Raw genomic sequence first — 114,731 nt, forward strand, 5'->3', positions numbered from 1 at the left:
CTTCCTGACCTTGAGCTCGGTCGAGATGGTTGTCAGCAGGTCGCCCTTGATCGCTCTCTGCATGTAGACCGCTCTCAAGCGATTGACCAGCAGTTCTTTCTCGTCTTTTTCGGTATACTCATAGGGGTTCTTCGGCGGCTGGCGCGACATGTCGCCCGCGTTGGTATTGACGTTATTGCCGGCCAGGCCGCCGGGCGGATCGAAATAGGTCAAGCCCAGATCGTTCTTTTCTTGCTTCCAGACCCGGTTTGTCCAGCCGGCAACATCCGCCCCCAGGTTTTCGGCCTTAACCGCGATCTTGGCGAGGGTGGAGAGGTCTTTTTTCCCTTCTTTCATGGTGACGCTGATCAGCTCTTTTTCCAGCTCCTGCATGAGAAAGTCCTTGATCTCCGCTTTGGCTTCTTTGCCGGCAAAGTCCGACGTCCCCTGGACGCCGTCGTGATAGCCGCCGAAATCCCAATTGCCTAATTTATCATTTTTAAAGACCTTGCTGGTATAAGCCCAAATCCCGATCTTAGCCGAAGCTTCCTCGACATTTCCTTCGGCCAAAGCGACCGCCACATACCGTTCCTTGATCCCGTCGGTGATCTGTTTTCTGATCTCATTCTTGATCTTAAGCTTGAGCGCAATGAGCTCTTTCTCCGGCACACCCTTTTCCAGTATTTTGTCCTTTAAGGTCTTTAATTTGGCGGCCAGGCCGGGATCGTTGCTGACCAAACTTTCTAGTAAAAGTGACGAATATTGCTGGACCAACCCTTTTAACTCACTGCCCGTGGAATAAGTTTTGACCCCCTGATTGCCGCTGTTCTCTCCTTCCTGCCGGCCTTTCTTTCCTTTATATTTTTCCACGCCGGTGATCGCGTCTTCCAGCGCGCTTCTCGAGAGGGCGACCGTGTCCTCCCCTGTTTCGTCCTTGCCCAACATTCTGTCATATTCCTTATCCAGCTTGTTCAACACCCCTTTGGTGGAAACGCCGGCTGACAGGCCGATGCTGGGCAATTTACCGAGGGTGTCAAGGATCATATCCATCTTGCCCTTTTTGTCGATCCCGCCGCCGCTCATGACCTTTTCCAAAATCTCTTTGGCCGTCCGCTTTGTTGCGGTCGTCTTGTCAAGGTTGTGCTTGGGAACTACCGCTTGGTTAAGGATCGCTCCTTCGTTCAGGGCGACGTTGATCTGCTGATTGTTGACCGTTTGGACCATTAAATGCCCCCTCTAAGGCCGGATAAGATCATTTCCCGGCTTCTCTTTTCCTTCAGCAGTGACACCTTTTTCCCGGTCGTTTTAATAAAGGTGTCGACTTTCTGGATATAGCCGTCCAGTATCTTGATCTTTTTATCCAGGTCGGCGACCTTGATCGTTTCTTCTTCCTGGAGTAATTCCGGTTTAATTTCGGCCATATAATTCACACAATTCCTTCAGGCCCTTTAGATTGCCGACTTGTTCCGCCAGGTTCTCCCTGATGATTTGCGCCTGCTCCAGCCGGAGTTCGTGAAGATTGAGTTGGGAGACCGGCTTGCCCAGCCGCTGGGCCTGCAGGGAAAGTTGTTTTTCGATCTCGGCCATGATCCGGCGCTCTTTTTTGTTCTTGCCGCCGGAAATGGTCAGCAGGACATAATTCCTGGCGTTTTCCTTAAACAGCAGTTTGTTCTGTTTTTCGAGATCTTCCAGCGCCTGCCGCCGCAAAGCTTCCAGCTCACCCGGCGAAACCCCGGCCAGCGAGAGGAGAAAACGCAAGGCACCCGCTTTGAAAGAGTAATATTTCGAGACGAGCAGGTTGGGCGATCCCTGCGCCTGCTGGAGCGCTTTGGTAAAAGCGTCTTTCCAGGTTTCCAGGCTGGCCGCGCCAAAGGCCGGCGCTTTGACGGCTGCCTGCGTATAAACGACCGCCGAGGCGTAGGAATGGGTGAGCCGCGGCAAACCGGTAAACTCTGAACTGCCCGCCTCTTCCGATCCGGCGACCTGCGCCAGGTATTTTGACCAGTCGGGAGCGGCTTCCGTCTTGGGGGGCGCTTTTTCCGCCGGCTGTTGGTTGGCTTGCGGTTTGCTCTTCAAAGCGAACAGCGCCGCTTTATTATAAGCGTTCAGATTGCATTCAGTCATTTTTTTTCTCCAGGATATTTATCACCGACAGGACTTTTTGATCCGGCTGGGCCTTATAAGCCTGCCGGAAATTATCCAGAGCCTGCTCTTTATTGCCCAATTTCAGCCAGGCCATTCCCAGCAGGTAATAGGGATAATAATCATAAAGCCGGACATTAAGGGGAGCGCAGTTGCCCCCTTTAAGCGGGAAATTGGCTATCGGCTTGAGAATTTCTACCGCCTCCAGCGGCTGATCAGCAGCCAGCAGCAGAGTTGCTTTTACCACTCTCGGCTCCGGATCAAAAGGATCACGCAGACAAGCGTCAGCGGCCACCTTCATGGCCTGGCCTGTTTGCTGGAGAAGGATAAAACAGCGCGCTAACTGACAGCGCGCTTTCGTCATGATCTCACCCTCCGGTAAAAACTGAATCGCTTGCTGATAGGTTTCAGCCGCCGGTTGAAATAAGTTTTTCCTGAAATAGGTATTGGCCAGCAGATAGGCGAATTGCGGATCGTCCGGTTTTTTGGCCAGCGCTTGCTCAAACATGGTCACGCTTCTTTCCAGTTTTTGCGCTTTTTTCTTCTCGTCCAGGGCGGCAAGGCCGCCCCAGTGATAAATATTAAAATCGATCTCTTTACGGGTGGCTTGTTCAGCAGTGTTCAGCTCTTCATTCACCGGCCGGACAAAATGGAAACCCCTGCCGTTTCTGAATATTTTATCCCGTTTGTAAAAGACATCGCTTTTAGTTTCGCCTTTTTGGCATTCCCAGATCCGGCCGAAGATCAGGTCGGCTGGACCGTCCCGGAGAAACTCCCTTAGTTTTTGGAATTCCCGCGGGGTAACGTACTCATCGGCATCGAGCCAGAGGATATATTGGCCGGCGGCGTGTTTTAAGCTCTCGTTGCGGGCGGCGGAAAAGTCATTGGTCCAGGGGAATTCGTAAAGCCCGGCCCCGGCCTCCCGGATGATCTCTTTGGTCCGATCGGTCGAGCCGGTATCAACAACGATAACCTCATCAGCCCCGGCCATGACCGAAGGCAAGGTTTTGAGGAGATTCTCCTCTTCGTTTTTGACTATCATGCAGACAGAAAGTAGCTTTGCCATACCTACTAATATATCGGGTTAAATGGACAATAACTTGCATAAAAAGGGGGGGAACAAGGGAAACAAAGGCCTGGGTTACTCGTCTCCTTTATTCCTCTTGCTGGCTGACTTGGCGGCTGTTTCCACATGCTGTTTGAAGAAATTGGCCATCATTGATTGCTGAAACTTAGCCAAGGCGGCCTTAGGGTCAAGGTTCTTGCCCCAATCGCCATTATTCAACTTATCGATATTCGCGTTAAGCGGTCCTTCGACTGCGGCCATTTAACTCACCTCTCTAACTTTAATATCGTAACCAGAAAGAAAATACTTGCGTGATCACTTTTTATTTTTCTGCCTTAGCGTTTTGAGATTGTCCGACCGGGCGGCGGCCGTTTTTTCAACCGCGACCTTCTGCTGTTTGGCCTTTTCGGACGCGGCCTTGGCTTCGCCCGTTTTAGCTCTTGCTCTGGCCGCGCTTTTCGCTTCGGCAACAGCCGTTTCCCATTTATCATCCCGAACTTTTTCCTTTTCCTTTTTATAATCTTCGGTTTTTCGCTCATGTCCGTTCCGATTAAATTTATTTATTTGACTTATCTGTATCGTATAATCAAGATAAGCCATGGCTTTGTTAAGCAAATTACTGTAAGCCCGGAAATTGTAGGAATTATTATAAAGATTAACCGTGCCCAGGTCCTCGTTATTCTGCCACAAGTGGGCGGTCGAGTTTCGGCTCAGATTGAAATAGTTCAGACCGACAAACAGACCGCGGGCGCTCCCCCTGACATTCGCCACCTGAACATTATACCAAAGCAGATCACTGCCGCCTTCAATAACCGGCAAATCGGTCCAGCTGCCCCCCCCGTCCCAACCTTCGACATTCAACATCCAGTTCTGCAGATCAGCACCGGGTGAACCCAGCCAAGCTCTATCCTGAAAGTTATAGCCTTCAGAAGAGATAGGATACATGGAAATACCTTCTGATTCGCCTACTTTTTTAGGATAATAAACGTTATTCTCTTCCAGGTGGCCGTAAAACTCCGCTTTTAGACTGGTTACCACATGTTTTTTATAGTCATCGTCACTTTTAAATCCATTCAAATATCCAGATAGACCACTAACGGCATCTTTAACCGATATATTTCCCTGCTTTAAATCGTCTATAATTTTAGTAATATTGGCCGTTTTGATCTTGAGGCCGCCCAGCGCATTTAAGACCTGCTCCACGCTGGTCGCGCTGGCCAGGGCATTTTTGGTGCCGGCAAAACTTCCGTTAAATACCCAGCTATTATCAAACTGGGCAAAAACACTGTCAATCCAGGCTTTATACTTAGTAAATGGAGCTTGCGGATCGCCCCAACCGCCGCCTTTGAAGGGATCAAAGTCGCCATTCCATCCTCTCCCGGCCGAAAGCGCGCCGATCCATTGCCCGGCGGTATCCCACAGTTCATAGTATTCAGTGAAAAGAAATTGATTAAGCTGGCCCGATTCCTGCCCCCGCCAGTCGGTCGGCTTATTATCCGACCAGGAAGCTATTTTTTTCATTTTATCAGCGTCAGTCAGCTCGTCAAGGGCACCGTAGGAGAGGGCATTCTGCGTTACACCATACCCAAAATCATAGCTCTTAGCTTGCGGCCGGTGACTGCCAAAAAGGTCAGTCATGGCGTAAGCGATCCGTCTTTTTGATTCGATCAGCCCGAGTATCCAGGCGATCCCCTGCTCCGGTCCTGGATTATTACTATTTTGTTTAAAGTTTTCATATACAAATTCATAATAGTTGCGGTTGACATTCAAACCGGCTTTTTTTTCCTTAAAAAGGGTTGAATAGTCCGGCACATAGCCAAGCTCCGCTCCGGCCGTCCCGGAACCGGTGCGTTTATAGACATAGCTCATATCGTCAAATTCATACGCGTCGATCGCTTCATCTATACTTCCGAGACTGCCATCGGTATACTGGACCTGATTAAATTCATCGTATATCTTGGGGGATTTGGCATTGCCCACATAATTAAAGTGCTGGAAATCCGAGGCGCCAAAATAATAATCAAGACCGGGAGTTTGTTTTTCTTTATTTATTGTTTTCTCCCCCCAAAATTCCAAAGGAACACCGGGCTCTAACTGATCGTTTATCCCGTTGCCATTCGAGTCAGACATAGAAAAACGCAGCTTCATGTGATGCGTGGCGCCGGGTTCATCAAGCGTCCCGGCAAGATCCTCACCGCTGATCTTGGAAATTATTCTCTGCGGGGGTAAAAACTTCATCATTTCCTGGAGAAAGTTTACGCGGGAAAAAAGCCAGCGGCGGCCGCGCACGGTCGTCTCGTTGCCCCAGACCCCTTCTTCGCCAAACGTCCCGTCAACGGGAACGTTGGGGATATAAGGAGCCGGCGCGGGGGTCATTACATCAAAATCGGTCATTTTTCAACCTGCCTTTTCTGCTTTAACCGCCGGCCATCATTTTGGCGGCCGTTTCGTCATAACTTAGCCGCTTCTGGAACAAACCCATGGTCATATTGTACTGGTTTTCCAATTGGGAGGTCGCGTAGTTGATCGCCATCAGGCCGCCGGAAGAGGTCTTGTCAACTTCGCCCAGGCCAAAGACGCTTAAGTCGACAATTTTAATTTCAGAATTTGACGTCTCCAGCGTGATCTTATTCAGTTTTTTGAAAATGATCCGCAGGAACTCTTTGGTATCAGCGGCAGAGACCTGGCCGCCCGAGCGCACGCTGTTCTGGGCGGCAAAAACCGACCCGGCTGATTGATTGTTGACCGATTTATCCATTTTTCCCTCCATTTAATCCCGACGAACGAAATTAAAGAGAGGGGGGAGAATTCTCCCCCCTATAAACCTTTTAACCACCCTGGGTTCTCTTATAATCGACGGCCGCTCCCTTTGTAAGCTCAATTCCCTTTTTCGGAGCCGCGGCTGAAATTGTTTGGGCTCTTTCGTTAAGACTAACTTCCTGGGTAACCGCGAACAATCCACCGGCGGATTTCACGTCAACGTCATCCAGCTTCATTTGCGTCAGATGAACCTCACCCCCGTCAACCGATGATTTAGCAATCTGCACGGTGAGCTCGTTTAATTGATTCCCAAGCTCGGTTAACGCCGTATAAGATTTCTGCAATCCTTCAAGTTCTGTTGCCATACCTTTTCACCTCCTTTTTGCCATACTGTCGAATCAAACCAGCTGGTTGATCGAACTGCCTGAACCAGCCGGCGGAATTGCCTCTTTGGAAACCGGGCCCGCATCCGTAACTTCCGCGATCTTGAGATCGAGACCGCTCTCTTCAAATCTCGCCTTAACGAGGCCCTTTAGATCGGAGAGGAGATCAGTAATTTGCCCTGAATTCGCCTGACTATTAAGATTTAAATTACCGATCGTTGAATTGCCCATTGTCCGCTCCCACTATACTTATCGTACTCCGAAAGACAAAACTTGCATTAATCTTCTTTCAGCTTTTTCTCGACTTGAGAGATCTTTTTCAGTATCTCGTCGAGGCCTTCATCTTGCGCGGCCAAGCCGGTAAAAAAATCAGCGAACAGTTTTTTGTCGGACATGGCGCCGGCAAAGGTCTCCGTCCCGCGGGTCACCTGGTCGGCCCGGAAATTCTCGATCAGATTGCGCACAAAAGAGAGGGAAGCCGGTTGATTGCTGGGGGCGTTATCCAGCGTCTTAGGGCTCATTTGCCTGAACATAGAAGCTGAAATGCCGTCTAATAACATGTTATCCTTTCCTTATTCCGGTAAAACCGAGGCCGTTTTCGGCTCGTTTTGGGCGATCGCTTTCCCAACAACTGTTGGGTTGGATTCGGTTTTTGGCGTGATGGAAACCGACCAGTAATGGACCGGCTCGGCTTTGTCAAGATAAGCGTAATCGACGCCAAACCCGCCGAGATTGATCCCCAGCCCGGCGGTCGAGCAATCGAGGCCGCGGCCGGCGCGGATCGCCAGCCCCCGGACCGGCTGCCATTCACAGCCAAGCTCTGTCCCCTCTACCACCCAGGTCACGCTGTTGCCGAAGATCTTGCCGGAAGCGCCAAGCAAGACCGCGCTTTTCCGCTCTTCGACGGTGGTCAGGTTGGGGATGTCTTTTAAGCCATCCCCGCTGAAGAAGTTCTGCAACGAGAGGCCGAGCGAGAGGTCGCTGTTCGGCTTGAAAACGGTCGCCAGGTCGAGGTCGATGTTCGAGCCGCCATCCTGGGACAACCCTTTGGCAGTCCCGAGCTTGCGGCTGGAAAACTTGACGTTGGCGCCAACAGAAAGAACACCCATATTGTCGGAGACCTTGATCTCTTTATTTAACTCCCTGGCCAGGCTGACGTACAAGGTCTGGGTGGAATATCTGGTCAGGGCCTCGCCATCCCAGCCGATCAGGCTGGCCGCGCTGATGATCGGGTCGGTCGAGCCGACATAGCCGATACCGATAGCGCCGAGCGGAGTGTTCTCGACCCCGCCGATCAGCGTATATTCGCGACCCTCCGATAAGCGGGTAGAAACGAGGACCGCCTCGCTCTGGACCTGGTAGATGCCGGCCGGGTTAATGAAGATGGCATTGGCATCGTCCGCCAGGCCGGCGAAAGCGCCCCCCATCCCCATCGGACGGGCTCCCAGATTTTCCTGGGCAAGAGCGGGCACGGCTAACATTATGATGATGGCCAGCAGGGCAAAAGTTTGTTTGCTCATTCCACTTGTTTAATCGGGGCGAAGAGGGGAAAACTTGCGCGGGTTCTGCTAATATATCGTGTCAGGCTTTAAGCGGGACATTTTCGGGACATCCGAATCGGGCCGGATAACACAGCGGTTGGCGATGACCCCGCCGCTCCCGACCTTCGCCCCGCGGCCAATATGGCAAAAACTGCCGATAACGGAACCGTCAACCTGGGCGCCGGCGGAGACGACCACATCGGCCCAGAGGACCGAACCGGTAATGACCGCGCCGTCACCGATCACGCATTTGTCGCCAATAACCGCGTCCTTGACATAGACATCCTTCCCGACCTGACAGCGGTCGCCGATAATGACCGCCCCCTCGAACCTGGCTGACGGCTCGATCTTTTCCCGCTCCCCGACCCAGGAAGAGCTGGAGAGTTTTTTCCCCGGTATCCTGATCTGGAGCGCCCCTTTCAAGGCGTCGTAATTGGATTGAATATATTTCTCCAGCCCGCCGACGTCGTTCCAGTATTCCAGCATCTTATAACCGTAAATGGCCGCTTGGTCGGCCACCAGGCGCGGGAAGAGCTCTCGGCCGAAGTCGTGAAAACCGTCCGGAATAAGCGGCAATATCTCCGGCTCAAAAACGTAAATGCCGGTATTGGCCAGGTCGCTTAAGGCGTCCGCCGGTTTTGGCTTTTCCTGAAAGCCGATTATCCTGCCGCTCTCATCCTGGATCACGACCCCAAACTCGCTGACGTCACTCACCTGGCTTAAAGCGATCGTGGCCAGCGCCTGCTTCTTTTTATGGTGCTCAACCAGCTTGGTCAGGTTGATACTGGTCAGGGCATCAGAGGAAAGGACAACAAATGTCTCATCGATCCGGGCGATGCGGGCCATCTTTTTCACCCCGCCCGCGGTGCCGAGAAGCTCTTCTTCGAAAGAATAGTTCAGATTGACCCCGAAAGCGTCGCCGTCGCCGAAGTAGTTCTCGATCTGCTCCGGGTGATAGTGGATATTGGCCGTGATCTGGTCAAACCCGTGTTTCTTGAGGAGCTCGATATTATGCCGCATCGTCGGCAGGTTGACGATCGGGGCCATCGGCTTGGGGATCGCGAGCGTCAGCGGCTCCAGGCGGGTGCCGTAGCCGGCGGCCATGATGAGCGCTTTCATCCGCGGTCGATCTTCCTGATCCGGCGTAGATGCCGGGCCTCGCCGGAAAACTGGGTCTTTAACCAGAGGGCTACTATTTTCAGCGCTTTGGCCGGCTGAACAGCGTGCCCGCCAAGACAGAGGACATTAGCATCACCATGTTCGCGGCTCTGCTTAGCGGTGTACTCACTGTAGGCATTGACCGCCCGGACCCCCCGGACCCGGTTGGCAGTGATCGTCACCCCTACTCCGGAACCACAAACCAGAATGCCGCGGGTGAACTTCTTTTTGGCGACCGCCCGGGCGACCGGATAGGCATAATCCGGGTAATCGCACGACTCGTCGGAGTACGTCCCAAAATCCTTGAAGACGATCTTCTTACCGGCTAAATATCGTTTAATCGCCTCTTTCAGTTTAAAGCCACCGTGGTCGGAACCGATTGCTATCTTCATAAACTTACCCCCAAAATGTAGGGACAGGGCTTGTCCCTGTCCGAATTTTCGGACAACCACAAGGGTTGTCCCTACAATAATCCTTTCATTTCAGCAACAGCTTGCTTCAGCCCAACCACCACCGAGCGGGCGATGATCGAAAAACCGATATTGAGCTCTTCGATCCCGGGAATGGCGGCAATCGGTTTGACGTTGTTATAATCGAGACCGTGACCGGCGTTGATCCGGAGCCCGATCAGCCTCGCCTGCTGGGTCGCCACGCCGATCCGCTCTAAGTCCCGAGGCGATCCGATCCGGGCGTATTTCCCGGTATGCAGTTCGATAAAATCAGCCATCAAGACCGCCGCCTCTTCCACCTGCTTCTTATCCGGCTCAATGAACAAGCTAACTAATATTCCAGCAGCTTGCAATTTTTGAATAATCTTCCTTATTTTGAAGTTTGAAGTTTGAGGTTTGAGGTTGAGTCCCCCCTCCGTAGTCAATTCCCGCCGTTTCTCTGGCACCAAGGTCACCATCTCCGGCTTGAGCTTGAGGGCGATCTTCTGCATCTCCGGCGTCGCCGCCATTTCGAGGTCGAGCCGGGTCGGCAATTCCCTTAAGCGGAAAACATCTTTGTCTTTGATGTGGCGGCGGTCTTCGCGCAGATGGCAGACTATCCCGTCAGCGCCGCCGGCGATCGCTTCAGCCGCCAGGGCGACCGGATCGGGAGTTGTTTCCTGTCGCGCCTCCCGCAAGGTGGCAATGTGGTCGATGTTTACGCCGAGTTTCATAATTGTTTGTGGATCAGGCAGACGGCGTACGCCTTCATTCCTTTCTTCGTCCCGGTAAAGCCGAGCTTTTCTTCCGTCTTCCCTTTGATATTGACCAGGTCGGGGGTAATGTCGAGGGCGGCGGCGATGACCCCTTTCATCGCTTCGATATAAGGGGCAAATTTCGGCTCTTCCGCCACGACCGTGGCGTCAATATTATTGATGAAAAAACCGCGGGCCCGGACCAGCTCGCGGACGAACTCCAGCAGTTTAACGCTCGGAATATTCTTGTAATTCTTGTCGCCGGGAGGAAAATGCCGGCCGATATCTCCCTCGCCGAGCGCCCCGATCAACGCGTCGATGACCGCGTGGAGGAGAACATCGCCATCGGACCAGCCGAGCAGGCCAAAGCCGTGCGGGATCTCTACCCCGCCAACGACCAGCGGGCGACCCTTGACCAACTTATGAACATCGTAACCAATACCTATTTTCATGGCCTTATTATACCGTAAATCTAATATCCCTTCAAAAAGTAGAGGACCGCGGAGACATATTCCCAAACGACAAAAGAAAGGTCCTCGTGCCTGGTCCACCAGCGTTGGGAATTGAATTGCCGGTCCGGGGCCGGCCAGACAAGGACCGAGATCCCCTCCGGCCGATAAAGTTTGCGGAAGACTCTGGCCGCCCGCCCGGAATGATAGCTCGACGTGACCAGGATGACCCTGCGGGCACCGCTCCCCTTGACCAGCGGCAGGGAATATTTAGCGTCTTCGATGGTCGAGCGTGACTCCCCCTGGGTGATGATCGCCGCCGCCGGCACGCCGAGAGCGATCGCCTGCTTCTTCATCCAGTCGGCATAGGTCAGCTGCCAGGCGAGCGGTCCGCCCGACATTAATATCAGTGGCGCGTAACCAGACTTATACAGCTTGACCCCCTCAGCCACTCGCTCCCCATTAGCGTCACCAGCCAGGACCAATATCAGGTCGGCTTTGGCCAAAGTGTCGCGGACGACCAAACGGTCAGCCATGTACTGTAGAAAATACGGGTGGACCAGGGCGAGCGCCAGGAAGGAAAAGAGGATTAACAGGAAACCTGCGACTAAACGTCGCGGTTTCCTGTTTTCGTGACTATTTTTCATCGCGGCAGGCGGAAGAGCGAACGGAGGATGAACTTAGGGTTTTTGGCCATCCCCATCAGTAGAGTGCCGATCGTCGGGTAGGTACGGGGATTGGAAGCGAGGCTCCAGATGACCGAAGAGTGGTTCTCGAAATCGCCGATCTGCTCGATCAGCCGGGCATTGTCCCGGACATATTCAAATAGTTTTTTCAGGATATCGTCACCCATATTTTCCAGGATATAACGGAGGAGAAGGCAAACCTTGATCTCCTGTTCGAACTCTTCGCTCCAGCGGGCGGTATATTGCGCCAGGTTACCTTCGCGGATCGAGTCGACCAGCAGTTCGGCCGACTTCATCCCGTAATAAATCCCGCCCGAGGTGATCGGCTTGACCTGGCAGGCGGCATCGCCGACCAGCGCCGCGTTCCCCCGGACCAGCTCACAGTTACCGATCGGGATCGCCCCGGCATTTTTTTCGATGATCTCCCCGGTCAGGCCGTTCTTCTCCATGTAATTGTTAAGTTCCTGGTAAGGATTGTTGCAGATCGTCCCGAGGCGGACGACCCCATCCCCTTCCGGGATCAGCCAGGTAAAGAGGGAAAAAGGTTTGATATAACTGACCGTGACCTGGTCTGTCCGCTCTGCTTCCATCTTGACCCGGTACTGGTAGCCGCGGTAGAGCTTCATGTCGGAAGTAAAACCGAGCGCCCGGCGCACCCGGGAGTTCGGGCCGTCGGCGCCGATCACCAGGTCGGCAAAATACTCGCCGTTGTTGGTTTTCAGGAGGTAGCCGTCCCTGATCTGGTGAATATCCTGAAGCTCGGTGCTAAACTCGATCTCGAGCTTCTGGCTCATTTCCTTATCAAAAGAGGCGCGATCGACGATCAGGGCGACCCCCGGCCGGCGGAGCTCAAAGCTGATCTCGTTAAAAGAGACTTTCGCCCCGTCAATTGTGTTGACGACCGACTTGCGGGAAACGGGGAGGCGCATCTCTTCGAAGATCCCCTTGCCGACGATCCCGGCGCAGGAGACCGGTTTGCCGACTTCAGGGTGCTCTTCGAGAATGACCGGGTTGTAACCGTAATGTTTGAGCAGTTGCGCGGTGTAGCAACCGACCGGCCCCGCTCCGACCACGATGATCTTGAGGTTCTTTTTCATCTCCGGAATAAATATTATAGCCTATTTGCGGCCGTGAGTAAACCCTGCTAAAATAAACCCGTGCGCCGCCTACTTTCACTATTGTCCTGTGCTCTGCTCATTAGCGGCTCCAGCTGGGCCTCGACCGGGATAATTTTTGACCAGGCCGGAAATTGCCTCCGGTTCACCGCGACGACCGAGGTTACCCTGGCCAAGTCACTAGATGGCGGCCAAACTTTTGGCCCGGCCCGGACCCTCTACCAACTCTCGCCAGAAGCCGGTGCCGCCAGCCTGAACCTGGGCCAGGACGGAGCCACGATCCTGACCTATCTCACCAGCGGTGACGCTTATTGTGCCGTGGCCCAAAATAATAGCGCCTGGTTCGCGCCGCCGGTCAAGATCTCGGTCGAAGCGGTCAGCGCGGCAACCATCACTACCGACCAATTCGGACGGGTCCACGGCTTAATCGTCACCCGGAACCACGGGAAGCGACTGCTCTACGCCAACCTCCCCCAGCTGGCTTCCCTGGAGGCAAGCTTCGAAGCAAAAGTGGTGACGGAAACAGGTGACGATATCATCAACCCGCTCCTGACCCTTTCCCCCTGGGGAATAGCCGTCGCCTGGCAGACCCATTATCTGGAGCGGCAGGAAACATTCCTGAAGATCTCGCTCGATGGCGGCCAAACTTTTGGCCGGACGAAAACGGTCGCTTTCGGCGGTGACCTGGCCGGGCTGGCCTTCCGCGGGGACAAATGGCTGTTGGTCAGCAACGGGCCAACACCGCTCTTTACTCCGCTCCCCGAACCACCGGTCAAGGCGGCCTTACCGCTCATTCTTTCCCCAACCAAAGACCAGGCGCTCAATACTCTGACCCCGGAGGTCGTTTTCGCGACGCACAGCCTCGACCCGGTCATCTGCCGGCTCGACCTTTCGGCCGACCGTTCTTTTCCCAAGAACAACACTTATAACTTTGAATTCATCACCCAGCCGACACCGGAAGCGGTTTACCGCCTCCCGGTCGATCTGATCGACAGCCCCTATTTCATCCGACTGGCGCTTTTTGACGGCTATACGACCGGCGCCTATTCTTCGCTGGAAAGTTTCCGCATTGACCGGTTGCCCCCCCGGATCACCCTCCTCGCCCCGACCGCCGAAAGCAGCGACAGTTTTGAAATAACCGTCAGCGGCCAGATCGACGGAACGGCCCGCTTGACCTTGAACGGCCAGATCATCACCACCGAAGCGGATGGCTCTTTCAAGACAGGGTTGACTCTCTCTCCAGGCAACAATCCACTCCTCCTGGTGGCGACCGACGAAGCACTTAACAGCAGCCAGTTGGCCAGGACCATCACCTTCTCCTCCGACCGCCCCCAGCTTAGCTTGCTGAAACCGAAAGCCGGTGACTGGTTCAAGCCCGGTTCCGCCTGCCTGATCGAACTTACGGTCAAAGACCTGCAGGGAGATATTGAAGATGAAAGCGAAGCGGAGCTCCGCTTTAACGGACAACTGCTGGAAGACAAACTAACTTATGACCAACAGGCGGGTAAACTCTCCGGCTTTATTACGCTCCCCCAGGAGCTGCTCGACGGCCAGAACCGGGCCAGCGTTAGCTTGCGCGACGCCGCCGGCAATACTGGCGAAAAAGAATGGCTGGTCAACCTCGACCATCTCCCGCCGGTCCTGACCCTCGTCTCCGGCGAGGCCGCTTATAGCCGGTCGCCCTGGATCATCACCCTCCCCCTGACTGATGAGGGAGCGGGGATAGATCCGCTGGGGACGATCGTCAGGTTGGCCGGAATTTCACTGGAGGTCAGCCCAAGCGGAGAAGTCTATGCCAAAACCTTCTTGCTCGACGGCAGTTATGAAGTGGAAGTCATGCCGCGCGATCGGATCGGCAACAACGGTCCGGCCCAGAAATATCCCCTGATCGTTGATACCCGCTCGCCCAGCCTGCGGATCGAAAGCAGTGAAGCCGTGGACGGCCAACCGTACATTTTACTGAAAGGGGAAGCGGAGGACGATCACCTCGGCCTGATCAGCATTTACAATAATGACCGGCTGGTCGATTCTTTCCAGCCGGACGACCGCCATTTTGTCCGCCAGACGCCGCTGGAGGGAGGGAACAATAGTTTCCGGATCGAAGCGGCCGACCGGGCCGGAAATACGACGGTCAGCAGTTTCACCATTCTCACCTCGGTCCAGGCGGCCGCGCTGGTCAATCGTGCCGGCTACGCCCCTAATCCGTTCTCACCCCGGTCAGACGGCGAGCTCGCTTTCACCTACAACCTCTCCGCCCCGGCCGAGTTGAAGTTTTACCTTTTTGACCTAAGCGGAGCGCTCGTCTGGAAAAAGGAGTTGTCTAACGCGACGGCCGGCGTTGTCCGCTGGAACGGGCGGGACCATTTTGGGGGAGTGGCACCGAACGGGGTCTATATATATTTACTGCAAGTATCGGCCAACGGGAGCACGGAGATAAAACGGGGCAAGGTGATAGTTCTCTAGTAAGCGCCGCTGCCGGTCAAGACGACCGGGACCGTCCGCAGCAGTATTTTGATGTCCAGCCAGAGCGACCAATTTTCGATGTAATAAATATCCAGCCGGACCATGTCGTCGAACGGCAGGAGCGACCGTCCGGAGACTTGCCAGGGGCCGGTTATCCCGGGGCGGACCCGCAGCCGCTTCAACTGCCAGGCATTATACTTGGCGACCTCGCGCGGCAGCGGCGGGCGCGGACCGACCAGGCTCATGTGCCCGAAAAAAACGTTCAGTAATTGCGGCAACTCGTCGATGCTGTAGCGGCGCATAAAACGGCCGAGCGGCGTGATCCGCGGATCATCTTTTATCTTAAAGAGGTGCCCCTCCGTTTCAGAGAGCCCGGCCAGTTCCGGCAATCGCTCTTCGGCATCCTTGGCCATCGAACGGAACTTGAACATCGGAAAATTCTGGCCGTCCAGACCAACCCGCGGTTGGGAAAAAAAGACCGGACCGGGCGAGGTCAGTTTGACCAGCACGGCAAAGGCCAGCAAGACCGGGGAGATCAGCAGGAGGCCCAGCGAGGAGGCGGCGAGATCGACCCCCCGTTTCAACAGCGCGTTGAAGCCCTTTAACCGTATCTCGGAAACGGTCAGGAGCGGGACGCCCGCCAGTTCATCGACGTCAACCCGGCTGGCGATCAGCTCGAGCAGGCCAGGGACGATCTTGAACTCGACCCCCAGGCGCTCACAGTCGGTGATGATATCGAGGATCTTCTCGGCAGGAAGCTGCGAGCTGGCGATCAGGACCTCTTCCACCTTCAACTCGCCGATCATTTGTTTTATCTGGCTGTTCAGTCCCGGTCTGGCCGGATCGTCATCGACAAAACCGGCCAACCGGTAACCGAGACCAGGGTCTTGTTCCATCTTACGGGCCAGCAATTGTCCCATCTCCCCAGCCCCGACGATCAAAGTATTTCTCAAGCCGACCCCTTTCAGCCGCATCGCCCTGGCCAGGGCAAAGCCGATCAGCCGGGTGCCGGTAAAGAGGACCAGCGCTATCCACCAGGCGTTGAAAACGACCAGGCGGGAGACCCAGAATTCACGGTTCAGGAAGAGGAGACCAAGCAGGAGGAGGCTGGCCAGGGTGACCCCGCCAAAAATATTGGCGACCTCGTCAACTAACGCCGTGAATTTTTTATTATCGTAGAAGCCGGTCAACTTGAAGATCGCCAGCCAGATCAAGGTAATGAACAGGAGAACGTTAAAATATTTTTCAATGACCGGCAGTGAGGCCGGGGTGACAAAAAGGAGTACCTTGAAACGCAAATAATAACCGAGCAGGAAAGAGAGCACGATCAGGACCGCGTCGCCCAGCGCTTTGAAGATCATTTGACCCGTTCCAGGGCCTTGAAGACTTCAATATTGTCCGGAAAGCGGCGGTTCATCTCGCCAAAGATCCGCCGGGCATTATCCAGCCGCCCGAGGCGCCGGTTCAGCTCCTCCACTTTCATGATCGGCCCGGGGAGCGTCGGGTTGACGCTGAAAGCTTTCTCGTACTGGACCAGGGCTGCGGCTGGTTTCCCCTGCCGCTCCAGCAAGAAACCTCTTGTCTCATAAGCCTCGGCATAGTAGGGATCGATCTTCAGGGCGATCTCGTTGTTCTGCCAGGCTCGCTGGAAATAAACCGGGCCATTCCGTTCACCCAGCGCCAGACAAAGCCGGGCCAGCATATAAAAATTATCGGCGTTATAGGGATCGATCTTGGTCCCGTATTCTAAGTACCTGGCAGCTTCAATGGTATTGCCCATATTTAGATTGGCGATCCCGAGATGAGAAACGGTCGTCCCCTCGAACGGTTGGATGGCCAGGGCTTTTTTCAATTCCTCCGCCGCCTGCGGCAAGGCTCTCATGTCGAGCATGGTCTTGCCCGCTTTAAAGTAAATGTCCGAGCGGAAAGAGAAAAAAGAGCAATAGACCAGCCCAACGCCGGCCAGGGCGACCAGGGAAACCCAGAGCCAGGGGATCTCGTCGACATTCAGTTTCTGCCGGGGTTCCGGGCTCGCCTCTTCACGGCCAACGACCATCACCACCCCCATCATCATCCAGAAAAGCGAAGTGATCGCGACCACGCCAAAACTGAACTGGTTCTGAATGAGATAAGCCAGGCTTCCCGCCATTAAGCCGGCCAACATCAACCGCTGGTTGTCGCTCGCCCCCCGGAGCTTGCTCCAACCGGTCCGAAAGACCAGGGCGATGATCCAGAAGTACAGGGCAAAACTGATCAGCCCCTTGGTCACCGGGACGTCGCAAGTCTCGTTATGGCAACGGTCCTGCTTGACATGGAAGGTCTCCTTGAAACGGAAGAGGTCGGTCTCATAACGCGGAAAGACCATCTTAAGGACCTCGGGCCCGACGCCAAAAAGCGGGTTATCGGCCATAATGCCAAAAGCGCTTTTCCAGGTCTCGCCGCGCGAACCGGCCGCCCCTTTCAGTTCCAGCTGGCTGGAACTTACCCCCGAGGCGGAGATCTCTTCCTTGGCCGAGATCTCCCCGGCGAAACGTTCAATGGGGGAATACTCCGTCCGGAGCATGGTAAAAGCCGTGATAGACACGATCACCACTCCCAGCAGCGCTAGCTCACGCCAATTCTTGAAGAGCCAGTGCCGGCCGGCCGCCAGGGCAAAAAGGACCGCCCCGGTCCCGAACCCCATATAGCCGCCGCGACTCTGGGTAAAATTAAGACAAATGAACATCGCCGCCAGGCAGATCACCCAAAGCACATCCTGGACCAGCGGATGGAGCTTATCGTAATTGAAGGCAAAAAGGACCGCCCCGGCCGTGACCAGCCCCCAGCCCAGGTACCAGACCAGGACATCCTGGGCGTCGAGGGTGTAGAGCATGACGATAAAAGTGACCTGGGAAAAGAAGAAATAACCGAGCGGCGCCAGCTGGCCGGTCCAGTCGATCTTTTTCGGGAATTGTTTCTCTTCCAGCAATAAGACCAGGCCGAGGAAGAAAGCCATCAGGACGTAGGCCGCCAGGAAGTTCGGCTGGCCGATCGTGCCGATGACCCGCTGCCAGGTGATCACCCCACCCCACATGTACGGGTCGATCTCCTGGCGCTGGATCACGCCATAAACCGACATCAGGGTGGCGGAAGAAACTACCGCGGTGAACAGCCGCTTGATCTGGGCCGAATTATGGACGAAATTCGTTACCAGCAAAAAGAGCAGGCCGAAAATATACCAGGTGGTCAAACCTTCGAAGCGCCCGTAAAAACCGGTCAAACTGATGTAGACCTGGACCGAGGTCAGGGCGGCGACCGTGGTCGTCAAGAGATAAGCAGCTATCGGCCAATCCAGGACGGTCCGGAAAAAACGATGTTCCCGGCGGACCAGCAGTTTGATCGCCCAGGCAGACATGGTCACGACCACAAAGACCCGGAGCCAGGCGATCTTGGCCCCGGAAAAAACGATGCCGAGCCGCCGGTCAAAAATGGTTGGGACCAGGAAGACGATCACCAGCAGGCAGACCTCGATCAGCGCGTCGAACGAGAAGAACTTATTATCGGCCGAACTTTTCTTCATATTTCTCCTTAACGAAAGCTGCCAGCTGGCGGCTGAAATGCCGTTTATCGAACTTCAGGGCGTGCGCCCGGACCCGCGACTTGTCGAACAACTTGAACTTAAACCTCTGCAGGGTCGAAACCAGCGCGGCCGGCGTCGGCTCGTCAAAGAAGAGCCCGGTCTCATCCTCGATGACCGTTTCCAGCGCCCCGCCGGCCCGGTAAGCGATGACCGGCCGGCCACAAGACATCGCCTCGACCGGCGTGATCCCAAAATCCTCTTCGCCGGGAAAGATCAGGGCCCGGCACTCCGCCATAAGTTTAGCGACTTCAAAATCCGACAACCTGCCCAGGAACTCGGTATTGCGCCCCGCCAGCCGCTGCAGACGCCCCTTATCGGGACCGTCACCGACTATTTTCAAGGGAAGGTCGAGCTCTTTGCAGGCCGCGACGGCGAGCTCGACCCTTTTATAGGCGTTCAACCGCGAGACCAGCAGGAAGTGGTCCCGCTCGATCCCCGCCGGCTGGAAGAAATCAGTTTCCACCGGCGGGTAAATTATAGCAGATTCACGACCGTAAATCTGCTTGATCCGGTCCGCCACCACCCGGGAAATGGCGATAAAATGATCGACCGAGGCGGAATTGCGCCGGTCCCATTGTTTGATCGGCTCCAGGAAAAACGGGAGAAGCTGCTTGATAAAGCCGGGGAACGGTTCGTTCCGGACATAATCATCATAGCGCCAGCCAAAACGCATCGGGGTGTAACAATAACAGACATGCAGCTGGCCCGGCTGCTTTCTCACCCCCTTGGCAAAGGCTGAACTCGAAGAGAGGATGACCTCATAGGCCGCCAGGTCGATCCCCTCAAAGGCCAGCGGATAGATCATAAAGTAGAGTTTGAACAGTTGATGGACAAAAGGGAGCCGCTGCATAAAAGTGGTCCTGATATCCATCCGCCGGAAAGGTTCCGGCAGACGGTCCGGGGCATAGATCGAAGTGTAGAGCGGCGCGTCCGGGTAAAGCTCGTGCAGGACGGCCACCACGCGTTCCGCTCCCCCGAACTGGCTTAAAAAATCATGGACCAACGCCAACTTCATTTTGGATAGTTCTTTAGCCTCGCCAGGTCAGCCGTCACCATCATCTTGACCAGTTCGGCAAACCTGACCTTCGGCTGCCAGCCGAACTTCTGTTGGGCTTTGGCGTAGTCGCCGCAGAGCAGATTGACCTCGGCCGGGCGGAAGAACTTGTCGTCCACCAGGAGATATTTGGCCGGGTCGAGGTCCAAAGTGCGGCAGGCCAGCTCGGCGAATTCCCGGACCGAGTGGGTCTCCCCCGTGGCGATCACGTAATCGTCCGGTTTGTCCTGCTGCAGCATCTGCCACATCGCCTCGACATAATCACCGGCAAACCCCCAATCGCGCTTCGCCTCCAGGTTACCCAGGCGCAGCTCCCGGTCCAGGCCTAGTTTTATTTTAGCCACTCCGTTACTGATCTTCCTGGTCACGAACTCAAAGCCGCGGCGCGGCGACTCATGATTGAATAAAATGCCGCTGGCGGCGAATAAGTTGTACGCCTCCCGATAGTTCCTGGTCAGGTCGAAACCGGCCACTTTGGAAATGCCATAGGGCGATCTGGGGTGGAAGTGGGTCTGTTCATTCTGGGGTGATTCATTGACCAGGCCGAACATCTCCGACGAGCCGGCAAAATAGAAGCGGCAAGCCGGGCAGCGCTCCTTCAAGGCGGAGAGGACATAATGCGTTCCATTTAGGTTAATGTTGATAGTGGAGAACTCATCTTCAAAAGAATAACTGACAAAGCTCTGCGCCGCCAGATGATAACACTCGTCCGGCATTATTTTTTCAACTGTCTTAAAAATGCTGGCGTAGTTCTCGAGGGAAGCCGAGTGCAGCTGCAACCGGTCATAGATGTGCCGCAAGCGCCACATGCGGTGCTCAATGTCCTCAAAAGCGACCCGGCGGACAATACCATGGACCTCATATCCTTTGGCCAGTAATAATTCCGAGAGATATGAGCCATCCTGACCGGTGATACCGGTGATCAACGCTTTCTTTTTCATCTCTTTGCTCCCCCCCTGTCTAAATGATAACCTTTCTCCAGCATGAGATCAAAACTCCGCCGCGCCTGGTCGCAGAGCCTCCGGCAGTGGAGTTCGAGCTCCAGTCTCCGGTCGAGCGGCCGCAGCAGGAGTTCGGCCAGACGGTCGGGGAATTCCGCCCCGGCGCTGACCTCAACGCACGGTTGCTCAACCAACCGGGCGAAGGAGCTGACTTTCGGATCATACGACAAAGCGAGACAATTAACCTTGGCTAGCGTGGCAAAGATCACGGCGTGCAGCCGCATCGCCACGACCAGGTCAAAATGCGGGAACATGGCGAGCATCTCTTCCGGCCGGCAGAGGCGGTAAATGACGTGATAGGGAACGGTCAGGCGGTCGATAACCTTGCGGGCCATCCCCATATCCTCGGGACACTGGAAAAGCAGAAAAACCGGCTGGCGGCGCGGTGATCTGTTCAGTTCCGCCGCGATCTCTTGGGCCAGCCTGTTTTCCAGCTCTGATTGGCCTTTCAACCCGCGCAGGGCGAGCCCGACCAGTGGCACGCCGGCCGGCACCCCTTCCAGTGCCAGGACCTTCCGGCCTTCGACCAGCGGCGGCACAGTGTCGAGCAGGGTCGGATCGGCAGTCACGACGATCTCCGGGCGGCCCACCCCCAGCCGTTCCAACTCCTGGCGCGACTCGTCATCGCGCAAGGTGATCAGGTCAACCCGGTTCAGGACCACTCTGGCCAGGAGACGGTTGAGCCGTCCGCGCAGCGGGCCAAAACCCTGGGCCAGGATAACGACCCGGCGGCCCAGCCGCTTGGCTAACCAAACCAGGCCAAGATAATAAAGGAAACTGCGCCGGCTGGTCGCGTCCTGAAAAAGGGTCCCCCCCCCGCTGACAAAAATATCCGCCTGGCGAAGCTCCCGGATGATCCGGAACAAAGAGTAACGCGGTATCGCCCTGACCCGGTTCAACTCGGCCGTCAGTTGGGGCGCGGCGGAGAGGACACAGATCTCGGCGTCAGGGACGCGGCTGGTCAATTCATTAAGGATCGCCTGGAGGACCGCTTCGTCGCCGACATTGCCAAAACCATAATAGCCGGATAGAACTATTCTCACGAATGCTCACCCGAGTCAGCCACAAAACGGCTGGCGATGAACCAGGCCACCCAGCCGACGATCAGGCCAAGGACCAAACCGTTAAAGGTCCGGACAAGGGAGATCATGAGCGGCGTATGGATATGGGAGAAAGTATTGAAGACCGAGATCGGCGCGATCACCCCGACCGCCGCCAACAGCCAGAGCCATTGCGGCTTGCCGCGAAGAACAAAAAAGGCGGCCAGCATCAGGGCGGGATAACCGATCAGGAATTCTTTGGTCCGGGGACGGACGAAAAGGAGGATTTCCAATAAGTTCCGGAAGCTTTTTTCGACCGCCGGGACCGGCAGGCTGAAGTTCCCCGAACGGGCGACCAGCACGGCCAGCGCCCCCAGACCGACCACCCCCAAACCGACGGCTAGTAAACTGACCTTGGTCCGGAGCAATTCGGTCAGGCGTTGCCGAATATCCCCCTCACCTGTCTTCAGAATAAAATAGGCCAAGACGACCGCGACCGGCAAGATCAATGCCGCCTTGACCGCCGGGAAGACCTCGACCCCGCTCATAAAACGGAAGTCGGCCAGCAGGCCGACCATCAGAAAAATGCCGACAGCCGTTTCCGCCAGGACATTCAGGATCGAAAAAGCGCCCTGCAGGAAACCGGGGCCGAACTTCTTGATCGGCCGGCCGAAGGTGGCGATCACCGCGTAAGACGGGAAGATCGTCGCCGCCGCGAAGGCCAGCCCTTTTTGTAGGAGTAGACCATACCCGGAGGTCACTCCGAGAAATATTCCTTCGATCAGGAGCAGGCAAAGAAGATAAAGCAACCAGATCGGCAAAGTGACAAAAAGGTCGAGGAGAAAAACCGCCCCGATCACCACGCCGCCACCAAGGACCAGGATCTCCCACTGGTTCAGGCTAAGCCGGTCCGTCCGCCCCACCGGGCCAAGCTGAAAGCCGGCTGCTTCCAGGCGCGTCTTTAATTCGCCGAAGTACTTCAAGTTGTAAGCGACCGGATAAGCCTCGATCTGCGGCGGGAGAAAAGGACGGAGATAGATCAAGCGGACGCCGCGTTCCCGGGCGGCCCGGACAAAACGGTCAAGCGCCTCTTCCTTGTCCAGCTTGATCAGCTCATCTTTGGGAACGCTATGGACGCGCACCGCCTCTTCCCCCATCAGTTTCTTTAACTGGCTGTCGCCATCCTGCTTGACGATCTCAATGTAGCCGTATTTAAGCTTGAATTTTTTCAGCGCTTCAGCCAGCGCCGGGATGGCGTCCGGAGAGCCGAGTATCTCCTCACCGTCAAAAATGACCAGGCCGTAAGCTTTAAGCGCTTCGATCTTCCCTTCGATGTTGCCAAGATGGTAACGCGGATCGTTCCAGACCCGCGGCACGATGAGGAAACCCTTCCCCTCCAGGTACTTGCGCTGTGACTCGGAGATCCCCAGGCCAAGCACCCGCAGTTCTTCTTCCAGTTCGTCAACCTCGAGGATTTCTTTACCGAGGAACTTGAGCGGCCGCTCACCGAGCGCCAGCTTCAGCTGATTGTAGACCCGCTTCCGCACCTGGCTGTCCGGGGCATAGATGTAGACACGGTCGGGCTTAACCTTCCCCTGGAGCGACTTGAAACGGATGATCCCCGTCCCTTTGGCGTAATAAAGTTCACCGGCGGCATTGGCATCGGGCAAGGTCTGTTCAAAAAGCCCGATATCGGTAATGCCGAGCTTTTTGATCTCCAGCAGGACGCTGTCGAGCGACTTCTTCTCATAGGCGGCCATTCGCTTGATATCGTTCAGGTCCATCACCAGTTCGACTGACTTCCCGCCCCGTTCCGCGAGGAAACGGCTAACCCCGAGGAAAGCGCCCAAAAGGACCGCGGCACTTAGCAACAGAACAAGAAAACCCCGGCCAATCTTATCGATCATCCCTTTTCACTCCTCTCAATGAAGCTTCGATAAAAGCGTCCAGATCGCCGTCGATTACCCGTTGGACATCGCCCACTTCCACGCCGGTCCGGTGGTCCTTGACCATGGTATAAGGCTGAAAAACATAAGAACGGATCTGGTTCCCCCACTCGATCTTTTTCTTTTCGCCCCGCAGTTCGTCGATCTTCTCTTTCTGCTGGGCCAGCATCATTTCGTATAGTTTGGCCTTCAGGAGGCGGAGGGCGATGTCGCGGTTAACAAGTTGAGAGCGGTCAGATTGGCTCTGGGTAACAAGCCCGGTCGGCAGATGGGTGATCCGGATGGCTGAACTGACTTTGTTAACATTTTGTCCCCCCGGACCGGACGCCCGGTAGGTATCCACCCGCAAATCGTTTGGATTGATCTCGACTTTAAGGTCGTCTTCGATCTCCGGTATGACCTCGACCGAAGTAAAAGAAGTATGTCTTTTCCCTTCCGAGGAAAAAGGAGATATCCTGACCAGGCGATGGACACCTGATTCCGCTTTCAAGTAACCATAGGCGTAAGGGCCGGTCACGACCAGGGTGACGTTCTTGAGTCCCGCTCCGTCGCCGTAGGAGATATCGGGCATTTCCACGCCGTAGCCTTTGGTCTCGCACCAACGGGTATACATCCGCAGGAGAATTTGCGCCCAGTCCTGCGCGTCATCCCCGCCCGCCCCGGCATTGATCGCTAAAATAGCGTTATTGCTGTCGTACTGGCCAGAGAGCAAAGTCGCCAGCTCGAGCTCTGCGGCTTTCTTTTCCAGAGCATGTAATTCGGCAGCCAGATCATTAAGATCAGCTTCCCCAGCCAGCGAAACCAGCGTCTTGAGGTCATCTAACCCGGCGCGCAGGGTAGCGAAACTGTTCAGCTCTTTCTCAATAGCTTTCTTTTCTTGGAGCAAACCTTTGGCCCGGGCCTGGTTCTCCCAGAGCTTCGGATCGGCGGTAGCCGCCTCGATCTCGGCCAATCGTTTTTGTTTCGCTTCGATCGCCACTGTTTTTTCAATCTCCCGGCTCTTCTCGGCCAGACGGCCCAGCTTATCTTTTAATTCTTCAGGCAGCATTTCTTATATTTCTTGCCGGAGCCGCAGGGACACGGGTCGTTCCGGCCGACCTTCTCGGCAACCCGGGTCGGCGCGCGTCCCCCCTCTTTCGGCGGAGCTCCGTAGCTGACGTTCCGGCGCTTCGGCGCCGCTTCTTCTTGCCCGCTGATCTGGACTTTTAAGATCATGCCGATGACCTGCTCGCGCACGCCGCGCATCATCTCCCCGAACATGCCGTACCCTTCCATCTTGTATTCGATCAGCGGGTCCTTGCCACCCCAGCCGCGCAAACCTATCCCCTCGCGCAACACATCCATATTGTGCAATTGCTCGATCCAGGCGGCATCGATCACCCGCAAGAGGACCAGCCGCTCCACCTGGCGCATGTTGTCCGGCCCGATAGCCGTTTCCCGGTCGGCGTAAGCCTGCTGGAGCATAGCCAGCAAAGCGTCTTTGATCTCCTCCCGTTTCCCCCGCTCTTTGAGCTTGTCGAGGCCGATCACCGGAATAACCTCGTTGACCGCCTTGAAGAGCCCGTCCCAATCCCATTCTTCCGGACTGATCTTTTCCGGCAGGAAATCGTTTTGCCATTCGCCGGCCGTCTGGCCCATCATTTCCAGCACCTTCGCCCGCAACTCTTTCCCTTCCAGGATGCGGCGGCGGAGGGCGTAGATCGTCTCGCGCTGTTTGTTCATGACGTCGTCAAACTCGAGGACCTGCTTGCGAATGCCGAAATGGTATTGCTCAACCTTCTTCTGGGCGTTCTCGATCGCCCGGGAGATCAAGCCATGTTCGATCGGCACATCTTCTTCGATCCCGAGCCGCTCCATCATCCCGGAAACCCGGTTGGAGCCGAAAAGTTTCATCAATTCATCCTCGAGCGAAACGTAGAAGCGGGTCGACCCGGCGTCACCCTGCCGGCCGGCCCGGCCGCGCAATTGGTTGTCGATCCGCCGGCTTTCGTGCCGCTCGGTGCCAATGACGTGCAAGCCGCCCAGCGCCGGTACCCCTTCGCCCAGAACGATATCGGTCCCGCGGCCCGCCATGTTGGTCGAGATGGTGACCGCCCCCGGCTGGCCCGCCCGGGAGATGATCTCCGCCTCGCGTTCGTGGTGCTTAGCATTAAGGACGTGGTGCGGCACACCCCGCCGCTGCAGCATTTCGGCGACCAGTTCGGAATTCTCGATCGAGATCGTCCCAACCAGGACCGGCCGCCCTTTTTTGTGCCACTCGGCGATCTCGCCTACCACCGCGCGGAATTTGGCCCGCTTGTTCTTATAGACCAGGTCGGAATGGTCGGTCCGGACCATCGGATGGTGGGTCGGGACCTCCAGCACTTCCAGTTTGTAGATCTTCCAAAACTCCCCTTCTTCGGTCTTGGCGGTACCGGTCATGCCGGACAGTTTCTTGAAGAGCCGGAAATAGTTCTGGAAAGTGATCGTGGCCAGGGTCTGCGACTCCTGCTGGACCTCGACCCCTTCCTTGGCCTCGATCGCCTGGTGGAGTCCGTCGGAATAACGCCGACCGACCATCAGGCGGCCGGTGAATTCGTCGACAATGATAACCTCGCCGTCCTTGACGACATAATCGATGTTCTTCTGGAAGAGATGCCAGGCGCGCAGCGAGGAGAGGATCTGGTGGGCCAGCTCGATATGCCCGATGTCGAAGAGGTAATCGAGGTTAAGCATTTTCTCGACCTTGCGCGTGCCATGTTCGGTCAGCACGGCATTCTTGGTCTTTTCGTCGGTCGTGAAATCGGTGCTCCGGTGCAGTTTTTTGACCACGTCGTTGGCCTTGAGATAATTGGTCACGCTGTCTTCAACCATGCCGGAGATGATCAGCGGGGTGCGGGCCTCATCGATCAGGATGCTGTCAACCTCGTCAACGATGGCGTAATGGAGGTCGCGCTGGACACAGTCCGAAAGCGAGAGGGCCATGTTATCGCGCAGATGGTCGAAACCAAACTCGTTGTTGGTGCCGTAGGTGACATCACAGGCATAGGCCAGCTTGCGCTCCGGCGGCTCCATGTCGTGCTGGACACAACCGACGGTCAAGCCGAGCGCCCTGTAGATCGGCCCCATCCATTCCATGTCGCGATGGGCCAGGTAATCGTTGACCGTGACGACGTGCGTCCCCTTCCCCTCCAGGGCGTTGAGATAAATGGGGAGAGTGGCGACCAGGGTTTTTCCTTCACCGGTCTTCATTTCGGCGATCTTCCCCTGGTGGAGGACGATCCCGCCGATCAGCTGGACATCGAAGTGGCGCAGGCCGGTGGTCCGGCAGGAAGCTTCGCGCACCGCGGCAAAAGCGGCGGGGAGGAGGTCATCGAATGTTTTTCCAGCGGCTAGCTCCCGGCGGAACTCCGCGGTCTTGGCACGCAGTTCTTCGTCGGACAGTTTTTTCAGTTCGGGTTCGAAAGAGTTGATCTGGTCGACCAGCGGCTGGAGCGAACTTAATTTTCGCTCAGCGCCAGCGTTAAATAACTTGGTGAGCCATGGCAGCATGCGAGGTCACAGCTCTGACTCGGGGGCCGGGGTACCGAAACCGGGGATCTTCAGCCGGGCCAGGAACTTAAAACGGGCCCCCCGGCGGCGTTTCTCATCGAGGTGTTTTTCCTTATGTTTCTCAACTTGTCGTTTGGCTTCCTGCAAGGCCAGGTCGAAAGCGGCGTAGATGTCCTTGGCCCCTTCGCTCGCCTGGATATTTTTGTTCCCGGCCAGCCAGATGCGGAGCTCCGCTACCTGGCTCCGGTTAAGGTCACTAATTTTGCGCGCCTCCAGGATGACCTCAACTTTCTGGATATTCTTGAAGAACTCCTCAAGTTTCGCGGCTTTTCCCTGGACATAATCCCTGATCGCCGGGGTAAGATCGAAATTGCGGCCGGATATCGTTATCTGCATGTTGTTTTCCTCCCGTGCTTATTGTAACACTATTCCACGGCTCGCGACAAGGCCAGGACTTCGACCCGTTTGGCCCCCGCCGCCAGGAGGATACGGGCGCATTCGGCAACCGTGGCACCGGTGGTAAAGATATCGTCCAGGAGAAGGACCCTGCGGCCATTTAGCGCCGGCGGATCAACGGCCTGGAACGCCCCTCTGACGTTAACCGACCTCGCTTCCCGGGGAAGGTTGAACTGGGCGTGCGTGTTGCGGACCCGCGCCAACGCGTTCTTGACCGGTAGTTCATAATAGCGGCCAATAACCTTGGCCAGCAGTTCGACCTGGTTAAAACCGCGTTCCCGCTCCCGTTTCTGATGCAACGGGACCGGGACGAGCCAATCGATCTCTTTGAGCTGCAGCGACTCCACCTGCGCCAGATATTTGACCAGGACCACCCCCAGCGCCTCGGCCAGTTTTTTCCGCCGCTGGAATTTGAGCCGATGGAGCGCGTCCCGCACCACTCCGCCGTAGACCGTGGCGGAATGGATGCCAAGCTGCGGCTTCATGAACTTGATCTGGGTAAAACAGGCGGCGCAAAGCGGCTCCGGGCCGCTCTGGCGGCAAACCTCACAGCGCGGAGGGAAGATCAGGTCTAATAAATTTCCGAATAAATTGCTCATTAATTAGTCATTAGTCATTCGTCATTAGTCATTGAATACAATTATACCATATGGTATATTATCCCTAACATGACCTGGGATGACATACTCGAGCTGCTCGAACAGGGTGAAGGCCAGTCGGTCGAATTCGAGAAGAACATTCCCGCCGAGGACGACATCGCCCGGGAAATGGTCGGTTTCTCCAACGCCGACGGCGGCCGGCTTGTCTACGGCATCGACGACAAGAACAAGCACCTGATCGGCATCGAAACGGACGGCCGGCTGGAAGAGACCCTCAAGAACATCGGCCGGAACCATGTCTCCCCCGCCATCACCCCCACGGTCGAGATCATCGAGAAGTCCGACAAGAAGATCCTGGTCATCAACGTCCCCGAAGGGCTTGACAAACCGTACCGCACGGACGAGATCTGTTATGTCCGCGACGGTAACCTCTCCCGCCCCGCCAAGGAGAACGAGGAGAAGGAAATGACCAACCCCTGGTCGGGCAAGGGGCTGAACAAGCGCCAGATCCGGGCGCTGCAGCTGATCGGCGAGCACGGGACGATCACCAACCGGGAATATCGCGAGGCTTTTAACGTTTCCCACAAAACGGCCCACTTGGAGATGACCCTGCTGGAAGACAAGCGGCTGGTCAAGTCCGAAGGGGCCGGCCGCTCCACCCGCTATATCATTGTCGCGCCGCGCGAAGAATAGAAAGGAAGAAAAAAATGAGGAAGCCCATTATTGCCGGGAACTGGAAGATGTACAAGACCGCGACCGAATCAGTCGACTTCATTAACGCCCTCAAGCCCCACCTGAAAGAGAGCTACGATTGCACCGTGCTGATCTGCGCCCCCTACACTAACCTGAAAGATTGCAGCGTCGCCGCCAACGGGAGCACTGTTTTTATCGGGGCCGAGAACCTCTACTGGGAGGATGAAGGGGCGTTCACCGGCGAGATCTCCGCGCCAATGCTCAAAGCAGTCGGTTGCACTTACGTCATCATCGGCCACTCCGAGCGCCGGCAGTTTTTCGGCGAGACCGACGAGACGGTCAACAAGAAACTTAAAGCGGCCATCAAACATAATCTTAACGCGATCGTTTGCGTTGGAGAAACGCTAGAGCAGAGAGAAAAAGGAGAAACATTCAAGGTCATTGAAAATCAGATCAAAAATAGCCTGCATTCATTAGACATTAGTCATTGGTCATTAGTCATTATTGCCTACGAGCCGGTCTGGGCAATTGGTACCGGTAAAACAGCTACTCCGGAGCAAGCCCAGGAAGTTCACGCTTATATTCGAAAATTATTACCGAAAGACGTTGCTGCGGACATCCGCATCCTCTACGGCGGGTCGGTCAAGCCGGATAACGTCAAAGAATTGATGGCCAAACCGGATATCGACGGGGGATTGGTGGGCGGAGCGAGCTTAAAGGTTGATAGTTTTATAAAGCTGATCAAGTATTAGTCTTAATTTTTTCGCCCGCAAACCGCCACGGTTGAGATATACTTTTCTCCAGTCGGATCAAAATAATTTTGCCTGCCGCAGTCAAACAATCTAATGTTCAGCAATGAACCATTAGCCATAATCCCAACGATGACGCCATTTTCTTTATCGATCTTAACATTTAAAGCCTGGGGATCAACACATCTTAGCTTGTAATCCGTATAGGCGTTATTTTTAGCGATATTTTCAGCAATATAATCTCCCATCATAGAATCCATCTCAATTTCCCCTTCCCCCCGCCCGACACACCCATGCTTTTTCCCGGCAGCCACTATCATGGTATTCGTTTTTTCAATAAACCTTTGCCAGCCGGATTTACCTGGCAAACAGCCTGTAGAGAGCCCTAAAGCCAGGACCGGAACCATTCGAATCATATTTCTTGCAATTCTTTCTAAATTCATTATTCTTCCGCTTTTATATAATTTAAAACCGCATCAGCAATACTGTTCTGCGGTTCTTCACAAGTAGATTGCCAGATGTTAATCTGAGGTCTCATCCCGTTAGGTATAATCGCCCCTGCTTCTACTCTTTGTCCAATTTGTCCTTGAGGATCGAATTTTATAACTTCCGTTTCTGAATACATCGACGGGGCCGGCGGAGGGACCGCTTCTCTTTCAGCAACATCAGGGATATCAAGTCTAAACTCATCGACAACTCTTGCGGGCTTAAGTTTATCGGCATTGTCTAACAAAACTAATATATTATATCCTCTTTGCGCCAAGTCCCGAGATCTTTGATCATTTTCACACGACATAGGCGAAATTATCATCCCTTCTATTGCTGCCCTTTCTTCACGGGAAAAGGATTGTCGATGGTTATCCATATAATTAACCAGTCGGCGGAGTTTATTTAATCCCAGCTTGCCCGCTCCTGCCTCCGCTTCATAAGATGCTAAATTTGGCCGGATAGACAGCGCGCTCTTAAGACCTGACCAGGAAACACGATAAGGAACATGATTACAGATCCGATTAAATATCACTGTATTATTCGCTCCAAAACATTATGATCGATCGCGGCCACAACCTCTTATTTATCCCCTCCGGCGCAGTAAACGAAATTGAAATAGCTCTGATAATATTTCGACCCCGACTGTATCGACTGGCTGCCATAAGCCAGAGCATAGCCATCGGCGGTCGAAGCGATCTGGGGAGGATCGTAATAAAAATTCCCATCCGTCTGCGCAACCGTCTGCGGAGAGCCGATCAAGGTCAGATCTTGGGAAACGCGCGTAAATAAAACCGATCTCAAGCCGCTGTTGTCCTGCGGCCCGCTGGCGGCAACCCAAACCAGCCCAAATTCCTGCCGCTCCGGGCTCCAGACGATCGAAGGATCGAGGTTGCCCGCCGCCGAATCGGTAATGGTAACGTCTTTGGTTATCTGGCCGTTGCCCGATAAACCGGTTAAGTGCAGTTCGCTGTGGTCCCAGGCAATTTTCTTCGACCAGACGATCGCCGATTTATCGCCGGCTGACGCGATCGCCGGCATCGTCCCTATCCCGTAGTGGGGCGGCAGCAAAGGATGAATATTCAAACCGCTCGCGATAAGGATTTTGGGTTCGATCGGCACTCCCTCTTTGGTGATCATTTTTGCGTAAATCCCCGTATTTGCCGAAATCGGCAACGCATAATCGGTCCAGGTGATCGCAAAGCCCGCGGTCGTAGCCGCGATCGATGTCCCGGTCCGATTGTATGAATACTCCTCATTGTTGGTTATGTTGATCTTTTCTCCCAGCGGCTTCCCTGACTTCGCTAACCGCAAAAAGTATATTTCAGGCGTACTAAGCCCGCCGTCCGGCCCAAACTCTCTATCGTTCCACAATAAACCGTAACAGCCGCAGGCCTCCGACCAGGCGAGCGAAGGGTTATTGTCGCCAAACTGGAGCGTAAAAAGCTTCTGGCCTTGATCGAGTTTCTCGCCGGTTTGAGAAACGGAGAAGAAAGAGAGGTCCATCCCCTCGTTTCCCCAGACAACCCCGAATTTCTCGCCGTCCCAGGCCAGTGAGCTCGCCACAAACGTATTCATACTGAATGAACCCTGAAATTCCGTTTCCTTGTTTGTTTCTCCCAAGACCGTAAAAGGCCTGAAGCGGTTGCTGAAAACATTATTTCTCATGTCGATCCAAGTCGCCGCGTAGGCTTGGCCATTTGAGGCCAGGGCCGGCATTAACTGCCTGGCCAGAGGATCGGCGGGATCGGCCGCCAGCGGAACTTCACCGGGGCCACAGACATGCGGCTTTGTATCAGGCTGAACATCGGGCATTATATCGGGTTGAACATCGGGCAGATTAATATCAAAGGGAGCATCGGGAATATGGATATCCGGAGTAACATCGGGCTTATTAACATCCGGGATGACGGCATCCGGAACATGGTTATCCGGAACATGAATATCCGGCAGGCCGGCGTCTTCAGGCAATTGAACTATATTTTCATTATTGCCGATCACTTTCCCGCCGCAGTTAAGCAGTCCGGCCGCAACCAATCCCGCCCCTACGATCGTTCTTAGCATGCTTTTATTGGGCGCTGAAAAAGACCCCCTAACCTCCCTAACAACAGATCTGGTTAAAAGAGGCGCCATTTGCCGAACTGCTCCTAATAAACTCATTTTTTACTCCCCGGGACTGACTTATATGATCGAGGTCCAATTCAGTCCGGATATATATCCATGTGATCACAATAAAATTTCACCTTATTTAATATTAATTTTTATGATAGAATAAAAGTTGGTCGGACCGGCTGATCTTATTAAATGGTAAAAGGAGAAAAAAATGGCAAAGAAATTATACGAAGAATTGGGACTCGTCAATACCAGGGAAATGTTTAAAAAGGCGATGGCCGGGAAATACGCGGTGCCGGCCTACAACTTTAATAATATGGAGCAGCTGCAGGCGATCATCGGCGGCTGTGCCGAAAGCAATTCGCCGGTCATCATCCAGGTCTCGAGCGGCGCCCGGAAATACGCCAACCAGACCCTCCTCCGCTACATGGCCCAGGGAGCAATTGAGATGTGCCGGAAAGACCTGAAGAGCAATATTCCAGTCTGTCTCCACCTTGACCACGGCGATACTTTTGAACTCTGCAAATCGTGCATCGACTTCGGTTTCTCTTCGGTCATGATCGACGGCTCCAGCCACACTTACGAGGACAACATCAAGCTGACCAAGCAGGTCGTGGAATATGCCCGCCAGTTCGACGTCACGGTCGAAGGCGAGCTCGGTGTCCTGGCCGGCATCGAAGATGAGGTCAAAGCGGAAAAGCACACCTATACCGACCCGGCCCAGGTCGAGGATTTTGTCAAACGGACCGGCGTTGATTCCCTGGCCATCTCGATCGGCACCTCGCATGGCGCCTACAAGTTCAAGGTCAAGCCGGGGGAATCGGTCCCCCCGCTCCGCTTCGATATTTTAGCCGAAGTGGAAAAGAGATTGCCCGGCTTCCCTATTGTTCTGCACGGCGCCTCTTCCGTCGTCCAGGAATATGTCCAGATGATCAATAAGTTCGGCGGCAAGATGGATAACGCGGTCGGCATCCCCGAAGAACAGCTCCGCCGGGCGGCCCAATCGGCAGTCTGTAAGATCAACATCGACAGCGACGGCCGCCTCGTTATGACCGCGGTCATCCGCAAGGTCTTCGCCGAACAGCCGGGTGAATTCGATCCCAGAAAATATTTGGGACCGGCCAGAGAAGAACTAAAGAAATTGATCGTGGCTAAGAACACGAACGTTCTCGGATCGGCGGGAAAGGGATAACTCACCCCCCATCCCCCTCTCTTCCTAAGAGAGGGGGTGAAAACGCTCTTGAAAACTGAAGCCACCCCTTCTCTTAAAAAGAGAAGGGGGTCAGGGGGATGAGTTAAGAAGGAGCTAACAGATGAAAGTTAAATTTCAAGGCAAAGAGATCAATATCAAACGGATCGGCATCCTGACCGGCGGCGGCGATTGCGCCGGGCATAACGCGGTCATCGTCGGCCTCTTGCGCCGGATCAACCAGGCGAACCTCACCCTGCCGAAAGACGAGCAAATGGAGCTGGTCGGTTTACTTGAGGGGTGGAAGTCATTGACCCGCGATCCGGGGACCGAGCTCGACAAGATCGTTAAACCCTTGAGCCTGATTGATATCGAGGAATCTTTCACAGTAGCCGGCACTATTCTCAAGTCCTCCCGCACCAACCTCTTCTCCAAAGCCAATCTGGAAGCGAAAGCCCCGGAGAAAGCAATGGAGGCCTTGAAAAATCTGAAGATCGATTGCCTTTGTGTGCTGGGTGGTGACGATACGCTCGGCGCGGCCGGGAAACTGGGCCAGCAGTTCGTTTTCCCGATGTTCGGCGCCCCCAAGACTATGGACAACGACGTCTACGGGACCGAAATGACCTACGGCTTTGAATCGGCCGTCGAAGAATCGGTCCACTTTATCGAGAATATCCGGACGACCGCCGAATCCCATAATCGCTGTTTTATCGTTGAACTTCTCGGCCGCCATGCCGGCTGGGTCGCCATGTGGGCCGGGATCGCCGGCGGCGCCGAGGTCACCCTCCTCCCCGAAGAGGTCCTCGATATGGATAAAGTGATCAAGCAGGTGGAAAAGTCGATCGCCAAAAAGCAGCACTGCATTGTCGTTGTTTCTGAAGGGGCCCGTTTATTTGACACCCACTATCCTGACGAGATCAATAAGAAACACCAGAAGATGCTGGAAACGGTGATGGCCGATCCGAAATACGCCCTGGTCAAAGCGCGCCACGAGATGCCGAAGAAAAAAGACTCGTTCGGCAACGAACAGCTCGGCGGGATCGGCGAATATATTTTCGCTATCCTGGAAAAGCACACCAAGGGGTTTGAATACCGCTATCAGAACTGCGGCCACGCCATCCGCGGCGGGGTCGCCCATGTGATGGACCGGATCCTCGGTCTCCGCTATGGCGACGCGATCTTCAGTTTCATGAAAGAGGGAGTTTTTGGGGTCTATCCTGGCCTGGAGAACGACGTGATCATGTCGCGCAACCTGTTAGACGTTAAAGGCGGGCGCTTCGTCCCGCAAGACCATCAGCTCTACTCGATGCGCAACGCGGCCGACTACTATTAACTCACCCCCCATCCCCCTCTCTTAAAAAGAGAGGGGGTGAAAACGCTCTTGGAAACTGAAGCCTCCCCCTTCTCTTTCTAAGAGAAGGGGGTCAGGGGGATGAGTTAGAGAGTGAGTTACGTGGCCAACATATTCGCCAGCTTGTAGGCGGCGAGATCGATCTTCTTCTTGCGGCGGATGATCTCTTCGGTCGGTGTTTCGATGATCTTGTCCGACTGGATCCCGACCATCAGCGCTCCTTTACCCTCGATCAGCAACTGCACGGCCCGCGCCCCTAATTTACAGGCGACTTCGCGCGACAGCGCCGTCGGCGACCCGCCCCGCTGGATATGGCCGAGGATAGAGACCCGGACGTCCAGGGTAGTCTTCTTCTTCAAAGCCGCGGCTACATCGTGCGCTTTGGCCGCCCCTTCCGCCACCACCACGATAAAACTGGATTTACCGCGCTGTTGGCCGTAGCGGAGCTTTTGGCCGATAGCGTCCAGGTTAAAGGCCACTTCAGGGATGATGATCGCTTCGGCCCCGGCCGTCAGACCGACGTCAAGAGCGATGAAACCGTTATACCGCCCCATCACTTCGATGACAAAGACCCGCTCATGAGAAGTGGCCGTATCACGGATCTTGTCGATCGCTTCGACCGCCGTATTGACCGCGGTGTCAAAGCCGATGCTGTAGTCGGTGCCGTAAATGTCGTTATCGATCGAGGCCGGGATATTGATCGTCGGCAGATCGTATTCCTTGTAAAGTTCGTGCGCGGCGCGCAACGAGCCGTCGCCGCCGATCACGACCAGCCCTTCAATATTATAAGCGCGGAGGTTGTCGAACGCCTTCTTGCGCATCGCTTTCTGGGCGAACTCGGGACAGCGGTGGGTATGAAGGATCGTCCCTCCCCGGTTGATGATCCCGCCGACCGTGCTAAGTTCCATGTTAATGATCTTGCCGTCGATCATCCCCTGCCAGCCCCGTTCAATGCCGTAGATCTTCAAGCCGTTATAGATCGCCGTCCGCACTACCGCCCGAATGGCGGTATTCATCCCCGGCGCATCGCCACCTGGCGTCAGAACTCCGATAGTTTTAATTTTCTTACTCATGTTTCCCCTCCCGCTTCGGAATTATATCGCATTGGACGATTAAATCAATCCCACACTTTATGTTGTATAATAAACTATGTACCAATACGTCGTCTTCAACAAACCGTACGGGGTCCTCTGCCAGTTCAGCGATGAGCTTGGCCGGCCCACCCTTAAAGATTATATCCCACTGGCCGCGGTCTATCCGGTCGGCCGACTGGATATAGACAGCGAAGGCTTGCTCCTGTTGACCGATGACGGGGGGTTGAACCAACGCCTGGCCAACCCCAAACATAAACAGGAAAAGGTCTACTGGGCCCAGGTCGAAGGTCTCCCCACTCCGGAGCAACTGGCCAAACTAGCGCAAGGGGTAATAATAAAAGGGAGAAAAATCCTCCCCGCCCGGGCCAAACTATTAGACCAGGAACCGACCCTTTGGCCAAGACCAACACCGATCCGTTTCCGGAAGAATAAACCGACTAGCTGGCTGGAATTAACGATCACCGAGGGAAAGAACCATCAGGTCAAAAGGATGACCGCGGCGGTCGGCCTCCCCTGCCTCCGCCTGGTCCGGATCGCCATCGGGCCGCTCCAGCTCGGCACCCTACAGCCGGGGGAGTATAAATTGGTCGACCGATATGATAAAATTTTAAAACAGGAGTGATGATCATGGCAAAAAAGATCAAGATATTCGACACAACTCTTCGGGACGGCGAACAATCGCCCGGCGCCTCGCTCAACCCTGAAGAAAAAATGGAGATCGCCCGCCAGTTGGCCAAACTCAACGTCGACGTAATTGAAGCCGGCTTTGCCATCTCGTCCCCCGGCGATTTCGACTCGGTCCAGGCGATCGCCCAGCAGATCAAGGGCCCCTATATCTGCAGTCTGGCCCGCGCGAAAAAAGAAGACATCGACCGTGCCTGGGAGGCGGTCAAACACTCTGCTAAACCGATGATCCACGTTTTTCTCGCCACCTCGCCGATCCATATGGAGAAAAAACTGCGCATGACGCCGGAGAAGGTCTACGAAACGGCGGTCAAGATGGTGAAACATGCAAAGTCGCTCTGCCCCAATGTCGAATTCACTTGCGAGGATGCCGGCCGCTCGGACCACGAATTCCTTTATAAAGTGATCACTGGCGTGATCGAAGCCGGGGCCACCATCATCAACGTGCCGGACACGGTCGGTTACACAACCCCCTGGGAGTACGGCCAACTGGTCGAGAATATCATAAAGAACGTGCCGCTGATTAAAGAAAAGAACGTCACGATCTCCGTCCATTGCCACAACGACCTTGGCCTGGCCACCGCCAATTCGCTGGCGGCGATCAAAGCCGGAGCCACCCAGGTCGAATGCACGCTCAACGGCCTCGGTGAACGCGCCGGGAACGCCGCGCTCGAAGAGGTCGTCATGGCGCTCAAGACCCGCCAGGACTATTTTGACGCCGAAGTAGCGATCAATACGAAAGAGATCTATAAGACCAGCCGGATGGTCAGCAACCTGACCGGCATCCTGGTCCAGCCCAATAAGGCGGTGGTCGGGGCCAACGCTTTCGCCCACGAAGCCGGGATCCACCAGGCCGGCGTACTGATCGATCCCAATACCTACGAGATCATGCGGCCGGAAGATATTGGCCTGACCGAGAACAAGCTCGTCCTCGGCAAGCATTCCGGCCGGCACGCTTTCGCCGACCGGCTGAAAGATATGGGGTACGCTCTAAGCGAAGCCAATCTGGAAAAGGCCTTTAACAAGTTCAAGGAGATGGCCGACCGGAAAAAAGATATCAGCGACCGCGACCTGGAAACGATCGTTGCCGACGAGGTCTATATCGTGCCGGAGACCTACTCGATCGTCAGTATCGAGACCAGCTCCGGGACCGACCGCCAGCCCGAAGCGAAAGTAACTTTATCATTCAAAGGGGAAAAGATCTCAACCAAGGAAGGGGGAGTTGGCCAGGTCGACGCGGTCTATCGCGCCATCGATAAGCTGACCCGGCTCCAGCCGCAACTGGTCGACTATTCCATCCAGGCGATCACCGGAGGGACCGACGCGCAGGGGGAAGTGATGGTCAGGATCAAGGATGGGGAGACGATCTACGGCGGCCATGGCACAGCGCTCGACGTCATTATCGCCAGCGCCAAGGCTTACCTCGCGGCAATTAACCGGCTAATCTTTGCCCGGGCGAACAACCTGGCGCGGAATATGGATTAAGAGCTACTCTTCGACCGTGATACAGGTCAGGGTACGGGCGACACAACCGGTCGCCTGGATCTTCTTGACGATGAAATCGCCCAGCGACTTGAGATCGGGCGTTTCCACGAAAGCGATCACGTCGTAGGGCCCGGTCACCAGGTGGACGGTTTTCACCCCGGCTAACCCCTTGATCGTGTTGGTCAACTCGATCGCCTTCCCCGGCAACGCTTCGACTAGAATATAAGCTTTGGTCATTTAAAAACACCTCCTCTCTTTTCAAAGTATACCATTAGGTGATATAATTTCAACAATGCAAGGCTTTTGGCAAAAAACCGGTTCGTATTTCCTGCGCGGGCTGATCGCGCTTCTGCCGCTCCTGGTCACCCTCTGGTTGATCACGATCGTTTTTCAGTTCGCCGACGGGATCCTCGGCTGGCTCTTTGCCGCACTTTTTGGCCATCAGATCCCCGGCCTGGGCATCATCACCCTGATCGCCATAATTTTCCTGACCGGTTTCCTGGCCACTCATGTTTTTGGTTCTAAACTGATCAAGGTCGGCGAGAACCTGCTTTATCGGATCCCGATCGTTAAAGGGGTCTATTCTTCCGCCAAACAGGTCAATGATGTCCTTTTCGTCCACAAGACGACCGATGAATACCGCAAGGCCTGCATCGTGGAATATCCGCGCAAAGGGGTCTGGTCGGTCGGTTTTGTCACCTCTGATGCCGCCCCGGAGATCGAAACAAAGGCCAAAGAGAAGATGATCAATGTCTTTATCGCCAACACCCCCACTCCCGCGACCGGTTTCCTGATCATGGTACCGGCCCGCGAGGTCATCCTGCTCGACATGAAGATCGAGGACGCTTTCAAATATGTTATCTCCGGCGGGGTCTTGAAACCGGCCGACCTCTCCCAGGAGCTCCCGATCAAGAAAGAATCTTAACCGCTAAAGACTGAAAGTAAAATAAGTCGTCTCCTGGCCGCCGTCGTCCAACCCTTTAGCATAACCAAGCTTGAAAAGGAGCGGCACGCCGCCGAACATCGTGTTGGCCTCGAGATGAAGTTCACCGCCGATCCCTCGCTTGAACTTGAGTTGAGCAAGCGGTTGGAACGAATTACCCCCCAGATCGAAAAAGAGCGCTCCCCAAAGCCGGTCGATAAAGGTGAACCCATACAGGAAACCTCGCTCCGTATAACCCAGCGGGAAACGATATTCGAGCGACATGGAGGCCCCTTTGTTCCCCTTGTCCAGGCCGTAAGGATACCCGCGGACCGACAGGTACCGCCAGGTCAGATTTCCTTGCTCTAACCGGTCGCCCTGGCTGTAATAACCGCTTAATCGGCTGGCCAGAACATGATGAGGGAACAACGTTTTACTATAAGAGCTCAAGGCCCCGCTATAATTGGTAAATTTATAGTCGCTCTGCAGTTCCGGCAGGAATCTTTCAACCTTCAGCGCAACATCGATCCCATCTTCCGGGCTGATCGACTTAGCGTAAACCCGGGTATTCAGATAGCGCCAGTAAGCGTATAGGGCGGTCAGGTTGCCGGTATTTGGCCTTGGAACAAACGCGTCGAGACTGCTTATATTGGTCAGGTTTAGGTTTTCCAGGCCAACAGTCAGTATTTGTTTGTCGTATTCGGAAAAGACCCGATTAGAAATGAACGAGCAGGCCAGCACCCCTTCCTGGTCCCTCTCCCAATATGTTGTCCCGCCTAAAGAGTAAGCCGTAGAATAATCGGTCAGGACCGCCGTGATCTGCGGCTGAAATTGGTTATTGACGTAATAAAGGGTATAAGCCGGCCGGCCGATAGTAAAATCGTAGCCAAGCGTGGCGTAATAATAATGCTGCTGCAGCGGATCAAAACTGCCGATATAGACCGAGGTCTGTGCCCCGTTCTCGTTATAATACGAATCCGGGATCCAGAAGAGCGGCCGCAAGGTTGGCCAGGGATTATAATCGTGGGTCGGATATTGGTTTGTGTCTCCCGTTAAATTATCATTCTTTTCCAACCTGGGCCAGGCATCAACCGCGACAGGAACGCTTTTCCACTTGGACGGCTCAATATCCAGCAGCGCGATATCGTAGCCCCGTGAGGAATAAGAAACGTAGGCCAGCTTCTTGCCGTCCGGAGAGACGTCCGGCATCAGCGCCCCGCCCAAAACATTCGTGACCTGATACATTCGGCCGGTCGGCAAATGATAGGCGTAAAGATTAACGATCCCGGTCCGGTCGGATTCAAAGTAGGCGTAATCGCCGCCGGGCGAGAAGGTTGGGTTAGCCTCGCTGACCGGAGCTTCGGGCGAGCCCTGCCGGCCGGTCAAAATTCTCTCGTCCCCAGTCCGCGGGTCGATCAGCACGATCCGCTGTTCGCCCCGCCCGGTCAGTTTCGCCGCGACGATCGTTTGACCATCCGGCGAGAAAACTGGGGAAAAGTAGTTGGAGCTACCCTCATTGGAACCTGCGAGTAAACCTCGCGGTTCCAATTCTCTTTCAAGCCCCATAAACATCAAGCGCTTAGTTCCTTTATCATTCTTGGCAAAAACAACCTTACTCCCATCCGGGGAAACGCCAGGGTCGCTCGCCCGCAAGCCATTAGTAAGTTTGGTCAGACGCCCGGAGGAGAGCTCATAACGGTAGAGGTCTTTGAATATGTAAAAGTTCCGGTAAGTATCGCCTTTGGACAAATAGAGCGCCAAACCGTCCGGCGAAAAAGAATAATTGTCGTCGTAGAACATTCCTTCCAGCACCTTGGTCGACCCTCCGCCCGCTGCGGCGATCCGCCGGAGTTGCGGATAATCGTCGGCATTGCGCTGGAAATGATAAATGTATCGGCCATCTTTGGACCATTTTGGCTTCAAGTTATTATATCCAGTGGCGGTCAACAAGCGGGGAACGGTCAATTGACCAAGGCTTTTTTTGACCGCCCCGTATCTTAGCCGGGAGTCGGCCAGCCAGTCCGACCAGAGCTGGCCAAGCGACTTTTGGTAGAGGGCGACAAAGGCCCCGTCGATCCCGGCGGAATAAAGATAATCGCCGTAGATGTGGGCCAGCGCGGTCAAACGCTCTTCGCGGTATTGACGGGCCAGATACTCCAGAAAATTGACCCCGTAGAGATAGCGGAGCGTCCCCTGCGGCCAGAGGACCGTCTCGACCGCCGCCTGATCGATCGATTTAACGTTATCTTCCAGCACGTCCATCCGCATCATCATCTCCCAGCGGGGATCGCGGCCGCGGCCGGCATTGGTGTACTGCGTCTCCATGTAAGTCGCCAGCCCCTCGGTCATGAACCACGGCTCCAAGGCATTGGGAAAGATGTTCCGGCCAAAGATCGCCCGAAGCAGAGTAAAACCACCCTCCGCCAGGTCGAGATGGACCGCGTGGACGTATTCGTGCAGGAAGAGATAGCGTAAATAGTTGTCGTATTTATAAGGAGCCAAGTTGCCGCTCAAGTCGGTCAGGTAGAGGGTGATACAAGGGTACGGAAAAACGGTCGTGAAGCCGTTCCCGTAATCGGTAATATCCAAGAGGACAACCTGGGTTTTCATCTCCAGCTTGGAGCGGAAAACTCCGGTGATCGTCTCGTTGACCTCTTCGGCGACCTCCGCCAGGCGCCGGGCCGTCCCGGCCAGTTCAGGGTAATAATGGATCGAAAAGTGCGGCGTTTCCAAGGTTTGCCATTTCAGGGACGGGTCAAGCCAGGTGGCGGCTGAAACCTCAAACTTCAAACATCCAACTTCAAAACAAATGACAAATACCAATAACCAAGATCTAAACTTCATGGAATGTTATCCCAAATACTTCCTGGAAGCCTTTCACTAGCGCGGTCGAGAGCTCCTCAACCGATGGTGTCCGGCCGAGGAGCTCCTCAAGGCTGATCGCGTTGAGCAAATCGTGGCTCTTTTTCAACAACTCGAAGGCAGAAGACGGTGTTGGGCAAACGAAGATCGAACCTTGCTGCAACAAAGCTACTTTTCCCCTTTTCTGCGCGCTGCCAACGATCTTTCGCCCGTCAACAACTATCTCATATTCTGCCGGATAAGAGAAACATAAACTCCTCACCCCTTTCTTTCGACTATCGTCGAAATTCATTCCCCTCTCCATCGGAGATGGAGAGGGGTGCCGAGCGCCAGCGAGGCGGGGTGAGGATTGCGCAACTTCCGCTTTCACCCCTAACAACAACAAAGCAAAAACGACGGCCTCGGATATCTTTTTGTAGGACGGCACCAGCCCCTTCGGCAGCATTGGGTCATCTTTGGCCATGACGAGAGAATACGTCGTTTCCGCCTCATTATGGAAAACGATCCCGCCGCCGGTCGGCCTTTTAACAATGTCCCAACCCAACAACTCCGCTTTTTTTAGGTCAATTTCCTCTTCAATGCTTTGCGAATATCCGGCAGAAACACATTTTGGCCGCCATGAATATATCCTAAGCGTGGGGCCGCCCGCCTGTTCTTCAAACTGCTTGAACAGGGAGAGATCGGTTGCCATGTTTTTTTGCCCGTTTTGAGGCGGAGATTGTATCAGGCGGCAATTCTTCATTTATTAATTATAGCGCATAATATGCTATCATTAAAACATGATAAGACCCTCAAGGTTAGCCCGCGATTTTTTCTTTCCCTCCACTCTTGAAGTCGCCAAATCTCTTCTCGGGAAATTTCTTATCCATGAATATCACGGCCAGAAGATCGGGGGAATGATCGTTGAGACCGAAGCTTATGTCGGCAAAAAGGATAAGGCATCTCATGCCTATAAAGGGAAGCGCACCCAAAGAAACGAGGTTGAATACGGCAGCGGCGGTCATGTTTATATTTATTTAGTTTACGGCCTGCATCTGCAATTGAACTTTGTTACCGCGGGAAGGGACGAGCCGGAATGCGTTTTGGTCCGGGCGCTGGAGCCGGTTGACAGCCTCGATCTGATGAAAAAGTTCCGCCAGACCAATAATGAAGCGAATCTGACTAACGGTCCGGGAAAACTATGCCAGGCCCTAAATCTGAACAGATCTTTAAACGGCCATGACCTCTGCGAAAAGAGTTCCCACTTTTATATTGAAGATCGCGGAATAATTATTCCTTCAAAAGACATCAAAAAGGCCCCCCGGATTGGAATAGACTACGCCGGCCCCTACTGGTCAAAGATCCACTGGCGGTTCTTTGTAAAAGATAATCCCTTCGTTTCCAAATAGTTAATCTTTGACTGAAATTTCTAAAATATCCTTCGATAATGTTCTAGATAGATATTTCTTTAAAGGAGGAAATTATTATGAGCGGCTGGAGCGTAAGTTCAAGATCAATAGGTGCTTTAAACGGGGTAACTTTAAAAAGGCCGGCGCCAAGCCTTGGTTCCAACATCCCTGATACATCAGCCAAGATAAAAGTAATGAGCGGGACAATGCATATCAAGCATGCACACGATGTACGTCAAGAGGGGCAACTGGTTGCCGAAAGACTGGTCAAACTGGATATTGACCTTGGCCGGGGCATTGCCAACGGAATTGAACAATTAATTGGCGGCAATGTAAGTGAAACGCTGACTATTCAAGATGTTGCTCTTGGGAATAATGGGGATAGCAACTCAAGGCTTCCGATCAGCAAAGCGAGAATAAGAGATTATTTAAGTTCCGTTATCACTTGGCTGACGGGTGAAAACGGCACTTCCTTGCATAAAGATCACTTTGTCTTTAGTACGAAAGAAGGAAGAGTCGATCTTAACGGATCAGATGATCCGGCGGCAGTTTTTGACGCTCTGCAAGAAATAGATCAAAGCATCAAAGGTTAATGCCAGCGGAGGTCCGGCTCCCTGGCCGCTTTGGCTTCGTCGACCCGTCTGACCGGGGTATGATGAGGCGCCTGGCGCAGTAGTTCGGGATCGGTCTCGCATTCTTTAGCGATCTTGATCATCACGTCACAAAAGTTATCCATAGTCCGCTTCGACTCACTTTCGGTCGGCTCGATCATCAGCGACTCCTCGACGATCAGCGGAAAATAGATCGTCGGCGGGTGGATATCATAGTCGATCAATCGTTTGGCGATATCCAAGGCCTTGATGCCGTATTTTTCCTTTTGCCATTTGGCCGAAATGACGAACTCATGCTGGCAGGTCCGGTCGTACGGCAGATAATAATACGGCTTAAGTTTGTTCATCAGGTAGTTCGCATTGGCGACCGCTTGCTCCGAAACTTCTTTTAACCCTTGAGCCCCCAGCGACCGGATGTAAGCGTAAGCCCTGACGATCACATTGACGTTGCCATGGAAAGCGTGAACTCTACCAATAGATTTATCGTAACCCGTAACGCGTAACGCGTAACGCGAATCCTCCTTCACAACACGCGGGACTGGCAAGAAGGGCTCGAGTTTTTTATTGGCCCCGACCGGTCCCGACCCCGGCCCGCCCCCGCCATGCGGCGTAGAGAAAGTCTTATGGAGATTGAAGTGGGCCACATCAAAACCGAGGTCAGCCGGACGGCAGATCCCCAGGTTGGCATTAGCATTGGCCCCGTCGTAGTAGAGTAATCCTCCCGCTTGGTGAATTATCTCCGCCACTTCGAGGATATGCTCGTCAAATAAGCCAAGGGTGTTTGGGTTGGTCAACATTAATCCGGCCGTATCGTCGCCAACCGCTTGCTTGACCGCATCAACATCGATATTGCCGCGCGCATTCGATTTGATCACTACCGGTTCAAAGCCGACCATCGCCACCGACGCCGGGTTCGTCCCGTGTGAAGAATCAGGAATAATAACCCGGACCCTGGACCCTTGACCCTTGCTTTTGTGATAAGCCTTGATCATCATTAGCGCAGTTAATTCGCCATGGGCCCCGGCAGCCGGTTGGAGGGTGAACGCATCATAACCGAAGATCGCGGACAGATAACGTTCAAAGTTATAGAGCAACTCCAGCATCCCCTGGACTTCGGCCGGCGGCTGCAGCGGATGGATATTGGCCAGCCCGGCTATCCTGGCCGCCTCTTCGTTGGCCTTGGGATTATATTTCATCGTGCAGGAACCAAGCGGATAAAAATGGGTATCGACCGAAAAGTTCTGCTGGGAGAGGCGGGTAAAATGACGGACCACGTCCAGCTCCGAGACTTCCGGCAGGTTCAATTCGGCGCGGAGCGCCTCTTTAGGCAGGAGTTCTTCCAGCGGGCGGCCCGGCACGTCTAGCTCGGGCAAAGAGTACCCTTTGGCTCCCGGGGAACTCTTGGCAAAGATCAGCTCCTCGCCCATGGCCGGTTAGATGACCGCCTTTTGTGTCTCGGGATCGAAGAAATGGACCTTGCGGAGATTGAAAACCAGGTCATATTTTGTCCCCGGCATCGGATTAGCCATCGCCCCGACCCGGCCGGTCAAGGGAACGGAACCAACCTTGACGTAAACATATGTGTCCGAACCCATCAACTCGCGGAAGTCGACCTTGGTCTCAACGATGACTTTCTGGTCCAGCCAACCGGATGAAGGGACGTCCCAGATATCTTCCGGCCGGAGGCCGAAAACGATATCTTTGTTAACGTAACCGGCGAGGAGGGGAGCAAGATCAGCCGGCACTTCGAACGTAAAGCCTTCACAGGTAAAATTGTATTTACCGTCCTTCTGGCTGATCGTCCCTTTGATGAAGTTCATCGGCGGCGAGCCGATAAAACCGGCGACAAAGCGGTTGGTCGGCCGGTCATAGACGGTCAACGGCGCCTCCACCTGCTGCAGTTCGCCGTTCAGGATGACGGCGACCCGCTGGCCGAGCGTCATCGCTTCGATCTGGTCGTGCGTGACATAAACAATGGTCGCTTCCAGCGTCCGGTGGATCCGCTGCAGTTCGGCCCGCATCTGGACGCGCAATTTAGCGTCAAGGTTGGAGAGCGGTTCGTCCATCAAAAAGACTTGGGGGTTGCGGACGATCGCCCGGCCGAGGGCGACGCGCTGCCGCTGGCCGCCGGAGAGTTGTTTCGGCAAACGGTCGAGCAGTTTGGACAATTCTAAAATTTCGCCCGCTTCGTGCACCCGGCGGTCGATCTCCGCCTTGGGAATGCCGCGCAGCTTCAGGCCGAACGCCATATTGTCATAAACCTTCATATGGGGATAGAGGGCGTAGGATTGGAAGACCATGGCGATGTTGCGGTCCTTCGGCGGGACATCGTTGACGACCCGATCGTTGATCGAGATCTTCCCCTCGGAGATCTCTTCCAGCCCGGCGATCATCCGCAGCGTCGTCGTCTTGCCGCAGCCTGACGGGCCGACCAGCACCACGAACTCCTTGTCTTTGATCTCCAAATTGATATTCTTGACCGCCACCACGTCATTGAACAATTTCGAGACATTTTCCAGCAGAACTCTTGCCACGTTTACAGCTCCTTACTAAGGTTGCCTAATTCGATCGCCGCCATGGCGGCCGCGAAACCCTTGTTGCCGGGTTTGGCCCCGGCCCGCTCCAGCGCTTGCTCCAAATTATCGGTCGTCAGCACCCCAAAGATCACCGGCACGCCGCTATCGAGCGACACCTTGGCGATCCCCTTGGAGACTTCCGAGGCCACGTACTCAAAATGCGGCGTCCCGCCGCGGATCACGGCGCCGAGACAGATGACCGCGTCGTAATCCTTAGCGATCTTCTTGGCAACCAGCGGCATGTCGAACGCCCCGGGGACCCAGACCACGTCAACGTTAGCGTCTTTGGCCCCGTGGCGCCGCAAGCAATCTTCCGCGCCGCCGAGCAATCCTTTCGAGACCAGTTCATTGAAACGGGAAACAACGAGCCCAAACTTCAGCTTACTAGCATCCAGGTTTCCTTCGAGGACCTTTCCCATGTTTACCAACCTCCTTGAAAATGTGGCCAAGCTTCCGCGATTTGGTCTGGAGATATTTTTTGTTGAACTCATTCGGCTCGACGGTCAGCGGCACCCGCTCGCTGATCTTGAGGCCGTAACCGCTTAGGCCGACGACCTTCTTCGGGTTATTGGTCATCAAGCGGATCGTCGTCAGGCCGAGATCGGCCAGGATCTGGGCGCCGATGCCGTAGTCGCGCAGGTCAGCCGGATAACCGAGCAGTTCGTTCGCTTGGACGGTATCGTAACCTTTTTCCTGCAGTTCATAGGCGCGCAGTTTATCCTTTAAGCCGATCCCGCGCCCTTCTTGGCGCATGTACAAGATCACACCCTGGCCGCAGAAATTTATCTTCTGCATGGCCCGGTCAAGCTGTTCGCCGCAATCACAGCGGAGCGAGCCGAAGACGTCGCCGGTCAGGCATTCCGAATGAACGCGGACCAGCACGTCCTTTTTCCCTTTGACATTCCCTTTGACCAAAGCAACATGGTATTCGCCGTTGAGCAGGTCTTCGTAACCGTAGGCCGTGAACTCGCCATGGCGGGTCGGCAGTTTATTGACCGTCACCCGGTTGACCATCTTCTCATGGCTCAAGCGATAGGAGATCAGGTCGGCAATGGTCACGATCTTGAGCCGGTGCTGGCGGGCGAAAGCCATCAGCCGCGGCGTCCGCATCATCTCACCGTTCCGGTCGATGATCTCGCAAATGACGGCCGCCTGGTATAACCCGGCCAGCTTGGCCAGGTCAACGGCCGCTTCGGTGTGTCCGGCTCGTTTCAGCACCCCACCCTCTTTGACCCGGAGCGGAAAAACATGGCCCGGAGTAGCCAGGTCATCTTTTTTCGAGCGGGGATTGATCAAGACCTCAACGGTCATCGCCCGGTCGGCCGGGGAGATGCCGGTCGTCACGCCAAAACGGGCGTGCGCGTCGACGGACACGGTAAAGGCGGTGCGCATCGTCTCGCGGTTATGGTCGACCATCTGGCGCAGCTCCAGTTGGTCGAGCCGCTCGCCGGCCAGCGGAACGCAGACCAACCCTTTGGCGTGGGTGATCATGAAGTTGATCGCCTGCGGGGTGACCTTCTCGGCCGCCATGACCAGGTCGCCTTCATTCTCACGGTCGGCATCGTCGACCACAATGACCATCTTGCCGTTCCTGATATCGTCTATCGCTTCTTGGATCGAGTTGAATACCGTGTTCATTTGCTCTTAATTATCCGACCAGCCGAGAGGCATAAAACCGGCCCGCATCATCATCTCTTCCGAGATGCCGCGCGGTTCGCCGTGCAGGTGCTTCTCAATGTATTTGGAGAGCATATCGACCTCAATGTTGACCCGGTCACTGATCGCCTTCTGTCCCAGGGTGGTCGTCTTGAGGGTATGCGGGACAACGGCAAGCTGGACCAGCCCGTCGCGGAAATCGGCCACCGTCAGGCTGACGCCATCGACGGCGATCGACCCTTTGGGGACCAGGTATTGGATCAGTTCGCTCGGCACGGAGAGATGCAGTTCCAACCCCTCGCCCGAGCCGACCTTGTGCCTGATCTCCCCCGTCCCGTCAATGTGGCCGCTGACCAAATGGCCGCCCAAACGGCCGGAGATCGGCAGGGCTTTTTCCAGGTTTAGTTTGTCGCCAATGCGGATAAAAGTAAAGGTCGAGCGTTTGAGTGTTTCGGCCGAGAGGTCGAATTCGGCAAAATCACGGCGGACGGCGGTCACGGTCAGGCAGACGCCGTTGGCCGCGACGCTATCGCCGATCTTAACGTCGTCGAACAGCTTGGGGGCAGCTATGGCTAGCTTGGCGGCCGAACCGGTCCGGATGAGCGAGACGACCGTGCCTACTTGCTCGATTATCCCCGTGAACATGGAATTATTTTATCACAGAAAGGCTAGTTTTTCAAATACCCGCCGAGGATGCCGTTGATGAACTTGGCGGCCTCCTGGCTGGAATACTTTTTCGCCATTTCGACCGCCTCATCGATCACCACCGAGGCCGGCAATTCGCCGGCGCGCAGCTCGCACAGGGCCAGGCGGAGAATGCTGTGGTCAACCCGGCCTAAACGGTCGAGCGGCCAATCTTTGGAGAGTTTAGTGATCGCCCGGTCGCTCTCCGCCCGCTCCGCCCACGCTTGCCCGGCCAATTCAACCGCGAACTTTTCCGTGGCGGGGATCAGCTTTTCCGCGGCAAAGAGGTTCTGGAGCGCGGTCTCGATCGTGGTATCGGCAACTTCGGCCTGGTAGATGGCCTGCATAGCGAGGCGGCGGGAGGTTGAACGCTTACCCATCCGCTAACCACCGACCCCAAAATGCTCTTCGATAAATTTAGTCGTGACGTCCCCGCGCTTAAAAGCTTCGTTTTTTAAGACCTTGATGTGGAAAGGGATCGTCGTGTGGATGCCGTCAATGACAAATTCATCGAGCGCCCTGGCCATCCGCTGGATCGCTTCGGGGCGGTCTTTGCCCCAGGCGATCAGCTTGGCGACCAGCGAATCATAATGCGGCTGGATGACGTAGCCGGAGAAAGCATGGCTGTCGACCCGAATGCCCGGGCCGCCCGGGGCATGATAAGCCTTGATCTCACCAGGGGATGGCATAAAGTTGCGGGTATGGTCTTCGGCATTGATCCGGCATTCGATCGCGTGGCCCTGAAATTTAACGTCGCCCTGGCGGATCAGCAGTTTTTCTCCGGCCGCTATGATGATCTGCTCTTTAATGATATCGATATTGGTGATCATTTCGGTGACCGGATGTTCGACCTGGATGCGGGTGTTCATCTCCATGAAATAAAAGTGGCCGTGCCGGTCAAAGAGAAATTCGATCGTCCCGGCGCTGAAGTAATTGACCGCCCTGGCCACCTTGACCGCCGACTCACCCAGCTTGCGGCGGGTCTTCTCATCGATCGCCGGCGAGAGCGATTCCTCGACCAGTTTTTGGTGCCGGCGCTGGATGGAGCAATCGCGTTCCCCGAGATAAATGGTGTTGCCGTGCTTGTCGGCCAGGAGCTGCACCTCAATGTGGCGCGGCTCTTCAATGAACTTTTCGACGTAGACCTCCGGATTACCGAAGGCGGCGCCGGCCTCGGCCCGCGCCGTCCGCATCAGATGGACGAATTCATCACCCTGCCAGACGACCCGCATCCCCCGCCCCCCGCCCCCGGCCGTCGCTTTGATGACGACCGGATAACCGATCTTGTCGGCAACCCGCTTGGCTTCCCCTTCGTCGGCGATCGTCCCGTCGGAGCCGGGCACGGTCGGCACACCGGCTTTGGCGACGGTCTTGCGCGCCGTCGCCTTGTCCCCCATCCGCTGCATCGCGTCGATCGGCGGGCCGATAAAAACGATCCCGTTGGCCGCGCAGATATCGGCGAATTTCGCGTTCTCGGCCAGGAAGCCGTAACCCGGATGGATGGCGTCGGCGCCGGAGACCTCGGCCACGCTGATGATGCTCGGGATATTGAGGTAGCTCTGGCCGGGAGCGGCCGGGCCGATGCAGTAGGACTCATCGGCGATCTTAACGTGGAGGGCGTCCTTGTCCGCTTCGGAATAGACCGCGACGGCGGTGATCCCCAGCTCTTTGGCGGCCCGGATTATCCGGACGGCGATCTCCCCGCGGTTGGCGATCAGTATCTTCTTGAACATGGGAGGAGATTTTATCATGTTAACTCCAAAGCCGCAAGGCCGGGGCCAGCGCTCACCTGAAGAAAGTGAAGTAAAGCATCAAGAAAGAAATGACGGTAAAACAAATTATCGTCAACCAGGAAATAGCGTTGAAGATCGGCCCATTAGCGTCGGCGCCCATCAGTTTTTTATCATTGATCAGTTTCAAAATAACATAAAAAAGGATCGGCAAGATCAAAGTGTTCAAAGCTTGGGAAGCGGTCAAAACAAAAATGATCGGGAAGTTGGGGATAAAGACCAATAAGGTGCTGACCAAAAGACAAAACCCGATGATCGAATAGAACAAAGGAGCTTCCCGGAAGGTTGCGTTAACCTTCCGTTCGGTGCCTAGCACCTCGGTCAAGGCATAAGCCGTACCCATCGAGATCACGCAAACCCCCAGCAAAGAAGCGTTCAACAACCCCCAGGCAAAAAGGTGCTTGGCAAAGTCGCCCAACAAGGGACCGAGCGCCAACGCCGCATCGACCGCGCTATTGACCGGGGTCCCCTTCACGTGCAAGGTGGCCGCCGCTGAAACAATAATGAAGAAGGCCACTACCCCGCACCACAGCGAGCCGAAAAAAATATCCAAGCGGGCGCTTTTTATATATTTTTTACCCACGCCCTTATCGACAAAATAGGATTGAACAAAAAATTGCCCCCAAACAGTGAGGGTCGTGCCGATCGAGGCCGTGGCCAGGAAAAGAAAATCACGATTAAGCGGCAAGGTGGGGACAAAAACGCCGTGCAGCATCGCCGGTATATCCGGCCGGGCGACAAAACCGTTAACAATATAACAAAAGAACAAGATACAAGAGGTCATAAAAATGTTTTGCACAAAGTTAAAACTTCCCTTAAGAATAATGTACCAGATCAAACCGATAAAGATCGGCACAAAGATCAAGCGGGGAATGCTGTAAATATCGGCCACGGAAGCGATCCCGGCCACGTCAGCCAGAATGTTGGAGAAATTAGCCACAAAGACCAGGCCGATGATGATCAAAGAAAAACGCAAGCCTAACCTTTCCCGGATCAGATCGGCTAGCCCTTTCCCCGTAACCACCCCCAATCTCATCCCCATTTCCTGGGTGACATAAAGCATAAAGATCACCAGGATGAGGATCCAAAGCATCTGGTAGCCGAAGTGAGCACCGGCGATCGAATAGGTCGCCACCCCGCCGGCGTCGTTGTCTGCCGTGCCGGTGATGATCCCCGGACCGACCACCGACAGGAAGATCAGCCAGCGGAGCTTCCAGTAATTCCAGTTCTTAAACTTCATCCGAGCGTCTGCCTCTTGCGCCGCGAGATCGGCGGCAGGATCAGGTCCATGACGTCATCAACGGTCACGATGCCGAGGATCTTTCTTTCCGCGTCAACGACCGGCACGGCCAGCAGGTTATATTTGGACATGAAGTCGGCCACTTCGCGCTGGTTCATCTCGGCTGAAATGGCAAAGGGCTCTCGGATCATGATCTCGGTGATCGGCTTGTAGGGCGGTGAAATGATCAGCCGGCGCAGAGAGAGGGCCCCGACCAGCCTCATCCCCTCGTCGACCACGTAAAGATAGTAGATGGTCTCGGCATCCGGGGCAAGTTCGCGCAGTTTGGCGATCACCTGCTCGACGGTCAGGCCATGGTCAAGGGTAATGAACTCGGTCGTCATCAGGCCGCCGGCCGTCTCATCGCGATGTTTGAGGAGTTTGCGGATCTCGCCTGCTTTCCTGACCCGCATCAGGCGGAGCAGTTCTTCGGCTTTCTCCGCCGGCAGGTCGCCGATGATATCGGCCGCTTCATCGACCGGCATTTTTTCCAGGACGCCGAGGGCTTTTTTGGTATCAAGGGTGGCGATCAGGACCGCTCCCAGCATCGGCTCCAGCTCGTGGAGCGCTTCGGCCGCCGTCTTTTCGGTCAGAGCGGAGAAGATCTCGGTCCGCTTGTCGGTCTGGACCTGGGAAATGATCTGGGCAACGTCCGCCGGGTGGAGATCGGTGATCGTCTTGGTCGGCACGGCGATCTTGCCGCCGGAGAGGTTTTCGACATGGTCCCAGCCGATCAGCTGTTCCGGAACGTTTTTCTTTAATAGGCCGTAAAACCAACTGACGATCCCCAGTAAACCGAGCCGCCGCAGCATCCCGCTCAGGCCGACATCGGCCGCGATCAAACGGATATCTTCGTTGACCTTGGCCAGCTTCAAGTCGTTAACCCGGATGACCCGGGCGCCGTCGAGGTCGACGATCTGCTGGTCGATGACGTCGCGGAGGAGAAGTACCTCACCTTCACGGAGTGAAGTTAACGGGACGCGCTCCTTGGTCGTGCGGGTGGAGCAGAACTGTTTGCCGATCAGGTCGATCTCGCCGATCAGCAAGACCTTCTCGCCACTCTGTTCGCCGGCCAGGGCGATCAGCAAAGCTGTGACCCGGGGGAAAGACTCGCCCAAGGTGATGATAATATCTTTGACCCGTCCGACGCTCTCCTGGACGCGGTCAACGACCGGGTCGCCGATCAATTCGGAAACGAACATTTCTGAGAAGAGGACCATGATCGTTATTGTAACCCGATATTGGCTATCTGGCAACCAAAATGAATGGTGGTCTAGCGGCGCGCGGGAAAGCTCTTCCCCACAAGTTTTAGACCTTCGAACCAGGCTAAACTGGCCGCCCCGCCAAACAAGGCAACCAACAGATCGTTCACATGCAGGACCTCAAAGTGAAAAAGGTCCCGCAGAACAGGGGTATAGAGGACGATCGCCAGCGCCGCCAGGGTCCCCCCCATTACCCACCAGAGAGCGGTATTCCTATGCCGGACGATCGTGACGATGTTCTGCGTCCAGGAGAGGTTGGTCAGGATCAGCATCAGGTTGGCAAAGACCATTGTGGCAAAGGTCAGGCTCCGCGCCTCCGCTTCGCTCTTACCAAGATAAAGGGCCAGCAGGAAGATCACCATCACGACCGCCAGTACGCTCAAACCCTGTAATAAGCTGATCAATAATGAAGCGCGGTCGAATAACCGGTCGTTCAGCGGGCGCGGCGGCCGCCGCATGGTCCCGCCCTCCTCCGGTTCGGCCTCAAAAACGGTCGAACAGGCCGGATCAATGACCAGTTCGAGGAAAGCGATGTGGGCCGGCAGGAGGACGATCGGCAGGTGGAAAAGTATCGGGAAAAGGGAGAGCCCGGCGATCGGCACGTGGACAGCAAAGATATAGGCGACCGCTTTTTTCAGATTGTCATAGATCCGCCGCCCCATCCTGACCGCGGCCACGATCGAGAAAAAATCATCATTGAGCAGGACGAGATCGGCCGACTCCCTGGCGACATCGGTCCCCCGCGCCCCCATGGCCACGCCGATCTGGGCCGATTTCAGGGCCGGGGCGTCGTTGACCCCGTCACCGGTCATCGCCACCACTTCATTATTCGCCTTCAAGGCGTTGATGATATTTAATTTCTGTTCCGGCACGACCCGGGCAAAGACATTGACGGAATTGATGCGCGCCTGCAGTTCCAGCCGGTCCATCGCCATCAATTCCGGTCCGGTGATCACTTCATCAGAGTTTTTCAGTCCGATCTGCCGGGCGATATATTTGGCGGTACCGGGATAGTCACCCGTGATCATGATCACCCGCAGGCCGGCCTCGTAACATTCCTTGACCGCCGGCGGCACCGTCTTCCTGATCGGGTCGGTAAAACCGATCAGGCCGATGAATTTAAAAGGAAAATCATGTTGCTGGGCCGGCAATTCCGTCCGTTCGAAAGCTCCCTCGGCCACCCCCAGCAAGCGCAGTCCTTTATCTGCCAATTCGGCAATGGTCCTGGCCAACGACTCTTTCTCCGCCGCGCTTAAATGGCAGAGGTCGGCGATCGCTTCCGGCGCTCCTTTGGCGGCGATGACATAATGCTGTTTGTCCGGCGACGCCCAAACATGCGACAGCGCCAACAGCTCCTTGGAGAGCGGGTATTCCCTGACCAGTTGCCAGGTCTGGTTAAGATGTTCGGTCCCGGTCAGCCAGTTCTCCGCGCAAGCCTTGATCTCTTTTTCGATCGGGTCAAAAGGGTCGCGCTGGCTGGCCAGGAGAGAGTATTCCATCAGGTTGTGAAATTGGTCCGGCAGTCGTTGCCCGGCGGCCGCCGAAAACAACTCGTTCCCGACGTAGAGCGTCCCCAGGGTCATCGTGTTCTGGGTCAAGGTCCCCGTCTTGTCGACGCAGAGGACGGTCGCCGCCCCCAGGGTCTCGATCGCCGGCATGCGGCGGGTCAGGACTTGATGTTTGGAAAGGCGCCACGCCCCCAGGGTCAGAAAGATCAGCAGGACGACGGAAAACTCTTCCGGCAGCATCGCCATGCTCAAGGTCAGACCGGCCAGGAAGCCATTGATCCAGCTCCCCCGGGTCAAGCCATAGACCACAATGACCAGGGCGCACAGGACCAGGCCGGCCAGGGCAAAAGACTTGATGATCTGGCCGGTCTCTTTTTGGAGCAGGGTTGATTCTTCCTGGATAGATTCGAGCGCCCGGCCGATCTTGCCGATCTCGGTCCCGGCGCTGGTGGAAAAAACCTGGCCGACCCCCCGCCCCTGCACGACCATCGTCCCGGAATAAACAAAGGGGAGGCCCTCCCCGCCCGGTTGCTGCGAGCTGCTCCGGCCATCCCACTCGCTCTTGCCGACCGCCAGCGATTCACCGGTCAGCAACGATTCGTCGAGCATCAAGTTACTATTAAATAGCAGCCGGGCATCGGCCGGAACGCGGTCCCCTTCGCGCAGCATGATAATGTCGCCGACCACGACCTCGCGGCCCGGGATCCGGAGCTGTTCCCCATTGCGGATGACCAGCGCTCGGGGTGACGAAAGGTTACGCAACGCCTCCAGAGCCCGTTCAGTTTTTCTCTCCTGGTAAAAAGTTATCCCGATGACGACCACCACGAAGGAGAGGAGCATCAGGGCGTCCTTTAATTCGCCGAGGACGACATAGATCAAGCCGCTGCCGAGCAGCAGCAAGAGCATCGGTTCGCGGACGACATGCCAAAGGAGTTGCAGCGGATTGCGGCGTTTCTGCGAAGGGAGCTCGTTGTAGCCGTTTTTCTTCAGCCGGGCGTCAACTTCCGCCTTGGTCAGCCCGGTCAGAGCGTTCACTTCAGTTTCGTTCATTCCGCCCCCACGCCAATGAACATCTTCCCCGGCAATTGCCGGACGATCTTCTTGAGCTCGAGCATCATCAAGATACTGGCCGCCTGCGGCGAGGAGACACCGACCTCAACGGCGATCGCGTCAATATGCTTCGGCTCATGAGATATAACCGCAAAGATCTTCTCTTCTTCCGGGCTTAAATTTTCCGGCTTGGATATTGTTGTTTGGGTTTTGGTATTTGTTTTGAGGTTGGATGTTTGAAGTTGGAGGTTTAACTCATCCAAAACGTCCTCAACCGTTTCCACAAGTTTTGCCCCTTGCTTGATCAGCCAGTGCGGCCCTCTGGACCCCTCAAGGCCGACGTTCCCGGGGACGGCAAAGACTTCCCGTCCCTGCTCCAGCGCTTCCTTGGCCGTGATCATCGCCCCGCTCTTGTAATCACCTTCGACCACGATGACCCCGAGCGAGAGGCCGGAGATGATCCGGTTCCGTCGGGGAAAATTACTCCGATCGCCCCGCTCACCCAACGGGAATTCCGAGACCAGGGCGCCGGACATTTCTATCTGTTCAGCCAGGGACTTATTGTCCGCCGGAAAAACGACGTCAACCCCGGTCCCGAAAACAGCAATCGTCCTCCCGCCCGCCGCCACGACCGCTTGATGAGCGGCGGCATCGATCCCCTGGGCTAAACCGGAGACGACGACGATCCCGAGCGCCGCTAGTTCACTCGCCAGTTTCCTGGCCGTGGCCAGGCCGTAACGGGAGGCTCGCCTTGTCCCGACAATGGCAATAGATCTTTCGCTTGGTTGTAACATCTCGCCGCGATAATAAATGACTGGCGGCGGATCGTAGATATGCTTGAGGAGTTCAGGATAATCGTCGTCAGCCAGGGTCAGCACTTTAACTTGCGCCGCCTCGACTTTAGCCAATTCCGCGTCAAGATCGACTTTGTCCCGGTTAGCCAGAAAAGAACTGATCGCTCTGGGCCGGAGCCCCTCGATCCCGCTAAAGTCGGTCGCCTGCCAAACCTGCTCGATCGAGCCAAAATGTTTCCAGAGCCGCTTGATCGTCACCGGCCCAAGTTCGGGGATATTATTGAGGCCTAACCAGTATTTGAGTTCTCTAAGCAATTAGTTCTCTTGCAAGGCCGATTTAAAGAGGTTTTCCTGGTCCGTTTCCGAAGCCGGCAGGGCCGGCAGGTCGGTCAGGGTCTGCAGGCCAAAATGACGGAGAAAATCTTCCGAGGTCGCGTACAGGTAGGGCCGTCCCACCGCCTCGCTCCGCCCCGCTTCTTTGACCAGTTTTTTGGCGATCAACGATTCGAGGATGTAACCGGAATCGACCCCGCGCAGCCGCTCCACTTCCACCCGCGTGACCGGCTGTTTGTAAGAAATGATCGCCAATGTTTCGAGCGCCTGGTGGGAAAGACGGGTCTCTTCCCGCGGATGGAGGATCAGGTTGACGAACTCGGCATTGTCCGGATTGGTCCCCATCAGATAACCGCCGGCGACTTTGACGATCTGGATCCCTTTGGCCGAGTAGTCGGCGATCAGCTCTTCCAGCATTCCGGCCAGGAACTCGCGCGGCGCGGCCATGACCTCTTCCAACTGCGCCAGCGAGAGCGGCTCGCGGGCAACGAATAATAAAGACTCAATTACCTGTTTCGCTTGGTTCGGTTCCACTTGCACTAACCTCCATAACTGTTTCTACGTCCAGTCGGGCAAAAACCAAAATGGTGCCGAAGCGCCTGTCCTGCGTGATCCGGATAAAGCGCTGTTTGGCCAGTTCCAGGATCCCCAGGAAGGTGACAACTACTTCCAACCTGGTCTGGCGGATGAAGAGTTCAATAAAGGGCAAGCCGTCCGCTCTGTCCGCCACCAGCCGTTTGATCTCGGCGATCCGCTCCTCGAGCGAGACCTCCTCGGCCACGATCTCGACGATCTTTTCGCGCTGGGCCGCCTCGCGGTAGACTTTTTGGAAAGCGACCACCAGGTCGCGCAGGGAAATATCGACCAGATCGATCTCACGGTCGACCGGCTCACCCTCATGCCGGCTGTAAATGCGGGCAAAAACGTCTTTCCGTTCCTTGAGGCCCAGGGCGACCTGCTTGAAGAGCTGGTACTCCTGAATATGGGCGAGCAGCGAGTCCTCCAGGACGGCCGTTTCTTCCGCCTCCGCGGTCAGTTCTTCGCGCGCCGGCAAGAGCCCCCGCGTCTTTTGCTCGATCAGGTAAGCGGCCAGGTAAAGAAAATCACCGGCCGTGACCAGGCTCGGCGCCTGTTGGCGCCAGTAATCGATATAGGCCGCGGTGATCTGGGCCAGCGAGACGCGGAAAATATCAACTTGCCCGTCGTCGATCGCCTTGAGGAGGAGATCGAACGGGCCTTCGAAAACCTCGGTCTTGACCCGGTAGCTGACCTCGGCCGTGATCATAAACCGATCGCCTCCTTGGCTTCGCGCAGGGTGGCGGCGGCAACCGCTCTCGCCTTCTCTCCACCGGCAAGCAAAACCTTAGCCAGCAAGTCCGGTTGTTGTTCAAAAGCTTTACGGCGCTCATGGAGCGGCGCCAGATAATCGACCAGCAACTGGGCTAATTCTTTCTTGCAGTCGACACAGCCCCGTTTGGCTGAACGGCACTCCACGGCCACCTGGTCGGCGCGCTCTTTGGCGAAAACCTGATAATAAGCATAAACCGGGCAGACCTCGGGATGGCCCAGGTCGTCACGCTTGATCCTGGCCGGGTCGGTCACCATGATGCCGATCTTTTTCCTGATCGTCTCCGGCAGGTCGGAGATGGCGATCGTGTTCCGGTAAGACTTGCTCATCTTGCGGCCGTCCAGACCGGGGAGGACGGGAAAAGCGGTCAGGGCCCCTTGCGGTTCGGGAAAGACTTCCTTGTAAAGATAATTGAAACGGCGGGCGATCTCCCGGGTCAGCTCGAGATGCGGGAGCTGGTCTTCGCCGACCGGGACCAGATCGGCCTTATATATTAAGATGTCGGCCGCCTGCAGGACCGGATAACCGAGAAAACCGTAGGTGCCGAGGTCTTTCTCCTTCAGCTCGTCGATCTTGCTCTTGTAGGTCGGCACCCGCTCCAGCCAGGGAAGCGGCGTGATCATCGAGAAGAGGAGATGGAGTTCAGCATGTTCCGGTATGTCCGATTGCTTGAAAATGACACACTGTTCCGGGTCCAGACCGGCCGAGAGGAGGTCGATCGCCACCTGCTTGATATCTTCGCGCAAATTGGCCGTTTCAGCGTAAGCGGTCGTCAGGGCATGAAGGTCGGCAATAAAAAAATAACAATTGTATTTGGCCTGAAGCTTGACCCAGTTCTCAACGGCGCCGATCAGGTTGCCGAGATGCAACCTACCCGTCGGTTGGATACCCGATAGAACTCTTTTTTTGCTCATTGCTTTCCGAAGGTATTATAGCATTGTCGGGTTTGACGTTCAAATAGCGGAGCGCGTAGCTGACCACCGACTTGAAGAGCGGCCCGGCAGCGCTTTCTCCCCAGATCGTCGTTTGCGGATCATCGAGGATGACCAGGGCGATCAGGTTCGGATCGGTCAGCGGCGCGACGCCGATGAACGAGGCGATAAAATGGCCTTTCAGATAACCGCGCCCGCCGGGGGCCGCTTTTTGCGCCGTCCCGGTCTTGCCGCCGGCCTTGAAATCGGCCAGCTGGGCCCGCCGGCCGGAACCGTTCATAACGACGCAGAACATCAACTTCAGCATCTCCTTGGCCGTCGCTTCCGAAACCGGCCTCCCCCGCTCTTCCCGGGAAAAGACCTTGATAAATTGGCCGTCATTGCTGGCGATCCGCTTGATAACAAATGGTTTGACTACCCGGCCGTGGTTAGCAAAAGCAGCTACGGCGGAAAGAAGCTGCAAGGGAGTGACGGCAATGCTCTGGCCAAAGGAGATCATCGCCACGTCGGGCTTGTACCAGTTATCCCAGCGGCGGACGATCCCGCGCGACTCGCCGTCCAGGCCAAAATCTGTCACCCGGCCGAAGCCGAACTGCTTGAGCCGGTTATAGAACTTTTCCGGCCCCATTTTTATGCCGATCTGGGCCGCGCCGGTGTTGATCGATTGCTCGAGCATCATGGCCAGCGACATGTCCGGGCCGGTCCATTTGATCTGGTGTGAATTTTCTATCACTTTGCCGCCGATCTCCAGCCGGTTGAGCGCCTTGAGCCTGGATGCAGGGGAGATCACCCGCTCTTCCAGCCCAGCGGCCGCCGTGATCAGCTTGAAGGTCGAACCCGGCTCATATGGATCGAGGAAGCGCGGATGCCAGAGCCGGCGATCGGCTTTCTTATATTCGTTCGGGTCAAAATCCGGTTTGGAAGCGAGGGCCAGGATCTCGCCGCTTTTGACGTCCATGACAATGAGCATTCCGGACTGCGCCCGCATCAACCGGACCTGTTCGGTTAGATCGCGTTCGGCCGCGTACTGGAGATTCTCATCGATCGTCAGGGTCACGTTCATCCCGTCTTCGCCGGGGTCGATCGTGCGCAGGGCGCCGTAGAGCTCGCGCCCTTCCGGATCACCTTCCGTCACGACCCGGCCTTCTTTCCCTTTGAGGTATTTGTCCCAGGCCAGCTCGACCCCGGACAAACCCTGGTTCTCCGAACCGACAAAACCGATCAGCTGGGCCGCCAGCCGGTTCTTCGGATAGATCCGTTTCTTTTCTTTGACAACAATGTAGTCGTCCGGCGCGCTAGCCTTGACCTTTTCGGCTTCAGCCAAGGGGAGACGCCGGGCGATCCAGGCAAAGCCGTGTTTCTGTTTGAAAATGGAAAAGGTATCGATCGAGGTCGCCAGGATCTGCCCGCGGCTGTCCAGGATATCTCCCCGATTGGCCGCCAGGTTGATGATCCTGGTCCGCTGTTCCTGTGATCTTTCGAGGAAGAAACGGTGCTGGATGATCTGCAGCCAGACCAGCCGTAACAAGATCACGCCGAGGATCACCAGGAAGAGGCCGAAGAGGAGCCGGAAGCGCTTGCCCTCTTTCATCTTAGCTCCCGCACAGTTCCAGGAGCATTATTTCAAAAAGCATCGCCTGGTGTTCGCCGCTCTTCAGCTTGAGGTTGGTGGCCAGCAACTTAGACATGATCCCCTTTAACTCTTCCAGATTAAAACGGCCCAAATTCTCGAGGCAGCGCTTGACGAAAAACGGACTGGCCGCGATCCCCTGGCCCGGCGCCCCGCCCGCCGGCTGGGCCTTAAGCTGGAGCATGATCCGGTACTGCCAGGCCAGCAAGCCGAGCAGTTGGAAGAGGTCTTCGCGATTGCGGAGCAGGAGTTGGAAGATATCCAGCGCCCGCCGGGCATTTTTCGCCCGCAGCGCGTCGAGCAGGGCAAAAGCATTGACCTCACCAGGCGAGGCGAGCTTTTCAACATCGTCCTCATTGATCTCCGTCCGCTCGCCAACGTAGGTCACGATCTTTTCGATCTCGTTATCCAGAGACCGGAGGCTGGAACCGGAGATTTCTTGTAATATCCGCGCCGCCCCGTCCGACATCACCTTGCCGCGCCCTTGCGTCCGCTCCTTGAGCCAAGCGATCAGCTCCCGCCCCTGCCAAGGGGCAAAAGAGCGGAACTCGCGGCACTCGGCATGTTCAGCCAGCCATTTAAAAAGTTTCGTCCGCTTATCGCTCTCCGGCCGGCGGAAAACGACCGTCACTCCAAGCGGGAGCCCCTGCAGGGCGGCGATGTATTGAGCCTGCTGTTCGGCCGGGACCTTGAAACGGTCGATGATGACCAGGCGGTCGCCGCCCAGCAAGGTCTGGGTGCAAAGGGCGGCCGAAAAATTTTCGAGGGATAAATTGGCGCCATCCAGATGCTCGAGGTTGAAATCCGGCATGGTAACCTGTTTTTTCAGCAGAGCGACCTGCTCATCGATGAGCCAGTCCTCTTCGCCGTAGAAACAGTAGATCGCCACCTGCTTTTTCATGTTATAGGTTAACTGAACTCTCCCAGCTTGAATTTAATTTAAATTATATAGCAATTTGAATGGATTGTCATTTATCCCTAAAGGCAAGGATTTTGCTCCCATAGTTTTAATGCTAAAGTTGAAATTCAAGCGAGTTTGTATCGATAATAAATCATGGTGACGTCCGCGATAAATAACAATATCTCCCTTTCCATCGGACCCTTGCCTGTTGCTCGCTTTTCTGCAGCAACAAAGAAAAAATTAGACACCGCTTTTTGGAATATGCGGTTGGAACAAGTACGCTCTTTTTTAAAAGAGGGAGGCTGGTCCGCTCTCTGTGAAAGACCACCTATTCTACTTGGTGAAGCGATCTCACGCATGAAAAAATCACCAACTGTTGGCAGAGTGGATCAAATTGCAGACAGTAATGTTCTTGAAGCAATTCAGGAGGAACGGCATCAGATTTTGCGTTTGGGAAGGGAAATCAGTGTTTTTCGTTTTTTTGGAACTCAAACATGGTTGCTGGTTGAGGGGGATGATGAAGGGGTTGATTTACCTGGACAGGGAGAATACAGTGATGTCGAAATACATAGCCATCCTTTTTCAGGCTATTGCTTGCCATCCATAGAAGATCTGACCAGTTGCGCCAACCTTTTTTTGCAGGGTCTGGGAATTAGCAGAAACTATATTCTTTCGCATGAAGGGATCGTTCAATATGATATTAAAAATGCTATTCCTCATTTTGTTTGGCACTCTCCTTTTATTTTTTTCAATGACTGTTTGTTTGGGACAGATGATCCGCCACCCGAGCAAAATGACTTCCGCTTGAAAACTTATCTCCAACACGGGATATCGATCCAGAGAATTGACTGGGACAGTTTTTGCCTGGAAGATTTAACCGACCAGAAAGAGGCGCATTCTATTACAACGCTGCTTGCATCTTCCGGCCCGGCGGAGCGAGTAGCCGGAGTTAATCTTGTTGATGTTGTAAGCAATTATAATCATTATGGCGATTTTCAATTAGCGGTCAATATTTTGCTTGAATTCTCTTCTGACCCATCACATTTAGTGCAGCTAATAGCCTTGAGCAAAGTTAGCGATGCAGTCTATGCCATTGGAAGCAAAAGTGATATGGGACGCGTTATCAGTGCTTTTAAAGATTCCGAATTCGAAATTGTTAGAAAAAAAATAAAAGTATTAAAGTTAGAGTTGGGCCTTTAAAACAAGAATGAACTCCTCAACACTGAAGACACCCAACCAAAAAAAGCCGACGGCCAGAATCTCCCGATGGACATTATAAATATAATAATAATGAAATCATCGGGATCCCGGCATTCCATATTATATATTGTCGTCGGGAGAACTGGCGATCAGTTGCCCCAATAAAAAGCCGACGGCCAGGATCGAACTGGCGACCTGCTGTTTACGAAACAGCTGCTCTACCAACTGAGCTACGTCGGCCCAAACTGAGTCCCGATGCAAAAAGCCGGCGGAGGGGATCGAACCCACGACCTGTGGTTTACAAAACCACTGCTCTACCAACTGAGCTACACCGGCGACCTACCAACGGCTCATCAGTAAACGGGCGTTATCGTTGCCGGGCAAAACCTGGCGGGTATCAACATCGACCAGCCAGTCAAAGGTCTCGAGCGCGCCGCCGCTCTGTTCACAAACATATTTGACGACAGACTTTTCACCCTTTTTACGGATCTGCCAACCTTTGGCCACGACCGGCGTGCCGAGCGATTTGGTCAGAGCGACGACCGACTTGATGGCCGATTCGAGGCGGGTCCCCTTGCTGGTCTTCTGGCCCAGGACAATCTTCAGCGAATCATCCGCGACCAGGGCCGAGACTGCTGTCCGGCCTTGTCCCCTGGCAACCGGCCCCGTGACGGCTGGCTTGACGGCCGTCCCCGCTATTCTCTCTCGCCCGAGGAAAGAGTGCAGAGCAACGCTCTCCGGATCGTTCTTCAGCCCTTCTTTCCAGGCGTCACGCGCTTCTTCCCTGAGACCAAGGGAGCGCAAACTTTCACCCAGCCTGACATAGGCCTGGGTCAGGTCCGGCCGCAGATCGACCGCCTGGCGGTAATTGGCCACCGCATCGTGGTAGCGGCGGAAGCGGAATGAATAGTTCCCCTGATCATAAAATTTCTGGGCAATGTCGTTAGCCGTTTTCCGGCTCTCCATATCCCGGTCATCGAGGCGGAGTGATTCTCCCAGCGCCTCGCCGGCAGCCGACAGGTTATTCTGGGCCAGGTAGGTCTTGGCCAGCCAGAGATGAGCTTTAGCCTGGCGGGCATCGACGTTAACCACGTTCTTGAAGTGTTTGACGGCGGCCGCGTAATTCTGGCCGTTGTAGGCCTGGCAGCCGAGCCGGAAAAGATCTTCGGTCGGCTCTTTGACGTTGGCCGAGGAGACCCAGCCTTCCTTACCGTCGTCAAAGACGACCTTATACCACAGCATCTTGGAGAGCGCGGTCAGGACCTGTCCCTGGTAAAGGACCCGTCGTGAGTCGCTGGAGACCGCCGAGCAGGTGGCAACCACGGTCAGCGGCCAGCCAGCATTGTCAAAAGCTTCTCCCTGGGAAACATTACTTGCCTTTGATGCGGTCGCTGACGGCCGTTCCACGAAAAACTCGACCGTCCGCTGGATGGCACCGCGTTCACCAGCGATCTGATAGCGCACCACGTGGACACCCGCGCCAACCCTGGCCGGCAGCTTATAGGCACTGCTCCAAGCGACGCCATCCTTGCTGGAAAGCTCGATCCGCTCCGAGCTAAAATCAAAGAGCGCCTTGACCGATTTGACCTGGTTGGCCGTCCTGACGCCGAGCGAAATGACCCGTTCTTCCCTAACCGTCTTGGGATAGACCAGCGCTTCGACCCAAACCAGCGAGAGCCCCTCACCCGGCTGGGTCGGACCCGCCTTGAGGCTCATGTTCTCCCGGTCAATTACCGCATCGGCCGCCCAGACCCTGCCTGCCGGCAGGCAGGCGAATCCGGCCAGCAACATGATAACCGCCGGCAAAACTAAGCTTCTTTTCATTTTTTTCCTCCTCATCAGTATGTCAGCAGCAGGTTGTCAAGCGCCACCTCGACCTCGCCCTGCGGTTTATCCGTTAATAAGGTCAACTGGATCTTGAGCAAGCCGCCCGAACCGTCCTTATGGTCGGGGTTCCAGACCCCATCCCCATGGCCGGGATTGTCCAGCCGAAAGGCCGAGAACGGAATGGAGATCCTGGTCCAACCCGGACCGAGGATTGGTACCTCGGCGACCCACTTATCATCACTCGTCGCCAGCCAATCGCGCGCCGGGTCCTGTTCCAGCACCAGGTTGCCGTTATCGTCATCAAAGAGCTCGATCTTGATCCTCCCGGCGTGGCCGTTACCGTAAGCGTCCATCTGCAGCCGGGTGAACGGCGTCCCGTCAGCAAAGATATCGGTGCCAATGCCGCCGGCAAACCAGTTGGTCGCCCGCCCTTTCAGCTGGAGCGAGTAGTCGCCGCATGATTCGGCAATGACGTCCCGGACCGTTCCTTCGAGCGAAGGGTTTTTGTCAACCAGTAATTTGACCTCGCCGAACTTATACCACTTGTCCGGTTTACCGGACTCGAAATTGTCGATCAAATAAAAAGAGAACTCGGCCCGAGCCACCACCAGCAAGCCCAGACAGAATAAAGAGACTAAGAGAATTCGCTTCATTTTGTTTTGCGCGAAACTCTGCCTGGTTTTCGGACTACCCCCTTTATGATTTTTCCGCCTGAGGCGGAATTTTTAGGCGCGGCCGGCTTGGCCCGCCCCTTCGCCTTGACCAACGGGACAGAAGCTTTCAAGACCAGCTCCTCTTTTTGCGCCCGGAGCTTTTCACATTCTTTGCTTAAGACCAGATTGCTTTTTTCCAGGACATCGCGGGTCTGTTTCAGGTCGTTCAGGCAGCCGTTGACCCCCTGGACTTGGCCGGAGAGTTCGGTATTCTGCAGTGAGAGCTGCTGGTTATCGATCTTGAGCTGGTCGACGATGAAAGCCAGCTTCTCGAGCTTCTCTTCCTGGCCCCGGTCGGCCAAGACAGGGGCCGGGCCAATGACCGAAGACAAACCTCGGCTCCGCCGGCGCCAGGCCAGCGACATCGCGGCCGCCAGGCAAGCGACCAGGCCGACCGCCAGGAAAAACGGGTTAAGGTGTACGGCTGGCGCGGCGTTGGTCGTGCCGGCTAAAACCTGGGTCAAGCTTGGGTTCATCTTTTTCTCCTTCCCTCTGATCTCCAGTATAAGGTAAGCCAGCTGGCAAAAAATGGCGCAGGCCGGAATTGAACCGGCGACGCCTGCCTTTTCAGGGCAGCGCTCTACCAACTGAGCTACCGCGCCATTTTTTGACCCGCGTGCGACTCGAACGCACCACCACTTGCTTAAAAGGCAAGTGCTCTACCTGATGAGCTAGCGGGTCGCGCTGACTTTATTATAACATAAACGGGCCCGGCCGGATTTTCCCGACGGACATTATTAATTTAAAATAATGGAAACGTCGGGATCCCGCCGCTCCGCTATATTAAATATAATAGTGAGGGCGGGAGAACACTCAGCATCTATCGTGACAGGCGACTCAAACCCCTCTTGAAATAAGTGTATCACGAAGGATAACCCTGTTTCAAGGTGGTTTGAAATGGCTTTAAAGCAGTTTGATTGTGTTTGTTAAAAGATTGTTTGAAGGATATTAAGAAATTAATAATTATGCTTGAATAGGGCCTAACGGCCCATCTCTCTTTCGAAGCAAGCATCGCAGGGCGAGTCTTGTTTTTCCGCTTTGTCTTCTTTCATAATGGCATACTTTGTGCCACATCTAGGGCATTCCAAGACAGTTGCCTTCTGATGACAAAAATAACAATCAGCCTCATCTACCTTACTATCCAGATTAACTAAAATTGTTTCATTCAAACAATATGGGCATTCAAGCTCTGTATAGGATGAGCCTTCTTTCCCATAGGGCGTATCGTCCCCCATTCTCGACTTAGCTTTTTTGTCTCTTTCCTCATAAGAAAACACTAACTCTTCGATTTTCTTCCAGTCCGCATCGCTAACCTGGTCTTCTATTTCCACGCCCAGTTTCTCGCTTGAAAACACACAGATATAATTCAACGCCTTCCCCAATATCCACTCGGCATCTTCCTTGCTTAGATGCACCTCATAATGTTGTATGTTATTTCTTTCGATTCTCAGGAATTTCAATTGATCTGCTTTGTCGTCATCTGTTAAATCGCATTCCCTCAAACGATTAAGTAGCTCTTTATAATCTACTGTGTGCGAGCCCGTGTGCACCGGTTTCTTATCCGTATAAATTAATTCCGGACTTATTCTACGAAGAGATTCCTTAAGGAGGAGCTCGACCCCCTGATAAACACTAAGGATGGCTTGCTTATAGTCAGATTCCGCGAAATGCTTAACGCCATGATTAATTGAGTCAACGCCATTCTCAAACAAATTAAGTTTTAACATACTTAGCAACCTATCAGACAATATTTTTGAGCGCTAAACCATACCTATTTTAATAAATCCTTTTTGCACCTTTTTTACCTGTATATGGATTAACATTCCCCTTTGTTGGCCAATTATCAATCTTAGTTCTATTTGGGAATGTCTTATAATGAGGAGCAATATAAGTCCCGCTCTTTTTAATATGCCCGCTAACACGGACACTTTTTGCAAATGAAGTAAAAGCCAAAAGAGAACAAATCAAAGCCATTAATACAAGCTTTTTCATTCTATGTCTTCCTCCTATTTATTCGGGGCTATGGGCTTTATTATAAACAGAGATACAAAGAATATGACCACTGATATGAAATCAATAATAACCCATAACTCTTTATCTAAATATATTGGAAATATAGGATTAAACAATATAGCGAGAAGAGCAAACATCCAAACAAAAACCCTCTTTTGTTGTTCATAAGATAAATAAGTATTATAAGCCGATGCTCCACAAATAAACCACCTTAAAAGGATATAATATCCGTATGGCATGCCTACCGGGACTGCAACTAATAACATAATTATAGCTAATATTGGCACTAAATAGTTCATTGGTCCCCTCCTTACCTACTTGTTCCCCTCATTGCGAGACCCGCTATTGTTGGAAACCTTATTTAAAAGATAAATAAATATTCCAGACATAGCTATTCCACCCCACAAAGCTATGTCTTGTCTGTAAGAATGATAGTTCTCATCGCTATAATAACCCCAATCATTAGGAAGAAAGAATAGCACTCGCTCAAGTCCAAACATAAACAATATAGTTAAGCCAATCCCGCATCCAACGATCAAAGCATACTCGTTTAGATATTTGATTCCAAATAAAGGAATGCTAACCAGATCCCTCCCAACTAATTTATAAAATATATAAAGAATTGTCGACAAAAACAAATAAGCAACGAGAAGGACTAAATAGGTTCCAAGACATAACGACCCAAATAAGGTCTCTTTCCATAACATTAATGTAATAATAGGAATAGCAAGCAATACGAGTATGGCAACCACTTCAAGTCTTTCTGATGCATTTTTGCCCATAATATATTTATCCATGAACCAAAAACACCAAAGAACGACGAAGAAGATAATATAACTAATAGATACGGCCAATAAACCAATCGAAATAGCTAAGTCAGGGATTACGAAGACAAGGACAAGAAATACAACTGAGAGCGTAGTTCCCAATAATTTAAATAACGGTATTTTCCAGTTTTCCACCCTTCCGCCCCAGGGCCACTGCCACAGCAACATATTAAAATATGGGAGGAAAGAGATTGCAGCAAGATTCTTATAAAAGCTCCCTTCAGTATAAGCCGCGACAACGCTACCCCCAAGCCCACCAACAAAAAATACAATTACTACAACCGATCGAATCAGTTCTTCAATATGGGAGATTAAGCTATTTTTGCTATTCACTTATGGTTCCCCCTTCATGCACAAAAATGGCCCTATGCTACATAAATTATATGCCACTCTTGATAGGATTATACTATTCTAGTAATTCATACGCTACCTACCGATCTCGATAGGCATACTATGCGGATGGGCCATTCAAAATAAATTGTTAGAAAACAGAAATAAAAGAAGAAATGCCTTGAATTTTCATTGCTCCATATCTATAATTCCAACATACTTGTTTTTGAAGAATTGGGAAAATGAATATTTATACAAAGGGAGTCTGAGAAATGTTTTACAGTCTACACATATCATTTGGCGATGGGCATAAAGGGACATCAATAATCCTGCCCGATAAAGAAGTAGAGAGGATAAATGAACTCAGGCGAATTGCTAAAGAGATCGAAATCCTCAGCGAAACGGGCTGGAAACATACTGAACCAATCGAACAAATACATATAAACGAGAATCAAACTCGTTGGGAAGTCATTCCAATAAGCCCCAATGAACTATCAATACTTAAAAAGAAAGTCGGAATAATCCTGAGTTCCTAGCATTCCCCCGATTGAGTGCTACCAAGTTGTATTATATAGGGATATTTTTATAGTGTTATCTTCAAGTTGATTAAATGATGATATGCCATATTTAATTTTCAATTTTTTATTCTGATCGTCCGCGTCTGCGTATGCATCATAAGTCCAATAAAACCAATTGGCAATATAAACTAATGCCCAAGTTCCGCTCGAATTATTAGTGCTGGTGCCGTAATAATTATAGGATTTTGCAGTCATCCCACTGTATGAAGCAATAGCAATAACCCAAGATCCTATTGCTTTCGGCCAATTCCCATTGACAACTTGACCACCCCCAATAATCAGAAAAGAAAGTAGCGCGGATATCCCCGGGTCTTTCTTTTCTGAGCTATATAAACTTAAATTTGACAACATTCTGTCGGAACTGCCCGAATAATATTGATTAGTTGATGGGGAATAGTTCTCATCATCAACCATTATTGTCGTTAGCTCTCCGGATTTAATTACGACTAGCTTTTCATATTTGGTCTTCAGTGATTTTGTTTCAACAGCCCTAATTGAATGGGACCCAGCAACAACTTCTTCGAGAAAAAGAGGGGTTTCTCCTGACTTTTCTTCATCTACAAACACGTAGCATGCTGGCCCCTTAGATAACACCTTTAATTGCCCATATTGCATATCCAGTGCTAAAGCTGCGCCTGAAAAGATTATATTTAAAGCTAATATTATAAGGACAAAAAGACAAATTGTTTTTTTCATATTGGCACCTCCTAATAAATACCACCAACTCACTCAACTACATCCTGATTATACTTCAATAGAAAGCCTGGTCAAGTTTATTATTTATCCTCTTTCTCCCCATCCTTTGCCACGCATTTTTGCCCTTACGTTTTCCCTGTCTCTGTTTAAACCAACAAGCTTTCCCCAGCAAACAACTATTCTAAATTAATTGTTAGAAGATTGTTAGAAAACAGACAAGTGAGAGAATCAACGAAAAGACACAAGCCGTTAATTTTCCCTTGTTAATACGTTTAACACTCGATCCTTCGGGCATTAGTCAGAAGTGTGGCTTATCGCTGCAGAGGTCCTTGACAACTAAATATAGAGGTCAACTATTTTATCGAAATCTTTTTTGGAGAGGGATTTTTGCATATTTATTTTAACCTTTCGTTTCCCGCTCTCAAATATTAATGGAAAAACAAAAGGACAATTTTTGCTAACCATACGATACTCTATGTATAAATCAAAAAGGAATTTGATTATCTCTGCAATATTGAACACAAACATTATGGTTTGCCATTCAGGGCAACCACCCATCCCCGGCATAATCCCCGCCCTGCCGTGAACGGCAACTATTCTTACTTTCTTTTTAGAAACAGGTTTTTCTTGAATGGCCTTCTTGTCAATGCTTTTTATTATTTTTTGACATCGAAGGGGTTATCCCCGGGAATAGTAAGTTTAATAACCTTCTTTTTCATTTAAATGTTTTTATCACGAAAGGAATAGAAGAGAATACCCAAAATAATTGTAAATGGTAAAAATACAATAAATAAAAACATAAGGAGTTTTATTAATAGGCCCTCTAACGAATAAACGTTTGAATTCCATAGTCCAAATAAAATAAAAAAGAATGAAGATGAAATACCTAATATCCACAATATAACCGTTTGCTTTTTATTCATATTATGCCATCCCTATTTCAAAAGTTCTTCAATCCGAACCCTAAGTACTTTAGCGATAATCTGAATGGTTGACAAATTGAATTATACACCCAAACAATAGTAATGCATAATAAAAGAAACTGGCCCAAAGGGATTTCCCCGACGGACATTAATATATAAATAATAGAAACGTCGGGATCCCGCCGTTCCACTATATCAAAATATATTAATGAGGGCGGGAGAACCCCTCGGTCTCCTGCGGGACAGAACATACGAGAAGAAACTAAACTTGTTCTCCGTAGCCACGAGTCCCGACGAATAGTCGGGACGAGGGCGAAGGAGAACGGGCCCGAAGGGATTTGAACCCTCGGTCTCCTGCGTGACAGGCAGGCGCGTTAAACCAGACTACGCTACGGGCCCGCGCGAACCTCAACTTATAACCGATAACCGATAACTAATAACTTAGAAACTGTCACTTTATCAATTATCATTCAAAAAATTATTATACCAGCTAAAGGGGATGTTGGAAAGGTGTATTATGTAACTTTTTAAATTGAATTGATCAGCCCCAGGAGCATCTTCGAGATCTCTTCAAACACGGCATACAATTCCTTTTGTTGCAGTTCGTTGATCACTTTATCATCAGATAACAAGTCGATGATCGCGACTACCTCGTAGGTTGACCCGCGCGCGATAGTAAAGAAGTTTTTCTTATCGGCGCTTGACGATTTGCCGGTTCCTTCGGCTATATTGAGAACTATGCTTAGCGCTGCCCTTTTAAGCTGATCAAAAAGGGCTTTATCGACGTGGTGGCTGTTGGCCAAAAGAGCGAATAGAAGCTTCCGTGCTTCCTTGGCCTTCTGATAAACCTTCAGTTTTTCAAAATCAAACATAATAAATAGTACTTAGTGTGAGTGTGCGTCTTGAGTCTTGAGCGTCGTCCGCTAACTACTAACTACTCACACTCACTCTCAAGACTTAATAAACGGAGGGGGAGAGATTCGAACTCTCGCTACCTTACGGTACTAACGGTTTAGCAAACCGTCCCCTTGAACCACTTGGGTACCCCTCCATGCTCGCTATCGCTCGAAATCCTAAATCCTAAATTCTAAATCCGAAATATAAGGTCGAAACGGAGGGAGGAGGATTTGAACCTCCGATACCCTTGCGGGCATACTAGTTTTCAAGACTAGCGCCATCAGCCGCTCGGCCATCCCTCCTCGCTCAACGAACGCTCACATTAACAATTTAGTTTATTTTTTGCAAGCTTCACTTATTATAAGTTGTGTTAGCTTGCTTTTCAAGCCCGCCTTAGGAATAATCGCTTGACTGCCGCGCAAGGACGCAGGTATAATTAGGTCAATCGAAAATGAATCGAAAGTCAAGCGAAGGTAAGTGAAGGTCAAATGATCACCAAGAGGCAAAAACAGACCCTGGACTTTATAAAAAACCATCAACTTAGGAGAGGGTATGCCCCTTCCCTTGAGGAGATCAAGGATCATCTTAAACTTTCTTCCGTATCAACGGCACATCATCATGTTAAAGCATTGGAAGCGCTTGGATTGCTAAAAAAAAAGGAAAACCAGCCACGCGCAATTAGTCTTTATGATAATGAACAGTTAATTAGTATGCCTTTGCTTGGAACCATTGCCGCCGGTGAACCCATTGAAGCTATTCAGGAAAAAGAAATAATTGCCATTCCCAAATCAAAATTAACTCAAAATGGTGAGTTTTACGCGCTACGTGTTTCTGGCAATAGCATGACAGATGAAAACATTAATGATGGCGATATCATTATAGTAAAAAGCCAGTCAACGGCCAATAATGGGGAAAAAGTTGTTGCCTTAATAGACAATCAAGCAGTAACCCTAAAAAAGCTGTACAAAGAAAACAAAAACATTCGACTTCAACCAGCTAACTCAACTATGCCCCCAATGATATTCTCCCCACAAAGGGTAAATATTCAAGGAGTCGTTGTTGAGATCGTTAAGTCCGATAAACATTCGTCGCCAGGCATGAGATATTCACCTGAAAACAATTTAGCTGCTCCCCAACATCAAAGTATTAACAATTTCCTGAACAGAGTACTTCAAGGCGATTGCCTTGAAGTAATGAAAACCATGCCTCCGAAATCAATAAATATGGTTCTGTGTGATCTCCCTTATGGAAACACCCAAAACAAATGGGACAGCATTATCCCCCTTGATAAACTATGGACTGAATATGAAAGAATAATTAAAGATAATGGTGTTATAGTTCTTACCTCACAAGGGTTGTTTACCGCCCAATTAATCCTATCCAATCCAAGGTTATTTAAGTATAAGATTATTTGGGTAAAATCTAAGCCAACTAATTTCCTTAATGCAAAGAAACAACCGCTTCGGAGGCACGAGGATATATGCATATTTTACAAAAACCAACCCGATTATAATCCGCAAATGACTCCCGGAGAGCCTTATAACAAGGGGTTCAGGAAAAATCAGCTGACAGGCTGTTATGGGGATTTTAAGCCTGTTAAAGTTAAAAGTGATGGCCAGCGGTATCCCACAGATGTTGTTTATTTCAAAACGGCAGAGAGTGAAGGCGTTGTTCACCATCCTACTCAAAAACCAGTCGAGCTAGGCAGATACCTAATTAAAACATTTACAAAACCAGGAGACATTATCCTCGACAATACTTGCGGCAGTGGGAGTTTTCTTGTTTCAGCCGTTCTTGAGGATCGATTGTTTATTGGTATCGAAAAAAATGAGGAAGTATTTTTGCACAAAAAGCATCATATTGACTATATTGAAATCTGCAACAAAAGAATTAAAGAAGCAAAAAGGAAGGCCGCTGTCGAAAACAGCAGATTGTTCGCCTAAATACCCGTGTAAGGTTCTTTTTTCAGTATTTGGGCAGCCCTTTCTAATTCTTTGTCTGTTATTAAACCTTCCTCTTTAAACCATTCTAAAAGATGAAAATATTGATTTGAGCTTAAAATCGGCTTAATTTCATTAGTTATATTTGCTTTTTTCTTAATATATTCCAAGTGTTTATTGTTCAATATGCCTCGACCAATCAAGTCGTAGGTAATACGTATCGCATCAACTGAAGTGAGATTCAAATCCCCTTTTCGAGCTATATCAGCATTGACATCAGATTGGTCTATTTTGAGCAACTCATCTAAGCTTTGTAAGCCATTCAAATTTTTATTATAAAATTCAATATCATGCTTTTGATAAGTAAACCACGTCTTGCCTTGTTCGGTTAATGAGCCTCTAGGTAAATACACGCCTTCTCGTTTAACCCTTTCTTTCGAAACCCAACCACATATATATAATATCCATTTTTGTCTTTTTGTCCCAGGTAGTTTTCTTGTTTTTTTACTAGGGGTTTTAAGGTGTGTCATTAAGTATATATCTACATCTAATCGATCATCGTTCATTTGCCTTGGCCAAAAATTATGTTTTGCTTCTCTTGGAATATCATCGTTGCTTAAATATTCCTCTTTAAATGGCAGCGTGCCGCCTCTGCATTTAACATCAACCTTGATTCCGGTTGGAAGCAGAAAATCATAACCTAAAGAAGGCCGATTGCTTGGATTAATTTCAGGCATTCCTAAATATTTCCGTACAACTATTTCCGCCAAAGCACCAAACCCCTGCTGTTCTTCACTCCCTCTTTCTGCTCCGGTTGTATTCGGATTAGCGGAAACGAACTGAAATGCCTTTTGGCGCAAATCAAACCCAGCAGAATCAATCAGTTTGATGGGGATTGGTTTTGGTTTGCTGTATTGATACATATCGCCCGCCTTTGAAGGGAAACTTAATCCGCGCTATTCTTCCCCGCCCGAGATCAGCTTTTCGATCTGTTTTTTCGCAAAAGGGGCCTTAGAGATTATCTCAGCCGCTTCCGCCCGGGTCAAGTTGAGTTTCGGGCCGAACGATTGCCCGGACAAGTACTCGAATAGTCCGGCCGTTTTGGTCGCGGCTACGGCCGGCGAGGCCCAATGGTCGACAGGCATGTCCGGGAACGGCCGCGCCGCCAGCTTCGGTTTCTGATAAAGCCCCGCCCAACGGGCCAAAATCATCGCCCCTTCCGCCCGGGTAACGCGATTCTGCGGCCGGAAGGCCTTATCGGGATAACCGTTGATATATTTTCTCTCCACGGCAAAGCTGATGTAGGGGGCTTCAAAACTTTGCAGCGGCACGTCCTTGAACCTGACCCGGACGTCAGTGCCGACGGTAAAGCCTTTTGCCTTGACCAGCAGGACCGCCAGCTCGCCCCGGGTCAGCTCCTGGGTCGGCCGGAAAGTGTTGTCGCCATAACCGCCCATGATCCCCAGGGTCGACAGATACTCAATCGGTTTTTTAGCCCAATAGCCATCAGGCACGTCGCTAAAGGACTTCAACTTCGGTTTGGCAACGATCTCCGGCTGGGGGATGGTCGAGCGCCGGTTCTTCTTCTCGGCAGCGGCCTTCTCCCGCAGTTTTTCCCGGTCGGTCCCGCGGTAGCCTAGCGAGAAGAAATGCGTGGCGTTCTCTGACAGCTCGCCGAACTGGTGATAGGCGTAGTCAAAAGTAAAACCGCCAAAAGCGAAACCGACGCCGGCCGTCAGGTTATTATCGACGCCGACGCCGCTCTCGGTCGCCCGCGGTTTCTGGTCAAGGCCAAGGCGGAGGGCTAGCGTCTCGATCGGCCAGAATTCGGAACCGAGATGAAAAACCCCGGGCCGGCCGACCGCCTGGCTCTTTTCATAATCACACATCAGATCTAGATTGCTCCAGAGGGCGTAATGCCCGCCGGCCCGCGTGATCAAGGGGATCCCTTCGATCACCCCGTTTTTCTGCCAGGTAAACTTCCCGCCAAAAGTGGCCGGCAGGAAATTTTGCAGAGTTAAACCAAGGCTTAATTTTGAATTAGTTTCCCAGAGGACCCCGAGATCGGCGTCCATCCCGCTCCCGTTCGCGTTCTGCATCGCCGAGCCGCCGCCGGAAAAACCTTGCGAGAGGAGCTTCAAGGTCGCTCCCAGAGAGACATTCTGCCCTGCCCCATTGCGCAGGAAGCGGCTTAACTTGGACCCATATGAAAAGAGGACCAGGCTGGAACCATAATCGGTTGAATCATATTGCTGCGCTTCCAGGCTCGGCCCGGAGCCAACCAGGCGCGTCAACGGAATGGCCGTCACCGCCGCGTTAATGTAGCCGACCCCGAACTTGCCGAGCGGTGATTCGTTGGCCGCGCCGATCAGGACGTAATTGATGTCGCCCAGCAGCGCCCCGCTCATGCTGGTCAAGTTGAGGTTCTTGTTGCGGGCCAGCCCGGCTGGATTGGTAAAAATAGCATTGGCGTCATCGGCCAAGCCAACATAAGCGCGCCCCAGGCCAAGCGGCCGGGCGCCGACACCGATCTCGCTCAAGTCAAGCGCGGCCATGGCTGTCGAACCGCATAAAACGACGGCTAACAGCGGGAAAAAAAGCTGTTTCATGCTTGCGTTTATTATCGCCGATAACATCAAACCTGTCAACTTCGATTAATTATGATAAAATGAAATAATAATGCTTAACCGGATCAGGAACTTTTCCATCATCGCCCACATCGATCACGGTAAGTCGACGCTGGCCGACCGCCTGCTCGACTTCACCCACACGATCGCCAAACGCGATATGCGCGCCCAGGTCCTCGACACGATGGACCTGGAACGGGAACGCGGTATCACCATCAAGGCGCAGGCGATCAGGATGGAATACCAAAACTATATTCTTAACCTGATCGATACGCCGGGCCACGTTGATTTTTCTTACGAAGTCTCGCGCTCCCTGGCCGCCTGCGAAGGAGCCCTCCTCCTGGTCGACGCCACCCAGGGGATCGAGGCGCAGACCCTCGCCAACTACCACCTCGCCTTGAACAATAAACTGACCATCATCCCGATCATCAACAAGATCGACCTCCCCGGCGCCGAGGTGGAAATGGCCCGGAACGAGCTGATCAACACCCTCGGCTTCAAGTCCGAGGATATCTTGCTCGCTTCGGCCAAGGAGGGGCGCGGCATCGGCGAGATCATTGACGCGGTGATCAAACGGGTCCCCGCTCCGCTGGGCGATCCCGACGCGCCGCTGCAAGCTTTGATCTTTGATTCCCATTACGACCCCTACCGCGGCGTGATCATCTATATCCGGATCGTCAACGGCACGTTAAATAAGGGGGACAAGATCCTGTTAATGGGGACCGGCAAGGATTTTGAGGCCCTGGAGATCGGCACCCTCCGGCTCGACCTGATCCCGCGCGACACTCTCTCCGCCGGCGAGGTCGGCTATCTGATCGGCAATATCAAAACCATCTCTGACGCGCACGTCGGCGACACCGTGACCAATATCAAGCGGCAGGCCACCACTGCCCTCCCCGGCTATAAGAAGATCAAGCCGATGGTCTTCTGCGGTTTTTATCCGATCAACGGCGAAGATTATAAGCTCCTCAAGGAATCGATCGAAAAGCTGCAGCTTAACGACGCCGCCCTTTTTTATGAACCGGAAACCTCGGCGGCACTCGGCTTTGGTTTCCGCTGCGGTTTTCTCGGCCTCCTCCATCTGGAAATAACCCAGCAGCGGCTGACCAGGGAATTTAATATTGGGCTGATCGCCACCACCCCGAACGTCGTCTATAAAGTAAATTTGCATAACAAAAAGACCCTGTTCATTGACAACCCGACCAAGCTTCCCGATGTGTCGGCGATCGAATCGATCGAGGAACCGTATTTGAAAGTGAGCATCTTCACCCCGGCCGAGTACGTCGGCTCGGTCATGACCCTGGCCACGGAAAAACGGGGGACCTTCATCAACCTGGAATATCTCGACCCGACCCGGGCCGTGGCCACTTATGAAATACCGCTGGCCGAAGTGATCATCGAGTTCCACGATCTGCTTAAATCGGTGACCAAAGGTTACGCCTCGATGGATTACGAGCAGATCGGTTTCCGGCCTTCTGACCTCGTCAAACTCGATATCCTGATCAACGGGGAGCTGGTCGACGCTCTCTCCTTCATCGTCCACCGCGACCGCGCCTACTACTACGGCAAGAAGCTGACCGAGCGGTTGGTCGAGGAGATCCCCCAGCATCAGTTCTCTGTCCCGATCCAGGCGGCGATCGGCGGCAAAGTGATCGCCCGCGAGACGATCCGCGCCCGGCGCAAGGATGTGCTGGCCAAATGCTACGGCGGCGACATCACCCGCAAGCGGAAGCTCCTGGAAAAACAGAAAGAGGGGAAAAAGAAGATGAAGCTGATCGGCCGGGTCGAGATCCCCCAGGAAGCATTCCTCGCCGTCCTGCGCATCGGGCAATGACCGCCTCGCTCTACGTCCACATCCCCTTTTGCAAACAAAAGTGCAACTACTGTGATTTCGTTTCTTATGCCGGGAAGGAAAATTTCATTGACGAGTATGTTGAGACGATGATCCGAGAATTCGAGTCCCGGTGTTCTGTGCTCTATGTTCCGTGTTCTACTGTCTTCTTCGGCGGCGGGACCCCGACCCTGCTCGAACCAAAGCATTTCGATAAAATATTATCCACATTCATTAGTCATTCGTCATTAGTCATTAGTCATTCAGAGATCTCCATCGAAGCTAATCCAGGAACTGCCGGCAAAGCCAAGCTAAAAGCCCTTAGACAACTCGGTATCAACCGTCTCTCGATCGGCGTCCAGTCGTTCAACGACCGGCAGCTAAAGACCCTGGGGCGGATCCATGACTCCGCCACAGCTAAACGTTTTTATCAGGACGCGCGTGACGCCGGCTTCGACAATATTAATCTCGATCTGATCTTCGCCCTGCCCGGGCAGACCTTAGCTGAATGGAAACGCGATCTGGCCACGGCGATCGCGCTAAAACCAGAACATCTTTCAACTTATAATTTACAAATTGAAGAGGGAACACCTTTCTGGGAAAGGTTCAAAGAGCCCTCACCCGCTGCCGCAAACCGACGCACCCTCTCCCAGAGGGAGAGGGTAATGAGCCAAGCAGACTTGCAAAACACCTTCTCCCCCCCTCACCCGCTTACGCAAAGTGTCCCCCCTCTCCCAGAGGGAGAGGGTACTTCGCCTTTAATTCCCGTTTGCGCAACACCTTCTCCCTTTGGGAGAAGGTGCGCCTCCTTGGCGCATTGGATGAGGGGAGAGAAGGTGCATAGTTCTGGTAGAGCGGATGAGGGCCTCAGTCTCCCTTCCGAAGATGAAGAGCTGGCAATGTATGAATATGCCATCGAAGAACTGGCCGCTCACGGCTACAAACATTATGAGATCTCTAATTTTGCTAAACCGGGTTATGAATGTCAGCACAATTTGGTTTACTGGCGGAACGAGAATTATCTCGGCATTGGCGCCGGCGCGCACTCCCATGTAAACGGCCAGCGCTGGTCTAATCCAAACTGTATCGAAAAATACCTGGAAACCGCGACGTTTAGTCGCAGGTTTCCAGGTTCGACTGCCGACCAACGCGAAACGATCTTCCTCGGCCTCCGCCTCCTGGACGGTTTGTCAATTAAGAAATTTAAAGGCTTTGAGGCTCAAGTCGCTGAACTGATAAAAGACGGCTTGTTAACCGAGGAAAAGGGGAATTATAAACTAACCCGGCAAGGTCTATATCTGGGCAATCTGGTCTTCGAGAAGTTCGTATAAGCCTTAGGCCTTCAAATATCCCAAGAAATTGAAGAATCCTTTTCCTGGTATAACAAAATCCGCTCCCACCCCCATCATCTCTTTGTTCTTCTTACCGCTGGCTGAATTGGCTGCAATATAACCCTTATATTTCAAATCTCTTAATTCCTTTACTAATTCCGGGCCCGAGGTGTTGAACATCTGCCCATCCATAACAACCAATTCCGGATTGTGTTCAGCAACGAGTTTAAGTCCCTGCTCTCTTATTGGGAGACCCGGATCAACCGCTACAACTTTAACATTGTAATCTCTCAGCAGCTGTTGCGCACTTTTCAAATAATTGGGGTCATCATCAACCAGAAGGATCGTCTTGATGACTTGTGGCCTGCCCGGTTTAACAAATTCCGCCTTTAGCTGCACGCCGACTGCCGGCGAATGACCTGCCGCCATAAAACATCGGTAATCAAATAGTTTTCTGTAAGAAGACACGGGAAATTTAACGTCCACTTCATCAGCCTCCTGCTAATGAGATTATCATCATTTTCAATCTGGAATTTCATCAAATCCGCCCTCTTGACACTTATACAATAAACTTGTTATAATTAGCACTCCAAAGGAGAGAGTGCTAATGCCGGCTAAGTTAGAATTAGATGACCGTAAAAAACGTATTTTAGAGGCGATCGTCCGGGATTATCTGCACACAGCCGAACCGGTCGGCTCGCGCACTATCTGGCGCGCTTACATGCCCGATCTTTCCCCCGCCACCATCCGCAACGAAATGGCCGACCTGGAAGCGCTCGGGATGATCGTCCAGCCGCACACTTCGGCCGGGCGGGTCCCGACCGACCTCGGCTATCGCTTTTATGTCGATCACATGATGAAATCTCGCCAGTTGACGGTCAAGGAAGAAGAGGTCATTCACGAAGGGTTGAAAGAGATCCACGATGACCTGGAAGATACCATGCACCAGACCCTCAAGGTACTCTCCCACCTGCTCGACTATGCCTCGGTCATCGCCACCCTGCAGGACAAGCAGCGGGTCTATGCCGGTGGTTTCGCCCATATGCTCAAGCAACCGGAGTATTCCGACGTCAAACTCTCCCGGCGCATTTTTGAAACACTGGAAGAAGAGGACCTGATGGCCAACATGGTCAAGGAATACACGACCGAAAAAGGGATCACCATCAAGATCGGCGCGGAGAATACTTTTAAGGAAGTTAAGGACTGCAGCGTGGTCATGGCCTCGTATAAAGTCAACAAAGTGACCGGCGGGCTCGGCGTCATCGGACCGACCCGGATGAGCTACGCCCGGACCGCCACTATTTTGGAAAGCATCTCCCGACGCCTGGAAGTTTTATTGGAGGGACATAATGACTGAAGAGTTGGAAGAAATTAAGCCGGAACTGCCGCCAGAAAAAAGCGAGCTCGAGCTGATGAAGGAGCAGGTAGCCGAGGGGAAGAATAGGATGCTCCGGGCAATGGCCGATCTTGATAACTTCAAGAAGCGCTCTTTGCTCGAGCGGGAACAGTTCGTTCAGTTCGCCAACGAAACGCTGATCAGCGACACCCTCCCCGTCCTCGACGGCTTTAGCCGGGCGCTCGACGCGGCCGCCAAGATGAAGGCCGGGGAAGAGCTGACCAAAGGGCTTGCCCTGATCAAACGCCAGCTCGAGGACGTCTTAACCAAACACGGGGTCAAAGTGATCGAAGCGGTCGGCAAAGTTTACGACCCAAATTTACACGAAGCAATTTTACAGAAAGAGCACCACGGCCCGGAGAATGTTATCATTGAAGAGATGCAAAAAGGTTACACCTTGCACGGGCGGGTTATCCGGCCGTCTATGGTGATCGTCAGCAAGAAATGACAAATGTCCAATGTCGCGTTGAATGTCAAATGTCCAATGACAAATGTCAAATGAAGGTGTCGCCTGCGGCGACATTATTCTAATCGGAAATCAACAACAAGCTTATGTTAAATGAAGAATCAAAAATAAAAATAGATTCATTGACAATAAAAGAATTGGGGGAAAACCTTGCGTTCAGCTATTACGGGGCAATGGATTCAGAGAAGTCGAGATATGCTCAACATGTTCTTGAGATGAAAAAACGAGAAGAAAACGATGACAGAATCTTGGCTTTGATAGGTTCAATAGGCAATTTAGCTAATTCAAACGAGAAAACAGCTAAATCTCAAGGTCAACTTACGTTTTGGCAGGTTGTTTTGGCGGGAGCACTCACACTAGCCACATTTGGGTTGATTTATGTTACGTGGATTAAATAATGCAAATTCAGGATAGAGCACTGGAATTTGCGGTCAGGATAATAAAGTTTGCTGATAAGTTACCGAAATCGGCAGCGGGGGCGGTTTTGGTTAAGCAATTGATCCGTTCCGGGACATCGATTGGGGCGAATATGGAAGAAGCGGATGGCGCTTCGTCGAAAGCCGATTTTATTAATAAAGTAACGATTGCTAGGAAAGAAGCAAGGGAAACGCATTATTGGCTACAGCTAATTAAGAAGGCGGAATTGATACATAAAGATAATATTGTTGAATTGGATAGTTTAATTAATGAGGCGGAAGAATTGAAGCGTGTTCTTAGCGCAATCATTAACAAAGCAAGAGAAAAGAAACAATGACAAATGACCAATTAAAAATGACAAATGAAGGTATGCCTTCGGCATATCATTTTAATAACGTCGCGCAGCGACACATCAATTTGACATTTGTCATTGGACATTTGACATTAATAAAGGATAAGGGGGAGTAAAGAAATGGCACAGGAAAAGATCATTGGGATAGATCTGGGGACAACTAACAGTTGCGTGGCGGTAATGATGGGGGGAGAAGCGACCGTCATCCCGAACTCGGAGGGAGGCCGGACCACCCCATCGATCGTCGCTTTCCTCAAGGACGGGGCCCGGGTCGTCGGCCAAGTGGCAAAAAGACAGTCGATCACTAATCCGGAGCATACTATCTCCTCAATCAAAAGATTTATGGGGCGGCGGTTCGACGAGGTCGGCGGCGAGCTAAAGTATGTCCCCTATCGGGTGGTTAAAGGGAGCAAAGACGAAGTTAAGATCAAGATTGACGAGAAAGATCACACCCCGCCGGAGATCTCGGCCATGATCCTGCAAAAGATGAAACAGTCGGCCGAGGATTTTCTCGGCGAGCAGGTCAAGAAAGCGGTCATCACCGTCCCGGCATATTTTAACGACAGCCAGCGCCAGGCGACCAAGGACGCCGGCACCATCGCCGGCCTCGAGGTCGTCCGGATCATTAACGAACCGACCGCCGCTTCCCTGGCTTACGGCATTGAAAAAAAGAAAGAGGAAAAGGTCGCGGTGTTCGATCTTGGCGGCGGAACTTTTGACGTCTCGGTCCTTGATATCATGGAAGGCTCGATCGAAGTCCTGGCGACCAACGGCGACACCCATCTCGGCGGCGATGATTTTGACCAGCACATCATGAAGTGGCTGCTCGACGAGTTCAAGAAAGACCAGGGGATCGACCTGGGTAAAGACCGGCTGGCAATGCAGCGGCTCAAGGAATCGGCCGAAAAAGCCAAATGCGAGCTCTCCACCGCCGTGGAAACCGAGATCAACCTCCCCTTCCTGACCGCTGATGCTTCCGGCCCCAAGCACCTGGTCATCAAGCTGACCCGGTCCAAGCTGGAACAGCTGGTCGGCGACCTGATCGAGCGGTCGATCGCTCCGTGCAAACAAGCGCTCGCCGACGCTGGCCTCAAGGCCAACCAGATCAACGAGGTCATCCTGGTCGGCGGCATGACCAGAATGCCTAAAGTTCAGGAAACGGTTAAAGCCTTCTTCGGCAAAGAACCGCACAAAGGGGTCAATCCGGATGAAGTGGTCGCGCTCGGCGCGGCCATCCAGGGCGGGATCATGTCCGGCGAGACTTCGAAGGAAATGGTCCTGCTTGATGTCACCCCCTTGACCCTCGGGATCGAGACCCTGGGGAGCGTCATGACCCCATTGGTCGAGCGGAATACCACCATCCCTTATGAAAAAAGCCAGGTCTTTTCGACCGCGGCTGACGGGCAAACCTCGGTCGAAGTCCATATTCTCCAAGGGGAACGGCCGATGGCCGCAGATAACCGGACGCTCGGCCGCTTCCATCTCGACGGGATCCCGCCGGCGCCGCGCGGCATCCCCCAAGTCGAAGTAACCTTTGATATTGACGCCAACGGGATCCTCAATGTCCGGGCCAAGGATAAAGGGACCGGCAAAGAGCAGAAGATCACCATCACCGCCTCATCCGGCCTGTCCAAGGACGAGATCGAGAAGATGAAGAAGACCGCCGAGGCGCACGAAGCCGAGGATAAGAAAAAACGGGAAGAAGTCGACACCCGCAACCAGGCCGATGCCATGGCCTACTCCGCGGAAAAGACCTTAAAAGAGGCCGGTGACAAGGTCGACGCACCGACCAAAGAGAAGGTCGAGAAGGCGATCGCCGAAACCCGCCAGACGCTGGCTGGAACTGACGCCGAAGCGATCAAGAAGTCCCTCGAGAACCTCCAGAAAGAGGTCTACGAGATGTCGGCCAAGATTTATAAAGAAGCCGAACCGGCCCCCGGCCCGAAAGACGAAACACGAACCACGAACGATGACGAAAAAACGATCGACGCTGAAACGGCGCCATGAAGCGTGACCCCTACGAAATACTCGGTGTAGGCAAAACAGCCTCGCAAGAGGAGATCAAACGGGCTTACCGCAACCTGGCCCGCAAATACCATCCCGACGTCAATAAGGAAGCGGGCTCGGCCGACAAGTTCAAAGAGATCAACGGCGCCTATCAGCTCCTCTCCGACCCGCAGAAACGGTCGCAGTATGATTACTACGGCCAGGCCGGACCGGCCGGGGCCGGCGGCGGCGGTTTCGAAGGTTTTGATTTTGGCGGAGCGGCAGGGTTTGGCGAGTTCGGCGACCTCTTTGACATGTTCTTCGGCGGCCAGCGGGGCGGCCAGCGCTCCGGCCCACAGCGCGGCGAAGATCTCCGTTACGATCTCAAGATCACCCTCGAACAGGCGGCCACCGGTTTCGACAAAGACCTCGATGTTCTCCACTATACCGCCTGCTCGGCCTGCAAAGGGAGCGGCGCTAAACCGGGAACGGCGCCGGTCAAATGCACCGCCTGTAACGGGGCCGGCCAGGTCAGAAAGAACCAGCGAACATTCCTCGGCAACTTTACCCAGATCGTCCCCTGCCCGGCCTGCCGCGGAACCGGCCAGACGATCAAATCACCCTGTCCAACCTGCGGCGGATCAGGCCGCGAAAAGAAAAAACATGTCGTTAGGTTAAAGGTCCCCGCCGGGATCGATTCCGGTTACCGCCTGCGCGTCGCCGGCGCCGGCAACGCCGGTGACACTGGCGGGCCACCCGGTGACCTCTACGCCTTTATCACGGTTGAACAGCATCCGCTGTTCAACCGCGACGGCGCCAACCTCTACCATCGCCAGGCGATCACCTTCCGCCAGGCGATCCTGGGCGACGAGATCGTTGTCCCGACCCTCTCCGGCAAGACGGTACTCAAGGTCCCGGCCGGGACCCAACCGAACTCCACTTTCAAGCTCAAGGAAAAAGGGGTCCCCCATCTCGGCCGGAACAGCCGCGGCGACCTCTACGTCCAGATCGAGGTCGTCATCCCGGCCAAGATCACCAGGCAACAGGAAGAGCTGTTGAGAAACTTCGATCATGCCTAGGGTCTTTGTTTCACCGGAACACTTTCCCGACATCATTGGCTCCGATGTCCATTACCTGCGCGACGTCCTTCGCCTGAAACCGAATGACGAGCTCGAATTGCTGGATGGCTCCGGCCTGGTCCACGCGGCCAGGATCGAAACCCTCACCCCGGACAGGGTCACCTGCCAGGTGATCAGTTCGCACCCGGCCGAGAGCGAACCGCAAACCCTGATAACTCTCGCCCAAGCTTTGCCCAAAGCCTCTAAGATGGATTTTATCGTCGAGAAATGCACCGAGTTGGGGGTTAGCCGGATCATCCCGATGCTGACCTCGCGGACGATCGCCCAGGGAGTTAAGCTGGAGCGCTGGCGCAAGCTGGCTAAAGAAGCGGCCGAACAGTCCGGCCGCGCCGTTATCCCGGAAATATCTGACTCGACGAAGTTTGCCGAGGTACTTAAGCTGAAAGATCAATTTGATCTCGCCTTGATCCCGTGGGAGAGCGAAAAAGAAAATAGCTTAAAATCAGTTCTTACCGTCCATCGTCCATCGTCTATCGTCTTTCTGATCGGGCCCGAGGGTGGTTTTACGAAGGAAGAAGTCGAGTCTGCCAGGCAAGCAGGTTTTATCTCGGTCAGTTTGGGTAAACGGATCATGAGGACAGAAACCGCCGGACTAGCCACGATCGCCAATATTCTCTACGAATTAGGCTGATAAAAGAGAGGGACCCTCCCTTTAAAGTATCCAAGTTATCTTTAAAGTTCGGGCCCCTGCTCTTTATAGAACGATCGGCTGGCAAACTGAGAGACTGATACCCTTGGAAGTGACGGTGTTCGAGCGGACAACATTGTATCCGATCTCAAATCCGGTCTTCCCTAACCCGAGGCCGAGGTCAGCATTGATGCCAAAATAGACATCGCCGCCGAGCTTGCCGCTGGTCTGGCCGTTGCCATAAGCAACGTAGTTCAGCCCACCAGTGAGATAGCTGTCGAGACCACCCATCCACTCCGCCGGCAAACTAATGATGCCGCCGCCGTAGACTGGGACAGCCTTTAAGCCTCCTCCACCCATGACATAACCTGTACCAACCTTGAACTTCACGGCATTGGCCGACAGGCCAACCATGGGCCCAAGACCGATAAAGTCATCCAACACCAGGTTGCCCATCGCCCCGATGGAACCGGAGAGCGATCCCTTTCCAGTGCTGATATACAGACCGGAGAGAGAAGTGTTGAGCCCCATTCCGAACAATCCAGCGGAAGCGGCCGGCTTAACGACGACCGAGGCTGGCGGAACAGGAGCGACTGGCGGTGGCGCGACTTCCAGCGAAGCTTTCAGCTTATTCCAGCGGGCCAGAGTCGCGGCTTTGTCAGCTTTCAAAATAGACAGCTTAACTGTCTGTTTAGCATTCCGAGCCTTGACTATCTTCACGTCGATCACCTTCAGGTAATCCCTGACCGCTTGTTTTTCCTCATCTATCGTCCGGCCAAAAGCAACGCTGGCCACTGAAGCCATGAAAGCCATGACCACAAAAAATATAATTACTTTCTTCATTATTTTTCACCTCCCTTTTGTTCAGGATTAAGGATCGGGTCCCCGTTCTTACCGTCCCTCAGCCTATGGCTGAGTCACGGGATTGGCGTCTAGTGTAACCGCGGTCTGTGATAGCGCTCTACCGTTCAGTGTCGCGCCGGTCTGCAGCTCAATCAGCGTTTGGCACAATATATTTCCCTTGAAATTAGACGTCGTTCCAAGTGTCGCTTTGCCGGCAACCTGCCAAAAGATGTTCTTGGCCTGTGCGCCACCCGAGAGAGTAATAATGGCACCGTTGGCCACGGTGAGATTTTGTGCTATCTGGAAGATCCAGACATCGTTGGCGCCGCCAGAGAGAGTAACACCAGCAGCAGATATTAGTACCCCTGTCCCCCATTTATAGAGACCGGGAGCAAGTGTCATCGAAGTAATATCTCCGGCGCCCAGTTCAGTCTGATCAGGCAATGCCCGTCCAGCTGCGTCGGTGTACGCGAGCTCCATGTCACTTACAGCCGTAGTCATTTTAGCTGGAGTTGGGGGAGTATAGTCGGCCGCATAAACCTTATATCCGGGCGATAGAGATGATGTCGAAAATGTATTCGTGCTATCCATTGCTAATCCAAATCCAGTGATGTAACTTGCAGCGGCTGGACTAACTCCAATATCTCCAACAATCGTAGTCGTCCCAGTCGTTGAGATCCCTGACTTTGATAAAATCACAAAACTGCCGGCTGTTCCAAGGTTTACCAGCTCTGGACCGGTCGCTGTAGTTGCCCCTGTTGTAAAGGTCCATGTCTTAGCGACAGCCAATGCATTGCCTGCCAGATCCTTGGCACCCGTGGTGATCGTCGCTTCATATGTGGTATTGACTGCGAGATCACTTGTTGGGTTCAAGATCGCAACGGTGCCCGCATACGTCACAGCGCAGGGAACAGTCGTTGTCCCATCCGTTAAGGTAAAGGTTGCGGTGGTGATCGTTGCCGGGTCCATCGCCTCACTGAAGGTGGCGGTGATGTTCCGGTTGATGGGCACACCGGTGGCAAGATCAGCCGGGTTTGTGGAACTCACGGTGGGCGCGGTAGTGTCCGGCAATGTTGTTGTGGTAGTTGACGTGGTGGCGGTCGCATCCGGCGGAACGAGAACGTCACACCCGCTCATCACGATCCCCAGACCAAACGCAAAAACCAGAAGCAGGATCCCGAAGCCCATCTTAACTCTCTTCATTTTTCCCCCTACAATGAGATTTACCGAAATTATGGCATTCCATTATTTCTTGTCAAGCAGAAATTTTAGTGCGCCATCCACCGGATCGGCGGGATGCCTTTTGTCGTTCAATGCTTGCGGCCGCGGCCCTCATTGCTCCGGCCCTGTTTTTGCGGCTGTCCGCCCTGCTTTTTCGACTGCCCGTAATTATTTTTCCACTGCTTGTAATTAATAGGGCTCTCATTCTTATAGACCGCGCGGTAATTCTTTGGTACTTTGAACAAATACCCGGGAACATAGCTGCGTTGCACAATGCCCCACGGCCCCCGGTACTGGCTTGACCGATACCAGCGATCGCCTCGCGGGGACCACCAGTAGCCGTTATAGAAGAAGACATCAAAACTGATCCCCGGCACAAAATAGATGCCGTACTGCGGCATCATGACCACAGCCGGAGGCTCCGACACGACGATGGGAGGGGGACCTATATTAATGTTAACATTGACCTCCGCCTGAGCCGTCCCCGCGAACCCGCCAACCACGAGCGCAAAAATCAAAACAGATCCAAATAAACCATAAAGACATTTCTTCATGTTCATTTCCTCCTTAGAAATAATATCCCACCTGGAACTGCAGTCTGCCGGATTTAACCACATCTATCCCAACTTCCAGGAACAAAGGTGTAACCTCAAAAAGCCGATCAAAAATAAGGGAAATATAAGGGCCGGCGGTGGAATGATCTCCCAGATAACCGACCAGGCCGCCGCTCATGGACATCGGGGATCCGCCCCTGATATTGGTCAGAAACCATTTTCCGCCGATAAAGAGAATACCCGGCGTATTGGACGTATTGGCTTCAAAACCATATCTTAACGTGGCACCGTTCGTGAGGCCGCTTTCCGCCATTAACCCCAACGCCAAACCGTCCCTTATCCCGCCAATAACGGCCGGTTGGAACGCCAGGCAACTCGATCCCAAAAGAAGCACCATAAACGCGACCAGGGAAATTGTCGTTTTTTTCATATTCCCTCCTTGCAAAATATTAACGGGCGAAGATCAACGTTTGACTACAGTGAATTATATTTCACATCCCCTAGTTTTACTATATTAAGCATGCGCTTTATCCCTTGTATGTCAAGCCTTATTCTGTTTTTCGGTAAAATAATATAGCAGAAAAAAAGAGAGGGACCCTCCCTTTAAAGTATCCAAGTTATCTTTAAAGTTCGGGCCCCTGCTCTTTATAGAACGATCGGCTGGGAAACTGTTAGACTGATACCCTTGGAAGTGACGGTGTTCGAGCGGACAACACTGTATCCGATCTCAAATCCGGTCTTCCCGAGACCAAGGCCGAGGTCAGCCCTGATGCCATATTTGGCATCTCCACCGATCTTGCCGCTGGTCTGGCCGTTGCCATAGACAACGTAGTTCAATCCACCTGTCAGATAGCTATCAAGACCACCCATCCACTCCGCCGGCAAACTAATGATGCCGCCGCCGTAGACTGGGACAGCCTTTAAGCCTCCTCCACCCATGACATAACCTGTACCAACCTTGAACTTCACGGCATTGGCCGACAGGCCAACCATGGGCCCAAGACCGATAAAGTCATCCAACACCAGGTTGCCCATCGCCCCGATGGAACCGGAGAGCGATCCCTTTCCAGTGCTGATATACAGACCGGAGAGAGAAGTGTTGAGCCCCATTCCGAACAATCCAGCGGAAGCGGCCGGCTTAACGACGACCGGGGCTGGCGGAACAGGAGCGACTGGCGGTGGCGGCGGTGCGATAGGAGCCGGCATGGCTTTGGCCGGAGAAGCCTTTTTCACGGCCTTCTTGACCACCTTCTTAACCACTTTCTTCTTAACCACTTTCTTCTTGGCAACGACCTTCTTTTTAACAACGGCCGCAGCATCTGAAGAGTAGACTCCCGCAACACCGACAAAGAACGCCAACAAAACAAATAAACCTACTAATCTTTTCATTGTAATTTTTCACCTCCTTATACTTAGAATTATAACAGTCGAGCCTTTTCTGTCAAGGATTGTTGCAATTAATTACCAAAGGTCAGGCGATACCCCAGCAGGACCGTCATCCCCTTATAGCTCGGGGAAAAACCGGTCTGGACGATCGCATAACCCAATTCGCCATAAACCGTCCCGCCAAAACCTTCGCTCTCCACTCCATAGTACACCTCACCGCCGACAGTCCCCTGCTTCATCCCGCTGGTCAGGGCGACATAATTAAGGCCGCAACCGAGGTAATTCTCAACACCGGTAAACCAGCCGGGGGGGAAACTAAAGATCAGGTCAAGGTTGACCGGGACGAAGCGCCGGCCATCGACGCGGCCCTGGGCCAGCCCGGTCGCCAGCCGGAAATTGACCGTCGCTGGGCCGAAAACGATCCGCAAAGGGACCCTGACCTCACCCAGGACGCTGGTCAGCCCGGCAAAAAAACCATAAGTCACGCCGACCTCATGGCGGAAACGGGAGCGCGGCTTGACCTCGGCCTCGGGCGAAGAGTGGACCTGTTCTTCCGGGCCGGCTTCGAGGCTGGCTAGCGCGTCGGTCGCCGCCCGGCGGGTGATCGGTTTCTGCAAGCTTTTTTTCTGGGGAGCGATCTTGGCCTTAAGTTTGGCCAGTTTGGCCTGGAGCAGATCTATCTTATCCAGGATATCGGCCTTCAGTTGTTTTTTCTTGGCCTTGGCCAGGCGCGCTTTCAAGACCGAGATCTGTTTTTGCAGTTGTTTTATTCCAGCCTGGGCTTTAGTGAACGACGCTTTGACGGCCGGCTTGGCGACAGGTTTTTTCTGGGCCAGGCCCGGGCCGGCCAGCAATAACAGGAGAATAAGACCGACGCATAATTGTCCGCGCATTTCTTCTCTTTAATTCTACCCTTTGCCGGCAGGTTGTCAAGCCGGTATCGCAATGCTATAATCGACGACCAATAGGGGGTAATCGTCATGAAAAAAATATTGGTGTTCGGGCTATTCTGCGCTCTGGCGGCCTCAACCGCTTCGGGCGCCCTGCTCCGAGCGGATAAAGTGCTGGTGGTCACCGGGACCGGCCAGGTCCAGACCACGCCCGACACGGCCATAGTGCGGCTCGGGGTTGAGGTCAGCCGCAAGCTCGCCCAGGAAGCGCAAAGCGACAATGCCGCCGTCATGCAAAAAATCGCCGCGGCTATCGCCAAACTCGGGATCCCGGCCGAGAAGGTCCAAACCTCCGGCTACAATATTTGGGCGGAAACGAAGTACGAACAGAACCAGCCCCCGAGGACCGTCGGTTATCGCTGCGCCAACCAGGTCAATGTCGTGATCGAGGACCTGGCCAAGATCTCCCGGGTGATCGACTTCGGGATTAACGCCGGCGCGAACAATGTCCAGGGAATATCTTTCTTCCGGAAAGACGACGCGGCCGCCAAACGGCTGGCGCTGGAAGGAGCGGTCAAAGACGCCGCGGCTAAAGCGCTGGCGATCGCCCAGGCCGCCAATCTCAAGCTTCGAGGGATCAAGAGCATAATTGAAAGCGGCGCGGCCGTTCTGCCGCCCAGCAACCAGGTGGTCCGGGCGATGAGCGTGGCCGGCGAGAACACGCCGGTCTCCCCCGGCCTGGTGGAAGTGCGCGGCAATGTCAGCGTCACCTACGATGTCGACTAATAAGCAGGAATATACCCGTGGTCAGGCCGGTCGCGCTCTGGTCACGGCCGAAATTTCTCTTTTTCTTCTTCTTTCAGGCGGCTGACGACTTTTTCCCGCTTTTCCGCCATCCGGTCGAGCTTGTAAACGAAAAACAGGACCTCGGCAACCAGCGTGTACATTTCCGGTGGTATTTCCACGTCCAGCTCCAGTTTGGACAGGAGCTTGGCCAGTTCCGGGTCTTCGTATAACGGGATCTTGTTCTCATCGGCTATCCGCAAGATCTCATCAGCGACCGGGCCGCGGCCGGAAGCGATCACCAGCGGCGCCTTGTCCCGGTCAACATCGTATCTGATGGCGATCGCCGCCTTCCTGGCCGGCGCCGCCTTGTCTTTGTCGTCGGCCAATTCTTCACCCGGTCCGGGTATTCGCTGTTCTGCCATTATTTATGCCTCAAGATCGATCTTTCTCATGACCTCATCAAGGTTGGCCAGTATCGGGATGAGGTACGGGCGGATCTTGCAGAGCGCCGGGTCGACCTTGACCTGATACCCCGTGATCAGAAAATTCTTATCGGCCAGCTTCTGCTGGAACTCGCCGTACTGCTTGGCGATCAGGCTCCGCCCCTCATCACCGTACTCCTTCTCATTAAAGACGAAGACCACATAGACCTTGTTGTCTTTAACGATCATGGTGATAACCATCTTACCCAACTGCGTGGTTTCCATGGCAATGACCACCTGCGTGTTGCGGGGATCGACCTGGGCCTCTTTCCCCTCACCCTGGCGTTTGACGACGATCTCGAAGGTCGTATGGGGCGTGGTCATGGCGTTGGGGATCTGCTGATAATGGTAATTGACCTCCTGGCGCCCTTTTTGGGACAGGATCGCCTGGGCGATAAGATTTTGCTGGAGGCTGTCCAGTTTCCCCGACACTTCCGCCATGGCGCTGGCCAAAGCCTGGGCTTCCGGAGAACCCTTGGCCGGCGCTTTTTCCTTTAAACCCTGGAGGAGCGCTTTGAGGGCGCGAACATCGTTCAAGGCGCCGATCTGCTTGAAGAGCTCCCCTTTACCGGAAAATTTATTGGAGACGTTTTGAAAAGATTCGTCGACCTGGGCGAGCAGCGCGGTCAATTGGGCCAGCAGGGACGGATCCATCAACGCCTTCCCAGCCCCCAGGGCCGACGACAGGTTGCCCAGCGCCGACTGCAGGGAAGAGAGCTGCGCCGCCAGCGCCGGGTTTTCCGACATCACCCCGCCGAGCATTTTGGCCGCGGCCGGGGAGTCGATCCCTTTCATCAGCAGGACGATGGCCGCTTCCTGCATCGTCTGTGATTTATCGCTCCCCTGGAGCATGGTCATGATCTTGACGAAATTCGAGCGGGATATTTCCAGCCCGTTGCGGACCATGAGAGAAGCCAGCTGCGTATTGGCGTCGCTTGGCTCGAGTTGTAAACTAAGAAGATGGGAACGGAGGTCTTCAACCGTTAAGGCGCGGGCAATGGTCGCGGCCGGCTTACCAGCCACGGTGGCCTGGGCTCCGGCCTGGGCTTGCTGGGTCGGGGCGGCCTTGGACGCCGCGGAGGCCGGGGAGCTCTGGGCGGGGACATTTCTGGCCGAGCCGGTGGTTTCCGCCTGGGAAGAACTGGTCACGGAGGTCGGCTTGCTAGTCGGCCAAATGATAGGTTTTCCGGGGTGGATTCCACCCCCTTCCGCTTGAAACTCACCCATAATAAAGTGCCGTTACTTTTTGGCCGGTTGGCCTTCAACCTTGGCTGGCGGAGCGCCTGGCGCCGATTTTTCCTTGACCTTCTCGTCCGCCACTGCCGCCGCCCCCTCGGTCGCCGCCGCGGCCACTTCGGCCGGCGTCGGGATCGGGGCCGCCACCACCTCTTCCTTGGTCGGCGGCGAACAATTGGCGATCATTTCGGTCGGGGTGGTAAGGACCTTGACCTTGGCCGTGATCGCCAGGTCGCTGACGTGGAGGGAATCGTTAATGTTCAAGGCCGAAACGTCGATCAGGAACTTATCAGGGATGTTACCCGGCAGACATTCCACTTCCACCTCGCGCAAACCGTGGACCAGGACACCGCCGGTCTCTTTGACGCCGAGCGGGATGCCGGTCAGCTCGATCCGGACCCGGGTCCGGATCGCCTCATCCATAACGATGTGGCGGAAATCAACATGGAGTATCTCGTCGGTCAACGGGTTCATCTGCACTTCTTGGGTCAGGACGGAGATATCTTTGACCTTGCCGCCGGCGACCTTAAGGGTGACGATCGCGTTCCGCCCCGCCACGGACCTTAAAATTTGCTTGATAAAACTCTTGCCGTCAATGGCCAGCGCCAGTGCTTTGATCTTTTTACCATAGACGACCGCCGGGACCAGTCCCTGGCGGCGCAACCCTTTAAGTTTTTTCCCTATCTCTTCCCTTGGTTTGGCCTCAAGTATGATCTTTTCCATAGTTCCTTATTTTACCAAATCTATTGCCCCGTGTCAAAAGCTTCCTGGGTCGCCAGGCGGTTGTCCCGGTACCAGGTCAGGATGTCGCGGGCAACATAGGCGGCCGAGCGGTCGCCATGCTGGCCGTGTTCCACGAAAGAGGTAATGACGATCCGCGGCTTATCGGACGGCGCGTAACAGACGAACCAGGCGTGAGGCAAGCCCGGATTCTCGGCGGTGCCGGTCTTGCCGGCAGCCGGCAGGCCTTTGATCTTGGCCGCGATACCGGTCGCTCGCTCCACAACATCGCACAGCGCTTTTCTCAAGTAATTGATGATGATCTCATGGACCGGCGCGGCCGCCACCTGGACCTGTTTTCCCTCATAGAGCACTTCCCCGTGGCGGTCCTTGATCCGGCTGACGACATATGGCTTCATCCTTTTCCCGGTGGCGATCGTCCCGTAGACACAGGCCAGTTGAAGGGGGGTCAACTGCAAGAACCCCTGCCCGATGCCGTAGTTGATGGAGTCCCCTTCATACCACGGCTCTTTCCAAACCGCCCGCTTCCAAGCGGTATCCGGGACCAACCCTTTTTTCTCCTGCGGCAGGTCGATCCCGGTCCTCTCTCCCAGTCCGTATTGCCGGGCGTAGCTGGCCAGACGGTCGGGGCCGAGTCTCCGCCCCAGCTCATAAAAAACGACGTCGCACGACTGGGTCAAACCTTCCAGCACCGTGATCCGGCCGTGGCCACCCTCTTTCCAACATCTGGCTATCCGGCCGTTCAGGTTGTAATAACCGGGGCAATAGAGTGTCTCGGTCGTCTTGGCCAGTTGCTCCTTAAGCGCGGCCGAAAGGGTCACGACTTTAAAAGTCGACCCGGGAGGATAAATGCCGAGCGCCCGGTTCATGAAAGGGTGGCGCGGGTCGAGCAAGGCGGCCGCCCGGTGAGGATTTTTTTGGCCGATAAAGATGTTCGGATCGTAATTAGGGTGGCTGACCAGCGCCAGGACCTCACCGCTCCAGGGGTCGAGCACCACCACCGCCCCCGGTTGGCTCCCCAGCGCTTTTTCGGCCGCCTCTTGCAGTTCGACGTCGATCGTTAATTTCACGTCGGCGCCGGGGACCGCTGCGGAAAATCCGAGCAGGCGGGTCGGCGTGCCGGCCACGTCAACCTCGATCTTCTTGCCGCCGTCGATACCCCGGATCAGGCTATCATATTGTTTTTCCACTCCGTCCTTGCCGACCCAGTCGCCCAGCCGGTAGCCCTGCTCCTTCAAGCGTGAGAGGTCGTCCGGTTCGATCTCACCAACATAACCGAGCAGGTGCGAAGCGGTATTGTCGTGGGGATAGAAGCGGACCGGACGGACGCTGACCACGACCCCTTCCAGCTTGTCCTTTTGCTCTTCGATCCTGACCGCGATCTCCGGCGCGAGATTATCCTTGATGATGATCGGCTTATCCGACGATGGTTTGAACTCCAGTTTTTCTCCGAGGATCGCCCCTAGCCGGGCTAGGACAACTGCTTTCTTTTTCCCCGCGCCGGCCGTCAGCAGCTGCGGCATGACCTGGACGGAAAAGACCGGCCGGTTCTCGACCAATACCCTGTCATTCCGGTCATAGATAACGCCCCGCGCCGCCGGAGCGGGAACGGTGCGGGCGGCATTTTCGTCGGCTACCCGCCGGTACTTGTCCCCCTCGATCACCTGTAACTGCAGCAAGCGGAGGGCGAGCAGGACAAAGACCAGGCCGCAAAAAATTAGCAGGAGCCGCTTACTCATCGAGCGTCACCCTGACCAGCGGATACAGCAGCGGCACCAGGATCAGGTTATAGACCGTTTCCGCCACCAGGCGGAAAATAAAATACCAGAGCGAGAACTCCCGGTGGAAAATGAAATGCAGGGTCAACCCTTCCGCCAGCACGCTCAAGGGAGTAAAGAGCGCCACCAGGCCGGCGATCAGGGTGTATTCATCGCCCATGAACCGCTCCCGGAAAGTGTTGGCCGCAGCCCCCGTGATCGTCTTGATGATCGTGTTCAGGTAAAAGGGGCAGGCCAGAATGTCCTGAAGGAAACCGGCCAGGGCGGAGAGTAAAGTGGCCGGCGTCCTCTCCAGCAGTACCGCGTAAAACACCACTGTGACCAAGACCAGGTCGGGGACCACGCCAAGAAAGTTGAAACGGGGCAGGATGACCGTTTGCAGGAGAAGGACCGCGCTGAGGTATAAGCCGATCTTAAAAGCGCGCATTTTATTGGACCAGGAAGACCTCTTCCAACCGGGAAAAATTGACCGCCGGCTTTATTTTTATCTCGTAGAAAAGATCGGCTTCCGCCTTGGTGGCCGCGCTGACCGTGCCGATCGGTATCCCGGGCGGGAAAAGGCTCGAGATCGCCGCGGTCACGATCTGGTCCCCAACCCCGACGTCAGCCCCGCTGCTGACATAGCGGAGAAAGAGAGTGTCGGGTGAGTAACCTTCAACTATGCCAAAATCGCGGCTCCGTTGATCGGCACCGGCGACCGAGCTCTGCGCGTCGGTCAGCAACAAGACGCGGGCGCTGCTCGGCGCCACTTCCACTACCCGGCCGACCAAACCTTCGCGGACCACGACCGGACAATCGGGTTTAACGCCGCTCCCCGCCCCTTTATCTATCTCGATCGACGATAACCAGGGTGAGCCGCTCCGGGCAATGACCCGGGCCGCCACCAACCGCCCGCCATAGCGTGGACCGCCCCGGAAATCAAGCGCTTGCCGCAGCCGTTCGTTCTCTTTGGCCAATTCCACGAGCGTGGCCGCTTTGGCCGCCAGCGCGTTGTTCTCGCTCTTGAGGGCGGCATTCTCGCTCGCCTGGCTCCCCAGGCTAAAAACAAAACCGGGCGCCCCCGTGACTCCGCGCCAGACTACCGTCGTGGCCAGCTGGAACGGGGTAATGACGGTCGTCAGGAGAGAACGCAATCCGGCGAGGTTAAGCCAGGAAAAATAAGAGACAGCCAGGGCCAGCAAGACCACCGTGATCGCCAGGGAATAAGAGTTCTTTCTTTTAAATGGCCGGTAGCTCGTCACTGGCTGCTTTTAGGCATGATCAGGACTTTCTTGAGGGTATCGATCTCTTCCAAGATCTTCCCCGTCCCGTAGGCGACGCACGAGACCGGATCGTCCACAACGTAGACCGACATGTCGGTTTCTTGGGCGAGATACTTGTCGAGCCCGCGGAGGAGGGAACCGCCGCCCGCCATGACAATACCGCGGTCCATGATATCGGCCGCCAGTTCCGGCGGCGTTTTCTCCAGCGTCATCCGGACAGCGTCGACGACCGTCGCCACCGGTTCGGCCAGCGCGTCGCGGATCTCCGACGAGGTCAGGGTCAGGGTCTTGGGGAGGCCGGTCACCAGGTCGCGGCCGCGCACTTCGATCGTCTTCTCTTCCGGCAGAGGATAGGCGGAGCCGATATCGATCTTGATCTGCTCGGCGGTCCGCTCCCCGATCAATAGATTATAATTCTTGCGGCAATGGGAGACGATCGCCTCGTCCATTTCGTCGCCGGCCACCCGGATCGACTTGGAGACAACGATCCCGCCCAGGGCCAGGACAGCCACTTCGGTCGTCCCGCCGCCGATGTCAACGATCATGCTCCCCTGCGCTTCGGAAACCGGCAGGTTGGCTCCGATCGCCGCCGCCATCGGCTCTTCTACCAGGTAAGCTTCGCGGGCGCCGGCATGCATGGCCGCGTCAAGCACCGCTCGCTTCTCCACGCCGGTAATGCCGGACGGAACGCCGACCACGATCCGCGGCCGGACAAAAGCCGAACGGTTGTGGCTCTTGTTGATGAAATGACGAAGCATCATCTCGGTTATCTCAAAGTCGGCAATCACACCGTCGCGCATCGGGCGAACGGCCACGATGTTGGCCGGAGTGCGGCCCAGCATGCTTTTGGCCTCATTACCAAAGGCGAGCGCCCGGTTATTATCTTTATTGATCGCCACGACCGACGGTTCGCAGAGAATGATCCCCTCACCCCGGGCAAAGACCAGCGTGGTCGCGGTCCCGAGGTCGATCCCCAGGTCGCGGGAAAATTGGCCGAAAATATAGTCGTAAAGAGACATTGTTTATCCTCCTATTCGTAAATTAAGTGGGAACTGAAACCTTTGGCCGCCAGCTTGCCGCGCAGTTCCTCGGCGATCGCTTTCGTCCGGTAAGCGCCGACCTGGACCCGCCAGCCGCTCCCCGCTTTTCTGATAAAGACATCGAAGCCGCTGGTACTCAATTTGTCAGCCAGTTGTTTCGCGGCCTCTTTATCGGCAAATAGACCAGCCTGGACCTTGTAATAACCTTTGCCAACCGTAACCGCCTTTGCCGCCGCTGCCGCCTGTTTCCGGCAAAGGACCTTTTTTTTCGGCGTTTGCTTGACGGCTTTTTTCGCTTCCGTGGACAACGCCGCCTGCAACCTTTGCAACGCCCGGATCGATTCGGGCGGCTCCGGGATCGGCGCTGCGATCTTGGCCTCCGGCGTTTTCTTGACCGGGGAGAGGATCCGCGATCCCAACTGGAAGCTGACAAAGAAACTGGCCGCGACGATCAAGACCAGCACCAAGAAAACAAAAAGGTTCTTTAACCCGCCGCTTACCGGCCGCTCCTCGGGCAACGGATCGTCATCCGGCCGGGGAGGCGGGAAACCGCCCGGAGGATTGATGTTAAGAAATTCTTCGGCCATCGCATTTGTATTCTACTATATACTAAGCCCGAGGGTCAAGGAGTTTCAGCGCGTCGGCCGCTAAAAAGAGAGAACCGGCGATAACCCGCGCCTCGCCGGCTGTTTGTTTTAAAGCCGTCTTAAGCGGCAGCGGCTCGGTCCCACCCAGCTGGGTGGCGGCTTGCCGGTGGGATGACCGGGTGATAATTATTTTTTTAGCCAGGGGGGCGATCAGCCGCAGCATCTCCGCCGCGTCCTTGTCCCCCTGCGCCCCGATGATAAAGGTGAATTTTGTGTCGGGATACTCCGCCTTCAGGGTCGCGACCAGCGTCGCCATCCCGGCCGGATTATGGGCGCCGTCCACGATGGTCAGCGGCCGGCGGGCAACGACCTGGAAACGGGCCGGCCAGTTGGTCCGGGCCAAGCCCCGCAAGATCGCCTCCTTGTCGGCCTTTATCCCGGCCAGCCGGACAGCCGCCAAGGCGCAGGCGGCATTAATTTTCTGGTGTTCGCCGATCAGGCCACTGCTCAATCCAGCTCCCTGGCTGTTGACCTGGATCAGCACGCTCCCATTTTTCTCCGCCTGGTACTGCAGGACCTTCAAGGCCGCCGGTTTTTGTTCGCCGGTGATCACCGGCACTCGCGGCTTGATGATCCCCCCCTTTTCAATGGCGATCTTGGCCAGCGTATTACCCAGCACCGCCTTATGTTCGAGATCAATATTGGTGATCACCGAAACCAGCGGCGTCAGGACATTGGTCGCATCAAGACGCCCCCCCAGGCCGACTTCTACCACCGCGTAATCGATCTTCTTCTCCGCGAAATACCAAAAAGCAACCGCCGTCAGGACCTCAAAGACGGTCGGCTGTTCTGGCCAGGAACGGCTTAGCGCCTCGACCTTGGCTAAACCCCGCTTAAAGTCCGAGCGTGAAATATCACGACCATTGATTTTAATTCTTTCCCTAAAATCGAAAAGATGAGGAGAAGTATACAGCCCGACTTTATAGCCGGACTCTTTCAGGATCGAGGCGATCATCACGCAAGTCGAACCTTTGCCGTTCGTCCCGGCAACGTGGAGCGACTGGAACCGGAGCTGCGGGTTACCGAGCTCTTTCAGGAGCCGCTCGATCCGCTCTAACCCCAGGTTGATACCGAATTTATCCAGGGAAAGAAGATATTTATTCCCCTCACCCATCTGCGCAAACACTCACACCCTCTCCCAAAGGGAGAGGGTGACTCGCACTTTTTTCCAGGCATTTTCCCCCTCTCCCTCAGGGAGAGGGGTCTTCGTTTTGGTAGAGCGGAGGTGAGGGCTGTTAAATTTCATTCCATTAAAAGAACTTCATCATCATCAGGTTATAGATCAGGTCAACAATGGACCAGAGCAAAGTCTGGGTCAGTGGGAAAGTCAGGATAAAGAACAGAATGATCATGCCATACGGCTCCAGCCGCTCGATCGCCGCCGCCTGCTCATAAGGGAGGAACATGGCGGCTAGCTTGGAGCCGTCTAAAGGCGGGATCGGGATCAGGTTAAAGATAGCCAGAACAATGTTGATATGTACGCCATAATTCAAGACTTCCTTTAGCAGATAAACCAAGGAACTACCGTTATCCGGCATTACTTTCAGGACCGTCGCCAGGATCCAGGCAAGGAACAAATTGGTCAAGATGCCGGCTGCGCTAACCCAAATCATCCCCCTGCGATAATTACTAAAATTGTATGGATTGATCGGTACCGGTTTGGCCCAACCGAATATAATCGGCGAACCTATCACCACCAGAATGATCGGCAAGATCGTCCCGAACGGATCAATATGTGGTATAGGATTCAAAGTCAATCGGCCACCCAACCGAGCGGTCGGGTCCCCCATCAGTTCGGCCGCTTTGCCATGCGCGATCTCATGCAGGATGATAGAATAAAGCAAGATCAAAGCAATTAATAAGAATCCCATTTTATGCCCTCGGGTGCGCCTTTAAGTACATTTTCTTCAACCGCTCGCGCGAGACGGAAGTATAGATCTGCGTCGTCGCAATATCAGCGTGCCCCAGCATTTCCTGGACCGAGCGGAGGTCCGCCCCTTTCTCCAACAGATGGGTGGCAAAAGAATGGCGGAGGGTGTGGGGAGAAGTCTTCGACTTGACCCCGCTCCGTTTGACATATTTTTTCAGGACCAACCACAACCCCTGCCGGCTCAACCGCTCGCCGTTCTTGTCAAGGAAGAGGGCAACTTTATCTTTGATCGGGAACTGCGGCCGCCCGGCTTCCAGATAATGTTTGAGGGCGTCGAGCGCTATCTGGCCGATCGGCACCACCCGCTCCTTCGACCCTTTGCCAAAACAGCGGACAAAAGAGACCTCCAGATTGATGTCGTCCAGGTTCAGGCCGATGATCTCCGAAGCGCGCATCCCGCTGGCGTACAGCAATTCCAAAAGGGCCGCGTCACGCAAGGCCCAAGGATCGTTGCCGCGCGGGGAAGAAACTAGCCGGGCCGCTTCGTTGATCGTCAAGGCCTTAGGAAGGCGTTTGGCTTTCTTTGGTAAATGAAAATCACCGGTCGGGTCGGTTGCCACCTTCCCCTCGCCAATCAAATAATGGAAAAAAGATTTGAGACAGGCCATTTTCCGCTCCAGCGAGGCGGCGGAAAAACCGTGGTTGCTTAAGTAATCGATATATTTTTTAATGACCTCGCGGTCGATCTCCAACAATTCTTTCGGCCGGGTAAAACGGACAAAGTGATCAAGGTCGCGGTAGTACGCCTTGATCGTGTTGACGGCGTACCCGCGCTCGATCTGGATATAAGAGATAAAATCTTTAACGGTCGCTCTCACTCCCATTCCCCCCGCTGCCAGAGTCCGGCCAGCTGAATCCCGATCAGTGTCTTGCTATCTTTGATCGTCCCGGACCGGGCCAATTCCAGGCAGGCGGCCATATCGACCAACTCGACCTCGATCCGCTCGTCTTCATCGGGCCTTTGGGCCGCCCGGGTCAACCCGCTGGCCATGAAAAAGGCTATTTTCTCGTCAGAATAACCGGGCGAAGAATAACCTTCCCACAATTTTTGGATATGCGCCGCAAGGTAACCTGTCTCTTCCGTCAGCTCGCGCCGGGCGGCTTCTTCCCCGCTCTCCCCTTTGGCCGGCACGCCGGCCGGCAGTTCGAGCAAAGTTTCGCCGGTAGCGTAACGGAACTGGCTAACCAAGACCAGCTCATCTTCAGCGGTAATAGCCATGATCGCCACCGCCCCCGGATGATGGACCACTTCGCGCGTCGCTTCAACGCCGTCAGACAACTTGACCCGGTCAGACTCGACTTTTATCAAGCGTCCGGAAAAAACGACCTCGCCGCTTATTTTCTTTTCTTCCATTCTGCCGCTCCTGTAATGATCTTCAAGACCATCTCCGTCCCCCGGACAAGGTCAGAAATTTTGATCTGTTCGCGCGTCGTATGCACGTTATGGGCACCGACCCCGAGGATCACGGTCGGCAAGCCGCGCTCGTTAAAGACATTGGCATCCGACCCGCCGCCAGTCGGCTTGATGATCGGCAGAACACCGGCCGCGCGCATCCCCGCCAGGACAACGCGCATCACTTGGCTCGAAGGGCTAAGCTCGAAAGAACGGTATATCCGCTCTACTTTCAGCTTGAGCCGCGCCCGGTACTTGCGGGCCGCTTTGAAAAGTAACCGCTCCATATGCTCGACCTGGCGCTGCAGTTTGCGCCGGCTATGACTGCGCGCTTCGCCGCGCAGTTCCACTTCATCCGGGATGATATTGGTCGCCTTACCACCCTTTATCACGCCAATATTAGCGGTCGTTTCCGGGTCGATCCGGCCGAGCTTCATCCCGGCGATCGCCTCGCTGGCCACCTTGATGGCATTGACCCCGTCTTCCGGGTGGATCCCGGCGTGGGCCGCCCGGCCGATGATCGTCGCCGTCAAGTTATATTGCGTCGGCGCTTGATTGACGACCTTCTCGACCACCCCGCCGTCGAGTGTCAGGCCAAAGTCAGCCTGCAGCGCCTTATCCGGCAGGACCTTCGCCCCCAGCAAGCCGATCTCCTCTGCGACGGTAAAAATCACGACCAGTGGCGGATGTTTAAGCTTCCGCTCTTTTAAGACGCGGAGGATCTCGACGATCGCGACTACTCCGGCCTTATTATCCGCGCCCAGGATCGTGCCGCCATCCGGGCGGATAACACCGTGCCGCTCGACCGGCTTGATCTTTTTTCCCGGAGAGACCGTGTCCAGATGGGCATTGATCATCACGCGGGGACTTTTCACTCCCTGACCCGGGACAAAGGCGATCAGATTGCCGATCTCGCCCCCGGTTAAATGGCCACTCTGCCGGGTACGGATCCCGAGCGCCCTAAGTTCACGCTGGACCCATTTGGCCGCTCCGGCTTCACGCAAAGACAAACTGTCGATGCGGACCAGCTGTTTGAAACTATTAACCAGTCGGCGTTTATTGATCATTTAAAATGCTCGTACCCTTTGGCGTTAGCTGGAGTGATCCCGGCGCTTTTTGGGGCGATCGCTCCAACCACCGTCACCTTGGTGCCGGTCCGGCGCCGCACCAGTTCCATCAACTTGATCGCCTTGTTCTTTGGCGCGGTCAAGACCAGCTCGTACTCTTCCCCGCCGTTCAGCGCCTGGTCCGGGGTCGCTCCGGCGGCCCGCGGCACCAGCTCTGTCCAAATCTTAGCACCTGTCCGGCTCTGCCGGCAAATCTCCCGGACCGAACGCATCAGCCCGTCGCTCGAGTCGATCATGGCGGTAGCTAAACGGGAGCGGGCAATAGTTTGCGCTTCAGTAACGCGTAACGCGTAACACGCCGTGCCTGCCGGCAGGCAGATAACGCGATATTTTTGAGCGGCTGGGCCGCCGAACTCGCCGGTCACCAGGACCAGATCACCCGGCTTCGCCCCACCGCGGGTCATTAGTTGCCGTTGTTCAACTTCTCCCAGCAAAGTAACACTAATGATAAGTTCTTTAGGGGAAGAGATGGTATCGCCGCCGATTATATCTATCTGGTATTTTCTGGCCAGCTGTTTGAGCCCGCTGTAGAGGAGCTCGATATTTTCCGCCTGGAAGTTTTTACTCGCCCCGATCGTCACCAAAGCGTAAGTTGGCACCCCGCCCATCGCCGCAATGTCGGAAATATTGGCCGCCAGCACTTTTTCACCCAAAGCTTTATAAGAAATACCCTTGGTCTTAAAATGAACATTCTCCACAAACGTGTCAGTGGTAATTAACAATAACTTTTGTAGTTTTTGTTTTGTGATTTTGGATTTGTTTTGATGTTTGAAGTTGGATGTTTGAAGTTTGATCGCTGCGGCATCATCCCCGATCCCAATCAGCACGTTCTTCGAGGCTGGTTTGCCGATCTGCTTGGCCAGCAGTTCGATCAGACCGAATTCTCCGAGTTGCGCTAGCTTCACAATTTGTAAATTATATCACGAAAATACGACTTTTTTAGCGCATTTTTTGACCTAATTATTACGATAATACATATATGAAGAGAACATCAAAAAGGGCTGTCGACTATGCGTTCATTATAGCGTCATTTTTGTTGATTTTATGCTTTATTCCTTTGGGTTACCTGCTCACACCGCGGGGGGTCCCGCGCGGCTATAAGGTCATGCACGGAGGGACGATCCTCGCCTCGGCCTATAATTCCCTACCCGGCCAGACCGACAGCTCCCCCTGGATCACCGCCTCCGGGACCCGCTGTCGCGAAGGGGTCATCGCTTCCAACCACTTCCCGATCGGGACCAAGATCATGATCGAAGGATATAAGGGAAAAGTCTTTGTGGTTGAGGACCGGATGAACAGGAGATACAAGAAGAAGATCGATATCTGGTTCAGAGACTACGATGACGCGATCAAGTTCGGCGTGCGCAAGGTCAAATATTACGTTTTAGCTTCAGTTTAATACTTAATAGGTTTGAATTTATTTCTCGTAGCTTTTCAATTGATTGATCAGTTTCCCGTCGCAAGATTCGACAATAAACAGGTCACCTCTATCGTCCCGCCAAAATATGCCGATCTCGTACGATTTATTCCTGGGCAATGAGTTCCGCACCGATTTCATGGCCGCTTCCAGGCTCAGGTTTGAGGCCGATAAAGCTGTTTGTAATTGCTCACAATATCCGGGATCAAACAACTCATTAACATTGGTGTGGATTGTAGCTATCCCGGACCGGCCAACCCCAATGGGCTTTGTTTTAAAGCGCAACATGACCTGGACCGCAATATCAACCCGCGGCAAATTGATTTTGTCCCTGTATAGATTATAGACCCTCGTCCCGCTTATCATAAGTCCTCCTCATCTCTTGGCTAATATGTTTCGAACATATTTCCTGGATATTTCAGTCGAACTTACCTGATCTTTGAAATTCTGGGCTGGTTTTGACGATATATTATGTAGAGAAACCTATGAGAGTCCCAAGTGTTGAATACAATCGAACCAGACAAATAATGCTTAGCGCAGGCCTCTCCAAAAGCATACCTTTCGAAGTAAGTATTTCGCGGAATGCCCCCATTCCTATTCAGCAGGCGGAAAGGATCATTGCAGCTGTGACCCAACGGCTGTCACGCTCTCCATTTAATTCATTTATCGGCGCAAAACCAATTAACATCAAATTTGTTACCAGCGAAGAAATGGATAAGCTTGGCTATACTGATCTTTTCCGTCGCGGGGCCAACAATAATTACTCCGCCCCCGAACTTGCCAATAAAATGTCGCCGAGCGGAGCCTACGATCCCCTGAAAGATACAGTTTTTGTTAACTGCAGATCGCTTGACCGGCCGAAAAAGTACCTGGAAGTTTTAACTCATGAATTTCTGCATGCTTACAGCACTGAAATAACTGAGATCGAGCCGGGGATCATTTCTTTAAGAAGTGGGTTAAGAACCAGCATCATTGACAAAGCAAACAAACGGGAATTAAGAAAAAGCGGAGAATATTTAAATGAGGGCCTTACGGAATATCTGCGTATCCTGGCCGGCGACGGGCCGACCTTCGGTGTCTACGTTCCGTTGGTTGAGGCGATCGGGATCGTGGCCCAACAGGTGGGGATCGATCTTTTAATGAAAGCATATTTCAAGGAAGGGCCAACACTATTAGAAAGAGCTTTTGACGGCATTCACGGTGCTAAAGCCTATTTGGAATTATCTTCACTGGCACATACGGTCGGGACCAGGAATAGCATTAGAGCCGAAGCTCGGAATGGCGAAGACCTAGCGGGTTTCGTTAGATACGGATTTGAATACTACATCATGAAAGAATGGAATACGCAAAGATAATTTACACAAAGATCGAACCCCGGCATCTTCAATCGCCAAACTTTCTGGGGAGAGGAGGCGGCGGGTCGGGATGGATGTCTAGCATCAGATTATAAATTAGCGAGCTGGTGGAGACTCGGCTAGAATGTATTTTCGAGAAGAAATTCAAACTATTGAAAAGCAAAAACACAGGCTCAACATCTACAAGGGCCTCATAACAAGCCCCCGCGCGCTATCTCGCTCCGATTCAAATACATCGATCATTTTATTAAAAAGACCATTAATATCCCGCTCTAATCTTCGTGTCTCCCAAAAACCTAATTTTGAGCATAGTGATTTTTTAGTTGTCGAATAATTATTTTTCTTACTGAATGTTTCGGTCGCCTGATCAAGATCAAGCTTTTCCGTTGGCACGGCCTTCAACCGATCGATCACTCCCAAGTAAAAAGCGAGAAAATGTTTTTCCAGCAGCCTACTTTCTGCCTGTGAATAAACAAAGGGAAGCCGTTCGCGGCGTTCCATCATCAGGGCTACCAGCAAGAGCAGTCGCGGGTCTCGCTTGAAACGAAGGTAATCAACCGGGGCCATCGATTTGGAAAATTGGCTTCCAGGGTCGTAAATAATGTGCGAGCCGATCGAATTGGTTCTAATTTCAACGTTATCGGGATATTCCGCCAAATAAGCTTGCGCCCTTTCAGCTTCTGCTTGTGCCTCCGCCAGATCCATTTTCCAATCCAGGTTCATGAGACTGAATGAAATAGTTGTTGCTGTGCCCTTGAATAATTCCAGAATATATTTCAATCTTTCTTCCTGTTTCATTGCCTGCCGCTTGTTTTTATATTTACCGATCCCTACCAGATGGTCGGAAGTAAAGCGTTCAATCCCCAGGCCGATAGTATTGCCGAACCTGGCGAATCTTTTCCAGGCCTCCGGATGCCTTTTTAACGAAGCGTCAAGTGAATCGACCCGTGACAGAAAGTAGTAACCATGAGGCATATAAGATAGGACCGACACAATTGCGGAAGCCCGGTCTGGATTCGCCGTAAAATTGGCTGAAGCAATTCCGATCCCCTTTACTCCTTTTTCTTTCAACTCACGAAGTTCTTGCCCGACCAGTTCTGGCGAACGATAATCTATACTTTTAGGGTCATTGCCGCAGTAGAAACAACTTCCCCAGCAGCCGCTTTCCCATTTGACCTGGGCGGTTTCAAATCCACCGACATTATAATCCCGGGTAAAATCAAGATCGTCCAATTTCTTTACCGGCAGTGGACTTAAAATATAGGCATTCTTCGTGCACAACATTCCAAAACCAAGCCTGTCACCAGAGTCTCGATAGGACATATCGCTAAGTGCTCTTGCAGCTAGTTCGAAATTAAAACCATTGCCTGCATAAGCTTCTATAAATGCTTCGCCTTCGTTGCTGACCAGTATTAGTTCAGGCCCGCTATCGGACAAACGTGAGAAATAAGGCCCGAATTGTTCTGCATAATAATCAGCATGATATTTAATATCCGTCCCGCCGATAACCGTGATCGGTCTTGGCTTTAACGATTTTATTAATTGCTGAGCATCGCTGATCGCATCCTTAGAAGAACCGATAAAGGAGAGGCCAAGTATTTCCGGCCTAAATTCAGCGATTTCGCGACGTGGATCCAACCCATTTTGAAATATTTTCGTCTGATTGCCATTTTTCTTGCAGATGTTAGCCATGGGGACAAGATGAACCGGGTCGCAAAAGCGACTGCCACCATTTGGTTCCTTATAGGGGTTCATATCAACGAAAGCGACTCGTGTCATGAATTATTATCCGAGGATCAGAGGAAATATTTCAGTTTTTCTTCAAGGCTTCCGAGGAGACTTTCATGGCCCGCCGCATCCCGTTTGACAATTCAGCTCAAAACCTGTTAAACTTTTCATTAAAGGACGGTGATTCCATTATGACGCCCGCAAAAGCAATGACTGAAGTGTTTGTTGCCGCCTTCAAGGCATTACCTCATTCCGAACAGGAGTCCTTTTTATCTAAATTAATTAAAGATAAACATTTTAGGGATGATCTCATTGATCTGGCAATTGCTGAAACCAGGAAGCATGAAAAAACCAGGCCTTTTCACAAGGTCATCGCAGAAATACACGCTGCAAGAAACTAGTGTTTAAGTACCACCTCGAAATAACATCCGGCGCTGAAAAAGAACTCAAAAAATACCCCTCCAAACTTCAGGACCGGATCATTAAGAAAATATTAAACCTGGAAGAAAACCCTCGGCCTTATGGGTTTAAGAAATTGTTCGGCTCAAATAATTTTCGCGTAAGAATGGGCGATTACAGGATCATTTATGCTATTGATGACGCAAGAAGAACAGCAAAGATCATTGACCTAGGGCATCGGAAAGATATTTATCGCTGAAACCAGGCTTTACTTCCCCCTAAGGCTTCCGAGGAAATCTTCATCGCGCAGAACTCACCGCACATGGAGCACGTGTCCTGCCCTGTGTTCCGTGCTCCGTGTTCCATTTTCCGTGCTCTTTTCTCATGGATCTTCTTGGCTTTCACCGGATCGATCGCTAACTGGATCTGTTTTCCCCAATTCAAACTTTTCCGCGCCTTGGACATCGCCCTATCCCACTCGATCGCTCCGGGTATCCCATTGGCTATATCGGCGCAGTGAGCGGCGATCCGGGAAGCGATCACCCCTTCTTTGACATCGGCCGGTTCCGGTAAACCGAGATGTTCGGTCGGAGTAACGTAACAAAGGAAATGAGCGCCGGAGACCGCCGCCAACGTCCCGCCAATCGCGGCGGTAATATGGTCATAACCGGGGGCGACATCGGTCGGCAGAGGACCGAGAACGTAGAAGGGCGCGCCAGAGCAATATTTCTTTTGCATTTTCATCTGGGCGACGATCTGGTTATAAGGAACATGTCCCGGCCCTTCGATGATCACCTGCACTCCGGCCCGCCAGGCCAGTTTAGTCAGTTGGCCGAGGATCTTGAGCTCTTTGATCTGGGCGGCATCACCGGCGTCAACGACCGAACCCGGACGCATCCCGTCACCCAGAGAAAGAGTGACATCGTACTGCGCGGCGATCTCGAGCAGGCGGTCATAGTGTTCATAAAACGGGTTTTCCTGGTCATTGTCAATTATCCACTTCATCAGCAACGCCCCGCCCCGGGAAACAACTTCCATCAAACGAGGATGTTTCTTCAACTCGGCAACCGAAGCCCGGGTCACCCCACAATGGACCGTCATAAAATCGACCCCTTCTTTGGCCTGGGCCTCCACGACCGAGAACATCCCATCGACGGTCATTTTCTTTTCGACCACCGCCTGGTAGATCGGCACCGTGCCGACCGGGACCGGACAAGCCGCCATGATCGCCTTTCTCGTCGCGTTGATATTCCCGCCGGTCGACAGGTCCATGATCGCGTCGGTCTTGGCCGCCAGGGCCGCTTTGAGCTTTTTGAGCTCTGTCTTTAAATGAGGATAATCGGCGGAGGTCCCGATATTGGCGTTAACCTTGGTCCGCAAACCTTGGCCGATCCCGGTCGGGCGGCAATTTTTGTGCCGTGGATTATAGGGAATAGAGAGTGTCCCTTGGGCTAAACCTTTGAGGATCTCCGCGGGGGAACAGCTTTCATCTTTAGCGACCGCTTTCATCTGCGGCGTGACCACCCCCTTCAGCGCGGCCTGGCGTTGGGTAGCCATTATTTCCTGAATTCGACCGGTTCTTCCGGAGGTCTCGCCTCTCGGGCCAATTTCATCGCTAGGACCACGGCTTCGGCAGCAGTGTTCGCCCGCCGGACCTCTTTGTCCATTTGGCCGTTATGGTGGATGAACTGCCAGGTGTTGAGCCCAACGACCGGTATCTTGTAACCAAGGGCAAAAGCGATCTCTGAAAGTGTCCCGTAAAAGCCTCCGACAGCTATCACCACGTGGCCCGTTTTAATGACCAGTTTATTCCTCGCATAACCGATCCCAGTGATGATCGGGTAATCTATGTAAGGATTGGCGTCTTCCCGGCGGCTGCCGGGTAAAATACCGATAGTCGTGCCGCCAGCCGACTTGGCCCCTTTGGCGGCCGACTCCATAACACCTTTTAATCCGCCGCAAACGAGCACCGCGCCGGCCCTGGCAATTTCGGCCCCCACCTCTTCGGCCAGTTTGGCGATCTCCGGGGACGCGTGGCTTTCGCCCACAACCGAGATAAAGATCTTCTTGTTGTTCATTCCCTGTTCCTCGGGAAAGATTATAACATATTCCCGATATGTTAAGATATCAGCTAATATGGAAAATTTGTCCGAGCTGGCCCTGCCGGAGCTCACCGCCGCGACCGGGCTTAAGCCGGCGGCGGCCAAGAAACTTTTCCGCTCTTTCCACCAAGGCTTCGCCGCTACTTCGCCGCTGGCCGTTGACCGGGAAGAAAAGTCCGGCGGCGTGATTAAAACCCGCTTCCGCCTGACGGACGGAGCGCGCATCGAATCGGTCTTCATGGACTGGGGAAAAGATAAAAAGTTTGTCTGCGTCTCCGCCCAGGCCGGCTGTCCGATCGGCTGTCGTTTTTGCGCGACCGGCCAGATGGGCTTCAAGCGAAATCTAACGGTTGGCGAGATCATCACCCAGGTCTACTACTTTGCCAAAACCGAGAAAGTAACCAACCTGGTCTTTATGGGGATGGGTGAACCGTTCCTCAATTATGACCGGGTGATGAATGCGGTCAAGCTGTTAAACAGCGAGCTCGGCCAAAATATCGCCGCCCGCAAGATGGTCGTTTCAACCATCGGGATCGTCCCCGGGATCAGGCAGTTCGCGGCCGAACTGCAAACTTTAAAATTAGCCTGGTCGCTCGCCGCCCCAAATGACCAGCTGCGCCACGAACTGATCCCCTATCCCGGCTTGCCGTCAATTGACGAAACAATTGCCGCGATCAAAGATTATCAAAAAATCACCAAGCAGAGAATAACGATCGAATATGTCCTGCTCAAAGGGATAAATGACGGCGCAAACGACCTGAATGAACTATATCGAATTTCGCAAACGCTCGACAGCCACATCAACCTGATCCAGTATAATCCTTCGCCGGGGCTACCCTTGGCGGCCGGGGACGTCGAGCTCGCCCGCGCCCGCCTGAAGGGTCTGCGGGCCAACGTCACTATCCGCCGGAGCCTGGGCAGGGAAATATCAGCCGCCTGTGGCCAGCTTGCCACTGTTATGATAAAATAAACCATATGAGCCAGACGATCTCTCAAAAAATCCTCGCCAAGCACGCCGGCAAGAAAACCGTTCAACCCGGCGAATTGATCAATTGCAAAGTCGACCTGGTCCTCGGCAACGACATTACCGCCCCGACGGCGATCAAGGAATTCGAAAAGATCGGCGTCAGCAAAGTATTCGACAAAAAAAAGATCTATCTGGTCCCGGACCATTTCACTCCGGCGAAAGATATCAAATCAGCCGAGCAGGTCAAGATGATGCGCAAGTTCGCCCACAAATACGGCATCGTCAATTTCTTTGAGATCGGCTGTATGGGGATCGAGCATGCCCTTCTCCCCGAAATGGGCGCGATCAGACCCGGCGACCTGATCATCGGCGCCGATTCCCACACCTGCACTTATGGCGCGTTAGGAGCCTTCTCGACCGGCGTCGGCTCAACCGATATGGCGGCCGCCATGGCTACCGGCGAGGTCTGGTTCAAAGTGCCGGAGCAATTAAAGTTTATCTATCGCGGCAAATTGAACAAGTGGGTCGAAGCCAAAGACCTGATCCTCTACACTATCGGCCAGATCGGGGTCGACGGCGCGCGCTATATGTCGATGGAGTTCACCGGCCCGGTCATTAAAGCTCTCTCGGTTGAGGGCCGCCTGACTATGGCTAACATGGCGATCGAAGCCGGCGGGAAAAATGGTATATTTGAGGTTGATGGAAAAACAATAGAATATCTAAAAAGTCATGGAGGTCTAAAGATCTCCGCTACATCAAAAAAAGTAGCGGCGACCTTTAGGTCGCCATACAAATCCGACCCGGACGCTGAATACAAACAAGTTTATGAGTGGGACATTTCCAAGATCGAACCGCAAGTCTCCTTCCCTCATCTACCGTCAAACACCAAGCCAGTCAGCAAATGCGGCCACGTTAAGATCGACCAGTCAGTCATCGGCTCCTGCACCAACGGCCGGATCGAAGATATGCGGGTCGCGGCTAAAGTCCTCAAAGGGAAAAAAGTCCACCCCAATGTCCGCCTGATCATCCTCCCAGCCACGCAAAAGATCGAGCTCCAGATGATCAAGGAAGGCTTGACGGAACTATTCATCAAAGCCGGCGCCGCGGTCTCGACCCCGACCTGTGGCCCCTGCCTCGGCGGGCATATGGGCATTCTGGCTGAAGGCGAAAGATCGATCGCGACTACTAATAGAAATTTTGTCGGGCGAATGGGCCATCCGAAATCAGAAGTTTATCTTTCTAACGTGGCGGTGGCGGCGGCCAGCGCGGTCTTAGGCTTTATCGGCAGTCCCGAAAACCTCTAATTGCTTCACGAGGTTGATCTCCGGATTTTTCATCCGCTGAAAGGCATACGCGATCTGTTTGTCCAATCCGCTAATGAATTTATCGTAAGCTATTCGATCTGAACTGCCGGCAAATCCCGCAATATTATCGATCAGGTAATTGGTTAATCCGATGACCATTTCCCTCTGGTATAAATAGGAAAAAGCATCCCGCCCCTCCTGGCTGATCGGCAAACCTTTGGCTATAGCCAATTGCCCGACCTTGACCCGGCCGATAAGTTGGGCCAGCGGCCAGTGCAGAAGCTGTCCAGGCAGAGGTTGTCCCAATTCGGCCAAAGGATGCAAAAAGATAGTCGTCTGAAATTTGGTTTTGAGATACTCCGGCGCGCTGGCGAGAAAAGTTTTAATTTCCTCCGAAGCACAGCCAGCCATGGAAAGCTCGAAACCGGCGGCCCAGCCCTCTTTTGCCAAGAACGGCAGGAAAACCAACGACGAACAATAACGATTAAAATCCTGCTCGAACTTTTCGCCCGCCACGGAAAAAGGGGCGCAGACCGCTTCGGGGACCAGTGAGTTATAGGTCAGCACGGCCGAATTATGGTATCTCATTAATAAGTGGATGTCGTTCATATCCGGCCGGCAGGCGAAGTCGTCCTGTGTTTTAATCGCCTTTGGGTCGCGAATAACCTGTGAAAGCGTTACCGGTTGACCCTGCGGATGCAATTGATAAGGCCCGATCCTGGGACCCAGGCTACCGGCCCGTATTGGTTTTAATAGCGCGTCTGCCACACAGTTTCATCGGCCGCAGACAAGAAGAATTTCAATTGAATATTAAATATGCAGATTATCGAGGTCGTTGATGATATCCCGGCAGCTAATTACTCCCGCCGGTTTGCCTGCCCGCCATGAGCACCGGGAAGATGATTTGTTGATTCTTCCACAAAGATTCTTTCACTTCATTCATGGTCAGTTGCAAAAACATTATTTCCGCCCCTTTTATTTGACCCGTCGCACCTTCGATTAAATGATTAGTAAAGTTAAGACGTTGCAGCTGGTCTTTAAAAGGCTCCGTTTCGCAAATTGAGGGGTCTCTTTCCATCAGATTCAACATTAGTTTTTGGGTCATATCGACTTGATACATCCACGCCGCGCAATTTCTGGCCACTTGGCCGAAATGAGCCGTGGTGAAACCGAGCTCCTCGACCTGCCGATTGATCTTCAGCCGTCCCAGCAACCAACTTAAATCCCAGTAAAGCTCATCTCCAGGAATGGGAAGATCCGGGGAATCAAAACAATTGAGGAGAATAGTGTGGTTAGGGTCACGGATCTCCGCTTGGCTGGCAAAATCATTTATTTGGCTTTGATCGCAATTCAGCATTAAAGGCTCAAAGCCCGGCAACCGGAATTCCTGTCCCTCCCCGGTTATAATGATTGACCTAAGAAAAACGACTGCCGCCGCAAATTTTTTCAAGTCGTCTAAATACTCGTCTCCCGCCACTTTAAAAGGCGCGGTTACGGTCGCCGGCAGCGCCACGCCTTCAACGATGACCCCGACAGCGCGTTGAACGATCAGGGCTTGAATTCCTTCCATCGGCGGCCGAACATCGATCGCTTCGCGGAGAACTTTCGGCCGACCGGGAGCCACTTGAGCCAACTCGACTCGGCCGTTCTGCGCCGGATACAAATGGAGATTGCCTAAACGAGCGGGCAGACTGCCGGCCGAACAAGGCCTGAAAAATACTTTAACATCAGAACTCAAATTGATACCCCCAACGATCAAAGTACGGAAGAACCTATTTAGTTGTCGGGGGATAAGCCGGAGAATTTCAGCCTTTTAGGCGGATTTAAGAAGTTAGCTCGGGTCGAAGCCTGAATCGACCAGGGCATCGGTCAAATCAAGATTTAGTTCCCAGCAATTCTGATAACGGCGGGCGGGATCGCGGTCTATCATCTTACCGATGATCGGTCGTAGTTTTTCCGGCAGTTTGGCCAGATCGGGAATCATCGTGCCGTTGGCAACGCCCTTCATTATCTCTATTGGATTTGGACTAAAATTCGGGTCTTGCGGATTGACGCCGGTCAGCAGCTCAAAAGCCGTGATACCCAAAGAATAGATATCCGAGCGATGATCGATCGCCTCGCCCTCTTTCAATCCCGCTTGTTCAGGGGAAAAATAAGCCGGCGTCCCGGCAATCGGATTGGTCAGTTTTTTTATTTGGATCTCCAGGGTTGTCGCCAGGCCGTAGTCAAATAAAGACGAGCCAAGATAACGGTTAGTCTTCGGATCGAGATTGATCAGGATATTTTCCGGTTTTATATCGCGATGGATTATTCCTTGGGCGTGCACCTGCCCTAATTGCCGGGCAACATCGCGCAAAGCCCTGATCACAATCTCTTCCGGGATATGTCCCCTAAAATCCCGGTGCAATAAATGATTGGCTTTTTTACCCGGAATAAAATCCATCAACATTATTGCCGCCCGGCCGTCATCACTAAGCTCTAAGCCA

The 114,731-nt window shown here is 53.6% G+C and carries 117 protein-coding genes, 7 tRNA genes and 1 pseudogene (2 of these 125 cut by a window edge); 30 read left to right on the plus strand and 95 right to left on the minus strand.

Annotated features, from left to right (window positions below; genetic code table 11):
• The 17 genes from WC903_01850 to WC903_01930 all read right to left on the minus strand — a co-directional run.
• Positions 1-1,203: the 5' portion of a hypothetical protein gene (locus tag WC903_01850; protein MFA5892699.1), read on the minus strand. 408 nt of this gene lie to the left of the window's left edge; 1,203 of the gene's 1,611 nt are visible here — the first part of the coding sequence; it begins with the start codon at positions 1,201-1,203; the stop codon falls past the left edge of the window.
• Positions 1,203-1,400: a hypothetical protein gene (locus WC903_01855; GenBank protein MFA5892700.1), complete on the minus strand. Its 198-nt coding sequence runs from the start codon at positions 1,398-1,400 to the stop codon at positions 1,203-1,205. The genes WC903_01850 and WC903_01855 overlap by 1 nt, the downstream gene beginning before the upstream one ends.
• Positions 1,387-2,103 carry a hypothetical protein gene (locus WC903_01860; protein MFA5892701.1) on the minus strand — a complete coding sequence of 239 codons (717 nt, stop codon included), beginning with the start codon at positions 2,101-2,103 and terminating at the stop codon, positions 1,387-1,389. Before WC903_01860 ends, WC903_01855 begins: the two co-directional genes overlap by 14 nt.
• A complete protein-coding gene (locus tag WC903_01865; protein MFA5892702.1) occupies positions 2,096-3,187 on the minus strand; it encodes a glycosyltransferase in 1,092 nt (363 codons plus the stop codon). The genes WC903_01860 and WC903_01865 overlap by 8 nt, the downstream gene beginning before the upstream one ends.
• A 75-nt stretch (positions 3,188-3,262) precedes the next feature.
• Entirely contained in the window at positions 3,263-3,448 is a 186-nt protein-coding gene (locus tag WC903_01870; protein MFA5892703.1) for a hypothetical protein, read from the minus strand.
• A gap of 54 nt (positions 3,449-3,502) precedes the next feature.
• Positions 3,503-5,581, minus strand: a complete 2,079-nt coding sequence (locus WC903_01875; GenBank protein ID MFA5892704.1) for a hypothetical protein — start codon at positions 5,579-5,581, stop codon at positions 3,503-3,505.
• Positions 5,582-5,603: 22 nt separating this feature from the next.
• Positions 5,604-5,945 carry a hypothetical protein gene (locus tag WC903_01880; protein ID MFA5892705.1) on the minus strand — a complete coding sequence of 114 codons (342 nt, stop codon included), beginning with the start codon at positions 5,943-5,945 and terminating at the stop codon, positions 5,604-5,606.
• Positions 5,946-6,015: 70 nt separating this feature from the next.
• Positions 6,016-6,312 carry a hypothetical protein gene (locus WC903_01885; GenBank protein MFA5892706.1) on the minus strand — a complete coding sequence of 99 codons (297 nt, stop codon included), beginning with the start codon at positions 6,310-6,312 and terminating at the stop codon, positions 6,016-6,018.
• Between the two features lie 33 nt (positions 6,313-6,345).
• Positions 6,346-6,561 (minus strand): hypothetical protein, encoded by a 216-nt coding sequence (locus WC903_01890; GenBank protein ID MFA5892707.1) that lies wholly within the window; start codon positions 6,559-6,561, stop codon positions 6,346-6,348.
• A gap of 47 nt (positions 6,562-6,608) precedes the next feature.
• Complete coding sequence (locus WC903_01895) at positions 6,609-6,851, minus strand: hypothetical protein (protein ID MFA5892708.1); 243 nt, start codon at positions 6,849-6,851, stop codon at positions 6,609-6,611.
• A gap of 51 nt (positions 6,852-6,902) precedes the next feature.
• The gene (locus WC903_01900; GenBank protein ID MFA5892709.1) at positions 6,903-7,850 is read right to left on the minus strand and encodes a hypothetical protein; all 948 of its coding nucleotides are present in this window, start codon (positions 7,848-7,850) and stop codon (positions 6,903-6,905) included.
• A gap of 48 nt (positions 7,851-7,898) precedes the next feature.
• Positions 7,899-8,990, minus strand: coding sequence for an NDP-sugar synthase (locus tag WC903_01905; GenBank protein MFA5892710.1), 1,092 nt, complete (start codon positions 8,988-8,990; stop codon positions 7,899-7,901).
• Positions 8,987-9,421 carry a ribose 5-phosphate isomerase B gene (rpiB, locus tag WC903_01910; GenBank protein ID MFA5892711.1) on the minus strand — a complete coding sequence of 145 codons (435 nt, stop codon included), beginning with the start codon at positions 9,419-9,421 and terminating at the stop codon, positions 8,987-8,989. The genes WC903_01905 and rpiB overlap by 4 nt, the downstream gene beginning before the upstream one ends.
• A 71-nt stretch (positions 9,422-9,492) precedes the next feature.
• Complete coding sequence (locus tag WC903_01915) at positions 9,493-10,194, minus strand: pyridoxine 5'-phosphate synthase (GenBank protein MFA5892712.1); 702 nt, start codon at positions 10,192-10,194, stop codon at positions 9,493-9,495.
• Positions 10,188-10,664 (minus strand): 2-C-methyl-D-erythritol 2,4-cyclodiphosphate synthase, encoded by a 477-nt coding sequence (gene ispF, locus WC903_01920; GenBank protein ID MFA5892713.1) that lies wholly within the window; start codon positions 10,662-10,664, stop codon positions 10,188-10,190. Before ispF ends, WC903_01915 begins: the two co-directional genes overlap by 7 nt.
• Positions 10,665-10,684: 20 nt before the next feature.
• A complete protein-coding gene (locus tag WC903_01925) occupies positions 10,685-11,308 on the minus strand; it encodes a YdcF family protein (GenBank protein ID MFA5892714.1) in 624 nt (207 codons plus the stop codon).
• The gene (locus WC903_01930) at positions 11,305-12,444 is read right to left on the minus strand and encodes an NAD(P)/FAD-dependent oxidoreductase (GenBank protein MFA5892715.1); all 1,140 of its coding nucleotides are present in this window, start codon (positions 12,442-12,444) and stop codon (positions 11,305-11,307) included. The genes WC903_01925 and WC903_01930 overlap by 4 nt, the downstream gene beginning before the upstream one ends.
• 60 nt (positions 12,445-12,504) lie before the next feature.
• Between WC903_01930 and WC903_01935 the strand changes: the two genes are divergently transcribed.
• Positions 12,505-14,925, plus strand: coding sequence for a hypothetical protein (locus WC903_01935; GenBank protein MFA5892716.1), 2,421 nt, complete (start codon positions 12,505-12,507; stop codon positions 14,923-14,925).
• Here the strand turns inward: WC903_01935 and WC903_01940 are convergent.
• From WC903_01940 to WC903_01985, 10 genes are read right to left on the minus strand one after another with little or no spacing between them, the layout of a single operon-like run.
• Positions 14,922-16,286 (minus strand): sugar transferase, encoded by a 1,365-nt coding sequence (locus WC903_01940; GenBank protein ID MFA5892717.1) that lies wholly within the window; start codon positions 16,284-16,286, stop codon positions 14,922-14,924. The two genes, WC903_01935 and WC903_01940, sit on opposite strands and share 4 nt — an antisense overlap.
• Entirely contained in the window at positions 16,283-18,484 is a 2,202-nt protein-coding gene (locus WC903_01945; protein MFA5892718.1) for an O-antigen ligase family protein, read from the minus strand. The genes WC903_01940 and WC903_01945 overlap by 4 nt, the downstream gene beginning before the upstream one ends.
• Positions 18,462-19,559: a glycosyltransferase gene (locus tag WC903_01950; GenBank protein ID MFA5892719.1), complete on the minus strand. Its 1,098-nt coding sequence runs from the start codon at positions 19,557-19,559 to the stop codon at positions 18,462-18,464. Before WC903_01950 ends, WC903_01945 begins: the two co-directional genes overlap by 23 nt.
• Positions 19,556-20,539: a GDP-mannose 4,6-dehydratase gene (locus WC903_01955; GenBank protein MFA5892720.1), complete on the minus strand. Its 984-nt coding sequence runs from the start codon at positions 20,537-20,539 to the stop codon at positions 19,556-19,558. Before WC903_01955 ends, WC903_01950 begins: the two co-directional genes overlap by 4 nt.
• On the minus strand, positions 20,536-21,642 hold the full coding sequence (gene csaB / locus WC903_01960; GenBank protein ID MFA5892721.1) for a polysaccharide pyruvyl transferase CsaB: 1,107 nt from the start codon (positions 21,640-21,642) through the stop codon (positions 20,536-20,538). The genes WC903_01955 and csaB overlap by 4 nt, the downstream gene beginning before the upstream one ends.
• A complete protein-coding gene (locus tag WC903_01965; GenBank protein ID MFA5892722.1) occupies positions 21,639-23,546 on the minus strand; it encodes a DUF5693 family protein in 1,908 nt (635 codons plus the stop codon). The genes csaB and WC903_01965 overlap by 4 nt, the downstream gene beginning before the upstream one ends.
• Complete coding sequence (gene prfB, locus WC903_01970; protein ID MFA5892723.1) at positions 23,536-24,633, minus strand: peptide chain release factor 2; 1,098 nt, start codon at positions 24,631-24,633, stop codon at positions 23,536-23,538. The genes WC903_01965 and prfB overlap by 11 nt, the downstream gene beginning before the upstream one ends.
• Entirely contained in the window at positions 24,615-27,116 is a 2,502-nt protein-coding gene (gene secA, locus WC903_01975; GenBank protein MFA5892724.1) for a preprotein translocase subunit SecA, read from the minus strand. Before secA ends, prfB begins: the two co-directional genes overlap by 19 nt.
• 6 nt (positions 27,117-27,122) lie before the next feature.
• Positions 27,123-27,512: a ribosome-associated translation inhibitor RaiA gene (gene raiA, locus WC903_01980; GenBank protein ID MFA5892725.1), complete on the minus strand. Its 390-nt coding sequence runs from the start codon at positions 27,510-27,512 to the stop codon at positions 27,123-27,125.
• Positions 27,513-27,541: 29 nt separating this feature from the next.
• Entirely contained in the window at positions 27,542-28,171 is a 630-nt protein-coding gene (locus tag WC903_01985) for a ComF family protein (GenBank protein MFA5892726.1), read from the minus strand.
• A 69-nt stretch (positions 28,172-28,240) separates the two neighbouring features.
• Here WC903_01985 and WC903_01990 point away from each other — a divergent pair, with 69 nt between their 5' ends.
• Both WC903_01990 and tpiA read left to right on the plus strand, forming a co-directional pair.
• On the plus strand, positions 28,241-28,864 hold the full coding sequence (locus tag WC903_01990) for an RNA-binding domain-containing protein (protein MFA5892727.1): 624 nt from the start codon (positions 28,241-28,243) through the stop codon (positions 28,862-28,864).
• Between the two features lie 14 nt (positions 28,865-28,878).
• Positions 28,879-29,616: a triose-phosphate isomerase gene (gene tpiA / locus WC903_01995; GenBank protein ID MFA5892728.1), complete on the plus strand. Its 738-nt coding sequence runs from the start codon at positions 28,879-28,881 to the stop codon at positions 29,614-29,616.
• Between the two features lie 2 nt (positions 29,617-29,618).
• Here tpiA and WC903_02000 read toward each other — a convergent pair whose 3' ends face one another.
• The 3 genes from WC903_02000 to WC903_02010 are packed head-to-tail and all read right to left on the minus strand — an operon-like array spanning position 29,619 to position 32,163.
• Complete coding sequence (locus WC903_02000) at positions 29,619-30,056, minus strand: hypothetical protein (protein MFA5892729.1); 438 nt, start codon at positions 30,054-30,056, stop codon at positions 29,619-29,621.
• Complete coding sequence (locus WC903_02005) at positions 30,056-30,634, minus strand: hypothetical protein (protein MFA5892730.1); 579 nt, start codon at positions 30,632-30,634, stop codon at positions 30,056-30,058. The genes WC903_02000 and WC903_02005 overlap by 1 nt, the downstream gene beginning before the upstream one ends.
• A gap of 47 nt (positions 30,635-30,681) precedes the next feature.
• Complete coding sequence (locus WC903_02010; protein ID MFA5892731.1) at positions 30,682-32,163, minus strand: hypothetical protein; 1,482 nt, start codon at positions 32,161-32,163, stop codon at positions 30,682-30,684.
• Positions 32,164-32,422: 259 nt separating this feature from the next.
• Between WC903_02010 and WC903_02015 the strand changes: the two genes are divergently transcribed.
• Together WC903_02015 and WC903_02020 are read left to right on the plus strand one after the other, a co-directional pair.
• Entirely contained in the window at positions 32,423-33,403 is a 981-nt protein-coding gene (locus tag WC903_02015; GenBank protein ID MFA5892732.1) for a class II fructose-bisphosphate aldolase, read from the plus strand.
• Between the two features lie 121 nt (positions 33,404-33,524).
• Entirely contained in the window at positions 33,525-34,733 is a 1,209-nt protein-coding gene (locus WC903_02020; protein ID MFA5892733.1) for a 6-phosphofructokinase, read from the plus strand.
• Positions 34,734-34,849: 116 nt separating this feature from the next.
• Here the strand turns inward: WC903_02020 and pfkA are convergent, their stop codons facing one another.
• Complete coding sequence (pfkA, locus tag WC903_02025; GenBank protein MFA5892734.1) at positions 34,850-35,812, minus strand: 6-phosphofructokinase; 963 nt, start codon at positions 35,810-35,812, stop codon at positions 34,850-34,852.
• A gap of 88 nt (positions 35,813-35,900) precedes the next feature.
• Between pfkA and WC903_02030 the strand changes: the two genes are divergently transcribed.
• Both WC903_02030 and WC903_02035 read left to right on the plus strand, forming a co-directional pair.
• Positions 35,901-36,467 carry a pseudouridine synthase gene (locus WC903_02030; GenBank protein ID MFA5892735.1) on the plus strand — a complete coding sequence of 189 codons (567 nt, stop codon included), beginning with the start codon at positions 35,901-35,903 and terminating at the stop codon, positions 36,465-36,467.
• 5 nt (positions 36,468-36,472) lie between these two features.
• Positions 36,473-38,014, plus strand: coding sequence for a 2-isopropylmalate synthase (locus tag WC903_02035; GenBank protein MFA5892736.1), 1,542 nt, complete (start codon positions 36,473-36,475; stop codon positions 38,012-38,014).
• Positions 38,015-38,017: 3 nt separating this feature from the next.
• On the opposite strand, the gene WC903_02040 is transcribed toward WC903_02035, so the two are convergent.
• Positions 38,018-38,251, minus strand: coding sequence for an Lrp/AsnC ligand binding domain-containing protein (locus WC903_02040; GenBank protein MFA5892737.1), 234 nt, complete (start codon positions 38,249-38,251; stop codon positions 38,018-38,020).
• Positions 38,252-38,306: 55 nt separating this feature from the next.
• On the opposite strand from WC903_02040, the gene WC903_02045 reads away from it, so the two are divergent.
• Positions 38,307-38,939 (plus strand): DUF502 domain-containing protein, encoded by a 633-nt coding sequence (locus tag WC903_02045; protein ID MFA5892738.1) that lies wholly within the window; start codon positions 38,307-38,309, stop codon positions 38,937-38,939.
• A gap of 3 nt (positions 38,940-38,942) precedes the next feature.
• On the opposite strand, the gene WC903_02050 is transcribed toward WC903_02045, so the two are convergent.
• A complete protein-coding gene (locus tag WC903_02050; GenBank protein ID MFA5892739.1) occupies positions 38,943-41,780 on the minus strand; it encodes a hypothetical protein in 2,838 nt (945 codons plus the stop codon).
• Positions 41,770-42,489, minus strand: a complete 720-nt coding sequence (locus WC903_02055) for a lipoate--protein ligase family protein (GenBank protein MFA5892740.1) — start codon at positions 42,487-42,489, stop codon at positions 41,770-41,772. The genes WC903_02050 and WC903_02055 overlap by 11 nt, the downstream gene beginning before the upstream one ends.
• An 88-nt stretch (positions 42,490-42,577) precedes the next feature.
• On the opposite strand from WC903_02055, the gene WC903_02060 reads away from it, so the two are divergent.
• Together WC903_02060 and WC903_02065 are read left to right on the plus strand one after the other, a co-directional pair.
• Positions 42,578-43,186 (plus strand): DNA-3-methyladenine glycosylase, encoded by a 609-nt coding sequence (locus tag WC903_02060; protein MFA5892741.1) that lies wholly within the window; start codon positions 42,578-42,580, stop codon positions 43,184-43,186.
• 77 nt (positions 43,187-43,263) lie between these two features.
• Positions 43,264-43,779 carry a hypothetical protein gene (locus WC903_02065; GenBank protein ID MFA5892742.1) on the plus strand — a complete coding sequence of 172 codons (516 nt, stop codon included), beginning with the start codon at positions 43,264-43,266 and terminating at the stop codon, positions 43,777-43,779.
• Here WC903_02065 and gcvPB read toward each other — a convergent pair.
• From gcvPB to holA, 16 genes are read right to left on the minus strand one after another with little or no spacing between them, the layout of a single operon-like run.
• Complete coding sequence (gene gcvPB / locus WC903_02070; protein ID MFA5892743.1) at positions 43,776-45,224, minus strand: aminomethyl-transferring glycine dehydrogenase subunit GcvPB; 1,449 nt, start codon at positions 45,222-45,224, stop codon at positions 43,776-43,778. The two genes, WC903_02065 and gcvPB, sit on opposite strands and share 4 nt — an antisense overlap.
• 6 nt (positions 45,225-45,230) lie before the next feature.
• A complete protein-coding gene (gene ugpC / locus WC903_02075; protein MFA5892744.1) occupies positions 45,231-46,331 on the minus strand; it encodes a sn-glycerol-3-phosphate ABC transporter ATP-binding protein UgpC in 1,101 nt (366 codons plus the stop codon).
• 2 nt (positions 46,332-46,333) lie between these two features.
• Entirely contained in the window at positions 46,334-46,792 is a 459-nt protein-coding gene (gene ribE / locus WC903_02080) for a 6,7-dimethyl-8-ribityllumazine synthase (protein ID MFA5892745.1), read from the minus strand.
• Complete coding sequence (locus WC903_02085; GenBank protein ID MFA5892746.1) at positions 46,758-48,011, minus strand: bifunctional 3,4-dihydroxy-2-butanone-4-phosphate synthase/GTP cyclohydrolase II; 1,254 nt, start codon at positions 48,009-48,011, stop codon at positions 46,758-46,760. The genes ribE and WC903_02085 overlap by 35 nt, the downstream gene beginning before the upstream one ends.
• A gap of 6 nt (positions 48,012-48,017) precedes the next feature.
• Positions 48,018-48,674 carry a riboflavin synthase gene (locus WC903_02090; protein MFA5892747.1) on the minus strand — a complete coding sequence of 219 codons (657 nt, stop codon included), beginning with the start codon at positions 48,672-48,674 and terminating at the stop codon, positions 48,018-48,020.
• Positions 48,675-48,697: 23 nt separating this feature from the next.
• A complete protein-coding gene (nusB, locus tag WC903_02095) occupies positions 48,698-49,093 on the minus strand; it encodes a transcription antitermination factor NusB (GenBank protein MFA5892748.1) in 396 nt (131 codons plus the stop codon).
• Positions 49,094-49,096: 3 nt separating this feature from the next.
• On the minus strand, positions 49,097-50,446 hold the full coding sequence (gene accC / locus WC903_02100; protein MFA5892749.1) for an acetyl-CoA carboxylase biotin carboxylase subunit: 1,350 nt from the start codon (positions 50,444-50,446) through the stop codon (positions 49,097-49,099).
• A 52-nt stretch (positions 50,447-50,498) separates the two neighbouring features.
• Entirely contained in the window at positions 50,499-51,743 is a 1,245-nt protein-coding gene (locus tag WC903_02105) for a divalent metal cation transporter (protein MFA5892750.1), read from the minus strand.
• Entirely contained in the window at positions 51,740-53,002 is a 1,263-nt protein-coding gene (locus WC903_02110) for a CBS domain-containing protein (protein MFA5892751.1), read from the minus strand. The genes WC903_02105 and WC903_02110 overlap by 4 nt, the downstream gene beginning before the upstream one ends.
• A gap of 53 nt (positions 53,003-53,055) precedes the next feature.
• Complete coding sequence (locus WC903_02115) at positions 53,056-55,602, minus strand: cation-translocating P-type ATPase (protein ID MFA5892752.1); 2,547 nt, start codon at positions 55,600-55,602, stop codon at positions 53,056-53,058.
• Positions 55,599-56,711 (minus strand): DNA-processing protein DprA, encoded by a 1,113-nt coding sequence (gene dprA, locus WC903_02120; protein MFA5892753.1) that lies wholly within the window; start codon positions 56,709-56,711, stop codon positions 55,599-55,601. Before dprA ends, WC903_02115 begins: the two co-directional genes overlap by 4 nt.
• Complete coding sequence (scpB, locus tag WC903_02125) at positions 56,712-57,263, minus strand: SMC-Scp complex subunit ScpB (protein ID MFA5892754.1); 552 nt, start codon at positions 57,261-57,263, stop codon at positions 56,712-56,714.
• Entirely contained in the window at positions 57,232-58,014 is a 783-nt protein-coding gene (locus WC903_02130; GenBank protein MFA5892755.1) for a segregation/condensation protein A, read from the minus strand. Before WC903_02130 ends, scpB begins: the two co-directional genes overlap by 32 nt.
• Positions 58,011-58,991, minus strand: a complete 981-nt coding sequence (trpS, locus tag WC903_02135) for a tryptophan--tRNA ligase (protein ID MFA5892756.1) — start codon at positions 58,989-58,991, stop codon at positions 58,011-58,013. Before trpS ends, WC903_02130 begins: the two co-directional genes overlap by 4 nt.
• Complete coding sequence (locus tag WC903_02140) at positions 58,948-60,600, minus strand: penicillin-binding protein 2 (protein ID MFA5892757.1); 1,653 nt, start codon at positions 60,598-60,600, stop codon at positions 58,948-58,950. The genes trpS and WC903_02140 overlap by 44 nt, the downstream gene beginning before the upstream one ends.
• Position 60,601: 1 nt before the next feature.
• The gene (holA, locus tag WC903_02145; GenBank protein MFA5892758.1) at positions 60,602-61,540 is read right to left on the minus strand and encodes a DNA polymerase III subunit delta; all 939 of its coding nucleotides are present in this window, start codon (positions 61,538-61,540) and stop codon (positions 60,602-60,604) included.
• Positions 61,541-61,693: 153 nt separating this feature from the next.
• Between holA and WC903_02150 the strand changes: the two genes are divergently transcribed.
• Positions 61,694-62,740, plus strand: a complete 1,047-nt coding sequence (locus tag WC903_02150) for a hypothetical protein (protein MFA5892759.1) — start codon at positions 61,694-61,696, stop codon at positions 62,738-62,740.
• Between the two features lie 167 nt (positions 62,741-62,907).
• Here WC903_02150 and WC903_02155 read toward each other — a convergent pair.
• The 11 genes from WC903_02155 to WC903_02205 form a co-directional block, all read right to left on the minus strand.
• Positions 62,908-62,980, minus strand: a tRNA-Thr gene (locus tag WC903_02155).
• A 23-nt stretch (positions 62,981-63,003) separates the two neighbouring features.
• A tRNA-Thr gene (locus WC903_02160) sits at positions 63,004-63,076 on the minus strand.
• A 3-nt stretch (positions 63,077-63,079) separates the two neighbouring features.
• Entirely contained in the window at positions 63,080-64,564 is a 1,485-nt protein-coding gene (locus WC903_02165) for a tetratricopeptide repeat protein (protein MFA5892760.1), read from the minus strand.
• A gap of 14 nt (positions 64,565-64,578) precedes the next feature.
• Positions 64,579-65,220, minus strand: a complete 642-nt coding sequence (locus WC903_02170) for a hypothetical protein (GenBank protein MFA5892761.1) — start codon at positions 65,218-65,220, stop codon at positions 64,579-64,581.
• Positions 65,217-65,756 (minus strand): hypothetical protein, encoded by a 540-nt coding sequence (locus WC903_02175; protein ID MFA5892762.1) that lies wholly within the window; start codon positions 65,754-65,756, stop codon positions 65,217-65,219. The genes WC903_02170 and WC903_02175 overlap by 4 nt, the downstream gene beginning before the upstream one ends.
• A gap of 53 nt (positions 65,757-65,809) precedes the next feature.
• A tRNA-Phe gene (locus tag WC903_02180) sits at positions 65,810-65,882 on the minus strand.
• A 6-nt stretch (positions 65,883-65,888) separates the two neighbouring features.
• Positions 65,889-65,961 (minus strand) — tRNA-Lys (locus WC903_02185).
• A 299-nt stretch (positions 65,962-66,260) separates the two neighbouring features.
• Entirely contained in the window at positions 66,261-67,007 is a 747-nt protein-coding gene (locus tag WC903_02190; protein MFA5892763.1) for a hypothetical protein, read from the minus strand.
• A gap of 49 nt (positions 67,008-67,056) precedes the next feature.
• Positions 67,057-67,272, minus strand: a complete 216-nt coding sequence (locus tag WC903_02195) for a hypothetical protein (protein ID MFA5892764.1) — start codon at positions 67,270-67,272, stop codon at positions 67,057-67,059.
• 14 nt (positions 67,273-67,286) lie between these two features.
• Positions 67,287-67,592: a DUF6804 family protein gene (locus WC903_02200; GenBank protein ID MFA5892765.1), complete on the minus strand. Its 306-nt coding sequence runs from the start codon at positions 67,590-67,592 to the stop codon at positions 67,287-67,289.
• A gap of 15 nt (positions 67,593-67,607) precedes the next feature.
• Complete coding sequence (locus tag WC903_02205) at positions 67,608-68,453, minus strand: hypothetical protein (protein ID MFA5892766.1); 846 nt, start codon at positions 68,451-68,453, stop codon at positions 67,608-67,610.
• A gap of 269 nt (positions 68,454-68,722) precedes the next feature.
• Between WC903_02205 and WC903_02210 the strand changes: the two genes are divergently transcribed.
• Positions 68,723-68,986: a hypothetical protein gene (locus WC903_02210; protein MFA5892767.1), complete on the plus strand. Its 264-nt coding sequence runs from the start codon at positions 68,723-68,725 to the stop codon at positions 68,984-68,986.
• 18 nt (positions 68,987-69,004) lie between these two features.
• Here WC903_02210 and WC903_02215 read toward each other — a convergent pair whose 3' ends face one another.
• From WC903_02215 to WC903_02235, 5 genes are all read right to left on the minus strand, one after another.
• Positions 69,005-69,724 carry a hypothetical protein gene (locus tag WC903_02215; protein MFA5892768.1) on the minus strand — a complete coding sequence of 240 codons (720 nt, stop codon included), beginning with the start codon at positions 69,722-69,724 and terminating at the stop codon, positions 69,005-69,007.
• Between the two features lie 1,246 nt (positions 69,725-70,970).
• Positions 70,971-71,046: transfer RNA gene (locus WC903_02220), tRNA-Asp, on the minus strand.
• A gap of 128 nt (positions 71,047-71,174) precedes the next feature.
• Positions 71,175-71,519, minus strand: a complete 345-nt coding sequence (locus WC903_02225; GenBank protein ID MFA5892769.1) for a four helix bundle protein — start codon at positions 71,517-71,519, stop codon at positions 71,175-71,177.
• 93 nt (positions 71,520-71,612) lie between these two features.
• A tRNA-Ser gene (locus WC903_02230) sits at positions 71,613-71,698 on the minus strand.
• A gap of 61 nt (positions 71,699-71,759) precedes the next feature.
• Positions 71,760-71,846 (minus strand) — tRNA-Ser (locus tag WC903_02235).
• 186 nt (positions 71,847-72,032) lie between these two features.
• Between WC903_02235 and lexA the strand changes: the two are divergent.
• A pseudogene (gene lexA, locus WC903_02240) lies at positions 72,033-72,605 on the plus strand (transcriptional repressor LexA).
• A 36-nt stretch (positions 72,606-72,641) separates the two neighbouring features.
• Positions 72,642-73,487 carry a site-specific DNA-methyltransferase gene (locus tag WC903_02245; protein ID MFA5892770.1) on the plus strand — a complete coding sequence of 282 codons (846 nt, stop codon included), beginning with the start codon at positions 72,642-72,644 and terminating at the stop codon, positions 73,485-73,487.
• Here the strand turns inward: WC903_02245 and WC903_02250 are convergent.
• Both WC903_02250 and WC903_02255 read right to left on the minus strand, forming a co-directional pair.
• Positions 73,484-74,407, minus strand: coding sequence for a hypothetical protein (locus tag WC903_02250; protein ID MFA5892771.1), 924 nt, complete (start codon positions 74,405-74,407; stop codon positions 73,484-73,486). The two genes, WC903_02245 and WC903_02250, sit on opposite strands and share 4 nt — an antisense overlap.
• Positions 74,408-74,440: 33 nt before the next feature.
• Complete coding sequence (locus tag WC903_02255) at positions 74,441-76,093, minus strand: S-layer homology domain-containing protein (protein MFA5892772.1); 1,653 nt, start codon at positions 76,091-76,093, stop codon at positions 74,441-74,443.
• A gap of 70 nt (positions 76,094-76,163) precedes the next feature.
• Here WC903_02255 and lepA point away from each other — a divergent pair, with 70 nt between their 5' ends.
• Positions 76,164-77,945 carry a translation elongation factor 4 gene (gene lepA / locus WC903_02260; GenBank protein MFA5892773.1) on the plus strand — a complete coding sequence of 594 codons (1,782 nt, stop codon included), beginning with the start codon at positions 76,164-76,166 and terminating at the stop codon, positions 77,943-77,945.
• Positions 77,942-79,273 (plus strand): radical SAM family heme chaperone HemW, encoded by a 1,332-nt coding sequence (gene hemW / locus WC903_02265; GenBank protein MFA5892774.1) that lies wholly within the window; start codon positions 77,942-77,944, stop codon positions 79,271-79,273. Before lepA ends, hemW begins: the two co-directional genes overlap by 4 nt.
• A 3-nt stretch (positions 79,274-79,276) precedes the next feature.
• Here the strand turns inward: hemW and WC903_02270 are convergent, their stop codons facing one another.
• Positions 79,277-79,759: a response regulator gene (locus tag WC903_02270; protein MFA5892775.1), complete on the minus strand. Its 483-nt coding sequence runs from the start codon at positions 79,757-79,759 to the stop codon at positions 79,277-79,279.
• A gap of 121 nt (positions 79,760-79,880) precedes the next feature.
• Between WC903_02270 and WC903_02275 the strand changes: the two genes are divergently transcribed.
• The 7 genes from WC903_02275 (at position 79,881) to WC903_02305 (ending at position 85,660) form a co-directional block, all read left to right on the plus strand.
• Positions 79,881-80,630, plus strand: coding sequence for a hypothetical protein (locus WC903_02275; GenBank protein MFA5892776.1), 750 nt, complete (start codon positions 79,881-79,883; stop codon positions 80,628-80,630).
• Positions 80,623-81,117 carry a nucleotide exchange factor GrpE gene (gene grpE, locus WC903_02280; protein ID MFA5892777.1) on the plus strand — a complete coding sequence of 165 codons (495 nt, stop codon included), beginning with the start codon at positions 80,623-80,625 and terminating at the stop codon, positions 81,115-81,117. Before WC903_02275 ends, grpE begins: the two co-directional genes overlap by 8 nt.
• A gap of 104 nt (positions 81,118-81,221) precedes the next feature.
• On the plus strand, positions 81,222-81,533 hold the full coding sequence (locus tag WC903_02285) for a hypothetical protein (GenBank protein ID MFA5892778.1): 312 nt from the start codon (positions 81,222-81,224) through the stop codon (positions 81,531-81,533).
• Positions 81,533-81,889: a four helix bundle protein gene (locus WC903_02290; GenBank protein MFA5892779.1), complete on the plus strand. Its 357-nt coding sequence runs from the start codon at positions 81,533-81,535 to the stop codon at positions 81,887-81,889. The genes WC903_02285 and WC903_02290 overlap by 1 nt, the downstream gene beginning before the upstream one ends.
• A 135-nt stretch (positions 81,890-82,024) precedes the next feature.
• Entirely contained in the window at positions 82,025-83,911 is a 1,887-nt protein-coding gene (gene dnaK, locus WC903_02295) for a molecular chaperone DnaK (protein ID MFA5892780.1), read from the plus strand.
• Positions 83,908-84,969 carry a molecular chaperone DnaJ gene (gene dnaJ, locus WC903_02300; protein MFA5892781.1) on the plus strand — a complete coding sequence of 354 codons (1,062 nt, stop codon included), beginning with the start codon at positions 83,908-83,910 and terminating at the stop codon, positions 84,967-84,969. The genes dnaK and dnaJ overlap by 4 nt, the downstream gene beginning before the upstream one ends.
• Complete coding sequence (locus WC903_02305) at positions 84,962-85,660, plus strand: 16S rRNA (uracil(1498)-N(3))-methyltransferase (GenBank protein ID MFA5892782.1); 699 nt, start codon at positions 84,962-84,964, stop codon at positions 85,658-85,660. Before dnaJ ends, WC903_02305 begins: the two co-directional genes overlap by 8 nt.
• Before the next feature lie 63 nt (positions 85,661-85,723).
• Here the strand turns inward: WC903_02305 and WC903_02310 are convergent, their stop codons facing one another.
• The 6 genes from WC903_02310 to WC903_02335 all read right to left on the minus strand — a co-directional run bounded on the left by WC903_02310 (position 85,724) and on the right by WC903_02335 (position 90,554).
• A complete protein-coding gene (locus tag WC903_02310) occupies positions 85,724-86,500 on the minus strand; it encodes a hypothetical protein (GenBank protein MFA5892783.1) in 777 nt (258 codons plus the stop codon).
• Positions 86,501-86,563: 63 nt separating this feature from the next.
• Positions 86,564-87,703, minus strand: a complete 1,140-nt coding sequence (locus WC903_02315; GenBank protein MFA5892784.1) for an ice-binding family protein — start codon at positions 87,701-87,703, stop codon at positions 86,564-86,566.
• A 107-nt stretch (positions 87,704-87,810) separates the two neighbouring features.
• On the minus strand, positions 87,811-88,275 hold the full coding sequence (locus WC903_02320) for a hypothetical protein (protein ID MFA5892785.1): 465 nt from the start codon (positions 88,273-88,275) through the stop codon (positions 87,811-87,813).
• Positions 88,276-88,288: 13 nt separating this feature from the next.
• Positions 88,289-88,705, minus strand: coding sequence for a hypothetical protein (locus WC903_02325; protein MFA5892786.1), 417 nt, complete (start codon positions 88,703-88,705; stop codon positions 88,289-88,291).
• A 215-nt stretch (positions 88,706-88,920) separates the two neighbouring features.
• The gene (locus tag WC903_02330) at positions 88,921-89,664 is read right to left on the minus strand and encodes a hypothetical protein (GenBank protein MFA5892787.1); all 744 of its coding nucleotides are present in this window, start codon (positions 89,662-89,664) and stop codon (positions 88,921-88,923) included.
• A 68-nt stretch (positions 89,665-89,732) separates the two neighbouring features.
• The gene (locus tag WC903_02335) at positions 89,733-90,554 is read right to left on the minus strand and encodes a hypothetical protein (protein MFA5892788.1); all 822 of its coding nucleotides are present in this window, start codon (positions 90,552-90,554) and stop codon (positions 89,733-89,735) included.
• Between the two features lie 87 nt (positions 90,555-90,641).
• Here WC903_02335 and WC903_02340 point away from each other — a divergent pair, with 87 nt between their 5' ends.
• Positions 90,642-91,337 (plus strand): SIMPL domain-containing protein, encoded by a 696-nt coding sequence (locus tag WC903_02340; protein ID MFA5892789.1) that lies wholly within the window; start codon positions 90,642-90,644, stop codon positions 91,335-91,337.
• 41 nt (positions 91,338-91,378) lie between these two features.
• Here WC903_02340 and WC903_02345 read toward each other — a convergent pair whose 3' ends face one another.
• The 14 genes from WC903_02345 to thiL all read right to left on the minus strand — a co-directional run bounded on the left by WC903_02345 (position 91,379) and on the right by thiL (position 103,878).
• Complete coding sequence (locus WC903_02345; GenBank protein MFA5892790.1) at positions 91,379-91,759, minus strand: EscU/YscU/HrcU family type III secretion system export apparatus switch protein; 381 nt, start codon at positions 91,757-91,759, stop codon at positions 91,379-91,381.
• A gap of 3 nt (positions 91,760-91,762) precedes the next feature.
• Positions 91,763-93,046 (minus strand): hypothetical protein, encoded by a 1,284-nt coding sequence (locus tag WC903_02350; protein MFA5892791.1) that lies wholly within the window; start codon positions 93,044-93,046, stop codon positions 91,763-91,765.
• A 12-nt stretch (positions 93,047-93,058) separates the two neighbouring features.
• On the minus strand, positions 93,059-93,778 hold the full coding sequence (locus WC903_02355) for a 50S ribosomal protein L25 (protein MFA5892792.1): 720 nt from the start codon (positions 93,776-93,778) through the stop codon (positions 93,059-93,061).
• A 20-nt stretch (positions 93,779-93,798) separates the two neighbouring features.
• Complete coding sequence (mrdA, locus tag WC903_02360) at positions 93,799-95,535, minus strand: penicillin-binding protein 2 (GenBank protein ID MFA5892793.1); 1,737 nt, start codon at positions 95,533-95,535, stop codon at positions 93,799-93,801.
• A complete protein-coding gene (gene mreD, locus WC903_02365) occupies positions 95,528-96,001 on the minus strand; it encodes a rod shape-determining protein MreD (protein MFA5892794.1) in 474 nt (157 codons plus the stop codon). The genes mrdA and mreD overlap by 8 nt, the downstream gene beginning before the upstream one ends.
• Position 96,002: 1 nt before the next feature.
• Entirely contained in the window at positions 96,003-96,815 is an 813-nt protein-coding gene (gene mreC, locus WC903_02370; protein ID MFA5892795.1) for a rod shape-determining protein MreC, read from the minus strand.
• Positions 96,812-97,855 carry a rod shape-determining protein gene (locus WC903_02375; GenBank protein ID MFA5892796.1) on the minus strand — a complete coding sequence of 348 codons (1,044 nt, stop codon included), beginning with the start codon at positions 97,853-97,855 and terminating at the stop codon, positions 96,812-96,814. The genes mreC and WC903_02375 overlap by 4 nt, the downstream gene beginning before the upstream one ends.
• Positions 97,856-97,866: 11 nt before the next feature.
• Positions 97,867-98,463 (minus strand): SPOR domain-containing protein, encoded by a 597-nt coding sequence (locus WC903_02380; protein ID MFA5892797.1) that lies wholly within the window; start codon positions 98,461-98,463, stop codon positions 97,867-97,869.
• 22 nt (positions 98,464-98,485) lie between these two features.
• Entirely contained in the window at positions 98,486-99,649 is a 1,164-nt protein-coding gene (locus tag WC903_02385) for a folylpolyglutamate synthase/dihydrofolate synthase family protein (GenBank protein MFA5892798.1), read from the minus strand.
• 124 nt (positions 99,650-99,773) lie between these two features.
• Entirely contained in the window at positions 99,774-100,394 is a 621-nt protein-coding gene (locus WC903_02390) for a site-2 protease family protein (GenBank protein MFA5892799.1), read from the minus strand.
• Between the two features lies 1 nt (position 100,395).
• The gene (xerD, locus tag WC903_02395) at positions 100,396-101,277 is read right to left on the minus strand and encodes a site-specific tyrosine recombinase XerD (GenBank protein ID MFA5892800.1); all 882 of its coding nucleotides are present in this window, start codon (positions 101,275-101,277) and stop codon (positions 100,396-100,398) included.
• Positions 101,268-101,807: an NUDIX hydrolase gene (locus tag WC903_02400; GenBank protein ID MFA5892801.1), complete on the minus strand. Its 540-nt coding sequence runs from the start codon at positions 101,805-101,807 to the stop codon at positions 101,268-101,270. The genes xerD and WC903_02400 overlap by 10 nt, the downstream gene beginning before the upstream one ends.
• Positions 101,789-102,913 carry a M20/M25/M40 family metallo-hydrolase gene (locus tag WC903_02405; protein ID MFA5892802.1) on the minus strand — a complete coding sequence of 375 codons (1,125 nt, stop codon included), beginning with the start codon at positions 102,911-102,913 and terminating at the stop codon, positions 101,789-101,791. The genes WC903_02400 and WC903_02405 overlap by 19 nt, the downstream gene beginning before the upstream one ends.
• Positions 102,910-103,878, minus strand: a complete 969-nt coding sequence (thiL, locus tag WC903_02410; GenBank protein ID MFA5892803.1) for a thiamine-phosphate kinase — start codon at positions 103,876-103,878, stop codon at positions 102,910-102,912. The genes WC903_02405 and thiL overlap by 4 nt, the downstream gene beginning before the upstream one ends.
• 152 nt (positions 103,879-104,030) lie before the next feature.
• Here thiL and WC903_02415 point away from each other — a divergent pair, with 152 nt between their 5' ends.
• Both WC903_02415 and WC903_02420 read left to right on the plus strand, forming a co-directional pair.
• The gene (locus WC903_02415; GenBank protein ID MFA5892804.1) at positions 104,031-104,372 is read left to right on the plus strand and encodes a hypothetical protein; all 342 of its coding nucleotides are present in this window, start codon (positions 104,031-104,033) and stop codon (positions 104,370-104,372) included.
• Positions 104,373-104,917: 545 nt separating this feature from the next.
• Complete coding sequence (locus tag WC903_02420; GenBank protein ID MFA5892805.1) at positions 104,918-105,745, plus strand: hypothetical protein; 828 nt, start codon at positions 104,918-104,920, stop codon at positions 105,743-105,745.
• A 180-nt stretch (positions 105,746-105,925) separates the two neighbouring features.
• Here the strand turns inward: WC903_02420 and WC903_02425 are convergent, their stop codons facing one another.
• Complete coding sequence (locus tag WC903_02425; protein ID MFA5892806.1) at positions 105,926-107,524, minus strand: radical SAM protein; 1,599 nt, start codon at positions 107,522-107,524, stop codon at positions 105,926-105,928.
• Between the two features lie 65 nt (positions 107,525-107,589).
• Between WC903_02425 and WC903_02430 the strand changes: the two genes are divergently transcribed.
• Together WC903_02430 and WC903_02435 are read left to right on the plus strand one after the other, a co-directional pair.
• On the plus strand, positions 107,590-107,874 hold the full coding sequence (locus WC903_02430; protein MFA5892807.1) for a hypothetical protein: 285 nt from the start codon (positions 107,590-107,592) through the stop codon (positions 107,872-107,874).
• Positions 107,874-108,131, plus strand: coding sequence for a type II toxin-antitoxin system RelE/ParE family toxin (locus WC903_02435; GenBank protein MFA5892808.1), 258 nt, complete (start codon positions 107,874-107,876; stop codon positions 108,129-108,131). Before WC903_02430 ends, WC903_02435 begins: the two co-directional genes overlap by 1 nt.
• Here WC903_02435 and thiC read toward each other — a convergent pair.
• Positions 108,122-109,429: a phosphomethylpyrimidine synthase ThiC gene (thiC, locus tag WC903_02440; protein ID MFA5892809.1), complete on the minus strand. Its 1,308-nt coding sequence runs from the start codon at positions 109,427-109,429 to the stop codon at positions 108,122-108,124. The two genes, WC903_02435 and thiC, sit on opposite strands and share 10 nt — an antisense overlap.
• Positions 109,429-109,950, minus strand: a complete 522-nt coding sequence (locus tag WC903_02445) for a TIGR00725 family protein (protein ID MFA5892810.1) — start codon at positions 109,948-109,950, stop codon at positions 109,429-109,431. Before WC903_02445 ends, thiC begins: the two co-directional genes overlap by 1 nt.
• 58 nt (positions 109,951-110,008) lie before the next feature.
• On the opposite strand from WC903_02445, the gene rlmN reads away from it, so the two are divergent.
• Together rlmN and leuC are read left to right on the plus strand one after the other, a co-directional pair.
• Complete coding sequence (gene rlmN / locus WC903_02450) at positions 110,009-110,944, plus strand: 23S rRNA (adenine(2503)-C(2))-methyltransferase RlmN (GenBank protein ID MFA5892811.1); 936 nt, start codon at positions 110,009-110,011, stop codon at positions 110,942-110,944.
• Positions 110,945-110,949: 5 nt separating this feature from the next.
• Positions 110,950-112,245 carry a 3-isopropylmalate dehydratase large subunit gene (leuC, locus tag WC903_02455; protein MFA5892812.1) on the plus strand — a complete coding sequence of 432 codons (1,296 nt, stop codon included), beginning with the start codon at positions 110,950-110,952 and terminating at the stop codon, positions 112,243-112,245.
• Here the strand turns inward: leuC and WC903_02460 are convergent.
• The 3 genes from WC903_02460 to WC903_02470 all read right to left on the minus strand — a co-directional run.
• Positions 112,213-112,833, minus strand: coding sequence for a hypothetical protein (locus WC903_02460; GenBank protein ID MFA5892813.1), 621 nt, complete (start codon positions 112,831-112,833; stop codon positions 112,213-112,215). The two genes, leuC and WC903_02460, sit on opposite strands and share 33 nt — an antisense overlap.
• A gap of 265 nt (positions 112,834-113,098) precedes the next feature.
• Positions 113,099-113,983, minus strand: a complete 885-nt coding sequence (locus tag WC903_02465; protein ID MFA5892814.1) for a hypothetical protein — start codon at positions 113,981-113,983, stop codon at positions 113,099-113,101.
• 93 nt (positions 113,984-114,076) lie between these two features.
• On the minus strand, positions 114,077-114,731 hold the 3' portion of the coding sequence (locus tag WC903_02470; protein ID MFA5892815.1) for a serine/threonine-protein kinase. 308 nt of this gene lie beyond the right edge of the window; only the last 655 of its 963 coding nucleotides appear in the window; the start codon falls outside the window, past its right edge; its stop codon occupies positions 114,077-114,079.

The sequence above is a fragment of the Candidatus Margulisiibacteriota bacterium genome (assembly GCA_041658645.1).
Lineage (GTDB): Bacteria > Margulisbacteria > WOR-1 > O2-12-FULL-45-9 > XYB2-FULL-48-7 > JBAZZV01.

Coding starts and splice junctions, on each gene's coding strand:
- WC903_02325 (MFA5892786.1), bottom strand. CDS start 88,705: ATGAAAAAAACGACAATTTCCCTGGTCGCGTTTATGGTGCTTCTTTTG.
- WC903_02200 (MFA5892765.1), bottom strand. CDS start 67,592: ATGAACTATTTAGTGCCAATATTAGCTATAATTATGTTATTAGTTGCA.
- WC903_02000 (MFA5892729.1), bottom strand. CDS start 30,056: ATGAATTTAGAAAGAATTGCAAGAAATATGATTCGAATGGTTCCGGTC.
- WC903_02170 (MFA5892761.1), bottom strand. CDS start 65,220: ATGAAGCGAATTCTCTTAGTCTCTTTATTCTGTCTGGGCTTGCTGGTG.
- WC903_02210 (MFA5892767.1), top strand. CDS start 68,723: ATGTTTTACAGTCTACACATATCATTTGGCGATGGGCATAAAGGGACA.
- WC903_02060 (MFA5892741.1), top strand. CDS start 42,578: ATGATAAGACCCTCAAGGTTAGCCCGCGATTTTTTCTTTCCCTCCACT.
- WC903_02305 (MFA5892782.1), top strand. CDS start 84,962: ATGCCTAGGGTCTTTGTTTCACCGGAACACTTTCCCGACATCATTGGC.
- WC903_02405 (MFA5892802.1), bottom strand. CDS start 102,913: ATGATCAATAAACGCCGACTGGTTAATAGTTTCAAACAGCTGGTCCGC.
- WC903_02065 (MFA5892742.1), top strand. CDS start 43,264: ATGAGCGGCTGGAGCGTAAGTTCAAGATCAATAGGTGCTTTAAACGGG.
- WC903_02040 (MFA5892737.1), bottom strand. CDS start 38,251: ATGACCAAAGCTTATATTCTAGTCGAAGCGTTGCCGGGGAAGGCGATC.
- WC903_01930 (MFA5892715.1), bottom strand. CDS start 12,444: ATGAAAAAGAACCTCAAGATCATCGTGGTCGGAGCGGGGCCGGTCGGT.
- WC903_01950 (MFA5892719.1), bottom strand. CDS start 19,559: ATGAAGTTGGCGTTGGTCCATGATTTTTTAAGCCAGTTCGGGGGAGCG.
- rlmN (MFA5892811.1), top strand. CDS start 110,009: ATGGAAAATTTGTCCGAGCTGGCCCTGCCGGAGCTCACCGCCGCGACC.
- WC903_02055 (MFA5892740.1), bottom strand. CDS start 42,489: ATGGCAACCGATCTCTCCCTGTTCAAGCAGTTTGAAGAACAGGCGGGC.
- WC903_01880 (MFA5892705.1), bottom strand. CDS start 5,945: ATGGATAAATCGGTCAACAATCAATCAGCCGGGTCGGTTTTTGCCGCC.
- ribE (MFA5892745.1), bottom strand. CDS start 46,792: ATGGGAAAGGTCCTCGAAGGAAACCTGGATGCTAGTAAGCTGAAGTTT.
- gcvPB (MFA5892743.1), bottom strand. CDS start 45,224: ATGGGCGAGGAGCTGATCTTTGCCAAGAGTTCCCCGGGAGCCAAAGGG.
- WC903_02400 (MFA5892801.1), bottom strand. CDS start 101,807: ATGGAAGAAAAGAAAATAAGCGGCGAGGTCGTTTTTTCCGGACGCTTG.
- WC903_02195 (MFA5892764.1), bottom strand. CDS start 67,272: ATGAAAAAGCTTGTATTAATGGCTTTGATTTGTTCTCTTTTGGCTTTT.
- lepA (MFA5892773.1), top strand. CDS start 76,164: ATGCTTAACCGGATCAGGAACTTTTCCATCATCGCCCACATCGATCAC.
- WC903_02335 (MFA5892788.1), bottom strand. CDS start 90,554: ATGCGCGGACAATTATGCGTCGGTCTTATTCTCCTGTTATTGCTGGCC.
- hemW (MFA5892774.1), top strand. CDS start 77,942: ATGACCGCCTCGCTCTACGTCCACATCCCCTTTTGCAAACAAAAGTGC.
- secA (MFA5892724.1), bottom strand. CDS start 27,116: ATGCTGCCATGGCTCACCAAGTTATTTAACGCTGGCGCTGAGCGAAAA.
- WC903_01965 (MFA5892722.1), bottom strand. CDS start 23,546: ATGATCGATAAGATTGGCCGGGGTTTTCTTGTTCTGTTGCTAAGTGCC.
- WC903_02090 (MFA5892747.1), bottom strand. CDS start 48,674: ATGTTCACGGGGATAATCGAGCAAGTAGGCACGGTCGTCTCGCTCATC.
- WC903_02255 (MFA5892772.1), bottom strand. CDS start 76,093: ATGAAACAGCTTTTTTTCCCGCTGTTAGCCGTCGTTTTATGCGGTTCG.
- WC903_02425 (MFA5892806.1), bottom strand. CDS start 107,524: ATGACACGAGTCGCTTTCGTTGATATGAACCCCTATAAGGAACCAAAT.
- WC903_02315 (MFA5892784.1), bottom strand. CDS start 87,703: ATGAAGAGAGTTAAGATGGGCTTCGGGATCCTGCTTCTGGTTTTTGCG.
- WC903_02045 (MFA5892738.1), top strand. CDS start 38,307: ATGCAAGGCTTTTGGCAAAAAACCGGTTCGTATTTCCTGCGCGGGCTG.
- WC903_02445 (MFA5892810.1), bottom strand. CDS start 109,950: ATGAACAACAAGAAGATCTTTATCTCGGTTGTGGGCGAAAGCCACGCG.
- WC903_02340 (MFA5892789.1), top strand. CDS start 90,642: ATGAAAAAAATATTGGTGTTCGGGCTATTCTGCGCTCTGGCGGCCTCA.
- WC903_01900 (MFA5892709.1), bottom strand. CDS start 7,850: ATGAGCAAACAAACTTTTGCCCTGCTGGCCATCATCATAATGTTAGCC.
- WC903_02140 (MFA5892757.1), bottom strand. CDS start 60,600: ATGAAAGAGGGCAAGCGCTTCCGGCTCCTCTTCGGCCTCTTCCTGGTG.
- raiA (MFA5892725.1), bottom strand. CDS start 27,512: ATGCAGATAACGATATCCGGCCGCAATTTCGATCTTACCCCGGCGATC.
- accC (MFA5892749.1), bottom strand. CDS start 50,446: ATGTTCAAGAAGATACTGATCGCCAACCGCGGGGAGATCGCCGTCCGG.
- WC903_01905 (MFA5892710.1), bottom strand. CDS start 8,990: ATGAAAGCGCTCATCATGGCCGCCGGCTACGGCACCCGCCTGGAGCCG.
- xerD (MFA5892800.1), bottom strand. CDS start 101,277: ATGGGAGTGAGAGCGACCGTTAAAGATTTTATCTCTTATATCCAGATC.
- WC903_02030 (MFA5892735.1), top strand. CDS start 35,901: ATGTACCAATACGTCGTCTTCAACAAACCGTACGGGGTCCTCTGCCAG.
- grpE (MFA5892777.1), top strand. CDS start 80,623: ATGACTGAAGAGTTGGAAGAAATTAAGCCGGAACTGCCGCCAGAAAAA.
- WC903_01945 (MFA5892718.1), bottom strand. CDS start 18,484: ATGAAGAAAAGTTCGGCCGATAATAAGTTCTTCTCGTTCGACGCGCTG.
- WC903_01870 (MFA5892703.1), bottom strand. CDS start 3,448: ATGGCCGCAGTCGAAGGACCGCTTAACGCGAATATCGATAAGTTGAAT.
- WC903_02165 (MFA5892760.1), bottom strand. CDS start 64,564: ATGAAAAGAAGCTTAGTTTTGCCGGCGGTTATCATGTTGCTGGCCGGA.
- WC903_02390 (MFA5892799.1), bottom strand. CDS start 100,394: ATGGGATTCTTATTAATTGCTTTGATCTTGCTTTATTCTATCATCCTG.
- mrdA (MFA5892793.1), bottom strand. CDS start 95,535: ATGAGTAAGCGGCTCCTGCTAATTTTTTGCGGCCTGGTCTTTGTCCTG.
- WC903_02020 (MFA5892733.1), top strand. CDS start 33,525: ATGAAAGTTAAATTTCAAGGCAAAGAGATCAATATCAAACGGATCGGC.
- WC903_02105 (MFA5892750.1), bottom strand. CDS start 51,743: ATGAAGTTTAAGAACTGGAATTACTGGAAGCTCCGCTGGCTGATCTTC.
- WC903_02285 (MFA5892778.1), top strand. CDS start 81,222: ATGTTAAATGAAGAATCAAAAATAAAAATAGATTCATTGACAATAAAA.
- WC903_02420 (MFA5892805.1), top strand. CDS start 104,918: ATGCTTAGCGCAGGCCTCTCCAAAAGCATACCTTTCGAAGTAAGTATT.
- mreD (MFA5892794.1), bottom strand. CDS start 96,001: ATGCGCGCTTTTAAGATCGGCTTATACCTCAGCGCGGTCCTTCTCCTG.
- leuC (MFA5892812.1), top strand. CDS start 110,950: ATGAGCCAGACGATCTCTCAAAAAATCCTCGCCAAGCACGCCGGCAAG.
- WC903_02110 (MFA5892751.1), bottom strand. CDS start 53,002: ATGGTCCTCTTCTCAGAAATGTTCGTTTCCGAATTGATCGGCGACCCG.
- WC903_02350 (MFA5892791.1), bottom strand. CDS start 93,046: ATGGGTGAGTTTCAAGCGGAAGGGGGTGGAATCCACCCCGGAAAACCT.
- rpiB (MFA5892711.1), bottom strand. CDS start 9,421: ATGAAGATAGCAATCGGTTCCGACCACGGTGGCTTTAAACTGAAAGAG.
- WC903_01885 (MFA5892706.1), bottom strand. CDS start 6,312: ATGGCAACAGAACTTGAAGGATTGCAGAAATCTTATACGGCGTTAACC.
- WC903_02250 (MFA5892771.1), bottom strand. CDS start 74,407: ATGTATCAATACAGCAAACCAAAACCAATCCCCATCAAACTGATTGAT.
- WC903_02015 (MFA5892732.1), top strand. CDS start 32,423: ATGGCAAAGAAATTATACGAAGAATTGGGACTCGTCAATACCAGGGAA.
- WC903_01865 (MFA5892702.1), bottom strand. CDS start 3,187: ATGGCAAAGCTACTTTCTGTCTGCATGATAGTCAAAAACGAAGAGGAG.
- WC903_02320 (MFA5892785.1), bottom strand. CDS start 88,275: ATGAAGAAATGTCTTTATGGTTTATTTGGATCTGTTTTGATTTTTGCG.
- WC903_02010 (MFA5892731.1), bottom strand. CDS start 32,163: ATGCTAAGAACGATCGTAGGGGCGGGATTGGTTGCGGCCGGACTGCTT.
- WC903_01990 (MFA5892727.1), top strand. CDS start 28,241: ATGACCTGGGATGACATACTCGAGCTGCTCGAACAGGGTGAAGGCCAG.
- WC903_01875 (MFA5892704.1), bottom strand. CDS start 5,581: ATGACCGATTTTGATGTAATGACCCCCGCGCCGGCTCCTTATATCCCC.
- prfB (MFA5892723.1), bottom strand. CDS start 24,633: ATGCTGCCTGAAGAATTAAAAGATAAGCTGGGCCGTCTGGCCGAGAAG.
- WC903_01940 (MFA5892717.1), bottom strand. CDS start 16,286: ATGATCTTCAAAGCGCTGGGCGACGCGGTCCTGATCGTGCTCTCTTTC.
- WC903_02215 (MFA5892768.1), bottom strand. CDS start 69,724: ATGAAAAAAACAATTTGTCTTTTTGTCCTTATAATATTAGCTTTAAAT.
- WC903_02115 (MFA5892752.1), bottom strand. CDS start 55,602: ATGAACGAAACTGAAGTGAACGCTCTGACCGGGCTGACCAAGGCGGAA.
- thiC (MFA5892809.1), bottom strand. CDS start 109,429: ATGGCTACCCAACGCCAGGCCGCGCTGAAGGGGGTGGTCACGCCGCAG.
- WC903_02035 (MFA5892736.1), top strand. CDS start 36,473: ATGGCAAAAAAGATCAAGATATTCGACACAACTCTTCGGGACGGCGAA.
- nusB (MFA5892748.1), bottom strand. CDS start 49,093: ATGGGTAAGCGTTCAACCTCCCGCCGCCTCGCTATGCAGGCCATCTAC.
- WC903_02310 (MFA5892783.1), bottom strand. CDS start 86,500: ATGAAGAAAGTAATTATATTTTTTGTGGTCATGGCTTTCATGGCTTCA.
- WC903_02190 (MFA5892763.1), bottom strand. CDS start 67,007: ATGTTAAAACTTAATTTGTTTGAGAATGGCGTTGACTCAATTAATCAT.
- WC903_01985 (MFA5892726.1), bottom strand. CDS start 28,171: ATGAGCAATTTATTCGGAAATTTATTAGACCTGATCTTCCCTCCGCGC.
- WC903_02355 (MFA5892792.1), bottom strand. CDS start 93,778: ATGGAAAAGATCATACTTGAGGCCAAACCAAGGGAAGAGATAGGGAAA.
- dnaK (MFA5892780.1), top strand. CDS start 82,025: ATGGCACAGGAAAAGATCATTGGGATAGATCTGGGGACAACTAACAGT.
- WC903_02275 (MFA5892776.1), top strand. CDS start 79,881: ATGCCGGCTAAGTTAGAATTAGATGACCGTAAAAAACGTATTTTAGAG.
- WC903_02290 (MFA5892779.1), top strand. CDS start 81,533: ATGCAAATTCAGGATAGAGCACTGGAATTTGCGGTCAGGATAATAAAG.
- WC903_01860 (MFA5892701.1), bottom strand. CDS start 2,103: ATGACTGAATGCAATCTGAACGCTTATAATAAAGCGGCGCTGTTCGCT.
- dnaJ (MFA5892781.1), top strand. CDS start 83,908: ATGAAGCGTGACCCCTACGAAATACTCGGTGTAGGCAAAACAGCCTCG.
- WC903_01855 (MFA5892700.1), bottom strand. CDS start 1,400: ATGGCCGAAATTAAACCGGAATTACTCCAGGAAGAAGAAACGATCAAG.
- WC903_02050 (MFA5892739.1), bottom strand. CDS start 41,780: ATGAAGTTTAGATCTTGGTTATTGGTATTTGTCATTTGTTTTGAAGTT.
- WC903_01895 (MFA5892708.1), bottom strand. CDS start 6,851: ATGAGCCCTAAGACGCTGGATAACGCCCCCAGCAATCAACCGGCTTCC.
- WC903_01955 (MFA5892720.1), bottom strand. CDS start 20,539: ATGAAAAAGAAAGCGTTGATCACCGGTATCACCGGTCAGGATGGCTCA.
- WC903_02345 (MFA5892790.1), bottom strand. CDS start 91,759: ATGGCAGAACAGCGAATACCCGGACCGGGTGAAGAATTGGCCGACGAC.
- WC903_01925 (MFA5892714.1), bottom strand. CDS start 11,308: ATGAAAAATAGTCACGAAAACAGGAAACCGCGACGTTTAGTCGCAGGT.
- ispF (MFA5892713.1), bottom strand. CDS start 10,664: ATGAAAATAGGTATTGGTTACGATGTTCATAAGTTGGTCAAGGGTCGC.
- WC903_02330 (MFA5892787.1), bottom strand. CDS start 89,664: ATGAAAAGATTAGTAGGTTTATTTGTTTTGTTGGCGTTCTTTGTCGGT.
- WC903_02130 (MFA5892755.1), bottom strand. CDS start 58,014: ATGATCACGGCCGAGGTCAGCTACCGGGTCAAGACCGAGGTTTTCGAA.
- holA (MFA5892758.1), bottom strand. CDS start 61,540: ATGAAAAAGCAGGTGGCGATCTACTGTTTCTACGGCGAAGAGGACTGG.
- trpS (MFA5892756.1), bottom strand. CDS start 58,991: ATGAGCAAAAAAAGAGTTCTATCGGGTATCCAACCGACGGGTAGGTTG.
- WC903_02225 (MFA5892769.1), bottom strand. CDS start 71,519: ATGTTTGATTTTGAAAAACTGAAGGTTTATCAGAAGGCCAAGGAAGCA.
- WC903_01890 (MFA5892707.1), bottom strand. CDS start 6,561: ATGGGCAATTCAACGATCGGTAATTTAAATCTTAATAGTCAGGCGAAT.
- WC903_02380 (MFA5892797.1), bottom strand. CDS start 98,463: ATGGCCGAAGAATTTCTTAACATCAATCCTCCGGGCGGTTTCCCGCCT.
- WC903_02175 (MFA5892762.1), bottom strand. CDS start 65,756: ATGAACCCAAGCTTGACCCAGGTTTTAGCCGGCACGACCAACGCCGCG.
- tpiA (MFA5892728.1), top strand. CDS start 28,879: ATGAGGAAGCCCATTATTGCCGGGAACTGGAAGATGTACAAGACCGCG.
- WC903_02460 (MFA5892813.1), bottom strand. CDS start 112,833: ATGAGATACCATAATTCGGCCGTGCTGACCTATAACTCACTGGTCCCC.
- WC903_02085 (MFA5892746.1), bottom strand. CDS start 48,011: ATGAACACGGTATTCAACTCGATCCAAGAAGCGATAGACGATATCAGG.
- WC903_02430 (MFA5892807.1), top strand. CDS start 107,590: ATGGCCCGCCGCATCCCGTTTGACAATTCAGCTCAAAACCTGTTAAAC.
- WC903_02245 (MFA5892770.1), top strand. CDS start 72,642: ATGAGATATTCACCTGAAAACAATTTAGCTGCTCCCCAACATCAAAGT.
- WC903_02150 (MFA5892759.1), top strand. CDS start 61,694: ATGGTGACGTCCGCGATAAATAACAATATCTCCCTTTCCATCGGACCC.
- WC903_02375 (MFA5892796.1), bottom strand. CDS start 97,855: ATGTCTCTTTACGACTATATTTTCGGCCAATTTTCCCGCGACCTGGGG.